The 111,008-nt window shown below is 70.7% G+C and carries 115 protein-coding genes, 1 pseudogene and 1 riboswitch (2 of these 117 running past the window's edge); of the genes and pseudogenes, 58 read left to right on the top strand and 58 right to left on the bottom strand.

All coding sequences use genetic code 11. The features are described 5' to 3' along the window. The 6 genes and pseudogenes from ACQPXG_RS03290 to ACQPXG_RS03265 form a co-directional block, all read left to right on the top strand. Positions 1-114: the final stretch of a YciI family protein gene (locus ACQPXG_RS03290; protein WP_433466112.1), read on the top strand. Its footprint begins 225 nt before the window's first position; 114 of the gene's 339 nt are visible here — the last part of the coding sequence; the start codon falls outside the window, past its left edge; its stop codon occupies positions 112-114. Between the two features lie 2 nt (positions 115-116). Continuing rightward, positions 117-1,292 (top strand): RNA polymerase sigma factor, encoded by a 1,176-nt coding sequence (locus ACQPXG_RS03285; RefSeq protein ID WP_433466111.1) that lies wholly within the window; start codon positions 117-119, stop codon positions 1,290-1,292. 42 nt (positions 1,293-1,334) lie between these two features. Beyond that, complete coding sequence (locus tag ACQPXG_RS03280; protein WP_433466110.1) at positions 1,335-1,916, top strand: YceI family protein; 582 nt, start codon at positions 1,335-1,337, stop codon at positions 1,914-1,916. Positions 1,917-1,945: 29 nt separating this feature from the next. After that, entirely contained in the window at positions 1,946-2,389 is a 444-nt protein-coding gene (locus ACQPXG_RS03275) for an ester cyclase (RefSeq protein ID WP_433466109.1), read from the top strand. Between the two features lie 253 nt (positions 2,390-2,642). Beyond that, positions 2,643-2,831 (top strand): annotated as a pseudogene (locus ACQPXG_RS03270) (helix-turn-helix domain-containing protein); the annotation flags it as partial. 70 nt (positions 2,832-2,901) lie between these two features. Continuing rightward, the gene (locus ACQPXG_RS03265) at positions 2,902-4,152 is read left to right on the top strand and encodes a hypothetical protein (RefSeq protein WP_433466108.1); all 1,251 of its coding nucleotides are present in this window, start codon (positions 2,902-2,904) and stop codon (positions 4,150-4,152) included. Between the two features lie 25 nt (positions 4,153-4,177). Here the strand turns inward: ACQPXG_RS03265 and ACQPXG_RS03260 are convergent, their stop codons facing one another. The 7 genes from ACQPXG_RS03260 to ACQPXG_RS03230 form a co-directional block, all read right to left on the bottom strand. Further along, positions 4,178-4,948: a hypothetical protein gene (locus ACQPXG_RS03260; protein WP_433466107.1), complete on the bottom strand. Its 771-nt coding sequence runs from the start codon at positions 4,946-4,948 to the stop codon at positions 4,178-4,180. Next, on the bottom strand, positions 4,945-5,286 hold the full coding sequence (locus tag ACQPXG_RS03255; protein ID WP_433466106.1) for a PadR family transcriptional regulator: 342 nt from the start codon (positions 5,284-5,286) through the stop codon (positions 4,945-4,947). The genes ACQPXG_RS03260 and ACQPXG_RS03255 overlap by 4 nt, the downstream gene beginning before the upstream one ends. A gap of 71 nt (positions 5,287-5,357) precedes the next feature. Next, positions 5,358-6,416 carry a hypothetical protein gene (locus ACQPXG_RS03250; RefSeq protein ID WP_433466105.1) on the bottom strand — a complete coding sequence of 353 codons (1,059 nt, stop codon included), beginning with the start codon at positions 6,414-6,416 and terminating at the stop codon, positions 5,358-5,360. After that, positions 6,413-6,790, bottom strand: a complete 378-nt coding sequence (locus ACQPXG_RS03245; RefSeq protein ID WP_433466104.1) for a PadR family transcriptional regulator — start codon at positions 6,788-6,790, stop codon at positions 6,413-6,415. The genes ACQPXG_RS03250 and ACQPXG_RS03245 overlap by 4 nt, the downstream gene beginning before the upstream one ends. Before the next feature lie 26 nt (positions 6,791-6,816). Then, positions 6,817-8,523 carry an FAD-dependent oxidoreductase gene (locus ACQPXG_RS03240; protein ID WP_433466103.1) on the bottom strand — a complete coding sequence of 569 codons (1,707 nt, stop codon included), beginning with the start codon at positions 8,521-8,523 and terminating at the stop codon, positions 6,817-6,819. Positions 8,524-8,663: 140 nt separating this feature from the next. Beyond that, the gene (locus ACQPXG_RS03235) at positions 8,664-10,058 is read right to left on the bottom strand and encodes a lysyl oxidase family protein (RefSeq protein WP_433466102.1); all 1,395 of its coding nucleotides are present in this window, start codon (positions 10,056-10,058) and stop codon (positions 8,664-8,666) included. A gap of 326 nt (positions 10,059-10,384) precedes the next feature. Further along, positions 10,385-10,999: a TetR/AcrR family transcriptional regulator gene (locus tag ACQPXG_RS03230; protein WP_433469888.1), complete on the bottom strand. Its 615-nt coding sequence runs from the start codon at positions 10,997-10,999 to the stop codon at positions 10,385-10,387. Positions 11,000-11,011: 12 nt separating this feature from the next. Between ACQPXG_RS03230 and ACQPXG_RS03225 the strand changes: the two genes are divergently transcribed. The 3 genes from ACQPXG_RS03225 (at position 11,012) to ACQPXG_RS03215 (ending at position 12,545) form a co-directional block, all read left to right on the top strand. Beyond that, positions 11,012-11,785, top strand: coding sequence for a hypothetical protein (locus tag ACQPXG_RS03225; RefSeq protein WP_433466101.1), 774 nt, complete (start codon positions 11,012-11,014; stop codon positions 11,783-11,785). Between the two features lie 159 nt (positions 11,786-11,944). Further along, positions 11,945-12,178: a hypothetical protein gene (locus ACQPXG_RS03220; RefSeq protein ID WP_433466100.1), complete on the top strand. Its 234-nt coding sequence runs from the start codon at positions 11,945-11,947 to the stop codon at positions 12,176-12,178. An 85-nt stretch (positions 12,179-12,263) separates the two neighbouring features. Then, complete coding sequence (locus tag ACQPXG_RS03215; protein WP_433466099.1) at positions 12,264-12,545, top strand: hypothetical protein; 282 nt, start codon at positions 12,264-12,266, stop codon at positions 12,543-12,545. Between the two features lie 252 nt (positions 12,546-12,797). Here the strand turns inward: ACQPXG_RS03215 and ACQPXG_RS03210 are convergent, their stop codons facing one another. Next, positions 12,798-13,469, bottom strand: a complete 672-nt coding sequence (locus tag ACQPXG_RS03210; RefSeq protein ID WP_433466098.1) for a hypothetical protein — start codon at positions 13,467-13,469, stop codon at positions 12,798-12,800. Positions 13,470-13,828: 359 nt separating this feature from the next. Further along, a complete protein-coding gene (locus ACQPXG_RS03205; protein ID WP_433466097.1) occupies positions 13,829-14,863 on the bottom strand; it encodes an EamA family transporter in 1,035 nt (344 codons plus the stop codon). 590 nt (positions 14,864-15,453) lie between these two features. Here ACQPXG_RS03205 and ACQPXG_RS03200 point away from each other — a divergent pair. Then, entirely contained in the window at positions 15,454-16,017 is a 564-nt protein-coding gene (locus ACQPXG_RS03200) for a hypothetical protein (RefSeq protein WP_433466096.1), read from the top strand. 20 nt (positions 16,018-16,037) lie between these two features. Here ACQPXG_RS03200 and ACQPXG_RS03195 read toward each other — a convergent pair whose 3' ends face one another. Further along, complete coding sequence (locus ACQPXG_RS03195) at positions 16,038-16,448, bottom strand: ATP-binding protein (RefSeq protein WP_433466095.1); 411 nt, start codon at positions 16,446-16,448, stop codon at positions 16,038-16,040. Between the two features lie 115 nt (positions 16,449-16,563). On the opposite strand from ACQPXG_RS03195, the gene ACQPXG_RS03190 reads away from it, so the two are divergent. Beyond that, positions 16,564-17,376: a helix-turn-helix domain-containing protein gene (locus ACQPXG_RS03190; RefSeq protein WP_433466094.1), complete on the top strand. Its 813-nt coding sequence runs from the start codon at positions 16,564-16,566 to the stop codon at positions 17,374-17,376. Beyond that, a complete protein-coding gene (locus tag ACQPXG_RS03185) occupies positions 17,373-17,573 on the top strand; it encodes a DUF397 domain-containing protein (RefSeq protein ID WP_433466093.1) in 201 nt (66 codons plus the stop codon). Before ACQPXG_RS03190 ends, ACQPXG_RS03185 begins: the two co-directional genes overlap by 4 nt. Positions 17,574-18,027: 454 nt before the next feature. Here the strand turns inward: ACQPXG_RS03185 and ACQPXG_RS03180 are convergent, their stop codons facing one another. Both ACQPXG_RS03180 and ACQPXG_RS03175 read right to left on the bottom strand, forming a co-directional pair. After that, entirely contained in the window at positions 18,028-18,396 is a 369-nt protein-coding gene (locus ACQPXG_RS03180) for a DoxX family protein (protein ID WP_433466092.1), read from the bottom strand. A 71-nt stretch (positions 18,397-18,467) separates the two neighbouring features. Further along, positions 18,468-18,914 carry a nuclear transport factor 2 family protein gene (locus ACQPXG_RS03175; RefSeq protein ID WP_433466091.1) on the bottom strand — a complete coding sequence of 149 codons (447 nt, stop codon included), beginning with the start codon at positions 18,912-18,914 and terminating at the stop codon, positions 18,468-18,470. Between the two features lie 127 nt (positions 18,915-19,041). Here ACQPXG_RS03175 and ACQPXG_RS03170 point away from each other — a divergent pair, with 127 nt between their 5' ends. From ACQPXG_RS03170 to ACQPXG_RS03155, 4 genes are all read left to right on the top strand, one after another. Beyond that, on the top strand, positions 19,042-19,932 hold the full coding sequence (locus tag ACQPXG_RS03170) for a LysR family transcriptional regulator (RefSeq protein WP_433466090.1): 891 nt from the start codon (positions 19,042-19,044) through the stop codon (positions 19,930-19,932). Between the two features lie 235 nt (positions 19,933-20,167). After that, positions 20,168-20,758 carry a hypothetical protein gene (locus ACQPXG_RS03165; RefSeq protein ID WP_433466089.1) on the top strand — a complete coding sequence of 197 codons (591 nt, stop codon included), beginning with the start codon at positions 20,168-20,170 and terminating at the stop codon, positions 20,756-20,758. Positions 20,759-20,796: 38 nt separating this feature from the next. Next, positions 20,797-21,219 carry an SRPBCC family protein gene (locus ACQPXG_RS03160; protein ID WP_433466088.1) on the top strand — a complete coding sequence of 141 codons (423 nt, stop codon included), beginning with the start codon at positions 20,797-20,799 and terminating at the stop codon, positions 21,217-21,219. Then, positions 21,212-21,643, top strand: coding sequence for a MarR family winged helix-turn-helix transcriptional regulator (locus ACQPXG_RS03155; protein ID WP_433466087.1), 432 nt, complete (start codon positions 21,212-21,214; stop codon positions 21,641-21,643). Before ACQPXG_RS03160 ends, ACQPXG_RS03155 begins: the two co-directional genes overlap by 8 nt. Before the next feature lie 98 nt (positions 21,644-21,741). Here the strand turns inward: ACQPXG_RS03155 and ACQPXG_RS03150 are convergent, their stop codons facing one another. Beyond that, positions 21,742-21,933: a hypothetical protein gene (locus ACQPXG_RS03150; protein ID WP_433466086.1), complete on the bottom strand. Its 192-nt coding sequence runs from the start codon at positions 21,931-21,933 to the stop codon at positions 21,742-21,744. A gap of 230 nt (positions 21,934-22,163) precedes the next feature. Here ACQPXG_RS03150 and ACQPXG_RS03145 point away from each other — a divergent pair, with 230 nt between their 5' ends. Both ACQPXG_RS03145 and ACQPXG_RS03140 read left to right on the top strand, forming a co-directional pair. After that, on the top strand, positions 22,164-23,279 hold the full coding sequence (locus ACQPXG_RS03145; protein WP_433466085.1) for a serine hydrolase domain-containing protein: 1,116 nt from the start codon (positions 22,164-22,166) through the stop codon (positions 23,277-23,279). A gap of 98 nt (positions 23,280-23,377) precedes the next feature. Then, the gene (locus ACQPXG_RS03140) at positions 23,378-23,971 is read left to right on the top strand and encodes a DUF4232 domain-containing protein (RefSeq protein WP_433466084.1); all 594 of its coding nucleotides are present in this window, start codon (positions 23,378-23,380) and stop codon (positions 23,969-23,971) included. A gap of 1 nt (position 23,972) precedes the next feature. Here ACQPXG_RS03140 and ACQPXG_RS03135 read toward each other — a convergent pair whose 3' ends face one another. Beyond that, positions 23,973-24,854, bottom strand: coding sequence for an SCO6745 family protein (locus ACQPXG_RS03135; protein WP_433466083.1), 882 nt, complete (start codon positions 24,852-24,854; stop codon positions 23,973-23,975). A 29-nt stretch (positions 24,855-24,883) separates the two neighbouring features. Then, the gene (locus ACQPXG_RS03130; RefSeq protein WP_433466082.1) at positions 24,884-25,792 is read right to left on the bottom strand and encodes a hypothetical protein; all 909 of its coding nucleotides are present in this window, start codon (positions 25,790-25,792) and stop codon (positions 24,884-24,886) included. Between the two features lie 218 nt (positions 25,793-26,010). Between ACQPXG_RS03130 and ACQPXG_RS03125 the strand changes: the two genes are divergently transcribed. Then, complete coding sequence (locus tag ACQPXG_RS03125) at positions 26,011-26,418, top strand: ATP-binding protein (RefSeq protein WP_433466081.1); 408 nt, start codon at positions 26,011-26,013, stop codon at positions 26,416-26,418. 19 nt (positions 26,419-26,437) lie between these two features. Here the strand turns inward: ACQPXG_RS03125 and ACQPXG_RS03120 are convergent, their stop codons facing one another. Next, positions 26,438-28,051 (bottom strand): AMP-binding protein, encoded by a 1,614-nt coding sequence (locus ACQPXG_RS03120; protein ID WP_433466080.1) that lies wholly within the window; start codon positions 28,049-28,051, stop codon positions 26,438-26,440. 138 nt (positions 28,052-28,189) lie between these two features. Here ACQPXG_RS03120 and ACQPXG_RS03115 point away from each other — a divergent pair, with 138 nt between their 5' ends. Continuing rightward, a complete protein-coding gene (locus ACQPXG_RS03115) occupies positions 28,190-28,816 on the top strand; it encodes a TetR/AcrR family transcriptional regulator (protein ID WP_433466079.1) in 627 nt (208 codons plus the stop codon). Between the two features lie 113 nt (positions 28,817-28,929). After that, positions 28,930-30,021, top strand: coding sequence for a biotin synthase BioB (gene bioB, locus ACQPXG_RS03110; RefSeq protein WP_433466078.1), 1,092 nt, complete (start codon positions 28,930-28,932; stop codon positions 30,019-30,021). A 21-nt stretch (positions 30,022-30,042) separates the two neighbouring features. On the opposite strand, the gene ACQPXG_RS03105 is transcribed toward bioB, so the two are convergent. After that, on the bottom strand, positions 30,043-31,776 hold the full coding sequence (locus ACQPXG_RS03105) for a pyruvate dehydrogenase (RefSeq protein WP_433466077.1): 1,734 nt from the start codon (positions 31,774-31,776) through the stop codon (positions 30,043-30,045). Between the two features lie 115 nt (positions 31,777-31,891). On the opposite strand from ACQPXG_RS03105, the gene ACQPXG_RS03100 reads away from it, so the two are divergent. From ACQPXG_RS03100 to fahA, 4 genes are all read left to right on the top strand, one after another. After that, positions 31,892-32,425 carry a MarR family winged helix-turn-helix transcriptional regulator gene (locus ACQPXG_RS03100; protein ID WP_433466076.1) on the top strand — a complete coding sequence of 178 codons (534 nt, stop codon included), beginning with the start codon at positions 31,892-31,894 and terminating at the stop codon, positions 32,423-32,425. A gap of 113 nt (positions 32,426-32,538) precedes the next feature. After that, positions 32,539-33,729 (top strand): homogentisate 1,2-dioxygenase, encoded by a 1,191-nt coding sequence (locus tag ACQPXG_RS03095; protein WP_433466075.1) that lies wholly within the window; start codon positions 32,539-32,541, stop codon positions 33,727-33,729. Then, the gene (locus ACQPXG_RS03090) at positions 33,705-34,562 is read left to right on the top strand and encodes a hypothetical protein (protein WP_433466074.1); all 858 of its coding nucleotides are present in this window, start codon (positions 33,705-33,707) and stop codon (positions 34,560-34,562) included. The genes ACQPXG_RS03095 and ACQPXG_RS03090 overlap by 25 nt, the downstream gene beginning before the upstream one ends. Continuing rightward, positions 34,553-35,740: a fumarylacetoacetase gene (fahA, locus tag ACQPXG_RS03085; protein WP_433469887.1), complete on the top strand. Its 1,188-nt coding sequence runs from the start codon at positions 34,553-34,555 to the stop codon at positions 35,738-35,740. Before ACQPXG_RS03090 ends, fahA begins: the two co-directional genes overlap by 10 nt. On the opposite strand, the gene ACQPXG_RS03080 is transcribed toward fahA, so the two are convergent. From ACQPXG_RS03080 to ACQPXG_RS03065, 4 genes are all read right to left on the bottom strand, one after another. Further along, positions 35,730-36,665: an NAD-dependent epimerase/dehydratase family protein gene (locus ACQPXG_RS03080; protein WP_433466073.1), complete on the bottom strand. Its 936-nt coding sequence runs from the start codon at positions 36,663-36,665 to the stop codon at positions 35,730-35,732. The genes fahA and ACQPXG_RS03080 overlap by 11 nt on opposite strands. Before the next feature lie 89 nt (positions 36,666-36,754). Then, positions 36,755-37,732 (bottom strand): alpha/beta fold hydrolase, encoded by a 978-nt coding sequence (locus ACQPXG_RS03075; RefSeq protein WP_433466072.1) that lies wholly within the window; start codon positions 37,730-37,732, stop codon positions 36,755-36,757. Positions 37,733-37,860: 128 nt separating this feature from the next. Then, on the bottom strand, positions 37,861-38,307 hold the full coding sequence (locus ACQPXG_RS03070) for a carboxymuconolactone decarboxylase family protein (RefSeq protein ID WP_433466071.1): 447 nt from the start codon (positions 38,305-38,307) through the stop codon (positions 37,861-37,863). Positions 38,308-38,387: 80 nt separating this feature from the next. After that, positions 38,388-38,867 carry an RrF2 family transcriptional regulator gene (locus ACQPXG_RS03065; RefSeq protein WP_433466070.1) on the bottom strand — a complete coding sequence of 160 codons (480 nt, stop codon included), beginning with the start codon at positions 38,865-38,867 and terminating at the stop codon, positions 38,388-38,390. A gap of 93 nt (positions 38,868-38,960) precedes the next feature. Between ACQPXG_RS03065 and ACQPXG_RS03060 the strand changes: the two genes are divergently transcribed. Next, positions 38,961-39,494: a GNAT family N-acetyltransferase gene (locus ACQPXG_RS03060; protein ID WP_433466069.1), complete on the top strand. Its 534-nt coding sequence runs from the start codon at positions 38,961-38,963 to the stop codon at positions 39,492-39,494. Between the two features lie 68 nt (positions 39,495-39,562). After that, the gene (locus ACQPXG_RS03055) at positions 39,563-40,177 is read left to right on the top strand and encodes a dihydrofolate reductase family protein (protein WP_433466068.1); all 615 of its coding nucleotides are present in this window, start codon (positions 39,563-39,565) and stop codon (positions 40,175-40,177) included. Positions 40,178-40,180: 3 nt separating this feature from the next. On the opposite strand, the gene ACQPXG_RS03050 is transcribed toward ACQPXG_RS03055, so the two are convergent. Together ACQPXG_RS03050 and ACQPXG_RS03045 are read right to left on the bottom strand one after the other, a co-directional pair. Beyond that, the gene (locus ACQPXG_RS03050) at positions 40,181-41,371 is read right to left on the bottom strand and encodes a glycosyltransferase (RefSeq protein ID WP_433466067.1); all 1,191 of its coding nucleotides are present in this window, start codon (positions 41,369-41,371) and stop codon (positions 40,181-40,183) included. A gap of 2 nt (positions 41,372-41,373) precedes the next feature. Further along, the gene (locus ACQPXG_RS03045; RefSeq protein ID WP_433466066.1) at positions 41,374-41,931 is read right to left on the bottom strand and encodes a TetR/AcrR family transcriptional regulator; all 558 of its coding nucleotides are present in this window, start codon (positions 41,929-41,931) and stop codon (positions 41,374-41,376) included. Positions 41,932-42,145: 214 nt separating this feature from the next. On the opposite strand from ACQPXG_RS03045, the gene ACQPXG_RS03040 reads away from it, so the two are divergent. Then, on the top strand, positions 42,146-42,382 hold the full coding sequence (locus ACQPXG_RS03040) for a hypothetical protein (protein ID WP_433466065.1): 237 nt from the start codon (positions 42,146-42,148) through the stop codon (positions 42,380-42,382). A 254-nt stretch (positions 42,383-42,636) separates the two neighbouring features. Beyond that, positions 42,637-42,831 (top strand): hypothetical protein, encoded by a 195-nt coding sequence (locus ACQPXG_RS03035; RefSeq protein WP_433466064.1) that lies wholly within the window; start codon positions 42,637-42,639, stop codon positions 42,829-42,831. Positions 42,832-42,838: 7 nt separating this feature from the next. Here the strand turns inward: ACQPXG_RS03035 and ACQPXG_RS03030 are convergent, their stop codons facing one another. The 7 genes from ACQPXG_RS03030 to ACQPXG_RS03000 all read right to left on the bottom strand — a co-directional run bounded on the left by ACQPXG_RS03030 (position 42,839) and on the right by ACQPXG_RS03000 (position 50,422). Further along, positions 42,839-43,525, bottom strand: a complete 687-nt coding sequence (locus ACQPXG_RS03030; RefSeq protein ID WP_433466063.1) for a class I SAM-dependent methyltransferase — start codon at positions 43,523-43,525, stop codon at positions 42,839-42,841. 22 nt (positions 43,526-43,547) lie between these two features. Beyond that, complete coding sequence (locus ACQPXG_RS03025) at positions 43,548-44,780, bottom strand: DUF4032 domain-containing protein (RefSeq protein ID WP_433466062.1); 1,233 nt, start codon at positions 44,778-44,780, stop codon at positions 43,548-43,550. A gap of 4 nt (positions 44,781-44,784) precedes the next feature. Next, complete coding sequence (gene ugpC / locus ACQPXG_RS03020) at positions 44,785-46,062, bottom strand: sn-glycerol-3-phosphate ABC transporter ATP-binding protein UgpC (protein WP_433466061.1); 1,278 nt, start codon at positions 46,060-46,062, stop codon at positions 44,785-44,787. A gap of 10 nt (positions 46,063-46,072) precedes the next feature. Next, positions 46,073-46,903, bottom strand: coding sequence for a carbohydrate ABC transporter permease (locus ACQPXG_RS03015; protein ID WP_433466060.1), 831 nt, complete (start codon positions 46,901-46,903; stop codon positions 46,073-46,075). Next, a complete protein-coding gene (locus ACQPXG_RS03010; protein ID WP_433466059.1) occupies positions 46,903-47,841 on the bottom strand; it encodes a carbohydrate ABC transporter permease in 939 nt (312 codons plus the stop codon). The genes ACQPXG_RS03015 and ACQPXG_RS03010 overlap by 1 nt, the downstream gene beginning before the upstream one ends. Positions 47,842-47,852: 11 nt before the next feature. Further along, complete coding sequence (locus tag ACQPXG_RS03005; RefSeq protein ID WP_433466058.1) at positions 47,853-49,220, bottom strand: extracellular solute-binding protein; 1,368 nt, start codon at positions 49,218-49,220, stop codon at positions 47,853-47,855. Positions 49,221-49,453: 233 nt separating this feature from the next. Continuing rightward, the gene (locus ACQPXG_RS03000; RefSeq protein ID WP_433466057.1) at positions 49,454-50,422 is read right to left on the bottom strand and encodes a hypothetical protein; all 969 of its coding nucleotides are present in this window, start codon (positions 50,420-50,422) and stop codon (positions 49,454-49,456) included. Between the two features lie 193 nt (positions 50,423-50,615). On the opposite strand from ACQPXG_RS03000, the gene ACQPXG_RS02995 reads away from it, so the two are divergent. The 3 genes from ACQPXG_RS02995 (at position 50,616) to ACQPXG_RS02985 (ending at position 54,086) form a co-directional block, all read left to right on the top strand. Next, complete coding sequence (locus ACQPXG_RS02995) at positions 50,616-51,671, top strand: hypothetical protein (RefSeq protein ID WP_433466056.1); 1,056 nt, start codon at positions 50,616-50,618, stop codon at positions 51,669-51,671. 39 nt (positions 51,672-51,710) lie between these two features. After that, the gene (locus ACQPXG_RS02990; RefSeq protein WP_433466055.1) at positions 51,711-52,781 is read left to right on the top strand and encodes a quinone-dependent dihydroorotate dehydrogenase; all 1,071 of its coding nucleotides are present in this window, start codon (positions 51,711-51,713) and stop codon (positions 52,779-52,781) included. A 66-nt stretch (positions 52,782-52,847) separates the two neighbouring features. Beyond that, the gene (locus ACQPXG_RS02985) at positions 52,848-54,086 is read left to right on the top strand and encodes a sodium:proton exchanger (protein WP_433466054.1); all 1,239 of its coding nucleotides are present in this window, start codon (positions 52,848-52,850) and stop codon (positions 54,084-54,086) included. Here ACQPXG_RS02985 and ACQPXG_RS02980 read toward each other — a convergent pair. From ACQPXG_RS02980 to ACQPXG_RS02965, 4 genes are all read right to left on the bottom strand, one after another. Further along, positions 54,079-55,518, bottom strand: a complete 1,440-nt coding sequence (locus ACQPXG_RS02980; protein WP_433466053.1) for a DUF7059 domain-containing protein — start codon at positions 55,516-55,518, stop codon at positions 54,079-54,081. The two genes, ACQPXG_RS02985 and ACQPXG_RS02980, sit on opposite strands and share 8 nt — an antisense overlap. A gap of 51 nt (positions 55,519-55,569) precedes the next feature. Beyond that, on the bottom strand, positions 55,570-56,412 hold the full coding sequence (locus ACQPXG_RS02975) for an N-acetylmuramoyl-L-alanine amidase (RefSeq protein ID WP_433466052.1): 843 nt from the start codon (positions 56,410-56,412) through the stop codon (positions 55,570-55,572). Between the two features lie 83 nt (positions 56,413-56,495). Then, a complete protein-coding gene (locus ACQPXG_RS02970) occupies positions 56,496-56,732 on the bottom strand; it encodes a hypothetical protein (protein ID WP_024934223.1) in 237 nt (78 codons plus the stop codon). Between the two features lie 327 nt (positions 56,733-57,059). Further along, complete coding sequence (locus ACQPXG_RS02965; protein ID WP_433466051.1) at positions 57,060-58,061, bottom strand: LacI family DNA-binding transcriptional regulator; 1,002 nt, start codon at positions 58,059-58,061, stop codon at positions 57,060-57,062. A gap of 381 nt (positions 58,062-58,442) precedes the next feature. Between ACQPXG_RS02965 and ACQPXG_RS02960 the strand changes: the two genes are divergently transcribed. Further along, positions 58,443-59,132, top strand: coding sequence for a TetR/AcrR family transcriptional regulator (locus ACQPXG_RS02960; protein WP_433466050.1), 690 nt, complete (start codon positions 58,443-58,445; stop codon positions 59,130-59,132). Positions 59,133-59,346: 214 nt separating this feature from the next. On the opposite strand, the gene bldC is transcribed toward ACQPXG_RS02960, so the two are convergent. Together bldC and ACQPXG_RS02950 are read right to left on the bottom strand one after the other, a co-directional pair. After that, positions 59,347-59,550 (bottom strand): developmental transcriptional regulator BldC, encoded by a 204-nt coding sequence (gene bldC / locus ACQPXG_RS02955; RefSeq protein ID WP_012850682.1) that lies wholly within the window; start codon positions 59,548-59,550, stop codon positions 59,347-59,349. A gap of 273 nt (positions 59,551-59,823) precedes the next feature. Further along, entirely contained in the window at positions 59,824-60,702 is an 879-nt protein-coding gene (locus ACQPXG_RS02950; RefSeq protein WP_433466049.1) for a hypothetical protein, read from the bottom strand. Positions 60,703-60,827: 125 nt separating this feature from the next. Here ACQPXG_RS02950 and ACQPXG_RS02945 point away from each other — a divergent pair, with 125 nt between their 5' ends. Both ACQPXG_RS02945 and ACQPXG_RS02940 read left to right on the top strand, forming a co-directional pair. After that, positions 60,828-61,910, top strand: a complete 1,083-nt coding sequence (locus ACQPXG_RS02945) for a Leu/Phe/Val dehydrogenase (protein ID WP_433466048.1) — start codon at positions 60,828-60,830, stop codon at positions 61,908-61,910. A 309-nt stretch (positions 61,911-62,219) separates the two neighbouring features. Then, the gene (locus tag ACQPXG_RS02940) at positions 62,220-62,426 is read left to right on the top strand and encodes a DUF3073 domain-containing protein (protein WP_433466047.1); all 207 of its coding nucleotides are present in this window, start codon (positions 62,220-62,222) and stop codon (positions 62,424-62,426) included. 175 nt (positions 62,427-62,601) lie between these two features. Here ACQPXG_RS02940 and purM read toward each other — a convergent pair whose 3' ends face one another. Both purM and purF read right to left on the bottom strand, forming a co-directional pair. Beyond that, complete coding sequence (gene purM, locus ACQPXG_RS02935; protein ID WP_433466046.1) at positions 62,602-63,642, bottom strand: phosphoribosylformylglycinamidine cyclo-ligase; 1,041 nt, start codon at positions 63,640-63,642, stop codon at positions 62,602-62,604. Then, the gene (gene purF, locus ACQPXG_RS02930; protein WP_433466045.1) at positions 63,639-65,093 is read right to left on the bottom strand and encodes an amidophosphoribosyltransferase; all 1,455 of its coding nucleotides are present in this window, start codon (positions 65,091-65,093) and stop codon (positions 63,639-63,641) included. Before purF ends, purM begins: the two co-directional genes overlap by 4 nt. A 129-nt stretch (positions 65,094-65,222) precedes the next feature. Between purF and ACQPXG_RS02925 the strand changes: the two genes are divergently transcribed. Then, positions 65,223-65,588, top strand: coding sequence for a hypothetical protein (locus ACQPXG_RS02925; protein WP_433466044.1), 366 nt, complete (start codon positions 65,223-65,225; stop codon positions 65,586-65,588). A 10-nt stretch (positions 65,589-65,598) separates the two neighbouring features. Here the strand turns inward: ACQPXG_RS02925 and ACQPXG_RS02920 are convergent, their stop codons facing one another. Both ACQPXG_RS02920 and ACQPXG_RS02915 read right to left on the bottom strand, forming a co-directional pair. Next, a complete protein-coding gene (locus ACQPXG_RS02920) occupies positions 65,599-66,225 on the bottom strand; it encodes a LamG domain-containing protein (RefSeq protein WP_433466043.1) in 627 nt (208 codons plus the stop codon). A 43-nt stretch (positions 66,226-66,268) separates the two neighbouring features. Then, entirely contained in the window at positions 66,269-66,712 is a 444-nt protein-coding gene (locus tag ACQPXG_RS02915) for a sterol carrier family protein (RefSeq protein ID WP_433466042.1), read from the bottom strand. Positions 66,713-66,839: 127 nt separating this feature from the next. Here ACQPXG_RS02915 and ACQPXG_RS02910 point away from each other — a divergent pair, with 127 nt between their 5' ends. The 3 genes from ACQPXG_RS02910 to ACQPXG_RS02900 all read left to right on the top strand — a co-directional run bounded on the left by ACQPXG_RS02910 (position 66,840) and on the right by ACQPXG_RS02900 (position 70,993). Further along, positions 66,840-68,558, top strand: a complete 1,719-nt coding sequence (locus ACQPXG_RS02910) for a serine/threonine protein kinase (RefSeq protein WP_433466041.1) — start codon at positions 66,840-66,842, stop codon at positions 68,556-68,558. A 148-nt stretch (positions 68,559-68,706) separates the two neighbouring features. Beyond that, complete coding sequence (locus ACQPXG_RS02905) at positions 68,707-69,870, top strand: S8 family peptidase (RefSeq protein ID WP_433466040.1); 1,164 nt, start codon at positions 68,707-68,709, stop codon at positions 69,868-69,870. Between the two features lie 151 nt (positions 69,871-70,021). Continuing rightward, positions 70,022-70,993 (top strand): coiled-coil domain-containing protein, encoded by a 972-nt coding sequence (locus ACQPXG_RS02900; protein ID WP_433466039.1) that lies wholly within the window; start codon positions 70,022-70,024, stop codon positions 70,991-70,993. A gap of 29 nt (positions 70,994-71,022) precedes the next feature. On the opposite strand, the gene ACQPXG_RS02895 is transcribed toward ACQPXG_RS02900, so the two are convergent. From ACQPXG_RS02895 to purS, 8 genes are all read right to left on the bottom strand, one after another. Then, positions 71,023-72,306 carry a tyrosine-type recombinase/integrase gene (locus ACQPXG_RS02895; protein WP_433466038.1) on the bottom strand — a complete coding sequence of 428 codons (1,284 nt, stop codon included), beginning with the start codon at positions 72,304-72,306 and terminating at the stop codon, positions 71,023-71,025. After that, positions 72,306-72,521, bottom strand: a complete 216-nt coding sequence (locus ACQPXG_RS02890) for a helix-turn-helix transcriptional regulator (protein WP_433466037.1) — start codon at positions 72,519-72,521, stop codon at positions 72,306-72,308. The genes ACQPXG_RS02895 and ACQPXG_RS02890 overlap by 1 nt, the downstream gene beginning before the upstream one ends. Next, positions 72,518-74,230, bottom strand: coding sequence for a replication initiator (locus ACQPXG_RS02885; protein WP_433466036.1), 1,713 nt, complete (start codon positions 74,228-74,230; stop codon positions 72,518-72,520). The genes ACQPXG_RS02890 and ACQPXG_RS02885 overlap by 4 nt, the downstream gene beginning before the upstream one ends. Further along, complete coding sequence (locus ACQPXG_RS02880; protein ID WP_433470189.1) at positions 74,227-74,514, bottom strand: hypothetical protein; 288 nt, start codon at positions 74,512-74,514, stop codon at positions 74,227-74,229. Before ACQPXG_RS02880 ends, ACQPXG_RS02885 begins: the two co-directional genes overlap by 4 nt. Before the next feature lie 67 nt (positions 74,515-74,581). Next, positions 74,582-77,974, bottom strand: coding sequence for a phosphoribosylformylglycinamidine synthase subunit PurL (gene purL, locus ACQPXG_RS02875; RefSeq protein WP_433466035.1), 3,393 nt, complete (start codon positions 77,972-77,974; stop codon positions 74,582-74,584). Beyond that, on the bottom strand, positions 77,971-78,651 hold the full coding sequence (purQ, locus tag ACQPXG_RS02870; RefSeq protein ID WP_433466034.1) for a phosphoribosylformylglycinamidine synthase subunit PurQ: 681 nt from the start codon (positions 78,649-78,651) through the stop codon (positions 77,971-77,973). The genes purL and purQ overlap by 4 nt, the downstream gene beginning before the upstream one ends. 98 nt (positions 78,652-78,749) lie before the next feature. Beyond that, entirely contained in the window at positions 78,750-79,190 is a 441-nt protein-coding gene (locus ACQPXG_RS02865; protein WP_433466033.1) for an ATP-binding protein, read from the bottom strand. A 238-nt stretch (positions 79,191-79,428) separates the two neighbouring features. Beyond that, positions 79,429-79,671 (bottom strand): phosphoribosylformylglycinamidine synthase subunit PurS, encoded by a 243-nt coding sequence (purS, locus tag ACQPXG_RS02860; RefSeq protein ID WP_433466032.1) that lies wholly within the window; start codon positions 79,669-79,671, stop codon positions 79,429-79,431. 95 nt (positions 79,672-79,766) lie between these two features. Here purS and ACQPXG_RS02855 point away from each other — a divergent pair, with 95 nt between their 5' ends. From ACQPXG_RS02855 to ACQPXG_RS02840, 4 genes are all read left to right on the top strand, one after another. Further along, complete coding sequence (locus ACQPXG_RS02855) at positions 79,767-81,386, top strand: hypothetical protein (protein ID WP_433466031.1); 1,620 nt, start codon at positions 79,767-79,769, stop codon at positions 81,384-81,386. Between the two features lie 208 nt (positions 81,387-81,594). Beyond that, a complete protein-coding gene (pdhA, locus tag ACQPXG_RS02850; protein WP_433466030.1) occupies positions 81,595-82,725 on the top strand; it encodes a pyruvate dehydrogenase (acetyl-transferring) E1 component subunit alpha in 1,131 nt (376 codons plus the stop codon). Continuing rightward, the gene (locus tag ACQPXG_RS02845; protein ID WP_433466029.1) at positions 82,722-83,699 is read left to right on the top strand and encodes an alpha-ketoacid dehydrogenase subunit beta; all 978 of its coding nucleotides are present in this window, start codon (positions 82,722-82,724) and stop codon (positions 83,697-83,699) included. The genes pdhA and ACQPXG_RS02845 overlap by 4 nt, the downstream gene beginning before the upstream one ends. A 5-nt stretch (positions 83,700-83,704) precedes the next feature. Then, on the top strand, positions 83,705-85,144 hold the full coding sequence (locus tag ACQPXG_RS02840; RefSeq protein WP_433466028.1) for a dihydrolipoamide acetyltransferase family protein: 1,440 nt from the start codon (positions 83,705-83,707) through the stop codon (positions 85,142-85,144). 51 nt (positions 85,145-85,195) lie between these two features. Here ACQPXG_RS02840 and ACQPXG_RS02835 read toward each other — a convergent pair whose 3' ends face one another. Both ACQPXG_RS02835 and ACQPXG_RS02830 read right to left on the bottom strand, forming a co-directional pair. Further along, positions 85,196-85,438 (bottom strand): DUF6458 family protein, encoded by a 243-nt coding sequence (locus tag ACQPXG_RS02835; RefSeq protein ID WP_433466027.1) that lies wholly within the window; start codon positions 85,436-85,438, stop codon positions 85,196-85,198. Positions 85,439-85,518: 80 nt separating this feature from the next. Further along, the gene (locus ACQPXG_RS02830) at positions 85,519-86,952 is read right to left on the bottom strand and encodes a hypothetical protein (protein WP_433466026.1); all 1,434 of its coding nucleotides are present in this window, start codon (positions 86,950-86,952) and stop codon (positions 85,519-85,521) included. 595 nt (positions 86,953-87,547) lie between these two features. Here ACQPXG_RS02830 and ACQPXG_RS02825 point away from each other — a divergent pair. Continuing rightward, positions 87,548-88,366 carry a phosphatase PAP2 family protein gene (locus tag ACQPXG_RS02825; protein WP_433466025.1) on the top strand — a complete coding sequence of 273 codons (819 nt, stop codon included), beginning with the start codon at positions 87,548-87,550 and terminating at the stop codon, positions 88,364-88,366. A gap of 134 nt (positions 88,367-88,500) precedes the next feature. On the opposite strand, the gene ACQPXG_RS02820 is transcribed toward ACQPXG_RS02825, so the two are convergent. Further along, positions 88,501-89,712 carry an MFS transporter gene (locus tag ACQPXG_RS02820; protein WP_433466024.1) on the bottom strand — a complete coding sequence of 404 codons (1,212 nt, stop codon included), beginning with the start codon at positions 89,710-89,712 and terminating at the stop codon, positions 88,501-88,503. Positions 89,713-89,793: 81 nt separating this feature from the next. Between ACQPXG_RS02820 and ACQPXG_RS02815 the strand changes: the two genes are divergently transcribed. Next, positions 89,794-90,348: a CGNR zinc finger domain-containing protein gene (locus ACQPXG_RS02815; RefSeq protein ID WP_433466023.1), complete on the top strand. Its 555-nt coding sequence runs from the start codon at positions 89,794-89,796 to the stop codon at positions 90,346-90,348. A gap of 32 nt (positions 90,349-90,380) precedes the next feature. On the opposite strand, the gene ACQPXG_RS02810 is transcribed toward ACQPXG_RS02815, so the two are convergent. Further along, positions 90,381-92,216, bottom strand: coding sequence for an acyl-CoA dehydrogenase (locus ACQPXG_RS02810; protein ID WP_433466022.1), 1,836 nt, complete (start codon positions 92,214-92,216; stop codon positions 90,381-90,383). 309 nt (positions 92,217-92,525) lie between these two features. On the opposite strand from ACQPXG_RS02810, the gene ACQPXG_RS02805 reads away from it, so the two are divergent. The 6 genes from ACQPXG_RS02805 to ACQPXG_RS02780 all read left to right on the top strand — a co-directional run bounded on the left by ACQPXG_RS02805 (position 92,526) and on the right by ACQPXG_RS02780 (position 98,256). Then, on the top strand, positions 92,526-93,863 hold the full coding sequence (locus ACQPXG_RS02805) for a UDP-glucose dehydrogenase family protein (RefSeq protein WP_433466021.1): 1,338 nt from the start codon (positions 92,526-92,528) through the stop codon (positions 93,861-93,863). A 36-nt stretch (positions 93,864-93,899) separates the two neighbouring features. Further along, a riboswitch (guanidine-III (ykkC-III) riboswitch) is annotated at positions 93,900-93,962 on the top strand. A 33-nt stretch (positions 93,963-93,995) separates the two neighbouring features. After that, positions 93,996-94,319 (top strand): DMT family transporter, encoded by a 324-nt coding sequence (locus ACQPXG_RS02800; RefSeq protein ID WP_433466020.1) that lies wholly within the window; start codon positions 93,996-93,998, stop codon positions 94,317-94,319. Positions 94,320-94,423: 104 nt separating this feature from the next. Further along, positions 94,424-95,209 (top strand): sporulation protein, encoded by a 786-nt coding sequence (locus tag ACQPXG_RS02795; RefSeq protein ID WP_433466019.1) that lies wholly within the window; start codon positions 94,424-94,426, stop codon positions 95,207-95,209. A gap of 67 nt (positions 95,210-95,276) precedes the next feature. Continuing rightward, entirely contained in the window at positions 95,277-96,734 is a 1,458-nt protein-coding gene (locus tag ACQPXG_RS02790; protein WP_433466018.1) for a hypothetical protein, read from the top strand. A 53-nt stretch (positions 96,735-96,787) separates the two neighbouring features. After that, positions 96,788-97,534 (top strand): SDR family oxidoreductase, encoded by a 747-nt coding sequence (locus tag ACQPXG_RS02785; protein ID WP_433466017.1) that lies wholly within the window; start codon positions 96,788-96,790, stop codon positions 97,532-97,534. Positions 97,535-97,710: 176 nt separating this feature from the next. Further along, the gene (locus ACQPXG_RS02780; RefSeq protein ID WP_433466016.1) at positions 97,711-98,256 is read left to right on the top strand and encodes a hypothetical protein; all 546 of its coding nucleotides are present in this window, start codon (positions 97,711-97,713) and stop codon (positions 98,254-98,256) included. 69 nt (positions 98,257-98,325) lie between these two features. Here ACQPXG_RS02780 and ACQPXG_RS02775 read toward each other — a convergent pair whose 3' ends face one another. Further along, positions 98,326-98,961 carry a rhomboid family intramembrane serine protease gene (locus ACQPXG_RS02775; RefSeq protein ID WP_433466015.1) on the bottom strand — a complete coding sequence of 212 codons (636 nt, stop codon included), beginning with the start codon at positions 98,959-98,961 and terminating at the stop codon, positions 98,326-98,328. A gap of 89 nt (positions 98,962-99,050) precedes the next feature. Between ACQPXG_RS02775 and ACQPXG_RS02770 the strand changes: the two genes are divergently transcribed. Then, positions 99,051-99,980 carry an NADPH:quinone oxidoreductase family protein gene (locus ACQPXG_RS02770; protein ID WP_433466014.1) on the top strand — a complete coding sequence of 310 codons (930 nt, stop codon included), beginning with the start codon at positions 99,051-99,053 and terminating at the stop codon, positions 99,978-99,980. Positions 99,981-99,993: 13 nt separating this feature from the next. Here the strand turns inward: ACQPXG_RS02770 and ACQPXG_RS02765 are convergent, their stop codons facing one another. Then, entirely contained in the window at positions 99,994-100,323 is a 330-nt protein-coding gene (locus tag ACQPXG_RS02765) for a WhiB family transcriptional regulator (protein ID WP_433466013.1), read from the bottom strand. Between the two features lie 145 nt (positions 100,324-100,468). Between ACQPXG_RS02765 and ACQPXG_RS02760 the strand changes: the two genes are divergently transcribed. Further along, on the top strand, positions 100,469-100,924 hold the full coding sequence (locus ACQPXG_RS02760) for an N-acetyltransferase family protein (protein WP_433469886.1): 456 nt from the start codon (positions 100,469-100,471) through the stop codon (positions 100,922-100,924). A gap of 155 nt (positions 100,925-101,079) precedes the next feature. Next, positions 101,080-102,570 carry a CHAD domain-containing protein gene (locus ACQPXG_RS02755; protein WP_433466012.1) on the top strand — a complete coding sequence of 497 codons (1,491 nt, stop codon included), beginning with the start codon at positions 101,080-101,082 and terminating at the stop codon, positions 102,568-102,570. On the opposite strand, the gene ACQPXG_RS02750 is transcribed toward ACQPXG_RS02755, so the two are convergent. Continuing rightward, positions 102,536-103,426: an NUDIX hydrolase gene (locus tag ACQPXG_RS02750; RefSeq protein ID WP_433466011.1), complete on the bottom strand. Its 891-nt coding sequence runs from the start codon at positions 103,424-103,426 to the stop codon at positions 102,536-102,538. The genes ACQPXG_RS02755 and ACQPXG_RS02750 overlap by 35 nt on opposite strands. Continuing rightward, on the bottom strand, positions 103,419-105,503 hold the full coding sequence (locus tag ACQPXG_RS02745; RefSeq protein ID WP_433466010.1) for an RNA degradosome polyphosphate kinase: 2,085 nt from the start codon (positions 105,501-105,503) through the stop codon (positions 103,419-103,421). Before ACQPXG_RS02745 ends, ACQPXG_RS02750 begins: the two co-directional genes overlap by 8 nt. A gap of 197 nt (positions 105,504-105,700) precedes the next feature. Between ACQPXG_RS02745 and ACQPXG_RS02740 the strand changes: the two genes are divergently transcribed. Further along, complete coding sequence (locus ACQPXG_RS02740) at positions 105,701-107,185, top strand: pentapeptide repeat-containing protein (protein WP_433466009.1); 1,485 nt, start codon at positions 105,701-105,703, stop codon at positions 107,183-107,185. Between the two features lie 161 nt (positions 107,186-107,346). Continuing rightward, a complete protein-coding gene (locus ACQPXG_RS02735) occupies positions 107,347-107,583 on the top strand; it encodes a hypothetical protein (protein ID WP_433466008.1) in 237 nt (78 codons plus the stop codon). Positions 107,584-107,652: 69 nt separating this feature from the next. Here ACQPXG_RS02735 and ACQPXG_RS02730 read toward each other — a convergent pair whose 3' ends face one another. Further along, positions 107,653-108,819, bottom strand: coding sequence for a CU044_5270 family protein (locus tag ACQPXG_RS02730; protein ID WP_433466007.1), 1,167 nt, complete (start codon positions 108,817-108,819; stop codon positions 107,653-107,655). Beyond that, on the bottom strand, positions 108,816-109,376 hold the full coding sequence (locus ACQPXG_RS02725; protein ID WP_433466006.1) for an RNA polymerase sigma factor: 561 nt from the start codon (positions 109,374-109,376) through the stop codon (positions 108,816-108,818). Before ACQPXG_RS02725 ends, ACQPXG_RS02730 begins: the two co-directional genes overlap by 4 nt. A 215-nt stretch (positions 109,377-109,591) precedes the next feature. On the opposite strand from ACQPXG_RS02725, the gene ACQPXG_RS02720 reads away from it, so the two are divergent. Together ACQPXG_RS02720 and ACQPXG_RS02715 are read left to right on the top strand one after the other, a co-directional pair. Further along, complete coding sequence (locus ACQPXG_RS02720; RefSeq protein WP_433466005.1) at positions 109,592-110,791, top strand: PP2C family protein-serine/threonine phosphatase; 1,200 nt, start codon at positions 109,592-109,594, stop codon at positions 110,789-110,791. Continuing rightward, positions 110,791-111,008, top strand: partial view of a sensor histidine kinase gene (locus ACQPXG_RS02715; protein WP_433466004.1) — the 5' end (the start) only. The gene runs 1,447 nt beyond the window's last position; only the first 218 of its 1,665 coding nucleotides appear in the window; it begins with the start codon at positions 110,791-110,793; its stop codon lies beyond the right edge, outside the window. Before ACQPXG_RS02720 ends, ACQPXG_RS02715 begins: the two co-directional genes overlap by 1 nt.

The raw sequence follows: 111,008 nt of genomic DNA, 5'->3' as shown, positions 1-111,008 counted from the left end.
GGTCTCTGCCTGATCGAGGCGGCCGATCTGGACGAGGCGCTGGAGGTGGCGGCGCGCCTCCCTGCCGCCCGGCTCGGCGGCGTCGTCGAGGTCCGTCCGGTCGTGCGGCACTGATCGTGCTGGAGCAGGTCTTCCGCGACGAGTGGGGCCGGGTGCTGGCCTCGCTGGTCGGGTTCCTCGGCGACTTCGACAAGGCCGAGGACGCCGCGCAGGAGGCGTTCGCGATCGCGGCGCGGCGCTGGCCCGAGTCGGGCGTCCCCGCCAACCCGGGCGCGTGGCTGGTGACGACGGCCCGCAACCGGGCGATCGACCGGATTCGCCGGGAGCGCACCCTGGCCGAGAAGATCCACCTGCTGCCGCCGCCCGAGCCGGTCGTGGACGAGGTCGACGACACCGTGATCAAGGACGAGCGGCTGGAGCTGATCTTCACCTGCTGCCACCCGGCGCTGCCGCTGGAGGGGCAGGTGGCGCTCACGCTGCGGGCTCTCGGCGGCCTGGAGACCGCCGAGATCGCGCGCGCCTTCCTGGTCTCCGAGGAGACGATGAAGCGGCGCCTCTCGCGCGCCAAGGCCAAGATCAAGGCGACCGGGATCCCGTTCGCGGTCCCCGGTCCGCGGCTGCTGCCCGACCGCCTCGGCGCGGTGCTCGCGGTGATCTACCTGATCTACAACGAGGGGTACAGCGGCCGGGTCGACCTCGGCGCCGAAGCCGTCCGGCTGGGGCGGGTGCTCGCCGCGCTCATGCCGGACGAGCCCGAGGCGCACGGGCTGCTGGCGCTGATGACGATCCACCACGCCCGGCGCCGGGCCCGGTTCTCCGGCGAGGACCTCGTGCTGCTCGACGACCAGGACCGGTCGCTGTGGGACGCGTCCCAGATCGCGGCGGGACGGGCGGCGCTCGACCGGGCGCTCGCGCTGGGCGGCCGCGGCCCCTATGTCGTCCAGGCCACGATCGCGTCGCTGCAGACGCGGGAGCGGATCGACTGGCCGCGGGTCGCCGAGATGTACCGGCGGCTGGCCGACCTCACCGGCTCCCCGGTGGTCGAGCTCAACCGCGCCGTGGCGGTCGCCCAGGCCGGCGACCCCGTCGAGGCCCTGCGCGCCGTCGAGGCCCTGCGCGCCGTCGACCGGCTCGACCTGGACGACTACCTCTATCTTCACTCGACCCGCGGCGAGCTGCTCCAGCGTCTCGGGCGTGACACCGAGGCGCGGGCGGCGTACCGCCGGGCGCTCGAACTGGCCACCTCGACGCCGGAGCGGCGGTTCCTGACCCGGCGCCTCGAACAAATCTGATCCGGCCCGTCCCCTCGGCGGGTCCCCGTTCGTCGCCTGAGTATGAGCGACATCGAAACCACGGACATCACACCTGCGGCCGACACGATCCCGGGCTACCTGACCGGCACCTGGAAGGCCGACCCGGCGCACTCCGAGATCGCCTTCTCCGTCCGGCAACTCATGATCACCAAGGTGCGCGGGCGGTTCACCGAGTACGACGTCACGCTCGTCACGGGCGAGGATCCGCTGCGCTCGTCCGTGACCGCGACGATCGACCTCGCGTCCATCGACACCGGCAACGGGCCGCGTGACGAGCACCTCCGCTCCGCCGAGTACCTGGACGTCGAGAAGTACCCGACGATGAGCTACCGCTCCACCGGCGTCCGCTGGACGGACGAAGGCTGGTCCGTCGACGGCGAGCTGACGCTGCACGGCGTCACCCGGCAGGTGCCGCTGGCCGTCGAGGTGAACGGCTTCAGCCCGGACCCGTTCGGCGGTCAGCGGGCCGGCTTCTCCGCGACCGCGCAGATCGACCGGCGCGACTTCGGCATCGACATCAAGGTCCCGATGGACGGCGGCGGCATCGTGGTCGGCGACAAGGTGTCGATCAGCCTCGAAATCCAGGCCGTCCTGCAGAAGTGACCACACCGACGACCCGAAGGAGAATCGACATGTCAGTAGATCAGGCGGCCGGCAACAAGGCGACCTTCCACCGCATGCACGACGCCATGAACAGCGGCGATGCGGAGCTTTTCGCGAGGGCGATCGACGAGTGCGTCGATCCGGACGTGGTGATCCGCACGCCGTTGCCGATCGACGCGACGGGGGCCGAGGCACTGAAGGAGGTGTTCAGGAGGCTCACCCGGGCCTTCCCCGACCTGAACGTCGCGGTCGAGGACGTGATCGCCGAGGGTGACAGGGTCGTGTCCAGGAACACGGTCACCGGGACCCACAAGGGCGAGTACATGGGCGTCCCGCCGACCGGCCGGTCCATCACCTACAACGAGATCTTCGTCTACCGCTTCGCGGACGGCCGGGTCGCCGAGACCTGGGGCGTCGTCGACGTCCTCGCGCAGCTGCGCCAGCTCGGCCTGTTCCCCGCCAACCCTTCATGACCGCAGGCGGCGCGGCCGGCGCCCCCATCCTCCGATCGGTGGATGGGGGCGTCGCCTTGTCAGACGGCGAGGGGCGGCCTGGCGGTGGATTCGGTGAAGGTGCCGGCGGCCGGATGCTCGACGTGTGAGGGACCGCGTCGAGAGGACAGAAATCGTGGTGCGTTCCGAGAGCACGTCCCCCGTCGAGGACGCGGGGACGGTTTTCCGGTGGGTCAAGGGGCTGGGCCTGGTCGGCGGACACGGCCGCAAGACGCTCAGCCCCCGCGAGATCGAGGTGCTGCGCCTGGTCGCGGACGGCGCCACCAACCAGGCCGCGGCCCGCCAGCTGCTGGTCAGCGAGACCACCGTCAAGACCCATCTGCTGCACATCTACCGGAAGCTCGGCGTCCGCGACCGTGCCTCCGCGGTGGCCGCCGCCTACGAACGCGGCCTCCTCGGCTAGCGGCGGATTAATGGTGGGTATTGGTCCGCGAGAGGGGGTGCAGATCGGGACATTTCACTAGGATGCTCGGGTGCGCGAAGATCAAGAAGTCCGGGCGGCCGACGACGGCGACAGCGTCCTGACCGCGCCGCTCCGGGTGGCGGACGCCGGCCCGGCCAAGGCGGACGAGCCGGCGGAGGAGCCCGTGGAGCGCAACACGATCACCGACACGGATCCGGCGCCGGTGCGGGCGTTCGGACGGGATGTGGAGCGGCTCGCCGAGCTGGTCGCGCAGCTGGTGAAGACCGCGGGCACGCTGGGCGACCGGCTGGACGGCGAGGTCCGGGACGCGCTCGGCAGCGCCGAGAAGGCCCTGGCCGAGGCGCGCGGCGCCCGGCAGGAGGCCGCGGACGCCGACGCCCGCGCCGCGCAGGCCGAAGCCCGCGCCGAGACGGCCCGCCAGGCGACCACCGAGGCGCAGGAGGAACTGCACAAGGGCCTGGCCGCCGCGAAGGCGAGCGTCACGGCGGCGCAGGAGAGCGAGGCCGCCGCGTGGAAGGAGGCCGGCGCCCACCAGCAGGCCCGCGCCACGTCCGCGAACGAGGCCGCGCACGCCGAAGGGCTCCGCAAGCGCGCCGAGGCGGCGTGGAGCACCGAGCACCAGGCCCGGACGGACGCCGAACGCGAGCGCGACGACCTGGCCACGCGGCTGTCCGCCGAGCAGACCGCGCTCGCCACCGCGCGGACCGACCTGGCGGACGCCCGCGCCGAGCTTGAGAACGTGCGCGCCAAGCTGGAGACCGCGACCGACGCGGAGCGGCAGCTGCGAGCCCAGCTGAGCGTCGTCCAAGGCAAGGTCGCAGGGCTGACGGGGGAACGCGACTCCGCCGCGGCACGCGCCGAGGCGCTGGCCGTGCGCGCCGACCGCGCCGAGCAGCTCGCCGACTCGGCCGCGGCCCGCATCGACACCGAACGGGCCCGCGCCGACCGCGCCGACCTGCGCGCGGACGACGCCGAGACGCGCATCAACCGGGACGCCGCGACCGTCCGCGCCCTGCAGGACACGCTGCGCGCCGCGCTGGACCTCCCGTCCATGGAGGATCTCGACGACGGCCGCGGGGTGCGGGTCGGCGAGGCCGGTGCGGTGACCGTCCAGCCCGGCGGCCTCATCGGCGTCGACCAGGTCCCGGAGATGATGGACGGGGAGCTGGCCGGCCGCTTCGCCCGCGCGATCCTGGCCGTCCGCGTCCACCAGGCCACCCGTCGTCTCGCCGATGAGGCGGCCGTCGAGGACCCGGCCCTCGAAGACCCGCTCGTCGAGGACACGGCCTCCGAGGAGTAGGACGCTCGCCGGTCGTGCGCCCCGGCTACCGGGAGCTCTTCTGGATCTTGCGATCGGACGGCCGTTTCCGGCGGGACAGCATCCATGCCGCTCCCCCCAGCAGGGCGAGCAGAAGCAATCCGAAGACCGCCCCCGCCCGTTCCGACGCGCTCATGCCGCGCACCGTCCATCCCAGCCAGACCAGTGCCCCCATCGCGACGGCCAGGATGACCGCGAGATAGGCGATGACCCACGTGCTGAAGTAGGCCCGCTTGCGAGGCGGGGCGGGCGGCTCGGCCAGTTGGGCCGCGGGCCCTGAGCTGGCCGCTTCCGGGCGCTTGAAGTAGGCGTACGGCCCCCATACGCCGCACGGCTCCCATCCGTCGGGCCCGAGCCGGTCGGTGAGCTCTTCGCGCTGACGCTTACTGACCGTCTCGCGGCGGTACCGCCAGCGCATCGGCCGGTGCGGATCGCGGCGGCAGACGAAGCCGCCGATCCGGTCGATCCCGTCGACCTCCCAGCCCTGTGCACCGAAGCGGTTCAGCAGTTCCCGCTCCTTGAGAGCGTCGACCCGCAAGACCCAGGTCTCGGCACCGCTCTCCGGCTCCTCCGCGACACCGGTCACGCCCGTACGATCCCGCTCGGTCAGCTGCGCCGCCATTTGCTCCACCGGGCCGAACTCATCCTCCGGCTCGCTGCCGGCGTCCTCGACATGCGCCTGCAACTCCCCCACCACCGCCTCGATGCGCTCCTGCGGCATGTCCTTCTCCCGCAACCGCGCGGTGAGCTTCTGGAAGTACGTGACAGAGTCCGTCATGCCTTGCTCTCCCTCGCGTCCAGCATCTCTTTCACCGTGTGGTGGAAGGCCAGCCACGCCCCGCCCTGCTCTGCGAGGTCGTGCCGCCCGTCGGCCGTCAGCCGGTAGTAGCGGCGTCCCGGGCCGCGTTCCGCGGCCCGGAACTCCGCCTCCACCAGGCCCGCCTCCTCCAGCCTGTTGAGCACCGGATACAGCGTTCCGCCCTTGATCCGGCCCAGGCCCGCGCCGTCGAGCCGCTTGGCGATCTCGTATCCGTAGCTCTCGCCATCAGTGAGGCAGGAGAGCACCAGCAGATCGAGCACTCCCTTGAGCCAGCTGGCTCGCCTGTCTGTAGCCATATCTAGATGACATCACACAGGCTAGATAGGAATGCAATCTATTCGGGTTCTGGATCTACCGCCGCGGCGGCTCAGGCCGGGGTCTGCTCGCGGGCCTGCCCCCGGCCTCCGGCGACGACCTCCACAAGGCGGACGCAGAGCATGACCAGGGCGAAGCCGATCAGGCTCTTCACCAGCAGGCCGGGGAGGCTCGGGAACTCGGCGGCAGACGCCCCGATGTGGAAGAGACCCACCCGGACGACGAGCGGCGCGCCCGCGGTCGCCAGCAGCGCACAGACCCGGCGACCCTGGCCGGACCGCGACAGCGTGGCCGTGATGAGGACGGCGGTGGCCAGCACGGCGGCGAGCTGCACGTATCCCCACCTCTGCGCGAAGTTGACCAACCCGTTGGGGTCGCGCAGGCTCACCAGGCCGAGGTCGCCCTGGTAGACGAAGCTGAACAGCGGCTGCGTCGTGAGGAGGATGAGCACGGCCGCCATCGCCGTGACCCCGGCGATGCGTGCACAGCCCAGGAGGCGGGCGCCGTGGCGGGGGCCGGGGGACGCCACCAGCGAAGCGGAGGCCAGCAGCGCGAGCGGCAGCGGGACGCCCGCGAGGGAGGCCGCCACAAAGGCGTAGGGATCTTCCTGGAAGGTCGTTCCCCAGACCACGAGGACGACCTGGAAGGCGGTCACCGCGCAGGCCGCCGTGGCGGCGGGGCGGCGGGCGCCGTTCCAGGCCAGGGCCGCGATTCCCGCCCAGGCGAGCCAGTACGGCGCGGTCCCGAAGTTGACGGCGAGCGTGCCCGGCAGGCCCGCGCCTTCGTCGAGCCGGTCGGCGACGTTCAACGACATCTGCGGGACGTTGACGGCGAAACGGACCCCGTCGGCGACCAGCATGAGCATCGCCAGGAACCCGGCCATGGCGAGCGCGCCGGGCCACGAAGATCCAGTGGCCCCGCCGGCGGCCCGGCGCAGCCGGATCCGGACGGCCCCGTACAGCAGGTCGGCGGCGTCGGCGAGGGACGGCCGGGTCTGCTCTGGACGGGCCGCGGACAGCAGGACGTGCAGCATCTCCGTCTCGTGCCCGGCACGATGGTCGGCCGGATACCAGGCGAGGAGCCGGCGGTAACGGGCTTCGAGCGCGCTCACCGGTACCCCCTCGGAGAGAGGCCGGCGAAGGCCGGGGTGGCCCCGCCGCCCAGGCGCGGGAAGGCGGCGAGCCTGCTGGAGGCGATCCTCGTCCGGCGGTGGAGCGCCTCGACCTCGGCGGCGAGGGCGGCGGCGCCGTCCTCGGTGAGCCGGTAGTAGCGGCGCAGCCGGCCGTCCACGACCTCCTCGCGGTCGGGGGCGATCAGCCCCTCGTCCTGGAGCCGGTCCAGCGCGGCGTACAGCGTGCCGGCGCGCAGCCGGGTCCGCCCGGCGGAGATCTGCTCGACGTCGGACATGATCCCGTACCCGTGCTGCGCGCCGTCGGCGAGCGCGGTCAGGATCAGGAACGTCGGTTCCTGCATCGATTTGGGCATACGATCTTTATATATCGATCATCTGACTATGGCAACCGAAGTGCGGCCGGGGCTCCTTCCGGGACGGCGGGCCTGCCCGGCATGACGCGGTCGACGCGCTGGTAGGGGCCGCCGGGTTCGGGGCGGGGGTCCTTCTCGCCGCGGTTCGGCCAGAACGCCATGGCGCGTTCGGCCTGGGCCGTGATGGTGAGGGACGGGTTGACGCCGAGGTTCGCGGTGACCGCCGAGCCGTCCACGATGTGCAGCCCCGGGTGGCCGTGGACGCGATGGTACGGGTCGACGACGCCGGTCTCCGGTGTTTCCCCGATGACGCAGCCGCCGATGAAGTGCGCGGTCGTCGGGATGTTGAAGAGGTCGAACCAGGTCCCGCCAGGGGTGGCGTCCAGTTCCTCGGCCAGCATCCGGACGGCGTCGTGGGCGACGGGAATCCAGGTGGGGTTGGGCTCCCCGTCGCCCTGGCGCGCGACGAGCCTGCGGCGGCCCAGCCTGCCGCGCTTCTCGCCGATGGTGACGGAGTTGTCGGCGGTCTGCATGACCAGGGCGATGACGGTCCGCTTCGCCCAGTCCTTGAGGGACAGACCGCGCAGGATGACGGTGGGGTGCCGGACGGACTGGCCGAGGAACTTCAGCCAGCGGGGCGCGCCGCCACCGTCGACCAGGAGTGTCCGGATGACGCCCATCGCGTTGTTGCCCGCGCCGTAGCGGGTCGGCTCGATGTGGGTCTTGTCGTCCGGGTGGAAGGACGAGGTGATGGCGAGCCCGGTGCTGTGGTCCACGTCCTTCTTGCGGTGCCAGACGGTCATGCGCTCGACGCCGAGGAGTGCTTCGGAGTTGGTGCGGGTGAGCTCGCCGAGCCGGGGCGACAGGTGCGGGAGGCGACCGGCCGCGCGCATCCGGTGGAGGAGGCGCTGTGTCCCGTAGGTCCCGGCGGCGAGGACGACGTGTTCGGCGGTCAGCGTCCTGCGACGTTTCCTCAGCAGGGCGGAGTGCGCGGTGGCGACGTCGTAGCCGCCGTCATCCCTGGGCGTCAGGCCGGTCACGGTCGTGTCGGGAATGACCTGAACGCCCGCCTTCTCGGCCAGGTACAGGTAGTTCTTGGTCAGCATGTTCTTCGCGCCGACCTTGCAGCCGATCATGCAGGAGCCGCAGCCGGTGCAGGTCGTCCGGCGGGGCCCGGCGCCGCCGAAGTACGGGTCGTCGGCGTCCTCCCCCGGCCGCTCGCCGAAGAACACGCCGACCGGCGTCGGGTGGTAGGTGTCGCCGACGCCCATCCTGTCGGCGACGCGCTTCATCGCCTCGTCGGCCGGGGTGACGAGGGGGTTCGTGGTGACGCCCAGCATGCGCCGGGCCTGGTCGTAGAACGGCTTCAGCTCGTCCTGCCAGTCGGTGATGTGGCCCCACTGGCGGTCCTTGAAGAACGGTTCGGGAGGGACGTACAGGGTGTTGGCGTAGACGAGCGAGCCGCCGCCCACCCCGGCCCCGGCGAGAACGAGGACGCCGGCCTTGCCGCCCACGAGATGGACTCGCTGGATCCCGCGCATCCCGAGCCGCGGCGCCCACACGTACCTGCGCAGCCGCCAGGACGTCTTGGGCAGCGTGTCCTCGTCGAAGCGGCGCCCGGCCTCGATCACGGCGACCCGGTAGCCCTTCTCGGCCAGCCGCAGGGCCGACACGCTGCCGCCGAACCCCGAGCCCACCACGATCACGTCGAAGTCGAAGCCGTCACCGGCCACCGCGCACACCACCTTCGAGAGAACGAAGGGGCCGAGTGTGCTCCCCCGCCACGTCGCGCACCATGCACACAACGCAACGATCCGACCCCGGCTTTGTCACCCGAGCGACAAAGCCGGGGATCAGGCGGCGTGGGGAATGGTCAGGGGGCGTTGACCAGCCCGACCGGCGGCACCTTGACGGTGCGCTTGCCGGGCTTTCCACCGAGGATCACCTTGCGCAGCGAAACGTTGTTGTTGAGGTTTCCCTCGAAGAGCCGGTGCGCCGGGTTGGCGATCACCTGGATGTAGTAGGTCCCGTTGGGGAGTTTCGTCACGTCGAACGACTGGCCCGGCAAGGACTGTTCGTAGGTGTCACCGGACCCGACTTCGAGGACCTCGCGCACCGAGAGCGACGACAGATCGCCGCAGGCGGTGTGGAGGTCGGTGTTGTCGGGCTTCCATTTGGCGTTCTTGACCAGCTGGTTGATCGCGTCGGTGTTGGCCAGGCAGAATGCCTCCTTCTGGCTGCGCACGACCTCCTTCTTGTCGGCCCGCAGAAGCCGGTAGCTCGCGAAGTCCTTGAAGTGCCAGTGCTCGTGGCCGTCCCGCGGATCCCATTCCATGCCGCCGGTCTTGACGTAGCCGACCTGCTTGCCGCTGCCGTCGAAGAAGTACTGGTAGGCGTCCATCAGGCCCTGCTTGACGCGGAATCCGTCCACGACGAGAGGGGAGGGGCCGGCATTCCAGACGTTGGCGCTGAAGGCGAGGTAGTCGCGCTTGGCGGGGGCGGCGGCTGCGTTCCCCTCCTCGCCGTGGTTCAGCTCGATCCCCCATGCGGGCAGGGAGCGCAGGTCGGGCTTGGGCCCGGCCGGGACGCCGCCCTTCCCGGCAGGCTTGGGACCGGGCTTGAGCCGGGACGGTGACGGGGTCCTGCGCGGGGCGGCCCTGTTCCCGCCGGCCTTCAGGGTCTTGACGGTCACCTTGATCTTCTTCGGCGCGGCCGAGATGCCGAAGAACTGCCGGTAGGGCTTCGTGACGCTGACGGTGGCGGTGTACTTGCCGTCGGCAAGCTTCACGGGGGCGCCGCCCTGCTCGGTGAGGTTGGTGGCCCAGCCCGCCTGGATTCCCCAGAAGGACCCGAGCGTCCACGGATTGTCGGAGCACCCGACGGGATAGGGAGACTTGTCGGGTGCGCCGGGCTTGACGCGGGAGGCCTCCTCGGCCGGGCAGGCGTCCTGGACGCGGTCCAGGACCTTCTTGCCCTTGGCGTCGGTCAGGGTGATTCGCAGGAACTTGGAGAACCCCGCGAAGCTCTTGACGAGCCCGGCCGGGAGGGGCTTGGACCGGTTCCCGATGATCCAGGAGGCGGTGACCGGGTTCCGGTAGGACGTGCGCTGGACGTGCATCTCGAAGGGGGAGCCGGTGGCCCCGAGATAGACCCCGAGGTCGAGAGTGGTCTCCGGCGCGTCCTTGTCCCTGGTGAGGGTCACATCGGACGAGGCGGCCAGAAGTTCGAGGCCGCCCTTGGGGGGAGCCGCGGCCTGTGCCGCGTGCACGCCCCCGACGGCGAGCGCGGAAACGCCCGCGAGGGCGATGGCGATGGAACGGCCCGTGCGAGAATCCCTGCTGATGACAATCCTCCATTGTCGGCGCCCGTGCGTCGCCGGGCGGACGGGTGGGTGCGGGGACCTAAGGATGACGCCGGAACGGCCACAACGGTTTTCCGCGAATTTGTACGGATTTCGTGACATAGCTCAGCGAAATCCCCCCTCCACTGACCGTGCCAGGAAAATTGCCAAGTTATCTCTGACCTAAGTCGGGGTTTTGGTGCGGAGCGAAAATCGCCTGGAGGATGACCGGCGGCGCGGCCTTCGCCCTCGCTTCAATCAGCCGAAGCGTCTTGGTCCCGCGGGTTGCTCGCGCCGGTGTCCGCGCCTGGGGCACCGATGGCCAGCATCCTTACCAGGTCATCGAGGAACGGTCCGGCCTGCGGGCCCTCATACCTCGCTTCAGGTACGAGGTCGGGCATGGTGTATCGGAGTTGCAGCCAGCCGAGGAAGGCGCTGTAGGAGTACAGCGCCCGTTGCCGAGCGGTCGCGGGGTCCAGCCCGAGGTCGGTGAACAACTCGGTCAGGAAGCGGAGCCGGGCCGCGGTCACCCGCCTCAGCACGGGCGCGATGATCGGGTGATCGGCGTCGGTGGCCAGCGCCGGCTCGACACGGTTCCCCGACTCGGGGGTGAAGTAGGCGATCCCAAGGATCGCGCGCAGCCTTTCCACCGGTGAGGGCACGTTCTCAAGCCGCTCGATGATCCCGGTGATGATCGACTGTTCCCACTCCTCCGGGGCGGCCGTCAGCAGCGCGTCGCGATCGGCGAAATGCCAGTAGAAGCTGCCCCGGGTGATGCCGAGCCGCTTCGTCAGCACGTCCACACGCACCGCCGCGACGCCGCCGGGCGCCCGCGCGTCGAGCGCCGCCTGGACCCAGTCCGCCTTGATGAAGCACGGGCGGTGAAGGACGCGGAACAGTCGCCGAAGAACGACCCGCCGAAGTCATTCTCTGGAAAAGTGCTGGAAACGGCTGCGGGCGTCTTCTTTCTCGTGGCGGTGCTCGCCGTGCTGACGGGAATCGGCGGCATGCTTCTCGCTTCGGCGCGGTACGTCTGGGTCGTGGTCTTCGCCGCGGGGGTCGCAGGCGCCCTTTTCGGCGGCATGCTCAGCCTGATCGAGGAATCGGCCGTGCCGACCGGCGCCTGGCAGGATGCTTCCAGGGCCGCGGGTCTGCTCGTGACCCGCGCATTCATGCTCGTCGCCGCGGTGGCGGTCGCGGCAGGCATGCCTTTCTTCATTCTGAAGATCGCCGGATACATCGGCGCCTATCACACCGAGTCCTTTGGGGCCCGGCCGGTCGCGGTGACCATCTCGGGCTCGTGCGATACGTCCAGAAGTGGGCCGCTCGCCGCCGGCGACGATCCGGTGACGTGCGACGACGTCACATGGACGGCCGACGGGCGGTCGGTCTCCGGAGAGCTGCGCGGGACGTTCAACGAACTCATCAGCGGCGTTGACAAGGACGGGCATCCCACGCAGGTCGATACGGCGCGCGCCTACGCCCGGGGCAACACCGCCTACACGCCCAAGAAGGCCCACCAGCGCAAACCGGGCTCGACCGCACGGCTGAAGCACCTGACCATGTGGGCATGGGCGGGGCTTCCTCTCACGGTCGCAGGAGCCATGGTGGGCGTCTCCCTGCGATGGTCGCCCGAGGCCCCGAAGGAGCCCTGACTCGGCCGGCGCAGGCGGGCCCACGGGGCCGGCGCAGATGCCTCGCCCTTTGATCTGCTTGGCTGCTACGCGGACTTGGACTATCTCCGGCGGGGCGTCGCCACCCGGGCGACCGTGGGGGGACAATGGTCCTCGTCCAGAAGACCTGAGGGGGTTGTGGTGGCGAGGCAGCGGCACACGATGGCGACGGTCCCGTGGACCCTGCTGGCGGCCGGCTCGCTCGCCCTGCTGCCGACGCTCGCGCTCGGGAGCATCACCGCTCGCTTCACGGTCGGGTTCGCCTACGGCGTCGGCCTTCTGGTCCTGCTCGCCGACGAGCGGATCATCGCCGGCACGCCCAATCGTCCCGAGGCCCGGCCGGTGAGCGCCCGCCAGGCCTCGACAGATCGCTGATCAGCCGCCCGGCCCGGGTTAGGCCGCAGGATCGGTGGACGCATGAGATGGTAGCCATGTCACAGACCGGGCGGGAGACGGACAAATGCTGGAGCGCGTGCAGATGGTCGCGGCGACGGTGATAGCGGCGCAGAAGGATCCGAACACAGAGCAACTTGCCAACTGGCTTCGCGACATCTTCGGACCGATCTTCCTCGTGGTGATCAGTATCGTCGGATTGTTCTTCCTGTTCACCCGGGAGATCACAAGGTTCATCCAGTTCCTTGTGCTGGCGATCGCCATCGCGGTCATCTTCTACTATCCGGGCATTATCACCGCGGTCGCCGGCGGAATCGTCCGGGCCCTGGGCGTCGAAGGCAGCCAGTAGCCGCCGGGGGACGCGCCGCTGGTCAGGCGATTGACGGGCCCGGCCCGCACCCCCGAGGTCCTGCCGTACCGGGGCGGCGCCCACGATCAGTGCGTGCCTGGTCGGGGCGTGGAGGCGACCGGGACGCCGTCCAGGATCGCGTCGGCGATCTCCCGCGTGGTCTGCCCCAGCACGATCGTGCCGGGCGGCTCCCCGGTCGCGTGCGGCCAGGCGGGGCGGCCGCGACGCCGGTCCGGGCGGCGTCGCCGACGGTCACTGCCCGGCCCCCGGCATGTCCCAGATCACCACGCGGGCACGGACAAGCGGGTCTGCACTCGTCATGTGCGCCTCCAGTATCGACAGCCGCGCCACCCGGCCCGCCGCGGTCAGCACGCACACCACATCCCCCTCATTCACTTCGACCTCGTCGGTCCCTTCCGTTGCCGCGGCGTCCCGGCACTGCACCGCCCCCGGCCGGCCCTTCACCCGCACCACCTGCGTATCGTTCTCCGCCTCCACCAACGGCTTCAGCCAGTCGCCGCGGATATCGGGCTCTTCGTCCCGGTCGGTGAGCCGTGGCGGCACCGTGTCCAGATCCCGCCGCGACCGCGGACCATCCAGGGTCAGCGCCCCCCGCCACCGCACCACCGGCCCCGCCGTGGCCGAGGGCGACCGGCTTGCCGAGCCCGATGCCGCCGGGGACGCCCCACCCGGCTTCGTCGGCGAGCCTGCCGCGGCCCCTCTGCCGGAACCGCCGTCGCCGCCGGACACCAGCATGATCGCAACGGCCACCAGCCCCACGAGGGCCACGACGCCGACCACCCCGGCGATCAACACGTACTCGCCCGGCACGCCGTCCTGCGGACCTCCGCCACCCCCGTGGTCACCCTGGTAGCCGTTCCCATGATCACCTCGATAATCGCCCTCGTGCCCCGGTTTCGCCATCCCGCCCCGCCTCCCTGATCAGCCGGTACCAGTCCACCTTGCTCGGTGCGGGAAACACTGTGAAGGGGCCTCGCAATTCGTCTCGGCGGGCTGCCGTTTTCCCGTCCGGACCGACATTGCAGGGCCCAAGATCGTCACCTGCGGGTCGCAAGGTAGGCTCAACGACTCTTATCTATCTTGATCGAACTTATATTGCATTTTCCGCCTTAGGTTGGGGTTATGGTGTGGGCGAAAATCGGGGGCAACGCAAGAGAGCGTGGGCGGCCCCAGGGCCGCCCACGCTCTGCCATTGCGTGGTGCTGTTTTCGGGCCGTCCCTCCCGAGGGGGACGGCTCGTTCTTCCCGACGGCGGTGAGCCGTCAGGCTAGGGCGTGCTTCCAGGCGCACCCGTCCTGCTTCCAGGTGCGTGGACCGCCGCTCCAGGCGCCCCGGACGGGGATCCAGGCGCTGTCGTTGTTCTCACCAGTGCCGGGATGGGTTTTCCAGGCACCGTCCGCCGGGTCGACGCGTCCGCCCTCTCGGGAGAGGAGCCGGATGGCGGCGATCGATGCCAATACCACCAGTCCGGCACCGACCCATCCGTAAAGCCCAGGCACCTGGCTGGCCACGATGAGCCCGACGAGGAGCGCGAACACCGGCTTGAGACTGGACGCCGTGCCGATCACCCCATCGGAGCGGGAGAGATCGAGGGCGTAGATGTGGAGCCAAGCGCCGACAATGATCAACGCCGTCGAGACCGCCACGGTCGACAGCGCCCGCCAGGTCATCCAGTGCTCGCCGGTCAGGACGAGGATCGGTGTCCCGACGAACAGGGCGGTGCTCCACCGCTGCAACACGACGGCCCGGGGGTAGCCTCCAAGGTCGGTCAGCTTCCCGGAGACGATCAGGGAAACGCCACCGATCACGGCGACCGCACCCGCCGCCGCCAGCCCCAAGACATCGGACCCACCGCTGAACGGCCTGGTCATGAACACGATGCCGCCCACCGCGATCAGCGGCCACACGACATGCCGCGGCCGGACCGGCCCGCCCTCGGGGAGGACCAGCCTCCACGCCGACACGCACAGCGGCCCCAGCGTCGTGATGGCCACCACCTTCCCGACGCCCACGCGCTCCAGAGCAGGCTGGTACAACTGGCCCTGGATGAGAGTGGGAAGCAGGCACAGCGCCAGCATCCAGTGCTTGCGACTCCACGGGGTCTTGGAAGCGCGCTTCTTTCGCGCCCTGTTCCACAAGGGAGTGGTGAGGCCGAAGAAGAGTGCCCCCAGGACCGAGTTGAGCGCTGACACGGTTGTGGTCGAGTATTCGGGATAGAGGCGTGTTGCGTAGGTGGTTCCGAATAACCCGACAATCAGGGAAGCCGCTTCTGCGAGCGCCCCCCAGATTTTTTTCATGATGGTTCTCCTTTGCTATCCGCCCTTCGGCCGGAACCCGGCCGCATCGACCAGGCGAGATAGACGGTACCGGAAACGACCCCGGGTGCAACGCAAAGGGGTGCAGATGGCCCCTCGGGGCACGGCCATTTCAAAGTCGATCCCGGTGTCGCTGTGTATGGGCGGATGCTCCCCCTGCCCAACCCGCGTGGTGGGCGCGGCCGTCGTCATCCACGGTGGGCCGTCGTCTTGATCGCCGGGCTCGGGCTGCACACCGCCAAGCGGCTGGACGGTGCGGCAGGTGATCGAGGCGGTGTGCCCGGACGGGCTCGCGGCCCTGACCGGTACGGACGGCGAGTCCGCGCGTGGCCCGCGCCACGACGCACTATGCGTTCACCGTCAAGCGCAACCAGCCGACCAGCCTGGGCGAAAATCGTGCGGCGCAGCCTCCGCCCTCGCTTCAATCCTGACGCGGCCGGCGCAGACGTGCGCCGAGGACTGACGATCACCAAGGGCCGCTGCCACGTAACGGACGGGACCGGCCACGTCGATGATCTGTTGACACTCGTTGAGCATCCCAACGCCTCACCTGCCGCCCCTTGGAGGGCCGTGTGCCATTCCGCGCCATATCGACGCAGTGCACTCTCCGGCTGAGGCACGAAACCGGGCGCACACCAGACCGCAAGAACAAGTCGCTGTTTCACATCACCCTTGTCGACAGCACCCGTGTGGTCCAGCGTCCGGAGCATGGCAAGGCCAAGGAAGCGGTGGTATGCGACCATTGCGGCCGGAGCGTCGACTTCACCGTTTTCAGCGTCAAGCGCACGCATCGAGTCCGCGTCTTGTGGTTCACGCTGCTGATGGCCTTGCTGACACTGCTCGTGGCGGCGGTCGTACTCTTGTTCAACACGTTCGCCAGTCCTGGCTGGGGCTACATCGATGCCCTGCCGACCTGGCTGGATGCCACGGTGACGACTGCTGGCCTGCTGTCCACGTGGGTCATCGGTTTCAGCTTCTTCTACTGGTCGGATGAGTTCGGCATCAGATCGCTCTACCGATGGCGATACACCGGCCAGGTGGCCACTCCCGACACGCACCGAGGAAACTTCATCGCGAAATGCATAGGCACGTGGGACCGACAAGGCCCGAACCCCACCCCGAGCCCACCCTCCTGAGCTGTCCCTCGCATGCCTAGTCAGAGGGTGAGCCTCGCCCACACGATCTTGCCGGGGGTTCCGTTCGTGTACCGGTAGCCGCAGCCGCCGGATGCGAGGAGCCGGACCATCATCAGGCCGCGTCCGCTCTCGGCGTCGGAGTTCTCGTCCACCACGACCGGCGGCGCGTGAGACGGGTCCCAGACGCGGAACTCGACGGCGCCGGCCAAGAGGGTGACCCATGCCTGGATCTCGTGGCCCTGGACGGCGTGCACCACAGCGTTCGTCGCCAGCTCGGACATGATCGTCCGCCCGACGTAGTCGTGCTGCATCAGGCCCCACGCCTCGCACGCCTCCGTGACGAGAGACCGGGTCAAATACACACTTTCGGGGTAAGCGCGCCATCGAAGCGCGAACTCGTTCCGCGCCTTTAGCGGCTGATTGTCTCGCATGTCCTGAATGCCATTCATCGGGGCCGCCTTTCGTGATTGAACTCTGCCCACACCCTGCCGCCACGAGTTAAGCTTGTCGCGTTTCGTTCAGTGATCCCCAGATTAAGGATCTTGAATGGCACGAGCCGACCACTTGGACCCGGACCACAACCTGTGGCACTGGCTGGCCGTTGACCTGCGAGTTTGGCGCGAAGAGCGCAATCTTTCACAGGCCGACCTCGCCCGCATATGCGGCGTGGATAATTCGACGGTTTCGAACTGGGAATCGGGCAGCGCCAAAATCCCGCAAAAGCGCACCGAAACCCTGGACCGGGTTTGGCGTACTCGCGGGCACTTCGCCCGACTTCACCGCCTTGCCGACAGCAGCCACGACCCGAACTGGTTCCAACAGTTCACCGCCTACGAGCGGCGCGCGGCGGTGGTCAGTCCCTACGCAGCGCTCCTGGTCCCTGCTCTCCTTCAGACACCGGAGTACGCACGCGCCCTGATCGTCAGCGGTCAGATGATCGACGATGTCGATGCCGCCGTTGAAGAGCGGATGGCGAGGCAAGAAATCCTTGAGCGGTCCGATCCGCCGAACCTCTGGGTGCTGATCAAAGAGTCGGTTCTCTGGGACTTCATCGGTTCACCAGAGATCATGCGCAAACAGCTCACGCACCTGCTCGACATGAGTCAACGCCGGGGCATCGTTATTCGCGTCATCCCCCGTAGCGTCGGGGCGCATCCTGGGGTTGACGGCTCGTTCACCATCCTCGATGTGAATGGTGCCGAGGTAGCTTGGTCGGAGGCGGTCGGTGGCGGTCGTCTGGTTATGGACTCCACGAACGTCCGCGAGTACCGGGTACGGTATGACCGAATTGGCGCTGACGCCCTGTCCCGAGACTCCACAAGGAGTCTCGTTGCCGAGGTCCTGGAGGCCATACCGTGAGCGAGCGCATTTGGCGTAAGTCCAGCCGGAGTGGAACCGGCGGTGCCGGCGGGCAAGATTGCGTGGAGGTTGCCGCTCTTGCTGAAGGGTGCGGCATCAGGGACAGCAAGGCTCCCGATGCCGGGCATCTCACCCTCTCCCCCGAGAGCTTCACCCGCCTCGTCGCCCGCGTGAAGCGCGGCGAGTTGAACCGTTAGTCCCTGCCCACGCGCACTCGGCCTCGCCTTTCGGCGAGGCCGTTCCCTTGAGGCCGGGTCACGGAGGGAAGGTCGCGATTCTCGCGGGGGGTGGCGGGCAGGAGGACCGCAGGACCATGGCTCGTCCGGTTCCCCGATGGGCCGATCGGGTCGCCCACGTCATACCGCTCACCGTCCTACCGTCCGGGCTGTGGCGGATCGCCCTGGGCTCGGCGTGCCCGTGGGTTTCGCAGAGGGGAGCGATCTCGCGGTCTTCCCGCATCCGATGGGGCCCGCTCAGCATCGGCGCGGCGAGGCGTCCGGCCCCATCTGGTGATCTTGCGCTCGTCCGGCGGCGGCGGCCGGTGGTGGGCTGCATCGCGAAATCGTCCCGTAAACCGTTCCGGACTCACCACAGATCACAAGTCCCACAACCCTCCGGAGCCCGCGGCTCCGGAGCCCGTTCGGTCCGTGCTCAGGCCATGAGGTGTCCTCCGGCGACGAAGGCGGCGAGCAGGAGGTAGACCGAGTTCACCATCACGAGCTTGAACTGGCCGAGGCGGCCATGGGTGATCACCGCGCCGATCATCAGCAGGATCCAGCAGAGGGCGGTGACCGACACCATGACCGGTGCGATGTCCAGCGCGGCGGGCAGGATCAGGCCCGCCGCGGCCAAGAGCTCGAGGGCCCCGAGGGTCTTGACGAACCCGACGGTGGCGTTTTGGGTCCACTCGCCGCCGTGCTGCGCCGCCAGCTTCTCTTTGGGGATGAACGTCTTGGTGATACCGCCGACCAGGGCGACAGCGGCCAGCAGTCCGGCTGTAATCCACAGTGCGAGGTTCATGAGCTGTGCTCCTGTTGACTAGCGAATCAGTGGAATAGAAGGCAAAAGGCGCTTCGACTCGCGGGTCTCGCCTATGCCGTAGCAGGGGCCGGTGATCCCGCGAGCGGGGTGGAGTCGCCGTACCTGACCTCGTAGACGCGCTCGGTGAACTTCCAGCCGTCGGGAGTGCGCTGGTAGCGGTCGTGGTAAAGGGCGTAGTTCAGGTGCGAACCTCCGTCGTGGAACCGCCCGAACTCCTGGATGTACGCGCGGCCGGTAGCGGTGTCGCCGTCCAGCCGGATGACGCCCGGGTGGACGTTCTGCACGAAGAACTCCCAGAGCCCTTGCCCCCACTCGATCCCGCGCCGGATCTCCGCACGGCCGACGAATTCCTTGCCGATATGCGGCCAGCGCATCGCGCCCTCCGGTGTGAACAGCGATGCGACGCGGTCGAAGTCGCGCATCATCACCGCGTCGGTGATCTCGCCGCGCAACGCCTCGATCTCGACACGGTCGGCGATGGCCCGCATGTCGCTCATCGGTTGCTCCTGCCTTATCGATCTGTAGGACCCGGCCTGTCAGCCGGTGACGTCTTCAGCATCGGGGCAGGTCAGAGGCGGGAACAATGTAGAATCTGCGCGGCGATCCATAACACAGGGGTTATTTGTGGAGCTACGCGACGTCGAGATCTTCCTGACTCTCTCCGAGGAACTGCACTTCGGCCGCACCGCCGAACGACTCCACGTGTCCCAGGCCCGCGTCAGCCAGGCCATCAGCAAACAGGAACGACGCCTCGGCGTGGCCCTGTTCGACCGGACCAGCCGCCGCGTGACCCTGACCCCGGTCGGCCGGCGCCTCCGCGAAGACCTGCAGCAAGCCCTCGACCTTCTCCACGAGGGACTCGCCCGCGCCGAAGCGGCCGGGCCGGGCGCGGGCCAGACTCTGCGCTTGGGCGTGTTCGGCCATGCCGGATACGAACTACGCCCCCTCACCGAGGCGTTCCGCGCCCGCTACCCAGGCAGCGACGTCCAACTCAACGAAATCAACGGCAGCGCCCCGTTCGCCGCCCTGCGCACGGGAGACAACGACGTGAACGTACTGTGGCTGCCCGTGGCCGAACCGGACCTCACCGTCGGCCCCACCGTGCTGACCGGAGGCCGCGTTCTGGCCGTGTCGGCAGACCACCCGCTCACCGAGCGCGGCACCGCAACGCTGGAGGACCTCGCCGACAACCACGTCGTCGACCTCGGCCCCGACGCCCCCGAGTACTGGGTCGCCTCCATGGTCCCGAGCCGCTCCCCGTCCGGCCGCCGTATCCCACGTGGACCCATCGCGCGGACCTTCCACGAGATCCTCTCCCTGGTCGCGTCCGGGCAGTGCGTCCACCCGCTGGGCGAAATCGCCGCCCGTTATAACAGCCCCCCGGGCATCGTCTTCCTGCCCATGCCAGACGCCCCCACCCTCCAGTGGGCACTGACCTGGCGCTCCACCGCCGACAGCCCCATCATCCGCGCACTGGCCCAGACCGCCGCCGACCTCGGCCCCATCTCGCTATGACCATGCTCGTCCCCGGTCAGCCGGAAGATGATCTCCACGAGCGTGGAGTCGTCGCCGGCCTCCTCCAGTCGGGCAGTCATCTGCCTCCACGCCGCGTCCCGCCCTCGCCTTTCGGCGAGGCCGTTCCCTTTCCAGGGCGGGTCACTCGCGGGAGGGAAGGTCGCGGTTCTCGTGGGGGAGGTGGCGGGCAGGAGGGCCTGGCGAGCATGTAGTCCTTCGCGTCGAGGAGGACCGCATGACCACCGCTCGTCCAGTTCCCCGGTGGGCCGACCGGGTCGCCCACGTCATCCCGCTGACCGTTGTGCCGTCCGGGCTGTGGCGGGTCGCCCTGGGGCTTGGCGTGCCCGTGGGTTTCGCTGAGGGAAGCGATCTCGCGGACTTCCCGCATCCGATCGGGACCCCGTACGTCTTCACGCTCAGCATCGTCACGGAATGCTTCGCCCTGCTCGCGCTCGGGCTGGTGCGACCGTGGGGTGAGGTGTTCCCGCGCTGGTTCCCGCTGGTCGGCGGGCGCCGCGTGCCGGTCTCGTTCGCCGTCGCCGCCGCGTCGATCGGTGCCGCGAGCGTCACGGTCATCGGGGCGGCCGGAGCCTTGGGCTGGTCGGACGCGATGGCCGAGGGGGAGAGCCCGGGCGGGGTCGCCGCGACCGTCATGACGCTCGCCTATGCGCCGTTCCTCGCCTGGGGCCCGCTGCTGGCGATCCTGACCGTCCACTACTACCGCCGCCGCATGATCAGGCGTTCCCACCCTGGCCGGTTCCGCGTAGGCCATGCCTCAGAACACGACCTCCACCGCCTCGGCGCCGAGCGAGGCCCAATTCGCTGATAATATGCGCGCATACTTTCTACGGCGGGAGGACTGGCATGTGGGTCAAGGAGTACGTAGGGCGAAGCACCGCCCGCACGGAGCAGGTGTTCAGCGTCCTTGCGGATGCAGAACGGTGGCCAGAGTGGAACGAGGGCGTCAGCAAGCTTGAGATGCACGGCCCGTTCGTCGCGGGAACGTCGGCGGTGATGGTGTTGCCTGACGGCACCGCCCTGCCGTTCAGCTTCACCTGGGTCGAGGAGAACGTGGGCTTCGAGGATCTCACCGAAGTTCCGGATGCGGGGGTCAGCGTTCGAGTCCGCCACGAACTGTCGCCGACTGAGAGCGGCACTCAGATCACCTACCGGTGTGAGGTGGACGGCCCTGACGATGTTGCCGCCGAGGTGGGAAGTGCAGTGAGCGCAGACTTCGCCGAGGTCATTTCCGCGCTTGCCGCGCGAGCGGAGCGGGCGGGTGGCTGAGGCGCTGCATCCCAGCGAGAGTCCTGGCCTGCTGCTCTGGCGGGCGACGCTGCGGTGGCAGCGCGCGGTCACAGCAGAGCTCAAGCCGCTCGGGCTCACGCACGTGCAGTTCGTTCTGCTCGCCAGCACTTGGTGGCTGACGACCGTGGCCGGCGAGACGCCCAGCCAGCGGCGCGTCGCGGAGCACGCCGCGACCGATCCGATGATGACGTCGCAGGTTCTGCGGACACTGGAGTCGAAGGGTCTGCTGGAGCGGAAGCAGAACCCGGGCGATTCCAGGGCCCGGCATGTCGGCGTGACCGAAGCAGGAGCCGACCTGGCAGCGCGGGCGATCCAAGTCGTCGAGGCAGCCGACGCGGCGTTCTTCGCGCCAGTGACGGACCAGGAGAAGATGCTGGCCGTTCTGAGGGCTCTCGCCGAATGAGAAGTGCCGGTCCTCACGCGGTGAACGCGCGAGGACCAGCGGATGTTGCGCCTTGCAGCGCTTACAGAGTCGAGAAGCCTAGGCTCCCCGGCGTCCTGCTAGGCCGGGGGGTCCGTCGGCTCCACGGGCGCGGGCCCGAACGACTTGTCGGGGTTCCACTCGGCGGCCTGGGATCCCGTGGGCGCCACGGGCGATCCCGGGGGGTCCGTCGCCTCAACGGGGTCGGGACGGAAGTCTCCCCTGTTCTCGTTGAACGGGCGAGGCTCGGGCGTGTCTGCGGTCCTGGCCATGTTACTGGCCTCCTTCGTTTTGGTTTTCGCCTGCTTGCAGTCATGCACTATAGAGCGCCGGGGGCTGACGCCGGACGCCTGGTCGGGCCGGTCACGAACCGTGCGGTCGCGGGAAGGCCGCTCGCCAGGTGTCGTCAGGTACACCCCCTGCCCGGGTTCTGGGCCCAGTGCCGCCGTCCTTCTCGGCCGGAAGTCTTGATCACGTCAGCGAGATCTCCGAGGAGGAACCCATGTTGCGCATCGTCTCCACCCTCATCGCCGGGACGGCACTGGCGACGGTCGCCGCGCCCGCCGCGAACGCCGCCACCACGTCCCACGGGGAACACGGGCTCGACCGCAAGGTGAAGGCGGCGGCGGACCGGCTCGTCGCCGACGGCGCGCCGGGCGTGATCGTGATGACCCGCCGCGGCGGCCATGTCTCGCACGTGACCGCCGGAGTGTCGGACCAGGCCACCGGCGCTCCGATGGACCACCGGCTGCTGGTCCGGGTCGGCAGCGTGACCAAGTCGTTCGCCGCAACGGTCGTCCTGCAACTGGCCGCCGAACACCGGCTCTCCCTGGACGACACCGTGGAGAAATGGCTGCCTGGCGTCGTGCGGGGCAACGGCAACGACGGTTCGAAGATCACCGTCCGGCAGTTGCTCGCGCAGACCAGCGGCCTGAACGAGTACGTCATGGACCCGCGCGTCCTGGGCGACCCCGACCGTGAGTGGACGCCGGCCGAACTGGTCGCCATCGCGATGGAGAAGCCGCCGGCGCACGCGCCCGGCGCGGACTGGAACTACGCGAACACCAACTACATCCTCGCCGGAATGATCATCGAGAAGGTGACCGGACGCCCGGTCGGCACCGAGCTGCGGCAGCGCCTCTTCACCCCGCTCCGGTTGCGGCACACGTCCTACCCGACGACGTCCAAGACGTTCCCCGGCCCGTACGTGCACGGCTACTACCCCGGTTATGGGGACGTCAGCACGCTGATCAGCCCGTCCAGCGCGCGCACGTCCGGCGGCATCGTCTCTACCGTCGACGACGTGGCGAAGTTCAACCGGGCGCTGTTCACGGGCCGGCTGCTGCCCGCGCGGATGATGCGGGAGATGAAGACCGTCCGGCCGGTGAACGACGACGGCGTCATCGAGGACTACGGGCTCGGCGTCGCCCGCATCAAGTTCTCCTGCGGATACGCCTGGGGCCACGACGGCGGCTTCCCCGGCTACCGCACCTGGTCCTACACGAGCACGGACGGCCGCAGGCAGGCGATGCTCACCTACAACACGTCCGCGGTCGAGCACGACGAGAAGTTCCGCGCCGACCTCGGCAAGGCCGCTGACACCGCGTTCTGCGCCTGATCCTCGGTAAGCGCCCTGCCCTCGCCGACGCCGCGTCGGCGGACGGCAGGGCGCCGAGGCATGGCGGCGGCCCGCGGTTCGTCGGTGATGATTGCCTTGTGACCTCTACTCTGCGGCCGCGAGTCCGCCTGCTCCTCGCGTTGGGCGTCGGCCTCGGGACGACCGGCCTGGCCGCCTGCTCCACCGAAGCGCGGCCGGCCGGCGCGGCGCCCACCGCTTCGCGGCCGGTCCCCTCGCCGTTGACGCTGCGCCCGTCGCCTCCACCGCCCACCTGCACGCCGGACGGTGTCAGCGTCTCGATGGACGAGCCCGACGCCGCGATGGGACTCCGCGCCGCGACGATCACGCTCCGCAACTGCGGCGGCCGCCCGTACCGGCTGAACGGCTACCCGTCCCTGCGCGTCCTGGACGAGAACCGGCAGCCGTTCAACGTGGACGTCGTGCGCGGGACGACGCAGATCAAGGACGGCGGGCCGAAGCCGCTGACGATCCGTCCCGGCGAGGCGGCGGTCTTCGGCATCGTCTGGCGGAACCTGGTCACCGAGGCGACCACGGAGGCGGTGACCGGGAGATACCTTGAGGTCCGGCCGGCGCCTGGACGGCCCGTCGTGGTCATCCCGTCCAACGGGCCGCTCGACCTCGGGAACACCGGCCGCCTGGAAGAGACCGCCTGGAGGCCGCCCCGCCGCTGAATCAGCGAGGCGGCGCCTGGACCTTGCCGATGCCGAGGGTGTTCTCCGCCGGCATCAGCCCTGTCTCCAGGACCTTGACCAGGATCGGCATCGTGAGCTGCGCGAGCCGGTCCGCCTTGTCGGCGCCGAGCGTCCGCCACGGCTCGTAGGCGAGGTCGTCGGTCGTTCGCTCGACGGCGTCCCGCAGCTCGCGGCCCTTCTCCGTCGCGGCGCCGCCCGCGTCGAGCAGGCCGCGGGACGCGAGCCGGTCGCGTGCGGCGGACCACTCCTCGTCCGTCCAGCCGCGGCTCGCGAACGTCTTCTCGGACGCGGCGCCGATCGCGGCGAACGACACGAGCGCCTCGGCCGGGTCGAGCCCGTGGGTGAGGAGCGCGGCCACGTGGCCGTCGCCGCGCTGCTCGCGCAGGATGCCGATGGCGTGCCACAGGACGAGGTGCGGCTCGTCCGGCCAGGGCAGGTCGGCGTTGGCGGCGGCGATCGGGCACCCGGCGGTGCTCGCGGCCTCGGCGGCGGCGCGGGCCAGCGCGGCGGCCTCGGCGAGGTCCGGGTCGGCGAGGCCGTCGCCGAGCAGCGTCCGGTACATGCCGTCGACGGCGCGGGTGCGCCCCTCCAGGACGCGCTCGGGCGGCGCGACCGTCCAGGCGGCGGGGATGTGCTCGGCCACCATGCGCGGGCTGAAGCTGTAGAAGGCGGCCGACACCCGCTCCTTGCCCGCGGCGCCGAGCGGCGCGGCCCGCCAGGCGAAGTAGCTCGGCCAGCGGGTGTCCACCGCGAAGCCGAGCCGGCCGGCCTCGGCGAACACCTCGGGCGAGTACCAGAACAGGGCGTGCAGGGGTTCGAGCTGGTGCCACATCTGCCGGGCCAGACCGGGGTTCTCCGTCATCACGGTTCCTCTCTCAGGATCACCCCACCCTATCTTGACACTGCCAAGATTGCACGGGGCCGGCGTTCGTGACGCGGGAAGGCCAGGAGCGCCAGGAGGGCCAGGGCGACGCCGGCGGCGCGGAGCGCGAACGGCCCCGTCTCGCGCGGCCACGGCTCCCCGTAGAGGAGCGTGGCCGAAAGGAGCAGATGCGTCTTCGCGGTGACCGTGACGACGGTGACGACGATCGTGAGGCGGCAGCGCTGCAGGCCGATCGACAGTAGCCCGACGCCGAGGATCCCGGCGAGGAGGAACAGGTACGGGTGCGGCGAGGACGGCAGGTCCGCCCAGTGGTCGGCGGCGAGCATCATCGCCATGCCCTGCCCGAAGACCTCGGTGGCGCCCAGCAGGACGCCCGCGCCGAGCCCGTAGGCGATGCCCGTCAGCGGCCTCGCGTGGCGGCCGCCGACGGCGCGGTCGCGCACGCAGAACATCCACAGCGGCAGGACCAGCGAGGGCACGAACACCAGGGCGACCCTCCACGGCGGCAGCGCGGCGGCGGCCCCGTCCAGGCGGTGCGGCGCGTCCGGGACCGGCAGCACCGAGAGCGCCGCGGTGACCATCGCGGCGACGGTGAGGCCGACGGCGAGCCATTCGCGCGAGGTGGGCCGCTCGCCGAACCCGCTCATCCCGATGGCCAGCAGCGGGACGAGGCCGAGCCCGTAGGCGGGCAGCGTCGCGGCGACGGGGAGGGTGACCAGTGCGGTGGCCGACAGCGCGAAGCCCGCCAGCAGCACCAGGAGCCCGGCGAGCCAGCGCGGGCTCCCGAGGAAACGTCCGGCGGCGTGCAGCGGATGCCGTCCCGAGACCGGGCTCATCCGCCCCGTGGCTGTTTTGAAGAGGACATAAGCGACGATGTAGACGGCCTGCGCAGCGCAGGCGAGGACGACCGCTTCCATGGCGCACCTCCTCGGGTGGGCATCAGCCTGACATGAGGAAGGTGTCCGGTGATTCTCGCCGGAAGACGGAGAAATTGCCGATTTTCTGCACCACGGTGAGCAGTGCCGCGGCGCGCGTGTCCCGGAAAGGCCAATATCAATGCGCCCGTTGCGTTGCCCGATCACTCACCGCAGGTGAATGATTGCGGTGCGCTTCCGAATCCGAGTGTGGTGATGCAGTGACCGTGGGGATGGAACGGCTCGGTGAACCGTTCGGCTTCACCGGCGAGGGCGACGGCGGACGGCGGGCCCGCCGCCTCGTCCGCGAGCGCGCCGCGAAGGTCGTCACGGACGAGACGCTCCTGGACGACGTCGAGCTGATGACGGCCGAGGCCGTCGCCAACGCCATCCTGCACGGCTCCGGGATCGTCAGCGTGACGGTCGCCACCGACGGCGGGCGGCTCCGCGTGGACGTCTGCGACGACGGGCCCGCCCAGGCCGATCCGCACGGCCGCCCCCGGCTCGACCACGGCCGCGGCCTCACCGTCGTCGACGCGCTCGCCGACGAGTGGGGGCTGGACCAGTCGCCCCAACGCACCCGCCTCTGGTTCGTCGTCGACGCGCGACGCCCGGCCGCCGACGCGTGACCGCCCGCAGTCTCCTCCGTCAGCCGGCGTCCGGACGGGGGTTCAGCGCGCTGCGCACGACCTTGCCGGTGGCGTTGCGGGGCAGGGCGTCGAGGAAGTGGACGTCGCGCGGGACGGCGAAGCGCGCCAGATGGTCGCGGACCTGGGCACGGACGGCGTCGGCGTCGAGCGTCCCGCCGTCGCGGACGACGACGAACGCGGCGGTCCGCTGCCCGAACTCGTCGTCCGGGACGCCGACCACCGCGACCTCCCGCACCTGCGGAAGCCGCTCCAGCACCTCCTCGACGGCGCTCGGGAAGACGTTCTCGCCCCCCGAGACGATCATGTCGTCGTCGCGGCCGTGCACGTACAGCCGGCCCTGCTCGTCGAGGTGGCCGACGTCGCCGAGGCTCATCAGGCCGCCCTGCATCTCCTTGGTGCCGCCCTCGGTGTAGCCGGTGAACAGCAGCTCGTTCGCGGAGAAGATCCGCCCGGGGGCGCCGGGCGGGAGGTGGACGCCGGCTTCGTCCAGGATCGCGACCTTCGTTCCGGGCGGCGGCGTGCCCGCGGTGTCCGGATGGGCGCGCAGGTCGGCGGGCGTCGCGATGGTGACCCATGACGCCTCCGTCGACCCGTACAGGTTGTAGAGGACGTCGCCGAACTCGTCCATGAACGCGGTGGCGAGCGTCGCGGGCAGCGCGGAGCCGCTGACGGCGGCGATCCGCATCGAGGACGTGTCGTACTCGCGCCGCGCGGCCTCCGGGACGTCCAGGACGCGCTGCAGCATGACAGGGACGGCGACCAGGGCGGTCGCTCCGGTGTCGTCGATCGTCCGGAGCGTCCGCTCCGGCTCGAAGCGGGCCCGCAGGACGATCGTGGCGCGCAGCGAGAACGCGATCTGGAGCATCGCGTAGCCCCAGGTGTGGAACAGCGGCGCCTCGATGAACATGCGTTCGTGCACCCGGCACGGGATGCGCGACAGGATCGACACGAGCGGCGACAGGCCGGGGCGCGGGTGCCGGACGGCGCCCTTGGGGCGACCGGTCGTGCCGGAGCTGAGGAAGATCGTCCCGCCCGCCCTCGCGGGCGGCTCGACCGGCGTGCCGGGCGCCGTGACGATGAGGTTCTCCAGCTCCGAGCCCGGCCCGCCGGCCGTGATGACGTGGACGGTCTCCGGAACCGCCGCGATGAACCCGGCGAACTCCGCGTCGGCGATCACGACCTCGACCCGCTGCCGCCGCAGGACGGCGACCAGTTGCTCGGTGCCCATCTCGGTGTTCAGCAGGACGACGTCGGAGCCGTGTTTGCTGCACGCGACGAGCGCCTCGACCATGCCGCGGTGGTTGCGGCAGAGGACGGCGACGCGGGGCGCGCCGTTGAACCGCCCGAGCGCGGCGGCGAGCCGGTCGGTGCGGGCGTCGACCTCGGCGTAGGTCAGCTCCCCGGCGTCGTCGGCGATCGCGACGACGTCCCGGTCGCGGGCCGCGGCGGAGGCGACCGTCCCGCCGAGCAGGGTGCCCCAGCGACGCAGGGCGTCCAGCTGGCGGGCGACCTTCAGCGGTGGTCCGGGGCGCCACAGCCCGCTCCGGGCGAACATGCCGCCCGCCCGCGCGACCGACGCCGTGCGGTGCCCGAACTCCGATCGTCCGCTCATCTGCCGCCTCCGGGGTACGGGGTTCCGGGTAACCGACCGTACGGACGGCGGGTTTCGTCCGCTTCTGATTCGACCCAGCTCTTCGCCCGGTCCGTTGTCAGGAACCTGACAACGAGCGCTGGGTAGGCTTGGCTGACCATGGAGATCACCGGTGGAGTGCGCGAGCGCGGCGGCGGCCTCGCCGCGCACAAGGGCGGGCTGCGCGAGCGCAAGAAGGAGGCGACGCGCCGCGCTCTGCACGAGGCCGCGATGCGCCTCTCCGTCGAGCACGGCCTGGGCGAGGTCACCGTCGAGGCGATCGCGGACGCCGCCGGCGTCTCCCGCCGCACCTTCTCCAACTACTTCGCCGGCAAGGAGGACGCGCTCCTCTACGGCGACGCGCAGCGTATGAGCTCCCTGCTGGAGATGTTCGAGGTCCGCCCGCCCGGCGAATCGTCCTGGACGGCGCTGCGCGCCTCGGTCGACGCCCTGTCCGCGGAGATCGGCGAGCTCGACCCGCGGTGGGCCGCGCAGGTGCGCCTCGCCCGCGAGCACCCGTCCGTCCTGGCCCGGCAGCTCACCCACTACGCCGAGTTCGAACGCGCCCTCGCCGAGCTGATCGCCGCCCGGGACGGCCTCCCGCACCTGCGCGCCCGCGTCATGGCCGGCGCCTTCATCACCGCGCTCCGCATCGCGTCCCTGACCTGGATCGAAGAGCGCCCGACCCGCCCTCTGGCCGAGGTCGCCGGGGAGACCCTCACCGAAATCGCCCGCGAGTACCGCTAGCGCCCGCAACCGGGTCCGGCACCTCGCGCTGTCGTGATCGACATATCTTGCCCGCCCGTCTTGTACGGTGCGAGCCTTGGCCGCCGTCCGCCGCGTCCGTGAGGATCGGCGGCATGGACCTCCTGGACACTCTGGTTGACAAAGGGCTGCGGCGCGAGCCGCCGACCCGCGCCGAGGCGCTCGCGGTGCTGGGGACCTCCGACGACGACCTGCTCGACGTGGTGGCCGCCGCCGGCAAGGTGCGCCGGCGCTGGTTCGGGAACCGGATCAAGCTGAACTACCTGGTCAATCTGAAGTCGGGGCTCTGCCCCGAGGACTGCTCGTACTGCTCGCAGCGGCTGGGGTCCAAGGCGGAGATCCTGACCTACACCTGGCTCAAGCCCGGCGAGGCGGCCGCGGCCGCCGCGGCGGGTGTGGCCGGCGGCGCCAAACGCGTGTGCCTGGTCGCCAGCGGGCGCGGCCCGACCGGCAGGGACGTGGAGCGGGTCGCCGACACCATCGCGGCGATCAAGGAGCACAACGCGGACGTGGAGATCTGCGCCTGTCTCGGACTGCTGTCCGACGGGCAGGCGGCGCGGCTTCGGGAGGCCGGAGCCTACGCCTACAGCCACAACCTCAACACCGCCGAGGCCGTGTACGCGGACATCTGCACCACGCACGAGTTCACCGACCGGGTCGACACCGTGCGGCAGACCAGGGCGGCGGGTCTGTCGGCCTGCTCCGGCCTGATCGCCGGCATGGGCGAGAGCGACGCGGACCTGGTGGACGTGGTGTTCGCGCTGCGTGAGCTGGACGTGGACTCGGTGCCGGTGAACTTCCTGATCCCCTTCGAAGGAACCCCGATGGCCGGGGAGTGGGCCCTGACTCCGCAGCGCTGCCTGCGGATCCTGGCGATGGTGCGATTCGTCTGCCCGGACGTGGAGGTCCGTCTCGCCGGCGGCCGGGAGATCCATCTGCGGACGCTGCAGCCGCTCGCGCTGCACGCGGTCAACTCGATCTTCCTCGGCGACTATCTGACCAGCGAAGGCCAGGCGGCCAAGGCCGACCTGGACATGATCGCGGACGCGGGCTTCGAGGTGGAGGCGGCGGGCACGGACACGCTGCCCGAACATCGAAGGGACGCGCACTCCCCCGGATCCGGCCCCGCCGACCTGGTGGCGGTGCGCCGCCGCGGCGCCGGCACCGGCCTGCCGCCGAACGCCTGACCGGCGGGAGGTCCTTCGCCGCTAGGGCCGGGGGATGTTGCGGAGGTTGCTGCGGGCGAGGTCGAGCATCTTGCCGACACCGCCGGTGAGGACGGTCTTGCCCGCGGCCAGCGCGAACCCCTTCACCTGCTGCGGGGTGATGTGCGGGGGGATGGACAGGGCGTTCGGGTCGGTGACGACGTCCAGGAGGTAGGGGCCGGGCGCGGCCAGTGCGCGTTCCATCACCGTCCGGACGTCCGACGGGCGCTCCACGCGGGCCGATTCGATTCCCACCGCGTGGGCGATCGCGGCGTAGTCGACGGCCTCGTGGTCGGTCTCGTAGGACGGGAGGCCGTCCACCAGCATCTCCAGCCGCACCATGCCGAGCGACGCGTTGTTGAACACGATGATCTTCACGGGGACGCGGTGCAGTTTCACCGTCAGCAGCTCGCCGAGCAACATGCCGAGACCGCCGTCGCCGGAGACGGAGACGACCTGCCGGCCGGGCGCCCCGAACTGGGCGCCGATGGCGTGCGGGAGCGCGTTGGCCATGGAGCCGTGGACGAACGAGCCCATCACCCGGCGCCGCCCGTTCGGGGTGATGTACCGGGCGACCCAGACGTTGCACATGCCGGTGTCCACGGTGAAGATCGCGTCGTCGGCGGCCAGGTCGTCCAGCACACTGGCGACGTACTCGGGATGGATCGGGATGTGCTTGTCGATGTCGCGCGTGTAGGCGGAGACCACGTTTTCGAGTGCGCGCGCGTGGCGGTGCAGCATTTCGTCCAGGTACGACTGGTCCCGCTTCTGCTCGACCTTGTCCATCACGAGCCGGAGCGTCTCCCCCACATCGCCGTGTACCGCGAGGTCGAGCGGCGTGCGACGGCCCAGCTTCGCCGGATCGTCGTCCACCTGCACAGTGTTCTTGCCGGGCAGGAACGGGTCGTACGGGAAGTCGGTGCCCAGCAGGAGGACGAGGTCCGCGTCCTGCATCGCCTCGTAGCAGGCGCCATAGCCGAGCAGGCCGCTCATGCCCACGTCGAAGGGGTTGTCGAACTGGATCCACTCTTTGCCGCGCAGCGCATGACCGACCGGAGACAGCAGCTTGTGCGCCATCTCCATCACCTCGGCGTGGGCGTCCTTCACGCCGGAGCCGCAGAAGAGCATCACCTTGCGCGCCTGGTTGAGCGCGTCGGCCAGCTGCGCGACCTGGTCGGACGGCGGCCGGACGATCCCCTTCCGGACGAGGAAGTCGTGCCGGCCGGCAGGCCCCGCAGCGTCCTTGCTGCCGGTGTCGCCCGGCAGCGTCAGCACCGCGACGCCGCCGAGCCCGACCGCGTGCTGGATCGCGGTCCGCAGGATGCGCGGCATCTGCGCCGGGGTGACGATCGACTCGCAGAAGTGGCTGCAGTCGGCGAAGACCCGCTCGGGATGCGTCTCCTGGAAGTACCCGCTGCCGATCTGCGTGCTCGGGATCTGCGACGCCAGCGCGAGCACGGGCGCCCCCGACCGGTGCGCGTCGTACAGGCCCTGGATCAGGTGCGTGTTGCCGGGACCGCAGCTGCCCGCGCACACGGCGAGCCGGCCCGTGGTCTGCGCCTCGGCCGCCGCCGCGAATGCGCCCGCCTCCTCGTTGCGGACGTGCACCCACTCGATGCCGCCCGTCCGGCGGACGGCGTCCACGACCGGGTTGAGGCTGTCGCCCACCACCCCGTAGACGCGCCGGACGCCGGCCTGCCGCAGCACCTCGATGAACTGGTCGGCGACGGTCCCCATCGTCCCTCCCGTGCACTCCGCTCCCCCGCATCCAGGGAATGCCCGATGATCTCCGGCTGACACTCGCGTCCTGCCGGGGTTAAATAGTCAATCCATGAATCGGATCGGAGGCGCGATGAGCACTGACGGTGGCGAGGAACTGGACTTCTGGTCGTTCGTTGACCTCGCCGGGCGGCGGCTGTCGGACGAGTTCGGGTTCCCGCACCGGCTCGCGACACGGCTGCTGCTGACCCTCAACCGGGCCTCGGCGATCGTCACCTACGACCTGGAGTCCACGGTGCACCGGCCGCGCGGGCACTCGTGGGCGGCGTTCCGGCTGCTGTTCGTCACCTGGCTCGCCGGGCCGCTGGAGCCGGGACGGGCCGCCACGCTCGCCGGGATGAGCCGCGCCGCGGTGTCCAACCTGACGAAGACGCTGGTCGCGGACGGGATGATGGACCGGGCGCCGGGCGAGCGGGACGGCCGCTCGGTGATCCTGTCGCTCACCGATCGGGGCCGGGACGCGATGCTGGAGATCTTCGCCGGGCAGCACGAGCGCGAGCGCCAGTGGGCCGGCGTGCTGACCGAGACCGAGCAGCGGATGCTGATCATGCTGCTGGACAAGCTCATCGCGGGGCGGAGCTCCTTCGACGTCCGCGAACGGAGCTGACCCCGCCCGCCTCCGCCCGCCCCGCGGCCGGGTTAGGCCCTTCCCTCGGTGGGAGAACCGTCGTAGTGTCGGCAGAAAGTAGTTAATGCATTAACCATCGGAGGCGATGGACCATGGCCCACTACCGCCGGGTCGGCCACGTGCCGCCGAAACGCCACACCCAGCACAGGGACGGCGAGGAGCGGCTCTACTTCGAGGAACTGATGGGCGAGGAGGGGTTCTCCTCCGACTCGTCGCTGCTGTACCACCGGGAGATCCCGTCCGCGATCGTCGACTCCCAGGCGTGGGACGTCCCGGACGTGGCGACGACCCCCAACCATCCGCTCAAACCGCGCCACCTCAAGCTGCACGAACTGTTCCCCAAGGAGACGTGGGCCGAGACCGACGTCGTCACCGGCCGCCGGTTGATCCTGGGCAACAACGACGTCCGGCTGTCGTACGTGGTGTCCGCCGCCGACTCGCCCCTCTACCGCAACGCGACCGGCGACGAGATCGTCTACATCGAGTCCGGCACCGCGACCGTCGAGACGGTCTTCGGGACGCTCTCCGCGAGGCAGGGCGACTACGTCATCATCCCCACGTCCACCACGCACCGGTGGCTGCCCACCGGCGACCAGCCGCTGCGCGCGTACGCGATCGAGGCGACCGGCCACATCGCGCCGCCCAAGCGCTACCTGTCGCGCTACGGCCAGTTCCTGGAGAACGCCCCGTACTGCGAGCGCGACCTGCACGGCCCGGACGAGCCCCTCGGCCTGGACGGCTCCGGCGTCGAGGTCCTGGTCAAGCACCGCGGATCGCGCGGCATCACCGGCACCCGCATGACGTACGCCCGGCACCCGTTCGACGTCGTCGGCTGGGACGGCTGCCTCTACCCCTTCACGTTCAGCGTCCACGACTTCGAGCCGATCACCGGCCGCGTGCACCAGCCGCCGCCCGTCCACCAGGTGTTCGAGGGCCACAACTTCGTCGTGTGCAACTTCGTGCCGCGGAAGGTCGACTACCACCCGCTGTCGATCCCGGTGCCCTACTACCACTCCAACGTCGACTCCGACGAGATCATGTTCTACTGCGGCGGCGACTACGAGGCCCGCAAGGGCTCCGGCATCGGCCCGGGCTCGGTCTCGGTGCATCCGGGCGGGCTGGCGCACGGTCCGCAGCCCGGCGCCTACGAGCGCAGCATCGGCGTCGAGTTCTTCGACGAGATGGCCGTCATGGTGGACACGTTCCACCCCCTCGAACTCGGTGAAAGCGGATCGGCCTGCGAGGACGAGGCGTACGCGTGGACCTGGGCGAGGCGGCGATGATCCCCGCGTTCGCGATCGGCCTGTGCGACGACGCGGCCGTGTTCCCGCCGGGCCTCACACCTCTGGCCGAGGCCGTCCCGGCCCACCGCGCCCACCGTTCCGCCCCGTACGCGCAGCTCGTCGGGCCGCTCGTCCTGCCGGCGACCGCGCTGGACGACCTGTACCCGCTGCTGGGAAGCGAGCCCCTCGACCTGTCGATCACGGCGCCGAGCGGGCCGTGCCAGGCGGCGAAGGCGATGGCCGCCGCCGCCGACCTGGTCCTCGACGTGCGGGGCCTGGAGGTCGCCGTCCCGCCCGGCATGGGTCCGGACGAGTTCTTCCGCGTGCTCGGCGGGGTCGATGTGCCCGTCTACGTCGAGATCCCGCGGGACGACCGCCGTCCCGCGTTCGTCGCGGCGGTCGCCGCCCGGGGCCACCGCGCGAAGTTCCGCACCGGCGGGGTGAAGGCGCACCTCTACCCGAGCCCGGACGAGCTGGCCGCCGCGATCAAGGCCGTGGTGGACGCCGGCGTCCCGTTCAAGGCGACGGCGGGGCTGCACCATCCGGTCCGCAATACCGACCGGGAGACGGGCTTCCACCAGCACGGCTTCCTGAACCTGCTGCTCGCGACCGACGCCGCGCTGGCGGGCCGGCCGGCCGGCGACCTGTCCGCCGTCCTCGCCGATCGCGATGCCGCGTCCGTCGCGTCCCGCGTCGCCGCGCTCGGCGAGCCGCGGACGACCGCCGTCCGCGCTCGTTTCCTGTCCTTCGGGACGTGCAGCATCACCGATCCCTTGACCGAACTCGCACACCTCGGCCTGCTCGCCTCCACACTCCAGGAGACCTGCCGTTGACCCGCATCGCGATCCCCGAAGACTCCCTCTTCGGGCCGGCCAACCTCCCCTATGGCGTCTTCTCGACCCCGGGCGCTGCGCCCCGGGTGGGGGTCCGCGTGGCCGATTCCGTCGTGGATCTGGCCGCCGGGCTCGGCGACGACGTCTTCGCCGCGCCGTCTTTGAATCCCTTCATGGCGCAGGGTCACGCGCGCTGGGTCGAGGTCCGCGAACGGGTCCTCGACCTGGTCTCGGGCGACGTTCCGGACGCGGCCGTCCATCCCGCCGACGCAGTCACGCTGCACATGCCGTTCGAGGTCGCCGACTACGTGGACTTCTACGCCTCCGAGCACCACGCGTCCAACCTCGGCCGCCTCTTCCGCCCGGACTCCGAGCCGCTGATGCCGAACTGGAAGCATCTGCCGGTCGGCTACCACGGCCGCGCGGGCACGGTCGTGCCGTCCGGAACGGGCATCGTCCGGCCGTCGGGGCAGCGCCGATCCGAGGACGGCCCCACGTTCGGCGAGAGCCGCCGCCTCGACATCGAGGCTGAGGTCGGTTTCGTCGTCGGCACCGGGTCGTCCCTTGGAACGCCTGTGAGTGCGGACGACTTCGGCGAGCGCGTCTTCGGCGTCGTCCTGGTCAACGACTGGTCTGCCCGCGACATCCAGGCTTGGGAGTACGTGCCGCTTGGCCCGTTCCTAGGGAAGAGTTTCGCGACGTCCATCTCTCTATGGGTCGTCCCGCTCCTCGCCTTGGAAGCGGCCCGCGTCGCCACACCGCCGCAAGACCCGGAGCCGCTCCCTTATCTCCACGAAAAGAACCCGTGGGGCCTGGACCTCGCCCTTGAGGTCACATGGAACGGACAGGTGGTCTCCCGCCCGCCCTATCGGGAGATGTACTGGTCACCGGCCCAGATGTTCGCGCACATGACGGTGAACGGCGCCTCGTCCCGCACCGGGGACCTGTTCGCGTCCGGGACGGTCTCGGGCCCGGCCAAGGACCAGCGCGGCGCCTTCATCGAGCTCACCTGGGGCGGCAGGGAGCCCGTGACGGTCAACGGCGAGCCGCGCACGTTCCTGGAGGACGGCGACGAGGTCTCCATCACCGCCACCGCCCCCGGCCCCGCGGGTACCCGCATCGGGTTCGGGGACGTCAGCGGGCGGGTCCTGCCCGCCCGTCCACCGGTCAGCCGCTGAGCGCCGCCCGGAAGCCCGTGCGCCAATCGGGGTGCACGGGCTCCCAGCCCAGGTCGCGTCTCGCCTTGGCGTTCGAGCCACCCCTCGCGCGCGTCATCATGTAGACGCCGGCGTCGCCGGCGAACAGCCGTCCCAACCACACCGGCACGTGCCGTGGCGGCTTCGCCCCGAGAACGCCCGCGACGAAGGGCAGCCATTCCCGGAACGGCGCGGGCTCGTCATCGACGATGTTGTAGACGCCGTGTCCGTTCTCAAGGACGGCCATCACCGCTCTCGCCGCGTCCTCCACATGCAGATAAGACGGAGCGCCGTCGCCGTCCCCCACGACGGGCATCTGCCGTTTGCGCACGGCCTCCAACTGGACACCGCCGACGTCCAGCGTGGTGCCGGGCCCGTAGAAGAAGCCGTACCGGAGGCACACGTTGTCCCGGGACGCGGCCGCGACCGACTCCTCCAGCCGCCGCATCGACGCGAACGTATCGGCCATCGCCTTCGGCGGATCCGGATCGAACCCTTCGTCCTCGCTTTTCCCATACGAACCGCCCGGCGGGTACGCGGACGCCGCGTAGCTCTGCGCGATGACCCGCGCCCCGCCGTTCCGTTCCACGGCCGCGAGCAGATTCGCCGTTCCTTCGGTGCGAAGCCGGTTGGTCTTCGCGAAGTACCGCTCGAACTTCCGCATATTCCCGCCGAACGAGGACAGCGCCGTCGCCTGGCAGACCACCACGTCCGGACGCGCGCTCGCCACCACGGCCTCCGTCGCGGCCGCGTCGAGCACGTCCAGCACCAGTGCCTCGCCCCCGGTGATCGCCGCCGCCCCGGCTTCGGACGTGGCCGTCCCCACGACCGTGTGCCCGTCCGCCAGGAGCAACGGCACCAGTTGCCGTCCGACGACACCCGTCGCCCCGACGACCAAGACCCGCATGCCCACTCACCTCCCGCGGTCACCTACCCACATGACGAGCGGCATCCGGAACATGTGACCGGCACGCTCAGGCTTGCATGCGGTGCGTCTCAGCGGATGCCGGCGAGGAAGGCGAGTACGGCGGCGTTGACCTCGCCGGGCGCCTCCATCTGGACGAAGTGCCCGGCCCCTTCGATGACGTGGACGCCGCGCAGCCCGGGGACGAGGGCGGCCATCGAGTCCACCGCACCGGCGCCCATGATCTCCCGGACGGGGTCGCGGTCGCCCACCACGAACAGTGTCGGTACGGTGACGGGCTCGTCCGGGCGGGCCTGCTTCTCCCGCCAGACATGGTCACCGGCGCGGTACCAGTTGAGGCCGCCGGTGAACCCGGTCCGCTCGAACTCGGCCACGTAACACGCGAGTTCGCCCTCCGTAAGCCACGGCCACGGCAGCGGCGGCGCCTCGGGGAGCACATCGAGATAGCCGTTGCCGTCGCTGGAATGCCGCCAGATATCGAGATACCGGTAGCCGCCGCTCAGCGCCCAGAAGACATTGGCCAGAAAGCGCCCCGGGTCTCCTGCGAGTTCTTCGTCGGCCGGGCCCTTCTGCTGGAAGTAGTGCGTGTGCAGGAAATGGCGCTCGGCGGCCAGCGCGTACAGCTCGCTCGGCGGACGCTTCGAGACGGGCACGCGCGGCACACTGAGCTGGATCAGCGCCTTGACGCGTCCCGGAGCCCACTGCGGCATGTCCCAGACCAGTGCGGCCCCGAAGTCGTGGCCGATGAACACGGCCTCGTCGATGCCCAGTACGTCCAGGACTCCGACCAGGTCTCCGGCCGTGTGGCGCCGGTCGTATTCCGCTGGGGAGCGAGGGCCGCCGCTGCGCCCGTATCCGCGCATGTCGAGGGCGATCGCCCGGCATCCCGCCGCGGCCAGAGCCGGGAGCTGGTGCCGCCAGCTGTACCAGAGGCCCGGAAAGCCGTGGCACATCACCACCGGGACGCCGGAGCCCTGCTCGGCCACGTGAAGGGTGACATCTCCGACGTCCAGCATTCGGTGCCGGACGCTTCCCTCTCCGAGGCCCATGGGGCGATCATCGGCGTCCGGCCACGGCGGGTGGCCCGGCCTCCCGTTCACCGGGACGGCCGCCCGCCCGATCGGCGGTCGGGCGGGTGCCGGGGGGCGGCGCCGGAGACGGACCGGGGCAGCGGCCGTCAGTTCGACGCGGGGTTGCGGAGCGTGACGTTGATCCGGTTCCACGCGTTGATCGCGGCGATCGTCATGACGAGGGCGGCGAGGGACTCCTCGTCGTAGTGGTCGGCGGCGTCGTTCCAGACATCGTCGGGGACCCCGTCCGGGTTGTCGCCGATCCGCGTGGCGGCCTCGGCCAGGGCCAGCGCCGCCCGCTCCTCGTCGGTGTAGAAGGGCGACTCGCGCCAGGCCGCCACCGACCAAAGGCGCTCGTCGGTCTCCCCGGCCTTCTTGGCGTCCCGAGCGTGCATGTTCACGCAGTACGCGCAGCCGTTGATCTGGCTGACGCGCAGCCTGATCAGATCCAGCAGGCGGTGCGGGACGCCGCTGGCGTTGATGTACGCCTCCAGCGCGAGCATGGCCTTGTAGCCGTCGGCGGCGGGCTTGAGAACGCTCATTCGTGCCTGCATGGATGCTTCCTCTCCTAACCTGGATATTTCTTATCCAGAATTAACCGATGGCCGGGCGCCCTTGCGGACGCGGCCGGGATTCAGGTCCGCAGGTTCGCGAACCAGGCGCGGGTCCTGCCGGGCGTGGCCGGGACGCGGCGCTCCACGATCATGCGCAGGTCGTCGAGGGTCTGCCCGGCCAGCTCCCGGCGCCAGGCCAGCTCCGCCCGCCGCATGGACTGGGAGACGACGCACAGCCTGCGGTAGTCGGCTCCCTCATGGTCGCCGGGTCCCTGCCGGAGGATCTCCTCGCAGCGGAACGCCTCCTCCGGTCCCTCGATCGCGATCACCATGTCCAGGAGGGTGATGTCCTCGGCGCGGCGGGCGAGCCGGAACCCGCCGCGCGGCCCGGGGGTGGACGCGAGGATCCCGGCCCGGGCCAGCGCCTGCAGCTGCTTGTTCAGGTAGGCCGCGGGCAGCTCGTAGAACGCCGCCATCCTGGCCGCCGTCACGGCCTCACCCGGCTCCAGCCAGGTCAGGTTGAGACAGCTGTGGATCGCCCATTCGACTCCCTCGCTCATCCGCACAAATCTGGATACTAGACATCCAGGATTACCCTCGCAACCACGGGGGCCGGAGCCGGACACCGCCTGCCCGGCGTTAGAGTCCCGCACGTGAGCACCGTGAATCCCGCTTTCCGCGTGGCGACGCCGGCCGACGTCCCCGCACTCGTCACCCTCGTCGAGTCGTCCTACCGCGGCGACTCCAGCCGCACCGGGTGGACCACCGAGGCCGACATTCTCGGCGGCCGGCGCACCGACCCCGACATGGTCGCCGCCGCGGTGGACGACCCGGCCGGGCTGATGCTGGTCGCCGAGACCGACGGCGCCCTGGCCGCCTGCTGCCAGCTGGAGAACCGCGGCGGGCACGCCTACTTCGGCATGTTCGCCGTGCGCCCCGGCGCCCAGGGCGGCGGGCTCGGCAAGAAGGTCCTCGCCGAGGCGGAACGGCTGGCGCGCGAGGAGTGGGGCGTGACCGAGATGCACATGACGGTGATCAGCGTCCGCGACGAGCTGATCGCCTGGTACGTCCGCCGCGGATACGTCCGGACGGGTGACACGAGCCCCTTCCCCTACGGCGACGAGCGCTTCGGCCTCCCCAAGCGCGACGACCTGGAGTTCGAACTCCTGGTGAAGAAGCTCGGCTGAGCGCCCGTCCGATGAGTTTCGCGGCGGTCGCCGGTCTGCCTGTGGGTACGACGGATTCAGGAGGACCCATGAAACTCACAGTGACGACATTCATCACCCTCGACGGCGTCGGGCAGGGGCCGGGCGGACCCGACGAGGACCGCAGCGGCGGGTTCGAGCACGGCGGCTGGTCGTTCCCGTTCGCCGACGAGGACTTCGGACGCGCCGTGTCCGGCTGGTTCGCCGAGGCGGACGCCTTCCTGCTCGGCCGCAGGACCTACGAGATCTTCGCCGGGTACTGGCCGAAGGTGACCGACGAGAACGACCCGGTCGCGTCGAAGCTGAACTCGCTGCCGAAGTACGTCGCGTCCCGCACGCTCGGCACGGCCGAATGGGCGGGCACCACGATCCTGGAAGGCGATGCCGCCGAGGCCGTCGCCAAGCTGAAGGCCGAGCCCGGGCGCGAGCTCCAGGTGCACGGCAGCCTCGACCTGGTCCAGACGCTGATCAAGGCCGGGCTCGTCGACGAGTTCCGCGTGCTGATCTTCCCCGTCGTCCTCGGCACCGGCAAGCGGCTGTTCGACGACATCGTCCCGACCGGGCTCCGGCTCACCGACTCCAAGGTCACGAGCACCGGCGTGACGATCCAGACCTACCAGCCCACCGGCCGCCCGGCCTACGGCTCGTACGCCCCACCCGAGTGACGTCTACGAATGTGACGCGTCACCGCCGCGGCCGGGCGCCCGGACCAAGCGCTCCAGTCGCCCGACCGCATATGCCGGGCCCGGCGCGGCGGTGACGCGTCCGGCCAATGCGGTGGCGGCCGCCCGGTAGGACGGATCCTCGATCACGGTGCGGACGGCCGCAGCGATGCCGACCGGGCCGGTCTCTCCGTCGAGCGCGACACCCGCCCCGAGCACCGCCGTGCGGTGGGCGAGCGCGGGCTGGTCGGCCCCCCGGGTTCGGCAGCGCGACGATCGGCAAGCCGTGGGCGAGCGCGCGGCGGCGACGGTGCCGTGGCCCGCGTGCGTCACGATCGCCGCCGCGTGCGGCAGCACCTCGGCGTGCGGCAGCCACGGCAGGACGACCGCGTCGGAAGGGACGCGCACCCCGGTGACATCCGCCATCCCGGAGGTGACCAGCACGCGGTGACGCCCGTCGTCGAGCGCGTCCAGGGTGCGCTGGATGCGCGAGGTCTGGTCCCACGCCGCCCCGGTGGAGAAACTGACGACCACGAGCGGCCGGGTGTCGTCCGGGGCCCACGGCGTCCGCCGCCCCGAAGGCGCCCGGCGGTCGAACAGCGGACCGACGTAGTCGAACGAAGCGGGCACTTGATCGCCGAGGGGGTCGAGTTCCCGGACACTGGTGCACAGGGCGGGGAACGGCGTCCAGGCGTCCCACAGCCGTTCGAGAGCGGGCCGCCCTGCCTCGGCGCGCACCGCGTTCACCGCCGGCAGCAGCATCTGGTCCATCGGCATGCCCGACGGGCACAGCGCTCCGGGCGCGCTGTGCACCAGCACCGCCGTCGGCACGGAGGACGCTTCCAGCCCGGCCAGCGCGCCGAACATCAGGCAGTCGGCGACCACGCCGTCATAGGCGCCGTCCGCCAGCAGCTCCGCGACGTCCGCCAGTTGCGCGGGGCAGACCCATACAGCACCGACCAGCGCGGGCAGCCAGCCTTCCGGCGGCGGCGCGGCGGGGTACCCGGCGTCGGCCCGGGGCAGCGACCGGAACTCGAACCCGGCCTTCTCGAACCCGGCCTTCTCGAACCGGCTCCGCTGCCCGGCATAGCCCGCGATCGTGACCGCGTGGCCCGCCTCCCCGAGCGCCTGCGCGAGGGCGGTCATCGGCACCTGGTTTCCAGCCCCGTCCCAGGTGAGAAGCAACCAGCCGGACATCCTCACACCCCTTCCAGCAGTGACTCGATCATCAGCGTCACCGTCGCCTCGGCGTCCGCCCGCGAACGACCCATGTCCCTGCGCAGCAGCTTCCAGGTGTAGACGTCGCAGACGCAGACCAGCGCGTCGGTGAGCGTGGCCCGGCGCTCATCCGGCACCGCGTCCGAACGCGGGCCGAGCTGGCGTTCCACGTGCCGCCGGTGCCGGGTCCTGCCCATCTCGACGATCGGCGCCACCGCCGGGTCGGACTCGTCCGCCAGGTTCCGCACCACCACGTCCCCGAACTTCTCGTAGTGGTCGAACCACGCCGAGACCGAACCCGCGACGTCCCCCGGCTCGGGCTCCTCCAGTTCGGCGCCCATGGCTTCGAGCACCTTCTCCAGCGCCAGCTCGATGAGCTGCGCGCGGCTCCCGTACGCGCGCAGCACCGTCGGCACGCTGACGCCCGCCTCGGCGGCCACGTCCTCCAGCCGGACGTCCGAACGCAGCCGCGAGCCGAGCAGCGAGACCGCGGCGTCCAGCACGCGCCGCCGCGTCTTCTCCGCCGCCCGAGCCCGCATCGTGTACGACCTTTCACGACAATCAACACTCATACGAAAACGGGTCGGTCACGCGGGACGAGCGGAGAATGCCCGACACGATGAGCTGCGATCTTGCAAGAAGATCACTTTTGGGGGTTGCCATGGCGGCCCGCGCCCGGAACGATCAACAGCGCGAGGTCCGATCCTCGTGAACGCCGAAAAAACAGGCACTCTCACCAAGGAGTGAGAACATATGAAGAATCCGTTCAGGCGGAGCGCCGACAGCGGCACTCCCACGCCGGCCCAGACCCAGACCCCCCGGCAGGAGGCGGGCCGCGAGCTCTACGCGGCCGCTACCTCTCAGGACGGCGCCAAGCTGTCCGACCGGCAGGTCGGCAAGATCTTGGAGCAGGGCGGGACCGAGGCTCTGAAGAAGGTCATCGACGACGCCGCGGCGAAGAAGGCGGCGGAGAAGAAGGACAACTCCTGAGCCTCCTAGGCCGCTAGGCGCCTGAGGCACAACAATCGCCGGCCCCCCATCCCTGTGGTGGGGGGCCGGTACTTGTTCGCGCCGAGACCGGTCGGCAAGGTCGAACGGTGGCCGGGCGCGTCCCGATCCCTGAGCCATCACACCCACCTGGCGCTGCAGCGCCGCGGTTGAGAGTTCTTCGGCGTTGCACGTCATCGACCAGGGCCATGCGTGATCCAGGCTTTAACAACCACTTCAATGAGACGATTTAAGGCATGAAGTTCGTTCTGGAAGTGGACATGGGTGAAGGCGCCGTGGCCGGGGACGCCGTGAGTGAGCTGGGGCGGATCCTGCGGTACTGGGGCGGGAACGTCCGGCACTACGAGTTGAAGCCGGGCGACGGCTCGGTCATCTACGACTCGGACTACGGCGAGGTCGGGCAGTGGCACATCGTCGCGGACGCCGGGTGAACATCGGTCAAGCGCGGGCCGGGACCAGGCGGAACGCCACGAAGGCGGGGAGCTCCTCCAGCTTCGCGTGGTCCTCGGGGTAGCGGTCGGCCATTTCGGAGACGGGGCGGGGTTCCAGCAATTCCTCGATGAGGAACCCCGCCTCCCGGAATTCCGCGCAGATCGACGTCAGGGGACGGCGCCACGCCCTGATCGGCCAGTCCCGATGAGGGCTCAACGACTCCTCCACGGGCTCTTCGGCGAAGTAGGACCCGCCCAGGCGCAGCCATCCCGTCATCGGATGCTCGGTGGACAGGACGACGGCTCCGCGAGGGGTCAGGATGCGGCGGAATTCCTTCAGCAGGGCCACCCGGTCGTCGATGTAATGAATGGCCAGGGCGAGGACGACCATGTCGACCGAGTCGTCCGCCAGCCACGTCAGCGGTCGCGACAGGTCATGGAGGCGCAGGTCGGCGCGGCCCTCGGTGCGTGCGCGGGCCATGTCGACGAAAGTGGGGCTCACATCGCAGCCGGCGACGCGGGCGCCGCGGTCCAGCAGTTCCCGGGCGTAGAGGCCGGGGCCGCAGGCGGCGTCGAAGACGTCGAGGCCGGCCACGTCGCCGGCGAGGCCGAGCACGGCGGGCCGGTCATAGAGGGCGTTGTAAGCGCTGTCTTCGGCATGGTTCGCATATTCATGGGCGAAACGCTCGTACATGTCCACGATGGTGCCAGAAAGATCAACTGGTCGTGTCAGGAGGACGGCCGGTCTGGGTCAGATCCTCGGGAACGTCCGGGAGAACGGACGCGAAGTAGTCGCGCGCCGCCGCCGACGTACCGACGTCACGGCCCGACTTCTCGGACAGGAACCAGCGGTGTTCGAGGACCTCGTGGAACAGTTCGACGTCGTCCAGGCGGTCGCGCAGGCCGGGCGGAACCGCGTTGATGACCGGCTCGTACACCTCGGCGAGCCATTTGTTCGACGCGACCACCTCTGGAACGGGCGCGCCCCGGACACGTTCCAGGTGGCCGCGGTATCCGGCGATGTCGTTGAGCAGGCGGCGCGCCTGGTTCTCCTGGGCGTCCAGCCCGGTACGGGCCATGAGGATGCGGCGGTGGTGGCCGGGCTCCGCCACGCGCGTGCGGACGCGCATGCGCGCCCCGGACGGCCCCGCGTCCACCAGCTCCACCTCGTCCACGTCGAAGCCGAGCGAGTTGATGCGGCGGAGCCGCTCGGCGATGCGGTAGCGCTGCTCGGTGGGGTGCAGGACCTCCTCGCGGGTCAGTTCGTCCCACAGCGCCCGGTACCGCCGGACGGTGTCGTCGGCCACCTCGATCGGGTCGGTCCCGGCCGGCAGACTGCCCGCGGCCGAAAGGTCGAAGAGCTCGCCGGCGATCCGCTCCCGGGCCAGGGACACGTCGTAGCCGCGCTGCCCCTCGGTGAGAGAAGGGTGCATTTCGGCGGTCTCCGCGTCCACCAGATAGGCGGCGAACGCCCCCGCGTCCATACGGAACAGGACGTTCGACAGCGAACAGTCACCCCACATGAAACCCGCGAGATGAAGCCGGACGAGCAGTTCCACGAGTGCGTCCAGCAACCGGTCCGTGGGGTGGCCGTAGCGGGCGTTGGCGAACAGCGAACGATAGGACGAGGAGTGGTCCAGGAAACGCGTGACGAGAATGGCGTCCAGGTCGGGACGGTCCACGACCACCCCGATGACCTCGACGGCAGGCAGGCCGAGGGAACGGAGCCTCCGCAGCAGCCGGTATTCGCGGCGCGCGAGCCGGGCGTCCAGCTCCTTCAACGCGTATACGGCGCCGCCTTCGGCCACGAATCTGACCGTGTGCCGGGACAGGCCGCGCTGCCGGATCTCCACGAGCCGCTCGTCGTCCCATTCTTCGAGCGGCCGGGTCCACGACAGGTCGAGCAGCCCGGCCGCCGACTCCCCCGGCGGGGTGAAGACGAAATGCATCGGCTCACGGTTCCGCCACGGACGCCCCGTCGGCGCCCTCGGCCGCCGGCTCGCGCTGCGCCTCCCGCTGGGCGGCGCGCGCCTCCTCGGCGATGGCGCTGAGCTTCTCGACGCGCTCCTCGTCGCGAGTGAGGTTCTCGCCGCTGGACGGGTCGAAGATGTGCACCCTCGTGGTGTCGATCCACAGCTCCGCCTCGCGTCCGGGCGAGATGAGGCTGGCCGCGTCCAGCGCCACGACGGCCTGCGTGCGCAGCTGGTCGCTGTCGAGCTCCCGCGAAAGGTCGCGCAACTGGGCGGTGAGGTCCTCCGGGGCCTCGTACGGGACGTAGGCGTACAGCTCGTTGCCCAGCCATTCGGTCACGTCCACCCGGGCCCGGACGATGCTGCCCCGCGCCTTCTTCTCCTCGCCGACCAGCGACGAGTCCTCGAAGTGCTCCGGACGGATCCCGACGAGCACGACGGAACGGTCACCGATGGCGGCGGCCTTCTTCTCGTCGCGCAACTCGAACCGCCCCAGGGGCGTGTCGAGGAACGAGCCCTCCACGGACGCGGGCAGGAAGTTCATCGACGGCGACCCGATGAACCCCGCCACGAACAGGTTGACGGGCTCCTCGTACAGCTCACGCGGGCTGCCGACCTGCTGCAGGACGCCCTTGCGCAGCACCGCGACCCGGTCGCCGAGCGTCATCGCCTCCGTCTGGTCGTGCGTGACGTACACGGTGGTGACGCCGAGACGCCGCTGCAGGCGCGAGATCTCCGTGCGCATCTGCCCGCGCAGCTTCGCGTCCAGGTTCGACAGCGGCTCGTCGAACAGGAAGGCGTCCGCCTGCCGGACGATCGCCCGCCCCATCGCGACCCGCTGCCGCTGGCCGCCGGACAGGTTCGCCGGCTTGCGCTCCAGGTGCTCGGTCAGCTCCAGCAGGTCGGCGGTCTCCTTGACGCGCCGCCGCACCTCGTCGTCCGACATCTTCGCCAGGCGGAGCGGGAACGCGATGTTCTCGAACACCGTGAGGTGCGGGTAGAGCGCGTAGTTCTGGAACACCATCGACAGGTTCCGCTGCCGCGGCGCCACCCGGTTGACGACCTTGTCGCCGATGAGCATCTCTCCGGCGGTGATGTCCTCCAGCCCGACGATCATCCGGAGCAGCGTCGACTTCCCGCAGCCGGACGGGCCGACGAGGATCATGAACTCGCCGTCCTTGACGTCCAGCGACACGTCGTTCACGGCCGGGAAACCGTCGCCGTACTGCTTGACGATGTTCTTCATGGTGATGGCGGCCATGGTCTACCCCTCAGCCTTTGACGGCGCCGGACGTGAGCCCGGCCACGATGCGGCGCTGGAACGCCAGGACGATGACGACGACGGGAATGGTCACCACGACCGCCGCCGCGGAGATGGCGGTGGTGGGCTGCTCGAACTGCGACGCGCCGGTGAAGAACGCCAGCGCGGCGGGTACGGGACGGGCGTTGTCGGAGGAGGTCAGCGAGATCCCGAACACGAAGTCGTTCCAGCAGAAGAAGAACGTCAGGATCGCCGCGGTGAAGACCCCGGGCGCCGCCAGCGGGACGATCACCTTCCGGAACGCCTGCCAGGTCGTCGCGCCGTCCACCTGCGCGGCCTGCTCCATCTCCCACGGGATCTCGCGGAAGAACGCCGACAGCGTCCAGATCGCGAGCGGCAGCGCGAACGAGATGTACGGGATGATCAGCCCGGGCCAGGTGTCGTACAGGCCGATGTCGCGCCACAGGTCGAACAGCGGGCCGACGAGCGACACGACCGGGAACATCGCGATGGCCAGCGCGAACGACAGGATCAGCCTCTTGCCGGGGAACTCCAGCCGGGCGATCGCGTACGCGACCAGCGTCGCGAACACCACCCCGATGAACGTCGCGATGATCGAGATGCCGATCGAGTTGATCAGCGCGGAGGTGAACAGGTCGGTCTTGAAGACCGTCTTGTAGTTCACCCACGTCCAGTCGGCGGGGAGGAAGCTCCTCTTGTTGCCGATCTCGCCGGGCTGCTTGAACGACAGCATCACGATCCACAGGATCGGGAAGACCGTCCAGACGAGGATGAGCAGGGACGCGACGGCCCACAGCCATTTCGAGCGGGTGCTCTCCATCACTTGTCACCTCTCACCTGGGACAGGTCCACCCGGAACCCCTTGATGAACACCACCGCGATCAGCAACACGGACAGGAACAGCAGCACCCCGACGGCGTCCCCGAGCCCGATCGCGGTCCGGGTGATCGTCTGCCGGTAGGTGAGGAACGACAGCGTCTCGGTCCTGTTCTGGCCGGCCGTCATGATGAACACGTTGTCGAAGATCCGCCAGGCGTCCAGCGTGCGGAACAGCACGGCGACGAGGATCGCGGCCTTCATGTTCGGGATCGTCACCCGGCGCAGCCGCTGCCACGCCGTCGCGCCGTCCACCGTCGCCGCCTCGCCGAGGTCGCGCGGCACCTGCGCCAGCCCGGCGAGCAGCAACAGCGACACGAACGGCGTCGTCTTCCAGATCTCCGACAGGATGATCACGAACAGCGACGACCAGCGGCCGGAGAACCAGGCGTAGTCGCCGAGCCCGAACCAGGAGTTGACGAACCCGGACTGCAGGTCGAACGCGTACTTCCAGGCGAACGCCGAGATGACGGTGACGATGCCGTAGGGCAGCAGGATCGCGGTGCGGACGGTCCGCCGCGCGAACAGCGCCCGGTGCATCACCATCGCCAGCGCGAACCCGATGACGAGTTCCACGGCGACCGTGACGAACGTGATGAAGAACGTGGTGAGGACGTTCTGCCAGAACAGCGGGTCGGACAGCGCCGTCCCGTAGTTGGCGAGCCCGACGAACTTGCGGTCCTCCGGCGCGGTGAGCCGGTACCGGAACAGCGACAGGTACAGCGCGTTGATCAGCGGGTACGCGGTCACCAGCAGCATGACGAGCACGGCAGGGGCGGACAGGATCAGCCCGAGGCGGCGTTCCGCGCGGCTCCGGTCGGAGATCTCCGCGCGCCCGGCCCGGTGCCGTCCGGTGGCCGGGGCGGTCTCCACAGCGGTCATCGTCCGTCCCTTCAGAGCAGCGCCTGGTCGTGCAGGACCTGGCGGATGAACGTCGCGGACCGGCCGGGCGTCGTGTTCGGGTTCACCGACGCGGGCGGGTGCCACCGGCTCTGCACGGCGCCCGACACGTCGGTGTAGTACGGCGTGATCGGACGGGGCGCGGCGGCGTTGATGGAGTCCCGGATCAGCCCGGCCATCGGGAACTCCTTCTTGATCTGCGGGTCGTCGTAGACGGACGCGCGGGCCGCCGGGTTACCCGAGTCGATCATGTACTGCTTCATGTGCTCGGTGGACGTGATGCACGTGACGGCGTCCACGGCGAGGGTGTTCTTGTACTTGCCGTACGCGCCTATGCCGAGCTCGATGCCGCCGAACGGGGGCTTGCTGTCCTGCCCGGGGCTCACCTTCGGGTACTTCGCCCAGCCGAGGTCGGCCGGGATGTTCTTCGGGATCACGCCCGATTCGGCGTCGCCGTTCTCGGCCCGCCAGATGTACCCCCAGTTGACCATGAAGCCGCCCCGGGAGCCGTTCAGCAGGAACCGGGCCCGCTCCTCGTCGTCGGTGGACATGCTCGGGCTCGCGGCCTTGGAGTGCGCGAGCTCGGAGATGATCGTCGCGGCCTGTTTCCCGGCGGGCGAGCCGATGTCGATGGTGGCGTCGTCGCCCCGCTGCGCGTTGCTGATGATCTGTCCGCCGGCGGACTCGACGAGGGCGTTGATCCACACCATGTAGCCCTCGTACTTGTTGGCCTGGACCCCGACGGTCGTCCCGGTCCGGACGGCCGCGTCGATCATCTTGTCCCAGGTGAAGTCAGGAGCACTGGGATCGACCCCGGCCTTCTGCGCGACCGACTTGCGGTACCAGAGCAGCTGCGTGTTCGCCCAGAAGGGCGCCGCGTAGAGCTTGCCCTCCCACGTCGAGTTCTCCACGGCGGCGGGGAACACGCCCTGGGTGAACTGGCCGGCCTGGTCCGCGGGGAAGGGCCGCAGGAACCCGGCGTTGGCGGCCTCGGCCACGAACACCGGGTCCAGGCTCATCAGGTCGATCCCGGAGTCCTTCGCCGCCAGCCGCCGGACGAGCTGCTCACGCTGCTGCGTGGCGTCCTGGGGCAGCACCGACGTAGTGATCTTGTACTTGCCGCCGGACGCCTTCGAGCACGCCGCGGCGAGCTTGGCCTGCCCGCCGTCGTCGGGGTTGATGTACCAGTTGAGGGTGGGGGTCCCGCCGCCGCCTCCGCAGGCCGTGAGCCCCCCGGCCAGCATCGTCAGCGCCACCGCGGCCCGCAACCGCCCCGGGGGGCCGTGCCGTCCGGTCGCCCGCCCCCGCGGCCGGGCGTGTCCCGGCTCGTTCGACTCCGCTCGTCCGACTCGCTCGACCATGGGGCCTCCCGAAGCCTCCCACCAGGCTGCGGGCACTTCGCCGGGCCGCACCCTCGGCGGAACGGATCTCCATTCGAACACCGAACCGGGTGACTGTCGAGATCCACAGAGTAATCGCCAGGGAAAGAACCTTGGTCCGGGAATGAAGAAGGCGCGGAGGGATCGCGGACCCCGACCGACCCGCGAGCCCTCCGCGCCTTCGCCTGTGGGGCGGGTGTGGCGCGGTGGACGGTCTAGTAACCGCCGCCCGACCCGTTCCCGCCGCCTCCGTCACCGGTGCCCGAGCCGGTGCCGGCGGCCTTCTCGCCGGTCGGGGTGGTCGCCCACCAGACCCCGCCGACGCCCTGGCCCTTCGTGTCGCCGGGCTGCTTGTCCTGCTCGTAGTAGTACATGGGCCAGCCGTTGATGGTGAGCTGGCATTTGCCGTCGTCCTTGCGCTCGATGAAGTCGACGACCTTCTTGTTGACGCCTTCGAGCTTGAGGTGCTTCCAGCCGTTGAAGACGGCCGGCGGCCACGCCTTCTTGCACGAGCCGAAGCAGTTGGTCGTCGGCGGCTTGTTGGTGTCCTTGTCGTAGCGGTAGAGGGTCATGCCCTTGCCGTCGGTCAGGATCAGGCCGAGCTTCGGGTCCTTCTTGGCCTTGACGACCGTCCAGCCCTTCCAGCGGTCGTTCGTCTGCGTGGCCGGGGCGGCCTTCTTGCCGGTCGGCGCGGCGGCGTACCAGGTGCCGCCGACGCCCTGCCCCTTCACGTCGCCGGGGCTCTGGTCCTTGGCGAACCGGTACAGCGGCCATCCGGCGAGGGTGACCTGCCAGTTGCCGTCCGGCCGCTTCACCTTGCCGACGAGTGACTGCTGGACGCCCTTGACCTCGGTCTCCCCCTGACCGGTCAGCACCGGCGGCCACGCCTTGGCGCACGCGTCCGCGCAGGTGGACGCGGGCGGGCGGGCGGTGTCGTTGTCGAAGCGGTAGAGCGTCTTGCCCGTGCCGTCGGTGATGACCTTGCCGAGCTTGGTGACGCTGGCGACCTCCAGGGTGGTCGGCTCGGGGGCCGGCGACGCCGGCGCGGACGGCTGCGCCTGTGCCTGGGAGCCTGCGGCGTTCTGCTGCTTCCCTCCGGCCTTCTCCTGCCCGCACGCGGTCAGCACCAGTCCCGACGCCGTGAGGGCGGCCGCAGCGGGGATCGCCCAACGTGGGAATTTCATGTGGTTGTCCTCCATGTCGTCCTGGACCCGGCTCCGGACCAGGTCCCGCACGTCGATCGAGAAGGAGCTGCCGCACCGCTCTTCCGGATCGACGAGCAGTACGGTGAACCCCGCGGACCGGGTTCAACCCCCGGGAACCGGACGCCCACGGACGGAGTCGGATCACCGGGACGAACGACTAAGGAAGGCAACGGTGACCACCGGAAACGACGCGGGCGGACCCGTCGACCTGACCAAGCGGCGGCCCACGCCGCATCATGGCCCCACGCCGCGCCCCGGCCCCGCGTGGATCGTCGTCCCCGCTCGGGTGATCGCGCTGATCGTCGTCGTGCCGCTGCGGCTCCTGCACGACCTGCTGGTGCTCGTCGGCCGTGGGATCCGGGCCGTCTGGAACGGTCTGACGCGGGTCCTGGCGGCCGTCGGGCGCGCGCTCGGCGCGCTGCTCGATCTCCTCGTCGTCCGGCCGCTGCGATGGCTCGCCGTCGTGGTGATCCTCGGCTTCCTGCGCTGGTTCGGGCGCGGCACGGGACGGCTGGCCCGCTGGTTCCACCGCGTGCTGATCGTCCCGCTGGGACGCCTGCTCGCCCTGATCGGACGCGGTATCGGGCGCGTCCTCGACTTCCTGCTGCTGCGGCCGCTCCGGATTCTCGGACTCGGGCTGGCATGGGTCCTCCGCCTCCTCGGCCGCGGGTTCGCGCTGCTCTTCCAAGGGATCGGGCTGATCCTCGGCGTGCTCGTGGTCATGCCCGCCGTCCTGCTGTGGCGGTACGTCCTGCGCCCGCCGCTGCTCGGCCTGGTCTGGCTGGCGCGCGGCATCTGGAGCGGCCTCACCTGGCTCGGACGCGGCGGCCTGCTCGTCCTCGCGTCCCTGTGGGCCGCGCTGGTGGCGGCCGCGGTCCTGACCGGGCGGTGCCTGGCCTGGCTGGGGCGCGTGCTGATCGTCGCCCCCGCCCGCGCCGTGTGGCGGTACCTGTTGGCGCCGATCGTCGCGGCTCTCGTGGGGACGTGGCGGCTGGCCGGCCGCATCCTGCGCTGGCTCTGGCGGACGCTCGTCGTCATCCCGGTGCGGATCCTGGTCGTCGTGCCCGCCCGCTGGCTGCGGACGAACGTCCTGCGCCCGGTGGGGCACGGCATCCGCGGAGCGTGGCGGGTCACGGTGCGCGACCCGGTCCGCGCCGCCCGCCGGACGATGCGGGAGGCGGCCCGCGACGTCCGCCTCCAGCTCCGCCGCACGTTCCGCGGCTACTGAGTGCGACGCCGCGGAGGCCGGCTGAGATACTGACGGACGATGTATCGACTTCTGTTCGCACGTGTCATCAGCCGTGTTCCGGCGGAGAGCGTCCACCACGCGACCCTTCGCGCGCTGCGCGCGATCCAGGCGACGCCCGGGGCCGCCCCGCTGCTGCGGCGGCTGCTCGCGCCGCGCGACCCGGCGCTGGCCGTGCGCGCGCTCGGGCTGGAGTTCCCGGGGCCACTGGGGCTCGCCGCCGGGTTCGACAAGGACGCCGTCGCCTACGAGGCGCTCGGCGCGTTCGGGTTCGGCCATGTCGAGATCGGCACGGTCACCGGACGTCCGCAGCCCGGCAATCCGAGCCCGCGGCTGTTCCGGCTCGTCTCCGACCGGGCGGTCGTCAACCGGATGGGCTTCAACAACGAGGGCTCCGAGGCCGCCGCGCGACGCCTGCGCGGCCGGGCGACGGGAACGATCGTGGGCGTCAACATCGGCAAGACGAAGGTCGTGCCCGAGGCCTCGGCGGCGGCGGACTATGTGGCGAGCACCGAGCGGCTGGCCCCGCACGCCGACTATCTCGTCGTCAACGTCAGCTCCCCCAACACGCCCGGCCTGCGGAACCTGCAGGCCGTCGAGCATCTGCGCCCGCTGCTGACGGCGGTGCGCGAGGCCGCCGACCGGTCGTCGCGGCGCCGCGTCCCGCTGCTGGTCAAGATCGCGCCCGACCTCGCGGACGACGACATCGACGCGGTCGCCGACCTCGCCCTCGAACTCGGCCTCGACGGGATCATCGCGACCAACACCACCATCGGCCGGGACGCCCTGCTCAGCCCGCCCGCGCTGGTCAAGGAGACCGGCGGGCTGTCCGGGGCCCCGCTGAAGGAGCGCTCGCTGGACGTCCTGCGCCGGCTGCGGGCCCGCACCGGCGGGCGCCTCACGCTGGTCTCGGTCGGCGGTGTCGAGACGGCCGACGACGTGTGGGAACGGATCCGCGCGGGCGCGACCCTCGTCCAGGGCTACACCGGCATGATCTACGGCGGCCCCCTCTGGGCGCACCGCGTCAACCGCGCACTGTCCCGCCGCCTCCGCGCCAGCGCTTTCGGCACCCTGGACGAAGCCCGCCGCTGACCCCTGCCGCGCGCGGCTTTGCGCGCCGCTTGCCTTGAGGGCGGGCATGGGGGGCAGGGTCCCGGTATGGCCGGCGAGCTGATCCCGCGCGAGACGCTGCTCGTCCGGGTGACGCTGACGCTGGTGATCGCGCTTCCCGCGGTCGCGACGCGGGTGGCCGGGCTGGATCCGCCCGCGGTCGCCGCCATGGTGATCTTCGGAGCCGGGGTCCTGGCCGCGGCGATCCTGCTGATGTGGGCGGCGGAGACCGCGCGGGCCGACATGTCGGGCGCGCTCGCGCTCGCGGTCCTCGCCCTCATCGCGGTGCTGCCCGAGTACGCGGTCGACGTCTACTACGCCTACGCCGCCGGGACCAAACCGGCGTACACCGCCTACGCGGCCGCCAACATGACGGGCGCGAACCGGCTGCTCGTCGGTGTGGGGTGGGCTCTGGTGGTGCTGGCGTTCGCCCTGGGCGTCCGGCGGCTCTCCCGGCGCGGCGGGAGGCATGCGACGCGCGGCCCCGGCCGGCGGGACGTCCGGCTGGCCTCGCTGCACCGGACCGAGCTGGGGTTCCTCGCGCTCGCCGCGGTGCTCGGCTTCATCCCCGCGCTGACCGGCGAGATCGGCTGGTACATGTCGATCTCGCTCATCGTCGTGTACCTCCTGTACCTCACGCAGATCGCGCGGCGCCGGGAGGAGGACGTCGAGGAACTCGCCGGCGTCCCCGCCTGGCTCGTCACCCTGCCGAAGCGGGAACGGCGGACCGCGACCTGGGGCGGGTTCGCGCTCGGCGCGATCATCGTGTTCGTGTCGGCGGGGCCGTTCGCGAACGGGCTGGTGGACGCGGGCGCGTCGCTCGGCATCGACGAGTTCCTGCTGGTGCAGTGGCTGGCGCCGGTGGCCTCGGAGGCGCCCGAGCTGCTCGTCGCGGTCATGTTCGCGTGGCGGCTGCGGGACGCCGACGCGATCGGGACGCTGCTGTCCAGCAAGGTCAACCAATGGACACTGCTGATCGGCACCCTCCCGCTCGCCTACCGGGCCGGCGGGGGCGCCTGGTCGCTGCCACTGGACTCCCGGCAGATCGAGGAGGTGCTGCTCACCGCCGCGCAGACCGTCCTCGGGCTGAGCCTGCTCATCGACCTCGTGTTCAGGCGGTGGGAGGCGGCGGTGCTGTTCCTGCTCTTCGCGGTGCAGTTCGTCCTGCCGGGTGAGGACGTCAGGCTGTACCTGTCCGGCGTCTACCTGGCGATCGGCTTCTCCGTGCTGATCGCGCGGCATCGCGACCTCGGGCGGGCGATGGAGACGGTCATGCGGCCTAGATGAAGAAGCCGTCTGCGATCAGCTCGGGGAGGACGGCGTCGGCGTGCGCGCGGACCTGGTCCGGGTCCATGCCGGTGAGCTCGGCGATGGCGTCGAGCAGCGGGGCGAGGGGCAGGGTGCCGTCGCACACCCCGGCGAGGGCGGCCTCGACCGTCCCGACTCCGGCGGCGCGGCGAAGGCGGCCGGGCTGCCGCAGGACGATCCGCTCCGGGTCCTCGGCGCCGGGCGGGCCGATCTGTTCCTGGACGAGACCGGGCGCCGCCCCGAGCGTTCGTCCACAGCCTGTGGAAAACTCGTCCGCCTTGGCGAGGCCGTCGAGCACGCCCCGGACATAGGCCCCGACGGGCTGCTCGACGGCGTGCCGCAGCTCCTCGATCCGGACGGCCGGCCGCTCGCTGCGCCGCAACGTGATCCACCCGAACCCGATTCCGGTGACGTTCCGCCGCTCGAAATGATCGAGCCACTCCGCGTACCGGGCCCGGTATTCGGGCGTGCCCGCCTCACAGGAATCCCGCAGCCACAACTCGGCGTACTCGGCCGGATCCTGCACGTCACGCTGCACGATCCAGGCGTCGCAGCCGTCCACCCAGCCGCCGACCCGCTCCTCCCATGGGACCCCGTCGACATGCAGCCAGTTGGCCAGGAGCTGGCAGTATCCCCCCTCGTTCAGGTAACGCGCGGCGTTCTCGACGAGGCGCCGGCAGAAGTCGTCGCCCGGCATCCCCGACTCCCGGTACACGAACCGCCGGCCACCGGACGGCGCGACGACGAACGGCGGATTGGACACGATCAGGTCGAACCGGCGCCCCTGGACGGGCTCGAGCAGTGACCCCTGGAGTAGTTCCGCGCCGTCCACTCCGGAGAGCGCGAAGCTCATCGCGGCAAGTTCCAGTGCCCGCGGATTGACGTCCGTCGCGGTGATGCGCGCGGCGGGCGACCGCCCCGCGAGATGCACGGCCTGGACACCGCAGCCGGTGCCCAGATCGAGCACGTTGTCCACAGCCCTGTGGACAACCAGCCGGGCCAGATTCCCGGACGCGCCGCCCGCGCCCACCACATGATCGTCCGCCGGGACGACGCCCGACCCTGGGCGCACCTTTGGGTCGGACACGACATATCCGGCATGCCCTTCCCCGTCCACGGCCTCCAGCGGCTCGACGCGCAGCAGCGCCCGCAGTTCCCCGCCGGACATCTCGGCGAGCCCGGCCGCGACCAGATCGTCCGCCGCGATCGCGCGCGCGTCTACCGGCACCTGCAGCCAGAACAGCCGGATCAGGACCTCGACCGGCGACCCGCCCCGCGTCGCCCGCAGCGCCGGCATGATCTCGTCGCGTGCCAGTGCCGCACCCGCGACGGCCCCGAGCGCCTCCCGTACGCCGGCGACGGTGTAACCGGCCCCGAGCAGCGTTTCCCGCACACGACGAAGATCAGGCATCCGCCCATCCTGCCCGCTCCGCGCCCCGGCCGGCGCCGGGCACCACCGGGGTCAGCCGAGGTAGGTCTGGAAGCCTTCGGCGAGGGACTCGGCGATGCGCTGCCGGAAGGACGCGCTGGCCAGCTTCGCCGCGTCGCCCTTGTTCTGCATGTTGCCGCACTCGATGAAGACCTTCGGGACCGTCGACATGTTCAGGCCGCCGAGGTCGTCACGCCGGTCGATGGCGTTCTTGCCGAGGTAGTTGGAGTACGGGATGCCGGTGCCCTCGTGGTAGGCGTCCCGCAGCGCGGAGCCCAGCTTGGCGGAGCCGGACACCATGCCGGAGTTCCGGCCGATGGAGAGCGGCTCGATGATGTGGAAGCCATGCCCGGACGGGGACGCGCCGTCGGCGTGGATCGACAGCGCGGCATCGGCCTTGAGCCGGTTGCCGAGCCCGGCGCGCTCGGTGACGCACGGGCCGACGCTCTTGTCGTCCTTGCGGGTCAGCGCGACCTTGGCGCCCCGGGACCGCAGGATCTCGGCGAGCCGGTTCGAGACGTCCCAGGTGAACGCGTGCTCGCCGTAGCCGGCCTTGGTCTCCGTGCCGGTCGTGTCGCAGGCCTTGCTGCCGTTGCCGATCTTGACCTGCTTGTTGATCTCGGACGGGTGGTCGGCGTTCCCGCCGTTGTGCCCGGGATCGATGACGATCACCTTGCCGTCCAGCGACGCCTTGCCGGTGGCGGACGCGGGCGACTGACGGCCCTCCAGCGACCCCGGGGACGACGCTCCGGCGGTCGGCGGGGCCGCGGCCCCGCCTCCGCCGCCGGACGTCCCGGAGGAACCGTTGCACGCGGTGAGCGCGCCCAGGCACAGCGCGATACCGGCGACCGCGGGGCCGCCTCGATGGATTCGCACAGGCCGATTCCTCCGTGATGACTTCGTTACCGACCCTGACAGTCTGCACACCGGCTGAGGTTCGTCAAACGAAGTCCGGGAAATCAGCGCAGGGGGTCCTCCTTGCCCAGCAGCGCGGCGAGGGCGCGGGCCTCGTCCGCGTCCAGGCCGAGGACCACGCGGGGGCGGCCCCACGGGTGGTCGATCGAGTGGGCCACATAGCTGGCGACGGACTCCGACACCTGCTCGGCCAGGCCGCGGGCGTGCCGCCACTCCGACCACGCGCGTTCCAATTCGCTCGCCGCGCGTTGCGCGCACGACACCAGTTCCGGATCACGCACGAGCTGAACCCCCCTGGGTAACACGACCCTTTGTCAGCCCGTCCGGCGGGTCCCCGGCCCGGACGGCCTCCCCCGAGGCCGCCCGGGTCTGCCCGTCGGACGGTGAGACACATTAACCACCTGGCCGTGGGCCGCGGGTCGGCGAATGCGGCAGGTTTGGCCGGCCCCTTACCCGGCGTGCACCCGTTCGAGGAATGATCGACCGTCCGCGTACCCCCGCCATAACCGGCCACGGACGCGGCGTCACGGATCAGGGGTGCGGCGGCATCTGCGGGAGCGAGACGAAGGGGGAGGTTCTGTGGCCCGAACAGGCGCGCGCCCGTGAGGTCACAGGGCGGGAGCCGGCCCCGTCGTCGAGCGGACCACCAGGTGCGGGACGACCAGGTTCTGCCGCGCGACGCGGGACGGGTCGCCGATGCGCGCGGTGAGCAGTTCCGCGGCCACCCGGCCCATGTCGCGGCGCGGCTGGTCCACGCTGGTCAGCGAGATGTGCCGGATCGCCGCGAGGTGGGTGTTGTCGTACCCGACGATCGACAGGTCGGCCGGCACCCGCATGCCGAGCTCGTCGGCGGCCGACAGCGCGCCGGTCGCGACCAGGTCGTTCGGCGCGAAGATCGCGGTAGGCCGGCCGTCGCGGCGCAGCAGCGAACGCGCGGCCCGGTGGCCGCCGTCCTCGGTGAAGTCGCCGGGCTCGACGATGATCTCGGCGGTCAGCCCGTGCCGGCGCATCGCCTTCTCGTAGCCGGCGCGGCGGTAGCGCGCGGTCGTGGAGCGCGCCCCCTCGATGTGCGCGATCCGGCGGTGGCCGAGCTCGACGAGATGGTCGACGGCCAGGCTCGCGCCGAGCTCGTCGTCGTCCACGACGATGTCGACGCCGACGACGTCGCGTTCACCGACGACCACCACGGGGACGCTGGCCGCGGCCTCCTTGAGCGACTCGGGGACGACGCTGAGCAGCACCAGCCCGTCCACGCGCATCTCCAGGAACGCCTCGACCGCCTCCGCCTCGAACAGGGGGTCCCAGCGGCCGCTGCCGACCAGCATCCGCAGGCCCGCTCCGTGCAGGCTCTCCTGCAGCCCGTCGAGGAACTCGGCGAAGAACGGGTTGTGCAGGTCGGCGACGATGGCGCCGATCAGCCGGGTGCGTCCCTCGACCAGGCTCCGCGCCACGGCGTTCGGCCGGTAGCCGAGTTCCCGGGCGGCCTGCAGGACGGCCTGCCGTCGCCGTTCGCTCACGTGCGGTGACCCCCGCATCACCAGTGACACGAGCGATTTGGACACTCCGGCGCGTTCGGCGACGTTGCGGATCGTCGGTTTCGGCGCGGGCACCGCCCTCCCCTCGCCGCCCGGGGCCGGAGAGGGCTCGCTGCGCGGCCGGGGCACCGCACCCTCTCCCAGCCTGTCGTGCGGGGGATTTGCTTCATCAGCTGACATGGCGCTCCGTCCAGGGGGACCTGCAGGACCTGCCGCGAAGGCGCGCCGATCGGGGGATCCGGCGCGCCGCCTCCGCTCGGGAGGAGATGCCATGATGCCGCGCCTTCCCCCCAAACCGCCGCAACAGTGAGTAACGGGCATCCGACAATGGTGGTTCGGGTCTGTGGTGTTCCGGATCACAGCCGCGCCGGGGGGAGGATCACGACCCGGTGAAGAGCCCGCTCCGGCCCCGCTCCACGGGGCCTGCCGCGGCCCCGGCTCGGATACGCTGCCCAGGTGGGAGATCGTGCGGTGGCCGGTGACAAGGCGCGAAGCCGGCCGAGCGGCGGACGGGGCCGTCGCCGGCTCAGCGTGGACGAACGTCGGGACGAACTGATCGAGGCGGCGCTGCAGCTGTTCAGCACGCGCTCGCCCGAGGACATCTCGATCGACGACGTCGCGGCCAAGGCGGGCGCCTCACGCGCGCTGGTCTACCACTACTTCGGCGGCAAGTACGAGCTGTACATCGCGGCCCTCGGCAGCGCCGCGAAGAAGCTGTCGGTGCTGCTGGAACCGCCCACCGAGGGCAAGCCGCTGGACCGGCTGCGCATCTCGCTGAAGCGGTACTTCGACTTCGTGGAGAGCCACGCGGCCGGTTACACGGCGCTGCTGCGCGGCGGGCCGGCGGACCGGTCCGGCGAGGCCGGCGAGATCGTCGACGGCATCCGGCAGCTGCTGCTGGACCGGATCCTGCACTCGCTGGACGTCGACGTTCCGCCGCCCATCCTGCGCATCACGCTGCGCTGCTGGATGGCGACGGTGGAGACCGCCTGCCTCGACTGGCTGGAGAACCGCGACGTGCCCCGCCCCGACCTGGAGCGGCTGCTGGTCGACCAGCTCGTGGTCATCATGCAGGTCGCGGGCCGCCATGACCCCGGCACGGGCGCGCTGTTCGACCGCTTGGCCCAGGAGGAGATGAGCTCCTAGGACACCGGTGGGACCCCGTGACACTTCTGGGGCCGGTGTCCGCTTGTGGTCACACTAGCCACAGATGTCCCAAATACCGTCAAGGCCAACGCAACGCTCGGCCGACGATCGCGGCGACGGCAACCGTCCACCGCGCCGAGCGATCGCCGCGTTGTTCTGGGTGTCGGGCGCCCCCCGGCGCCTGGCACCCAGAACAACGCAATGAATACTTCTGCTACTCCGAGCGCTGCTGCGGGATTCCCGCGAGCAGCGCCCGCACCTCCGCCTCGCGGTAGCGACGGTGCCCCCCGAGCGTACGGATGGACGTGAGCTTCCCCGCCTTCGCCCAGCGCGTGACGGTCTTGGGGTCGACGCGGAACATCGTCGCCACCTCCGCCGGCGTCAGCAGGGGCTCGGCCTCTGGCGTACGTGCTGACATGTTTGCGGCCTCTCCTCCGTGGACCGATGACAGCGATCCTGCGATTGATCCTCGCGTGGTCACTGATGTCCCCTATGGCCCGAAAGAGCCACTATGACATCACAACGTGTAACCTTGCCACCACTCAGCGCAACAAGCAAGTTCCTGGCGGTAGTTGCGTGCAAACATCCCCGCGGGTGCGGGGAGCGGTGCGTGTCCGGTGGCCGCTGGGTCACGCTGCGTGATTCTAGCGACACGTATAGTCGTATCGCGCGCGGATTCGGGAAATTTGTTTTAGTTCGCCGACTCAAGTGCCCGGATGGGCCGCCAGCGGGCGAGGAGCCGCTTGTACATCGCGACGGTCAGCTCGGCCTCTCCGCGCTCCATCCCGGTGATGGCCACGGTCATCTCGGCGACGGACTCGTCCGTCCGGAGGGACTCGTCGTCCAGCAGGTGGACGAGGCCGCCGTAGTCGAGCTCCACGAGCCCGCGCGGGTGGAACTCGCCGAGCCACCGGCCGAGCGTCTCCAGCCGGCCGGCCGACAGGAGGTAGACCTCCCCCGTCCCGTCGCCGAGGTTCTCCCGCACCACCGGGAGGGCGGCCGCCACCCGGCGGCGCGCCTCGCCCATGGAGGTGACGTAGCTGAGGGTACGCGTGGGCGCGGCCGTCGCCGGGCCATGACCCGCGTGTTCCTCGGACGCGTCGTCCGTCCGGCCGTAGCCGGTGCCCGGCGTGCCCAGCGTCAGGCACCGCTCGCCGCGCGCGAACGGCACGAACCAGTCCAGCGGGACGTGCCAGGTGCTCGTCAGGATGTGCGGGCGCAGGGTGCGGCCGGACCGCTTCCACTGCTCGAAGTCGCCCATCACCCGCTCCGACAGCGGCGGCGGGACGAACGCCGCCGCGACCCCGGCCGCGTGCTCGTTCCGGAACCGCTCGAAGGCCAGCCATGACCGCAGCCGGGTCTCCCAGGGGCAGACGTAGATCATGTCCTCCAGGCGCCTTATGTAGGCGTCCCTGCTCTCCCGTTCGGGAACGATCTCGGGCGGCGAGCCCGTCAGCCTGAGCGCGGCCTCCCGGTGCTCCACCCCGAGCGCGTGGGTCCGCCTGGGACGCCGCCTGGAGTCGGCATAGACCGTCCACAGGGTCCGCGCGGGCTCCGGGAAGGCGGTCACCGGTTCATAAACCCGTAGGTACGCGGCGTACGGAAGCACGACCGCATCGTTACACGAGATTCGGTCGGGCGTGGCGCCATCACGCGTCCTAGGCTGATCTTAGAGACAGAGAGGAGGGCACTACCGTGCCTAATGTCTTCGGGGCGCCCCACAAGGGCACTGAACCCCGACACGAGCAGGTCGTCTTCTGCCAGGACGAGGCCAGCGGTCTGCGCGCCATCATCGCCATCTACTCCACCGCGCTGGGCCCGTCCCTGGGGGGTACGCGCTTCTACCCGTACGCCACCGAGGAGGACGCGCTCGCCGACGTACTGAACCTGTCCCGGGGCATGGCGTACAAGAACGCCCTGGCCGGGCTTGACCTCGGCGGTGGCAAGGCCGTCATCATCGGCGACCCCGCGGTGGACAAGTCCGAGGCGATGCTGAGGGCCTACGGACGGTTCGTCCAGTCGCTGAACGGCCGGTACTACACGGCGTGCGACGTCGGCACCTTCAGCGAGGACATGGACATCGTGGCGCGCGAGTGCCGCTTCGTCACCGGACGGACGGTCGCGCACGGCGGTGCCGGCGACTCGTCCATCCTCACCGCCTTCGGCGTCTTCCAGGGCATGCGGGCGGCCGCGGAGACCGTGTGGGGCACACCGACGCTACGCGGCAAGCGGGTGGGTGTGGAGGGCGTCGGGAAGGTCGGTCACCGGCTGGTGGAGCACCTTCGCGAGGACGGCGCCGACGTCGTCGTGTGCGACGTGAACGAGGCCGCCGTGGACCGCGTCCGGTCGCTGCATCCGGAAGTCGAGGTCGTCGCGGATGCCGACGCGATGGTCCGCACGGAGCTCGACGTCTACGCGCCGTGCGCGCTCGGCGGATCCCTCAACGACGACACGGTGCCGGTGCTGAGCGCCAAGGTGGTCTGCGGGGCCGCGAACAACCAGCTCGCCCACACCGGGGTGGAGAAGCGCCTAGCCGATCGTGACGTTCTGTACGCACCCGACTACGTGGTGAACTCCGGTGGTGTGATCCAGGTCGCGGACGAGATCGAGGGATTCAACTTCGAGCGTGCCAAGGCCCGCGCCGCCGGGATCTACGACACCACCCGGAAGATCTTCGCGCTGGCCGCCGACGAGGGCGTCCCGCCCGCGGTGGCCGCCGACCGGCTCGCGGAACGCCGGATGTCCGAGATCGGCAGGCTCCGGGGCATCCTCCTCTGAGTCACGGGCCCCAGGTCTGAAGGGTGAGCGGCCTAGGCCGCTTTAGACCGTTGCAAAACCGTTGTGAGGGCCACCGTGGGACGCGTACGACCGTCCCACGGTGGCCTTGGCACGTACTCGTGACCACCGGATACACTGCTGTTATCAGCAACAGGGGCGCCGCCACGTACCGTCGATGTACCGAGCCAGGCGCAAAACGGGTACGGTTGTACCCGTGACTGACGCATGGCTCATCAGGCACCGGTTCGTGTGGTACACGCGCGCGTTGATGGGCCCACGAAAGCCCTGACCATCGAGGGGGTCGAGCCAATGGGTCGCGGCCGAGCCAAGGCCAAGCAGGTGAAGGTTGCCCGGCAGCTCAAGTACAACTCCGGCAACACAGACCTCGACCGCCTGAAGGACGAACTGGGAGTCAGCGACTCCGACGATGACTCGTATGACGAGCTCGCCGAGAAGTACGCGGACTACGCCGATGAGTACGGCACGGAGACCCGCAAGGACGGCACCTCCGGTTGACCGGCAGACAGTACGCCACCGCCCGCATCGCCGGGCGGTGGCGTTTGTCATGATCTTGCTGAGCGAGCCCCTGGGGCGCGTTCGGCGTCCGGCGGTTCAGCTGTGACGTGAGTGGCCTGTGAGGCGCTCAGCGAGCCCCTCAGGCCCGTCGGCGGGCCGAATGGCCGGCCGACGGTCAGAGCAGGGTCGCCGTGCCGGTGCCTTCGGTGATCTCGCCGAGCCGCCAGGACGGCACGCCCCGCGACGCCAGCAGGCGGAGCGCCGCGTCGGCGCTGTCCGGCCCGACGATCGCGGCCATGCCGACGCCCAGGTTGAAGGTCTTGTCCATCTCGGCCTGCGGCACGTCCCCCTGGGCTTGCAGGACGCGGAACACGGGCGGGACCTCCCAGGAGGAGCGGTCCAGCACCGCGTCCACGGTCGGCGGCAGAGAGCGCGCCAGATTCGCCGCGAGGCCGCCGCCCGTGATGTGCGCGAACGCCCGTACTCCGCCCGCCTGGGTCAGAGCCAGGCAGTCCTTGGCGTAGATGCGCGTCGGGGTGAGAAGTTCCTCACCGAGCGGACGGGTCAGGTCGGCCGACCGGGTCTCCAGGGTGAGGTCCGTCGTCGCCAGGATGTGGCGAACGAGCGAGTACCCGTTCGAGTGGATGCCGGACGACGCCATGGCGAGCACGACGTCGCCCACCCGGACACGCTCCGGACCGAGGATCTCGTCGGCCTCGACCACGCCGGTCCCGGCGCCGGCGAGGTCGAACTCGTCCGCCTGCAGCAACCCGGGATGCTCGGCGGTCTCGCCGCCCACCAGGGCGCATCCGGCCAGGGCGCAGGCGTCCGCGATGCCGCCGACGATGTCGGCGATCCGTTCCGGGACGACCTTGCCGCAGGCGATGTAGTCGGTCATGAACAGCGGTTCCGCACCGCACACGGCGAGGTCGTCGACGACCATGCCGACGAGGTCGTGCCCGATCGTGTCGTAGACGCCGAGACGCCGCGCCAAGTCGACCTTGGTGCCGACACCGTCCGTGGACGTCGCGAGCAGGGGCCGCTTGTAACGCAGGAACGCCGACGCGTCGAACAGGCCCGCGAACCCGCTGACGTCGTCGACGACCTCCGGACGCCGCGACCGCGCCACCCGGGACTTCATCAACTCGACGGCGCGTTCGCCGGCCTCGATGTCGACGCCGGCGGCCTCGTAGGAGGTCGCCGGACGGTCCGTCATCGGCCGACCTCCAGCAGGTGCTTGCCGCGGGCGCCCTGCTCCACCGGGATGGGGTAGACGCCGTCGAAGCACGCCCGGCACAGGTTGTCCTTGGCGATCTGCGTGGCGGAGATCAGCTCGTCCAGGGAGATGTAGCCGAGCGAGTCGGCCCCGATGGAGTCGCGGATCTCCTCGACCGACAGGTTCCCGGCGATCAGCTCGGCCCGGGTCGCGAAGTCGATGCCGTAGAAGCACGGCCAGGAGACGGGCGGGCTGGAGATGCGGACGTGCACCTCGGCGGCACCCGCGTCCCGCAGCATCGACACGATCGCGCGCTGGGTGTTGCCGCGCACGATCGAGTCGTCCACCACGACCAGCCGCTTGCCCTCGATCGTCTCGCGCAGCGGGTTCAGCTTGAGCCGGATGCCGAGCTGCCGGATCGTCTGGGACGGCTGGATGAACGTCCGCCCGACGTAGGAGTTCTTCACGAGGCCCTGGCCATAGGGGATGCCGGACGCCTCGGCGTAGCCGATCGCGGCCGGGGTGCCCGACTCGGGCGTCGGGATGACCATGTCGGCCTCGACGGGATGCTCGCGGGCCAGCCGCCGCCCGACCTCCACGCGGGTGGCCTGGACGCTGCGCCCGGCGATCGTCGTGTCGGGCCGCGCCAGGTAGACGTACTCGAACAGGCAGCCCTTGGGGCGCGCCTCGGCGAACCGCTCGGACCGCACGCCGTCGCCGTCGATCGCGACCAGCTCGCCCGGCTCGATCTCCCGGACGAAGCGGGCGCCGACGATGTCGAGACCCGCCGTCTCGGACGCCACCACCCAGCCGCGGTCCTCCAGGGCACCGAGGACGAGCGGCCTGATGCCCTCGGGGTCGCGGGCGGCGTAGAGCGTCCCCTCGTCCATGAAGACCAGGGAGTACGCGCCGCGCGTCGCGGGAAGGACCTCCCGCGCCGCCGCCATCGGGCCGCCTTCCCCGTGGGTCGCCAGCAAGGCCGTCAGGACCTCGGTGTCGCTCGTCGCGGTCAGCACGCCGGGCTCCAGCCGGGCGGCCAGTTCCGGGGTGTTGATCAGGTTGCCGTTGTGCACGAGCGCCAGGCCGCCGTCGTCCGTGGACCGGAACGTGGGCTGGGCGTTCTCCCACGTGGGCGACCCGGTCGTGGAGTAGCGGCAGTGGCCGACGGCGATGTGGCCGCGCAGGGTGTTCAGCACCGACTCGTCGAAGACCTGGGCGACGAGGCCCATGTCCTTGAAGACGACGATCCGGGAGCCGTCGCTCACGGCGATCCCCGCCGACTCCTGACCGCGGTGCTGGAGCGCGTACAGGCCGTAGTAGGTGAGCTTGCTCACTTCGGCTCGGGCCGCCTGCTCGGCCGGCACCCAGACGCCGAAGACGCCGCAGGCGTCCTGCGGAGCACGGTCGGAGGGGTCGATGTCGTGGCTCAGTCGTCCGTCACGGAGAGGCACGCTTGCCAGTCTAGATGCCCGGCTCACCTGCTCCGATCGGTGGGATCTCCTTAACGGACCTTTACTCGCCGGAACCACGGGCATCACTTGGTGACGGGAACTCTGGGGACGACCACATGGAGGAGACCCATGACGCTGCCCGGGTACCGGACTTACCCGCCCCCTGCCCCGCCCAGGCGGAGCACTCTGGCCCGGACCTCGCAGTTGCTCGGAATCATCGGTCTGGTCGGGCTCGCGGCGTGCTTCGCCGGGGTGATCCCGGCGCTCGTCGGCCTCGTCCTGGGAGCGGTCTCGCTCGCGCGGCGTGACCCCGACCGGCGCCCGGCCCTCGTGGGTGTCGCCTGCTCGGCCGTCGCCGTCGTCATAGGCGCCGGGACACTCTTCTGGCTGCTGGGCAAGGCGGCCCAATGCGGGGACGAGGCGCGGTACCCGGACGATCTGTCCCGGCGAGGCTGCGTCGAACGCGAGTTCCCCTTCGCCGAGGCGAACACCTGACCCGCCCGCTCTACTCCGCCAGTGCGCGGACGGCTTCCTCGCCGAGCGGGGAGGCGTACACGCGGAGATCGGCGATGAGCCCGCCGAATCCGGGCTTGGTGGGTTCACGGCCCAGGTAGATGGGGCCGGCCGGTGTGACGACGGCGTGTTCCAGGGACACACCTGTGTCCTGCTCGCCGTTGACGTAGAGGAACATCCCCTGGGCGTCCACGACGAATGCGACATGCGCCCATTCGCCGACGGTCAGCCTGGTGCGGCTGTCGACGTAGTCGGGGCCTTTGACGGTGAAGAGCTGGACGCGCAACCTCATCGCGTCCGGGTACAGCCACAGCCCGAGGCCCCGTGCGTCGTTCTCGGCGACGGGCTTGTAGACGAGGCTGCGCCACTCCCCGGTCGGTTCCTCGGTGACCTGGACGAAGAAGGCGACGCTGAACCCGAAGATCTGGCTGAGGACGAGTTGCGGCGCGGCGGGGACCACGGCACGGCCGCGCCCGACGAGCGACAGCGCCCGCCCGTTCCGTGCGGGGACGATCCCGGCGGTGTCTCCCAGCTCGACGGCGGGTGAGGCCCCGGCCGTGTCCGAGACCCGGCGGCCGTCCACGGTGTCGGCGTCGAACGTCCAATGCGCGATCAGCACGGGATCACCTCCGGTAAGGCGGAGGCTAGGCGCACCGTGCCGCTCAGTCGAGGGGAATGGGGAGATACGCCGACAGGTCCGCGCGCGCGCCACTCGCACGGACTCGTCCATCCGCTGTCGCATCTGCCCAGGCCAACCGGCCGGTGGCCAGAGCGATCCACGTGGCGGCGTCCATCTCCACCACATTCGGGGGCGTACCCCGGGTATGGTGCGGGCCGTCGATGCACTGAACGGCGGCGTGGGGAGGGACGCGAACCTCCACGGAACGGCCTGGTGCCAGCTCGGCGAGCCGGTCGAGCAGGAACCGAACCGCTCCCTTGACGACCGGCCGGGACGGTTCGGCGCCTCCCGTCCCCATACCGGCGAGGACCGTGTCCAGAGCCGCGCGACGCAGCTCGGCGGGCTCGTCCGTGCCGGTGTACGGCGGCAGGCCGAGCGCGGCGCGCTGCTCGTTCAGGGCGGCGGGTGAAAGCGGTGTACGCGGCATCGCGGACGACGCTACCGGGTCCGCCGCGGTGCCGAGCAGGCGGTAGAAAGGACGCCGTTGCCAGGCTGGGTGGAAGGGAACGGGGAGGCCGGGGACGCCGTCCCCGGAGGACACGGAGGTTCGTCAGATGCCCGAGGCGCTGCCCCTGCAGCCGGGTGACCCGCGAAGACTCGGCTCGTTCGAGATCACGGGACGGCTCGGCGTCGGCGAGCAGGGCGCCGTCTTCCTCGGCAGGGACACGGCCGGCGGCCCCGTCGCCGTGAAGGTCCTGCATGTGCGGCTGAGCGGCGAGCCCGTCTCGCGGTCGCGGTTCACCGGCGCGTTCTCCTCCGCCCGGAAGGTCTCGGGTTTCTGCACGGCCGCGATCCTGCACGCCGACGTCGAGGGTGACCGTCCCTACGTGGTGAGCGAGTGGGTGGACGGGCCGTCCCTCCAGCAGATCGTGGACGAGGAGGGCCTGCGCGGCGGCACCGTCGTCGAGCGCGTGGCCGCCGGGATGGCGGTCGCCTTGGCGGCGATCCACCGGGCCGGAGCGCTGCACCACAATCTGAAGCCCGGGAACGTTCTCCTCGGCCGGAACGGGCCGAGGATGAGCGACTTCGGCATCGCCCGCGCCTTGGAGGCCGTCAACGTCGGCTTCGGCGGGCACATGACCGAGGACCCCGCCTACAAGTCCCCCGAGCAGTTGAGCGGACTGGGCATCGGCCCGGCCGCGGACGTGTTCGCCTGGGCGTCGACCCTTCTCTTCGCCGCCACGGGGAAGCCGCCGTTCGGGGAGGGGTCGCCGTCCGAGGTGATGCAGCGGATCGTCTACGACGAGGCCGACCTGTCGGACGTCCCCGATTCCCTGCGCGACATCATGGCGAGCGCCCTGGCCAAGTCTCCGGCGGAGCGTCCCACGGCCAGGGAGGTCCTCGAACGGTTTCTGAGCGAGGACGACGCGCTCGCCGGACGCCTGCCCTCCTCGATGGTGGAGGAGGGTCGCGCGCTGGCCGCGGGCACCGTCCCCGAGCGCCACGTGCCGCCACCGTCACCACCGCCGGCGGCGCCACCGCCGCCTCCCAGGGTCGACCCGCCGCGTCCGCCGGCGGACGATCTCGACCCGGCGGCCTTCGAGACGACCGCGGCCTTCGACGCGGTCGGCTCGCACCGGCCGGAACCGCGCGGCCACGCGGGCGGCCGCGACCATGAAGAGCAGACGGCGAGGTTCGACGCCGTCCGTCCCGAGCGGACGGCCACCTTCGACGCGGTCGACCTGGAGCACCAGGCGAATCCCGGCGAGCCCATGCCGCACTTCGTCCCCGGGCTCCGGCACGGGCGCGACAGCGGCGGGCACCGCGCCTCGCCGCTGGCCTCCCTCGCGAAGATGCGGCGCCCCGGCAACCACGTGCTCGGCGTGGCGCTCTCCATGTTCATCGGCGTCAGCGTCGGCATCGCCATCATCGCGCTGGTGCTGTGGCCCCAGCTCAAGGCGGACGACGACGGGCCCCCGTCCGACAGCACCAACTCCTCCAACAACCGCCCGGTGACGACGATCCCGGCCTCGTTCGCCGGGACGTGGAAGGGGACGGTGGTCAACACCGGCCGCAACGCCTCCTTCCCCGTGGAGATCACGTTCGAGGCGGGCGGCACGACCGGACAGGCCCTGTACCCGAGGGAGAACTGCACCGGCAGCCTGACGCTCACCAGGGGCACCGAGAGCGCGCTGAAGATGAACCTCGACATCGGTAAGCCGTGCACGTCCGGGACCGTCCAGGTTTCCCGGCAGCCGGACGGGACGCTCCAGTACACGTGGACCAAGGCGGGGACGAGCCTCGGCTACGGGGGCAGGCTCACCCGGAGCTGACCCCGAAGTGAAGTTTCGGAGCCACATTCCGTAATTAGTCCAGTTTGTCGCCTCATAACTGGAAAGTTCCGCTAAGGTTTTCCCTCGATCGAGACCATCGATCATGTGACAGGGTCCGCCGCGCGGTCCCCCGGCAGAAGGAGAAGCCTTGCGGGCTGTCCACCGAAGGCTGCTGCTCGTCGGCACGGTCGCGACCTGCCTCGGCGCCGCGGCGGCGTTCCCGGTGCTCGCCGACGATTCCGCCTCCCTCGTCAAGGTGACGGCGGCCGAGGGCACCCCGGTGCCTGGCAGCTACATCGTCACGCTCAAGTCCGGAGCGTCCCCCGATGCCGCCGCGAAGAACGTCAAGGCCACCGGCGTCAAGCGCTTCGACGGCGTCCTGAACGGCTTCGCCGCACGGCTGAACACCGACCAGCTCGGCAAGCTGCGCCGCGACCACCGCGTCGCCGCGATCGAGCAGGACCAGGTCGTCACGGCCGACACGACCCAGCGCGCACCGCTGCCCTGGGGCCTCGACCGCATCGACCAGCGGTCCGCGAAGCTCTCCAAGAGCTACTACTACAAATCCTCCGGTCTGGGCGTCAACGCCTACGTCATCGACACCGGCCTGGACGTCAGGCACACGGAGTTCGGCGGCCGCGCCTCGATCGCCTGGACGGCGTCCAGGTTCAACGGCGACGGACGTGACTGCGCCGGACACGGCACCCACGTCGCGGGCATCATCGGCTCCAAGACCTACGGCGCCGCCAAGTCCGTCCGGCTGCGGGCCCTGCGCGTCCTCGACTGCAAGGGCGAGGGCTCGATGTCCGACGTCGTCGCCGCCGTCAACTGGGTGCGCACCCACGCCGCCAAGCCGGCCGTGGCGAACCTGTCACTCGGCGGACCGAAGTCCACGGCGCTGAACACGGCCGTCACGAACCTGTCCAAGTCCGGTGTCTTCACCTCCGTGGCCGCCGGCAACGAGAACGCCGACGCGTGCAAGACCTCGCCGGCCGGCGCGGGCTGGGTGATGGCGGTCGGCGCGACCACCAAGTACGACAACCGCGCCTCGTTCTCCAACTGGGGCAAGTGCGTCGACATCAACGCGCCCGGCTACGGCATCTACTCCACCTGGCCCGGCGGCGGCCACAAGTCGCTGAGCGGCACGTCGATGGCCACCCCGTACGTCAGCGGCGTCGCCGCCCTCTACCTGTCCACCCACAGGACGGCCACCTTCCCGACGGTTCAGAAGTGGCTGAACGACAACTCCACGCACAGCCTCAAGAATCTGCGCTCGCAGGCCAACCGGCTTCTCTACAAGGGCAAGTTGTGAGTCCTGTCACGTAGGATGGCCCGGCTCCCAGCAAGGGAGCCGGGCATCTCGCGCTTCGCCCCGTCTCACCCACCTCAGGGGTTTACTCTTGGCGGGGCATAGACGGTTCTTTAACGTTCATTGACCTTCGGCCGTGACGAGAGGAGAACACGTGGAGACCCCCGCCTCCACCCGCCGGCCCGCTCGGCGCCGGGGCGGCCGACGCGCCGCCGCGGCTCTCGTGGCCCTCGCCGCCGTGCTGCCGCTGATCGGCACCGCGACGCCGTCCGCCGTCGCCGCGCCGCCCGCGTCCCTTCCCCTGGACCCGGGAGACAGCGGCAAGTTCGCGAAGCTGAACCGTCAGATCGAGCAGCTCGACAAGGAGTTCGGCGGCGACCTCGCCAAGCTGAAGGACGCCAAGTTCGCCGCCGAGAAGGCGCTGAACAAGTCCAACGACCTGCAGCGCGACCTTCAGGAGGCGCGCAGCCTCGTCGCCCAGCTCGCCGCGAACCAGTACATGATGAACGGTGAGGATCCCACCGTCACCTTCCTGTCCGACGCGGATCCTTCGGAGCTGCTCAGCAACGCCACCCTGGTCAACCATCTCGCGCAGAACAAGGCCGCGAAGGTCGCGCAGATCCAGAAGCTCGTCCAGGACCAGCTGCAGGCCCGCAAGCAGGCCCAGCAGAAGATGGCGGAGCTGAACAAGGAGATCAAGGATCTGAAACGCCGGAAGGCGCAGATCCAGACTCTGGTCAAGAAGTACAAGCCGGAGTCACCGAGCGTCGGCATGGGCGGCGTGACACCCCGCATGCTCAAGGTCAAGAACACCATCGACCTGGAGATGGGCCCGTTCCCCACGATCGGCTGCGTCCGGCAGACCGGCGACCCCCAGGACCACGGCACCGGCCACGCCTGCGACTTCATGGTGACGACCGGCGGCGTCATGGCCAGCGGCAGCGCCCAGGCCCTCGGCGACCGCACCGCCGCATACGCCATCGCCCACGCGAGCGCGCTGGGCATCAAGTACATCATCTGGCGCCAGCGCATCTACGACCTGCGCAGCCCCGGCTGGCGCGCCATGGAGAACCGCGGCGGCGTAACCGCCAACCACTACGACCACGTACACATCTCGGTCTTCTAGACGTATCCCGCTCTGACCAGGGCCGCAGCTCACGAGATCTCCCGAGAGGGCACATCCAGGGCACTCGCGCCCGGAATCGTTCCCCACGTGTCATCGATCGCCTTGCGCATCCGATCCCGGCTGGACGGCATGAGATGGGTGTAGGTCCGGAGCGTAAACCCGGGGTCAGCGTGGCCAAGGAACTCGGCGAGCGCCCGGATGTCAACGCCGCGCTCCAGCAGGACGCTTGCGAAGTGGTGCCGCAGCGCGTGGAACCCGTTGTCCCGAGTTGCCGGAACTTCGGCGCGCACGAGGGCCGGTTTCCAGGCAAAGCGGTTCCACTCGTTTCGATGGATCGGTGTCCCCTGCCGGGTCGTGAAGATCAGGCGAGCCGTGACCGGGTCACCGTCCGGTGTCTTCCATGGCAGGGTCACCGGCACGGGCGGGTAGTTGTCCGACTGCATGTGTTCGGCCAGGAGCAGCCGCAGCGACTCAGGTAGCGGGATGTCGCGTTCCTTGCCGCCCTTGGGCAGAGCGAACACCTTGCGCCTGCCCTTGAAGATCTTGACCTGCCGCCGGAGGTGCACGACGCCGCGAAGGAAGTCGACATCTTCCTCGGCTAGGCCGAACGCCTCACCTTGCCGAATTCCGAGGCGAGCCCCAACAGCCACCATCACCGCGTATCGCTCGGTGATCGCCTGCTCGACCGCCGCCACTCGTTCGACGGGCCACGGTTCGAACTTCCGCCCGTCCCGCTTGGGAGCACGCACCGACGAGGCCCGGCAGGGGTTCTTGATGATCACGCCGTCGTCAATGGCCGCGTTGAACACCGTGGAGACGTGCGCGAGGATCACGCGGACGTAGTTCGGCGCGATCACCTGTTGCCGGCCCCGCAGCCACGCTTGCATCAGGGACGGCCGCTTGGACAGCACGCCGAGCTGCTTGTCTCCGAGATCGGGATAGACGTGCAGGCGCAGCCGCTGCTCGATGGCGTCACGAGTGCCCTCGTCAAAGGTCTGGGCCGCAAGCCACTGCTCGGCGTACTCCCGGAAGGTGACCTTCCCGGCGTTCGGGTCGACGTACATTCCCGAATCGAGGTCCGCCTTGACCTTGGCGTCGAACGCGTCAGCGCACGTGTTCGGGTCCTTGCCCGCCTTCTTCGCGAAGTTGCGCTTGCACTGCTTGCCGTTCTCGTCACGCCACCGGACCTGCCACCGGTCCCCCTTGCCGTGATCTGCGCTGGGGAACTGCTTGTGCTCGCGACATGGGGACATCGGTCGGCCCTGCTCGTCCTGGCGAGGCTTGGCCGTGTGCCATCGGTCGTAAACGGCCATTACGCAGCCTCCTGCTGTTGCCGAAACCAGTCGAGGACATCGGCGGGCAGGTAGCGGAGATGCCGGCCGACCTTGGCCGCTTTGGGGCCGGTCCCGAGGTAACGCCACTGATGGAGGGTGGCCACCGGCACCCCCAGGAAGCGAGACACCTCCTGTGGAGTCCACGTCCGATCGACCGGAAGGCTCAACACCTCGGCGTCTGACTCCGTGCTCACGCTGCCTCCGCAGTTGCCGAAAGTTCGGGAGTGGGGTTCTGGGTTGCTTGGTCGAGTTGCGCGTGGCGGGTGACGCGTTCGTTGATCATGTGCATGAGCCGCGCTTCGACCGGCTTGACGTCCGGGTCTCCGGGACCGGCGCGTTCCCAGACGTGGACCGCTTTGGGATCGGTCGGGTTGAGCGCGGGGATTCCTGCTTCGGCGAGGCGTGCGAGGACCCAGGCCTTGCGGTCGGCTTTGTGGTCGGCGAGGGTCTTGCCGGACCATTTGCGGGAGACCAGGACGCGGCGGCCGCCGTAGCCGAGGTGTTCGTGTCGGTGTGCCTTGCCTTTGCAGTAGCCGGGGGTGAGGCCCTTGCGGGGGTTCTTGGGCTGGACGCCGTACCGCAGCCAGTTCGCACACGTCGGCGAGCACGGCTCGTAGCGGAGCGTTTCGGCCATCCGGTCGGCATGTTCACGCTGGGCGCCGGTCTTCGCTTCGTGGCATTCGGCGACGCCCTTGACCAGGTACTTGGTCAGGTAGCCGATGAGCTTGCGGGATTTCGGGGAGTCGGGCATCACGCCCTGGGCGTCGACCTGTCGCCCGAAGCGGACCACGTGGAGCGGTTCGGCATCCTCGTCCAGGCCCACGGCGTCTAGCGCCTCATCCCAGGTGGGGAGCACCTCGCCGGTTGTGGGGTCGAGGTAGCCGCCGTTGTCGCCCGCCGCGTCGTCCCAGACCGGAAGGTGTTCGCCGTCGAAGACGACGCGGTCTGTCGAGGGCCACCACACCTGGTGATAGGTGGCCGCCGCCACTTGCCGGAGTTCGGCGCGGGAGATGGTTCCGCGGATGGCCATGTGCAGGTGGGGGGCGAGACGGCGTTGCGGTTCGACGGTGGCGAAGTACTGCACGTCGTATCCGACGAACCGGCGCAGGTTCTGCACGAACCGGTCCACCAGCTTGGAGAAGTGCAGGGCATCACGAGCCGCCCGCGTGTAGTCGTACCTCGTCGGGTCTACAGGGGTTCCGTCCGAGCGCACCCGCCCGTAGGAGTCCAGGGTGAGCGTCAGGAAGATCGACGGCCGAAACGTCCTGCCGTCCTTCCCGCGGAACACCTTGCCGACCGTGCGGGAGTCGACGGGACGCCGGGGAAGGTCCGGTGCGTCCTGCCGCCGCCGCGTGGATCGGGCGCGCCGGCCCCTGGTGTCCTTACCGGTCTTGAGGGCACCGCGCACCCCGGTGCGTTCGAGTTCAATATCGAGGTCACGGACAACCGCGTCCCAGAACTCCGGCCCTTCCCCGTCCGCCGACCCCTCCTCAGCCGCACGGTCACGGCCCGCCTGGGCTTGTGCCCGAAGCTCCATCCACGCGTGCTGCTCGGCGTCGGGATCGGCCCGTGTGATGACCGGTTCGGAGGTGAGGTGCCAGCCCTGGGAGCACTGCACGGCCCGGAGCTTGCGCTTGCGTTCGGCGCACGAAGGGCACACCGAGGCCATCGTGTGATTGCACGGGACGTACACCACCTCAGCCGCGCCCGTGTGCAGGTCAACCCGCCGCATCGGCACGGGCCGGATACAGACGCCGTGTTCGACGGCGACCGCTTCCAGGACCCCGCGCGCCAGCGGAGCCAGCCTCTTGACCACCGGCTCAGGCCCGGGTCCGGATGGGGAGGTGTCGACGTCGGGAGCGTCGAGGGTGGGTTGCGTGACGACGGGAGCCGATTTCGTCACGCAGCCCCCTCGATATCGAGGTCGGGAAGGCCGAGCGCGACCATGGCCCGGATGTCGTCATCGGAGACGTACGCCGCCCGCACCCGCACCGGATCCGGTGAGGTCTCCAGCCGGACGAATCCCACGCCCGCACCGATCTCGGGGATGGAGGAGATCTCGTCTGCCGCGGCGATGAGGGTCGCCACGATGAGGAAGCGTCCGATGGGGTTTCGCCAGTTGAAGACGTAGTGGTTCGTGCCCCATCGGGAGCGGACGAAGATCGGCTCGTCTGGGTCTCCACGCATCCAGAGAGCATAGGCACGGAAACGGCGCCCTTCGAGGGGCGCCGTTTCCGCGTGCTGCGTGATGGTGTCAGTCGGCGTAGCTGGGGAGCATGCGCTCGTGGGCCTCGCGGAGCTCGGAGAGGCCGATGCTGAACAGCTCCTGCTGGTCGCCTTCGGGGCCGCGTCCCGTCACCTGCAGCGAGTCGCCGCCCGCCACGCCGATCTGCGTGACCGGGACGCCCGCCGACTCGCACAGAGCCGCCAGGCGCGCCTCGGCGCCCGGACGGACCGCCACCATGGAGCGGGCCACCGACTCGCTGAACAGCGCCACGAACGGGTCGCCGTGCAGGGTGATGCGGGCGCCGAGACCGCCGCGCAGGCACGACTCCACCAGCGTCTGCGACAGGCCTCCGTCCGACAGGTCGTGGACGGCGGTGACGAGACCGTCCCGGACGGCGGCGACCATCACCGACGCCAGCGCCGCCTCGGCCTTCAGGTTCACCAGCGGTGGGAGGCCGCCCAGGTGGCCATAGACGACGTGCGCCCATTCCGAGCCGCCGAACTCCTCGCGGGTCTCGCCGAGCAGGGCCAGCGTGGCGCCGTCCGAGGTCAGCGACATGTTCACGCGGCGGCGCACATCGTCGTGGACGCCGAGGACGCCGATGACCGGGGTCGGGTTGATCGGCGTCGTGCCCGTCTGGTTGTAGAAGCTGACGTTGCCGCCGGTGACCGGGATGCCGAGGTACTGGCAGCCGTCCGCCAGGCCCTCGACCGCGCGCGCGAACTGCCACATGACGCCCGGGTCCTCCGGGGAGCCGAAGTTGAGGCAGTTGGTGACGGCCAGGGGCCGCGCACCCGTCGAGGCGACGTTGCGGTACGCCTCGGACAGCGCGAGCTGCGCGCCCGAGTACGGGTCGAGGCGGGCGTAGCGGCCGTTCCCGTCGAGGGAGAGTGCGATGCCCAGCCCGGACTCGTCGTCGATCCGCACCACGCCGGCGTTCTCGGGCATGGCCATGACGGTGTTGCCGAGGACGTACCGGTCGTACTGCGACGTCACCCACGTCTTGCCGGCGAGGTTCGGCGACCCGGCCAGCCACAGGACGGTCCGGCGCAGCTCGTCGCCGTTGGACGGGCGGGTGAGCCGTCCGGGCGTGTCGGACTGCAGCGCGCCGAGGTCCTGCGGCGGCTCCAGCGGACGGTTGTAGATCGGGCCCTCGTCGGCGGCCGTGACCGGCGGGATGTCGACGATGGTCTCGCCGCGCCACGTCATGACCAGCCGGCGCGTTTCGGTGACCGTCCCGATCACGGTGGCCGGGATCTCCCAGCGCGCGCAGATCTCCATGAAGCGGTCCACCTTGGCGGGCTCCACCACCGCCATCATCCGCTCCTGCGACTCGCTCATGAGGATCTCCTCAGGGCGGAGCGTCTGGTCGCGGAGCGGGACGAGGTCGAGGTCGACGTGCATGCCGCCGGTGCCGGCCGCGGCCAGCTCCGTCGTCGCGCAGGACACGCCGGCCGCGCCGAGGTCCTGGATGCCGACGACGAGGTCCTCGCCGAACAGCTCCAGGCAGCACTCGATGAGCAGCTTCTCCATGAACGGGTCGCCCACCTGGACGGACGGCCGCTTCTGGTGCGACTCCTCGTCGAACGTCGCCGACGCCAGGACGGACGCGCCGCCGATGCCGTCCGGCCCGGTGAGGGCGCCGAACAGGATCACCTTGTTGCCGGGGCCGGGGGCCACGGCGCGCTTGATGTCCTCGTGCTTCATCACGCCCACGCACAGCGCGTTGACGAGCGGGTTCTGCTCGTAGCAGGCGTCGAAGACCGTCTCGCCGCCGATGTTGGGCAGGCCGAGGGAGTTGCCGTAGCCGCCTACGCCCGCCACGACGCCGGGCAGGACACGCTGGGTGTCGGGGGCGTCCGCCGGGCCGAACCGGAGCGAGTCCATGACGGCGATGGGACGTGCGCCCATCGACATGATGTCGCGGACGATCCCGCCTACGCCGGTGGCGGCTCCCTGGTACGGCTCAACGTAGGACGGGTGGTTGTGCGACTCGACCTTGAAGGTGACCGCCCAGCCCTGGCCGATGTCCACGACACCGGCGTTCTCTCCCATGCCCACCAGGAGCTTGTCCGTCTTCGGGGCCTTGTCGCCGAACTGGCGGAGGTGGACCTTGGAGCTCTTGTAGGAGCAGTGCTCGCTCCACATGACCGAGTAGATGGCGAGCTCGGCCGACGTGGGGCGGCGTCCCAGGATGCTGCGGACGCGCTGGTACTCCTCGTCGTTCATCCCCAGCTCGACGTACGGCTGTGAACGCTCCGGGGACGCGGCGGCGATGGCGACCGTGTCCGTGCCGTGGTCGACCGGCGCGGACGCCCCGATCGCCGGCTGCGGGCCGGTGCCGGCGCCGACCGCGGGCAGGGGGCCGGTCCCCCGGCCTACCGCGGGCAGCGGACCCGTACCCGTCCCTACGGCGGGCTGCGAGCCCGTGCCGGGGCCGACCGGAGGCTGCGGGCCGGTCCCGGGGCCCTCGGCGCGGACGGGCGCCAGCGAAGCGGCGTTCAGCTCGATGAGGGGCTGCGGGCCGGTCCCCGGACCGCCGAGCCCCAGCGCGGGCTGTGGCCCCGTCCCAGAGCCGATCACCGGCTGCGGGCTGGTCCCCGGCCCGACCGCGGGCAGCGGACCCGTGTCGGGCCGTACAGCGGGCTGCGGGCCGGTACCGGTGCCGACCGCGGGCAGCGGACCCGTGTCGGGCCGCACGGCGGGCTGCGGGCCGGTACCGGTGCCGACCGCGGGCAGCGGACCCGTGTCGGGCCGCACGGCGGGCTGCGGGCCGGTACCGGTGCCGACCGCGGGCAGCGGACCCGTGTCGGGCCGCACGGCGGGCTGCGGGCCGGTACCGGTGCCGACCGCGGGCAGTGGCCCTGTGTCGGGCCGCACGGCGGGCTGCGGGCCGGTCCCCGGGCCGACCGCGGGCAGCGGGCCCGTACCCGTCCCGAAAGCGGGCTGCGGGCTGGTGCCGGGGCCGACCGGAGGCTGCGGGCCCGTGCCGGTCCCCACGGCGGGCTCGGACGACGCAGGCGGGGCGATGTACTCGCTCAGGTCGGGCATCGTCAGCGAGGGATCCACCACGGTGGACGTGGGATCGCTCGACGAGCGCTCCTCTTCCAGAGCCCGGGCGAACTCCTGCTCGGGGCCCTCCAGAGGCTTTCCGAGGACGGGCTGCTCGTCGTTCAGCACCGGGATGGGCCCGGTGAAGGGCCCCGGAGCCGGCTCGGCCACGGGCTCCTGCGCGACCGGCGGGGGCGTGGCCAGATCCTCGTCGACGATGGCCTTGAAACCCTGCGTCACCGCGGGGTTGACGGGCTGGAGCTCGGGATCGTCGGCATCGGACTTGAGCTCGCCGAGCCACTCCATCGAGGGCTCGTCCGAAGAGTCGCGGGTGGCTCGCCCGGAGGCGTGGGGCCGTTGCTCGCTCATGCGTTGACCAGTCTCTTGACGATCGAGGTGAAGAAGCCCAGGCCGTCGGTGGACGGTCCGGTCAGTGACTCCACGGCGTGCTCGGGGTGGGGCATGAGCCCGACCACGTTGCCGGCCTCGTTGCAGATCCCGGCGATGTCGTCCAGGGAGCCGTTCGGGTTCAGGTCGAGGTACCGGGCGACTATCCGGCCGCTGTCGGCCAGTTCGATCAGGGTCTCCCGGTCGGCGGTGTAGCGGCCGTCCCGGTTCTTGACCGGGATCACCAGCTCCTGGCCCTCGCTGTACTCGCTGGTCCAGGCGGTGCTCGCGTTCTCGACCCGGAGCCGCTGGTCGCGGCACACGAAGTGCAGGCCGGCGTTCGGGAGCAGCGCGCCCGGTAGCAGGTGCGACTCGCACAGCACCTGGAAGCCGTTGCAGATGCCGAGCACGGGCAGGCCGTCCCCCGCGGCGGCCACCAGTTCCTTCATCAGCGGCGCGAACCGGGCGATCGCCCCGGCCCGCAGATAGTCCCCGTAGGAGAACCCCCCGGGCAGGACGACCGCGTCGACCCCTTGCAGGTCGTGGTCGCCGTGCCAGAGTGCCACCGGCTCAGCGCCGGCCAGCCGGACTCCGCGTGCGGCGTCCTTGTCGTCCAGAGAACCTGGGAAGGTGATGATCCCAACCCGGGCAGCGTCCATCTCTTCTGTTCCTCCGAAATGAGGTGCTCCGGGACGGTCGGGATCTCCTCCGCCGATCACCCCGCTGCGCGCCGCAATCCCCCCGCGCGCGTACCAATCTACCCGGCGTTGTGCATGAGGCTGCGGTCGAGTCGCCGTACCAGTGCCCCGTCGCTCCAGGTCAGGCGCTTCCGCAGGTGAACGACCGTGCCCCTGTCGGGCGAGGAGTCGATGTCCAGATCGTCCACCAGCGCACGCATGATCCTAAGCCCGCGTCCGGATTCACTCAAAACCCCCCGGTCCTCGGGGGCCGGCCGGGGCCCGCCGCCCCAGTCCATGATCTTGAGCATGCACGCGCCGTCGTCCACATGTCCCGTCACCTCGTACTCCCCGGTCGCGCGGGCGTGCTGGACGACGTTCGTGCACGCCTCGGAGATGGCGACGAGGAGGTCGTCGACGCAGTCCTCGGAAACGCCCAGCCCCCGCAGCGCGTCCCCTGTCACCCGCCGGACCACCGGGATGCTCAGCGCGTCGCGCGGCAGCGCGAGCGAGAACCTCATATCCACCCGGACACCTCGTGTCATGCCCCGGGCGTCCCGACCGTTTCCCCCGGTCCCGGAGCGTGCTCGACGACTCGACGCAGCTAACACTTCCCCGGCGGAAACTTCCGTAATCGCCATACTCGCGGGCGCGCGATTTGGAACGCACCAAGCATCGCCGGGATACCGAACGGCATTCCACGCCATTTCCGGCAAGGCCGACCGGCGCCTCCCGGCGCCGCCTCGACATCGGCCGGAGCTAGAGAACGCGGACCTCGTAGTTCTCGATGACCGGGTTCGCCAGCAGCGTCTCGGCGATCTTGCCGACCTGCTCCAGGGCCGCTTCGTCGGCGTCCCCCTCCAGCTCCACCTCGAACCGCTTGCCCTGCCGGACGGCGACGACCCCGTCGAACCCCATCTGCGGCAGTTTGCGGGCGATCGCCTGCCCCTGCGGGTCGAGAATCTCCGGCTTGAGCATGACGTCCACGACGACACGCGCCACGGTCGCCCCCTCACTGATCAGCGCTTTTGCTTACGATCCTGAAGCGTACGGCACCATTGCCCATCACGAGCCATCAGCACCCCCGGAGCCATCCGATGAACATCGAGGACCTGAGCCCTTCGGAGCGCCGCCTGTGGGAGGCGTTCCCCAAGGGCGAATCCGTCGACCTGACCTCCGGCGACCCCGCGTTCGACGACATCGGGCAGTCGGACCGCTGGGGGCACGACCGGGTGGTGAGAGCGGAGGTCCTCGTGGCGCTGCTCGTCGGCGCCGTGGAACCCGAACCCGGGCAGGTCGCCGCCGTCCGGCTCGGCGGCGCCCGCATCATCGGCTCGCTGAACCTCGGGCACGCGGAGGTGAGCGTCCCGCTGGCGCTCACCGGCTGCGCGTTCGACGAGGCGCCGCACCTGTACTGGGCGAGCATGAACAGCGTTCACCTGATGCGCTGCCGCCTGCCCGGCCTGATCGCCTCCGGGACCCGGGTGGACGGGCACCTCTGGCTGGAAGGCAGCCGCATCAACGGGGGCCTGTGGCTGGACGGCGCGAACATCACCGGCATCCTCAACATGTCGGGCGTCCAGCTCACCAACCCGGGCGGGGACGCGCTGCTCGCCGACCGCCTCACCGTCGAGGCGAACGTCTACTGCGACCAGGGCTTCGCGGCGAGCGGCGAGGTCCGGCTGCCCGGCGCCCGCGTCGGCGGCCAGCTGATCTTCCGCGGCGCGCGGCTGCACAACCCGTCCGGCGCCGCCCTGTACGCCAGCCGGCTGGACGTGGCCGCGAACGTGTTCTGCGACGGCGGGTTCTCGGCCGAGGGCGAGGTGCGGCTCCGCGGCGCCCGCGTCGGCGGCTACCTGTCGTTCGTCGGCGCCCGCCTGTCCGCCCCGCAGCGGACCGCGCTCAACGCCGACGACCTGGCCGTCGAGACCGACGTCTACTGCTCGGACGGCTTCACCGTCCTCGGCGCCGTCAGCTTCTCCGGGGCCCGCGTCACCGGCCAGCTCAGCCTGCGCGACGCCCGGGTCCGGCACGACCAGGGGACCGCGCTCAGCCTGCAGCGCGTCCAGGCCGAGGAGCTCCTCCTGCGCACCGCCGAGCCGATCAAGGGGACCGCGGACCTCTCCTACGCGCGCATCAACCTGCTCCGCGACGACGCCGCGTCCTGGCCGGAGCGGCTCCAGCTCGACGGCCTGCAGTACGAGACCCTCGAACCGCCCCTCACCGCCCGCGAACGTCTCGCCTGGCTGCGCCGCGACACCGACGGCTACGCCCCGCAGCCCTACGAGCGGCTCGCGCAGACCTACCGTTCCCTCGGGCTGGACGCCGACGGGCGCTCCGTCCTGCTCGCGAAGGCCCGGGACCGGCGCAGGACCCAGGGGGTCCCCCGCAAGATCGTCGGCTATCTGCAGGACGTCCTGATCGGCTACGGCTACCGCCCGTTCCGCGCGGCGAGCTGGCTGATCGGCCTCCTCGCGTTCGGGACGATCGTCTTCTCCCTCCACAAGCCGGACGTCCTGGACACCGGCCACAAGCCGCACTTCAACGCGTTCTTCTACACGCTCGACCTCATCCTGCCGATCGGCAACCTCGGCCAGGAGATGGAGTTCGCCCCCACGGGCGTCTACCAGTGGATCGCCAACCTCATCGTCGCCGCCGGCCTGGTCCTCGGCCTGACCGTCGCCGCCGGCGCCACCCGGGCCCTCTCCCGCGAATGACCCCGGTGGACCCGGGTGGCATGCGTCACGTTTGAGTCAGGGCGCGGGGGCGCGGGTAGGGACGTCGATGGCGGGACTTGCATCGCAGGGTGTGATGTCTGCCACGATGGCATTGCGGCTTTTGTCCCTTACCGGGGGCTGTAGGCCGTTGACATCGGCCGGCAGCGCGGCGATCCCGTGTTCCGGCCCCGAACGAGGAGTGTCATCGATGACGATCGACTCCGTGCGTGGCGCGCCAGACACCCCCGGGCTCGGCGAGCCCGAGCTCATCCAGCTGCTCACCCCCGAGGGCGAGCGCGTGGAGCATCCCGACTACCCCCTGGACCTCGGCGCCGAGGAAGTACGCGACCTTTACCGCGACCTGGTGATCGTGCGGCGGATCGACCTGGAGTCCGTGGCCCTCACCCGGCAGGGCGAGCTCGGCATCTGGGCGTCGCTGCTGGGCCAGGAGGCCGCGCAGATCGGGTCGGGCCGGGCGCTTTCCGAGCACGACATGGTGTTCCCGACGTACCGGGAGCATGGTGTCGCCTGGTGCCGGAACGTGGAGCCGCTGAAGCTCCTGGGGCTGTTCCGGGGCGTCAACCATGGCGGGTGGGACCCGGCGGAACACGGCTTCCACCTGTACACCATCGTGATCGGCAGCCAGACGCTGCACGCGACGGGGTATGCGATGGGCATCCAGCGGGACGGTGTGCTGGGCACGCCGTCGGCGGGCGCGACGATCGCCTACTTCGGGGACGGGGCGACCTCGCAGGGGGACGTGAACGAGTCGTTCGTGTTCGCGTCGGTGTTCAACGCGCCGATCGTGTTCTTCTGCCAGAACAACCAGTGGGCGATCTCCGAGCCGCTGGAGCGGCAGTCGAGGATCCCGCTGTTCAAGCGGGCGCAGGGGTACGGGTTCCCGGGTCTGCGGGTGGACGGGAACGACGTCTTCGCGTGCCTGGCGGTGACCCGGAAGGCGCTGGAGAACGCCAGGACGGGTCAGGGCCCGACGCTGATCGAGGCGTTCACGTACCGGATGGGCGCCCACACCACGACCGACGACCCCACGCGGTATCGGCTGAAGGCCGAGGAAGAGGCGTGGAAGCTCAAGGACCCGATCGAGCGCGTCAAGGCCTATCTGGTCCGCAACGAGCTGGCCGACGCGGGGTTCCTGACGAAGGTCGAGGACGAGGCCAAGCAGATGGCCAAGGAGCTACGGGAGGCGTGCCTGGCGCTGCCGGACCCTGAGCCGCTGTCGATGTTCGAGCACGTGTACGCGGGCGAGCACCCGCTGATGACCGAAGAGCAGGAGCGCTTCGCCGCCTACCTGGACTCGTTCGAGGGGGAGGCGAAATGAGCACCCTGACGCTCGGCAAGGCCATGAACGAGGGCCTGCGCAAGGCCATGGAGGCCGACCCGAAGGTCCTGGTCATGGGGGAGGACGTCGGGAAGCTCGGCGGCGTGTTCCGGATCACCGACGGGCTGCAGAAGGACTTCGGCGAGGAGCGGGTCATCGACACCCCGCTGGCGGAGTCGGGCATCGTCGGGACGGCGATCGGGCTGGCGCTGCGCGGCTACCGGCCGGTGGTGGAGATCCAGTTCGACGGGTTCGTGTTCCCGGCCGCCGACCAGATCATCACGCAGCTGGCGAAGATGCGGATGCGCTCGCTGGGTGCGGTGTCGCTGCCGGTCGTGGTGCGGATCCCGTGCGGCGGCGGCATCGGCGCGGTGGAGCACCACTCCGAATCGCCGGAGGCGTACTTCACCCACACCGCCGGGCTGCGGGTGGTGGCGTGCTCCAACCCGGTGGACGCCTACGCGATGATCCAGCAGTCGATCGCCTCCCCCGACCCGGTGATCTTCTTCGAGCCCAAGCGCCGCTACTGGGAGAAGGCCGAGGTCGACGTCGACTCCACGGACTGGGCGCCGCTGCACCAGGCCAAGGTCGTGCGGCCGGGCGAGCACGTGACGGTGCTGGCCTACGGGCCCTCGGTGAAGACCTGCCTGGAGGCCGCGGGCGCCGCGGCCGAGGAGGGACGCTCGCTGGAGGTCATCGACCTGCGGTCGCTGAACCCCCTCGACATCGCCACCGTGACCGAGTCGGTGAACCGGACGGGACGCTGCGTGGTGGTGCACGAGGCGCCGGTGTTCGGCGGCTACGGCGCCGAGCTGGCCGCGCGGATCACCGAGCGGTGCTTCTACCGGCTGGAGGCGCCGGTGCTGCGGGTCGGGGGGTTCTCCACCCCGTATCCGCCGTCCCGGATCGAGGACCATTACCTGCCCGACCTGGACCGCATCCTGGACGCGGTCGACCGGACCTTCGCGTGGTGAGCCCGGTGAGCGAGCCGAAACTGTTCAAGCTGCCGGACGTGGGCGAGGGCCTGACCGAGGCCGAGATCGTGAAGTGGCACGTCCAGCCCGGCGACACCGTCGAGGTGAACCAGACGATCGTCGAGATCGAGACGGCCAAGGCGATCGTGGAGCTGCCCTGCCCGTTCGAGGGTGTGGTGTCCGAGTTGCTCGTCACCGAAGGCCAGACCGTGGACGTCGGCGTGCCCATCATCTCGGTGGACACGTCGGTGGACACGGGAGGCCAGGGCGGCGTGGCGACACCGGTGTCCGAGCCCCCGGCGCAGGCCGCCGCGATGCGCGAGGAGGGCGTGCCCACCCTCAGCGAGCCGGGCATGGTGTCGCCCGAGCAGCCGACCCGGCAGCCGGCCGAGCAGCCGCCCAAGCGCCAGCCCGTCCTGGTCGGCTACGGGGTCAAGGAGGGGACGACCAAGCGCCGCCCCCGCAAGACCCCCAACGGCACCGCCACGGGCGGCACGGCCACCAACGGCACGGCGCCTCCGGCACCGCCCCGGACGCAGCTCCCGGCCCCTCGTCCACAGCCTGTGGAAAACGGGCTGCCGCTGGCCAAGCCACCCGTCCGCAAGATGGCCAGGGACCTTGGGGTGGACCTGACGTCCATCACGGGGTCGGGTCCGCAAGGCTCGATCACCCGCGACGACGTCCTCGCCGCGCAGGCCGGACCGGCGGCACCCGCCGTACCGGTCCAGGCGGGCCCGCGTGAGGAGCGGATGCCGGTCAAGGGGGTCCGCAAGGCGACCGCCGCGGCGATGTCCGGTTCGGCGTTCACCGCGCCGCACGTCACCGAGTTCCTCCAGATCGACGTGACGCGGACGATGGAGACCGCCAAGCGGCTCCGCGACCTGCCCGAATTCGCCGACGTGAAGGTGTCGCCGCTGCTGCTGGTGGCGCGCGCGGTGCTCACCGCCGTGGCGCGCAACCCGATGGTGAACTCCACCTGGGTGGACGGCCCGGACGGCGCGGAGATCGTCGTCAAGCGCTACGTGAACCTGGGGATCGCGGCGGCCACCGACCGCGGACTGCTCGTTCCCAAGGTCAAGGACGCCCACGACCTCGACCTGCCCGGCCTGGCACGCGCGTTGAACGAGCTGACCGAGAAGGCACGCGCGGGCAAGGCGTCCCCGGCCGATCTGTCCGGCGGGACGATCACGATCACGAACGTGGGCGTGTTCGGCGTGGACACCGGGACCCCGATCCTCACCCCGGGTGAGGCCGCGATCCTGGCGTTCGGGCAGGTCCGGGACATGCCCTGGGTGCACGAGGGTGAGCTGGCGATCCGGAAGGTCACCACGCTGTCCCTGTCGTTCGACCACCGCATCGTGGACGGCGAGCTGGGCTCGCGGTTCCTCCGCGACGTCGGCGACATGCTCGAAGACCCCATCCGCATGCTCGCCTGGAGCCGATAGCCGACGACCGTTCCGAGGGGCCGGTGGCGACACCGGCCCCTCGGCGCGTTCTCAGGGGCGGGGCGGATTGTCCCCGTCGTACATGCGCTCGTCGCGCCGGCTCTGGAAGCGCGGGCCGCGCTGCTGCATGCGCGACATCATCAGCAGCTGGAGCGCGAAGCTCACCCCGCCCACGATGATCAGGATGACGCCGATGATGTGGATGTCCACCGGGTCGGTCATCGCGTCCGGCTTGATCGCGAACTTGAGGATCAGCCCGAGCGTGATCGTGAAAACACTGACGCCGACACCCATGCGCTGACCTCCGCCGGACGATCCGATGCCGTGTTCTTTAACTATCCGTTCGGATCGCCCGTCACACGTCGGGGCCCGGCCTAGGAGACAGGAACCTTCTCGGCCTTGCCGAAGGGACCGGCGTTGAAGGTGACGGACGTGACGCCGCCGGGTGGTGCGGGCAGGTAGACGAAGCCCCGTACGGGCTGGCCGACGGCGGTGCGGAAGACGGCCCGTCCAGGATCGAGGTAGTTGCTGGGGCTGCCCGGCGTCGCAGGGCCGACGCGGACGGCGCGGTAGACGTCCTTCTTGTCCGGCACCTGGATGGAGAACGAGCCGAACACGCCTCCCGGGTAGCCGGTGTCCGGGTAGGACGCGTCCGGTGGCGTGGTTCCGGGCCCTTCGTTCACGATGTCGAACACGGCGACGACGTAGGCGCCGTCCCGGTAGAAGGGCTTGACCTCCAGGCGCCGCTTGTCCTTGCCGAAGGTCGCGGTGCGGGTCGCCACCGTCTTCCCGTCCTGCGCGCGGAAGGCGGCCGGCGAGGTGGCACCCTGCTCGGCGCTCTTGAGCCGGTAGGTGAGGTCGACGCCGTTGCCGCCCTGCTTGCCGGTCGCCGAATAGGTGAAGGCATCGCCGAGCCGCGACTTCATCTCCTTCTGGACGGCCTCGGCGCGCTCACCGGACAGCTTCTGGTCACCGGCGTGCCCGTCGATCGTCAGCGTGCCCGTGGCGGTCGTCTTGATCCGCTGAGCCGCGCCGTCCAGGACGGCCTTCGCCCCGCTCGACAGCTTCGCCGTATTGGTCCCGAACAACGCGTCACCGCCCAGCGCGACCGTAGTGCCCGCATTGCTGGACTCGACCTTCCCGATCTCCGCCTCGACGATGCCGTACAGGTCCACGGGATTCCCGCCCGGCGTCGTGGACGGCGTCGTGGACGGCGAGGTCGGCGCGAGCGGCCTGGCGGCCATGAACGGCTCCGCCCCGAACCCGGGCTCGGCCCCGACCGAGGGGGACGAGGTCGGCGTGGTGGCGGACGTGGCAGAGGGTGTGCCGGACCCGGTGGTCACGGGAATGCCGGTGAATTCACCGGCCGTGCCCGGGGTGATCGCGGTGACCTTCTGGACGTCCGAGGGGATCGGCGGGTACTCGGCGGCCATCTCCCGCGTCGCGCCGGGCGTGAAGCCCGCGCCGCTCGTCGTCCCGGTCGGCCTGTAGAGCCGACGTCCCACCGGATCGACCAGCGCGATCTCGAACGGGACCGACTTCACCGACGAGTCCATGGACGTCACGCTGTAGCGCAGCACCGACTTGGAGCCCTGCCGCTCGACGCCCCTGATGTCCACGCGCGCGTGCAGGCCGTCCGCGCTCCCGAACCAGCCCTCCTTCGAGAACGCGCTCCGAACCTGGTCGGCGGGACCGGAACCGCCCGGCTTGACCGTTGGCGGGGCGACGCTCTCCGCCTTGTCGGCGTCGGCGCAACCGGCGGCCAGCAGCGCCCCGGCAAGGGCGACGGCGAGGGGCAGAACGCGCATCGGCCATCCGGTCGAAGGGAAACGGGCGAGGGACGCCGCTGATGGTAGTCAAAACGCCACTCCCCCCGCCATAACCCGCACCCATGCATGTCCTCGGGCCACCCGACGCGCGATGCGGCCGCTCGACGGCGCCCGAACGGCGCCGACGCCGAACACCAGACTCCGGAAGGGATGCGTGGTTCGGAACGGGCATCCCAGTTCACATGATCAGAAAGTGCAGTTCTCTCGCAGTCACGCTCATATTGACCAGCGATGTGACCGGGCGTCGAATCGCACGTCACCGGGAACATCAATGCAGAGCACAAGAAGAACGCAATGGCCGCGGTGCGGCCGTCTTACGGCCCGATCAGGTCCGGCATTCTCTGGGGGCGTGGATGTGCGGCCGTGCCGCACGGGAGGCGGTGATCAGCCGCCGGTGCACGCCGCCGGGCGGACGGCGTACACGGTCGGCCGTTGAGCGGCGCACAGGTATCGCCGGGCCGTTCGGAGTAAGAGAGAAGGCTGAACCGTTCGCGCCCGAACCAAGCACCCCGAGAGGCGACGCACCGGTCGTGACACCGGCGTCCGTCGACTGCGCCGCAAGCGGCCATGGTTGATGGGCGAGTTGGCGATCGTCTTCGTGCTACTCGAGGTCTACGGCTATGTCCGAAAGCTGGCCGACACCCGGTACGGGGCGGCGCTCGCCCATGGCCGGGACGTCCTGGGCGTGGAAGACCGCCTCGGCCTGGACGTGGAACTTGGCGTTAACCGATGGCTGACCAGGCATCATGATCTGTCGCAGGCGTCCGTGTGGATCTACCAGCACATGCACACCAAGCTCACCATGGGCTTCTTGCTGCTCTGCTACCTCACCGGCCCGGACGTTTACAGGCCCGCACGCAACGCCCTCGTCCTGACGAACCTGGTCGGGCTGGTGGTGTTCTTCGCCTTGCCGGTGATGCCGCCGCGCCTGCTCCCGGGTGAGGGGTTCGTCGACTCCGTGGCCGGTGCCGGGTTCGGTACCACCCACAGCCCCCCGCTGCCCGCCAATCAGTATGCGGCCATGCCGTCACTGCACGTGGCATGGGCCGTGTGGGTGGCGCTGGTCATCATGGCGCTGCTGGGGCGCTACCGCGTGCGATGGGTCGCCGTACTGCATCCGGTCACCACCGCTGTCGCCGTGGTCGTGACCGCCAACCACTACGTCCTGGACGTAGTGGCCGGGGTTGTGGTGGCCATGGCGGCACTGTTGGCGACCGGCCTGGTCTGGGCCGGCAGCGGGACGCCGTACGCCGGTGGCCAGTTGATCAGCCGCAAGGGGCCCGATCCGGTGTCGGACGCCGACGCCGTGGGGGCGGGGGATCCGTACGCACCGGACGGCAACGACCCCGGCAAGCCCGGACCGGCGGGAAGCCGCCGAGAAAGTCCCTTCTAGGCGGCTCGCGAGCCGCGCTGTTCTGCCTCACCCCGCATCCCCACGCCGAGCCCGAGCCGCATGTGCGCCACGCTCGGCCGTCCGCCAACCCGGGAAATGTGTCGATCGCCCTGTCCATCGTCCGGGCGGCGGGCTCAGCGTGCGCGTGACCTTCTCAGGTCCGTGGCGGACCAGCCGAGGAGCGCGAGCAGCGGAAGCGCGCCGCCGACGACGCTGACCGCGCCCCAGCCGCCGGAGTGGTAGGCGAACGCGCCGAGCTGCGAGCCGATCGCGCCGCCCAGGAAGATCGTGGCGAGGTAGGCGCTGTTGATGCGGGCCCGCGCCTCCGGGTCGAGCGCGTAGACGGTGTGCTGGCCGAGGATGAACGAGCCCTGCACCGCCATGTCGACGAGCACGGCCGCGACGGCGAGGAGCAGGACGTGGTCGCGGCCGAGCCCGCCCACGACGAATGCCAGCACGCCGGCGCCGTAGGCGACCGCCGTCATCGGCAGCGTGAGGCCGCGGTCGGCCCAGCGCCCGGCGGCCGGGGCGATCGCCGCGCCGCCCGCGCCGACCAGCGCGAAGACGCCGACACCCAGCTCCGAGTAGTGGAACGGCGTGCCGGTCAGCACGTATGACACGGTGGTCCAGTACGCGGAGAACGCGCCGAACATCGCGGCCTGGAACAGTGCGCGGCGCCGTAGCGGCGCGTGGACCCGGAGGAGCCGGCCCGTGGAACGCAGCAGCCGCCCGTACGGCTCGTTCGTCGTCGGAGCGCGCGACGGAAGCGCCGACCGCAGCGTCACCGCGAGAACGGCCATGAACACGGCGGACGCGAGATAGACGACGCGCCATCCGGCCACCTCGGCGATCAGGCTGCCCACGGTGCGCGACAGCAGGATCCCGGCGAGCAGCCCGCTCATCACCTGGCCGACGACGCGGCCGCGTCGGTGGTCGGGCGCAAGGTTGGCGGCGAAGGGCACCAGGATCTGCGCCACCACCGACATCGCGCCGATGACCAGCGCGGCGGCGAGCAGCACCCAAAAGTACGCCGCCGTCCCGGCCACGACCAGCGCGGCCGTCACCACGCCCAGCATCACCGAGACCAGGCGGCGGGTCTCGAACCGGTCGCCGAGCGGGACCAGCAGCACCATTCCGGCCGCGTAGCCGATCTGGGTGGCGGTGACCAGGCTCCCCGCGGCGACGTCGCCGACGTGGAACGCGTCGCGTAGGGCGGCCAGCAAGGGCTGGGCGTAGTAGAGGTTCGCCACGGTCAGCCCGCAGGCGACCGCCAGGAGCAGAACGATCCGGCCGGGCGGCGCCTGCCGGGCCTCGGTCGTCGTCTCGGATTGCGCGTCGACGGCCACGAAGACCTCTCAGAATAGGAACCGGTTTAACTGGTGCTCGGACGGTACCAGTTAAACCGGTTCCTTGGTTAGGCTGGGGGCATGGCCACACGCTTCCGCCAGGGAGCCGGGCGCCTCAGCCTGGACTTCGTCAGGACGTTCCGCTTCCGTGGCACGGATCACCCCATCGAGGAGCTGCCCGATCTGGCGGCGGTGACCGTCTGGATCGACCAGTGCGTCCCGCACGCGGAAGGCCCCACGGGCGCGACCGGCGCCGCCGAGGCCCGCGCCGTGCGCGAGGCGATCCACGAGCTGATCACCGCGGCGTGGCGCGGCGAGCGGATCTCCGCCGCGGCCCGGGACCTCGTCAACGGCGCCGCCGCCAGGCCCGTGCCCGTACCGCGGATGGACGCCGGGGGCGGCGTGCGGTGGCACGCCGACGACCTCGTCTCGGCCGCCCTCGCGCTCTTGGCCCGCGACGCGCTGGAACTGGTCGCCTCGCCGCACCTCGCGCGCCTCCGCAAATGCGCCGGAACCGGCTGCTCGGCCCTGTTCCTCGACCTGTCCCGGCCGGGCAAGCGGCGCTGGTGCTCCATGGACCACTGCGGCAACCGCGCCAAGAAGGAGACCCTGCGCCGACATGCCGGCCGGTCCTGAGCCACGCCGTCGGCGTGGCCCGGACCGGGAGCTTAGAAGGCCTCTTCGGGGAGCTCCATGACGTCCAGGTTGGTGGACTCGGTGATGGCGCGGTCGGAGGCTAGGCGCGGCAGGACGGTCTGGCAGAAGAACTGCGCGGCCGCGACCTTGCCGGTGTAGAACGCTTTGTCGGAGTCGGACACGTCACCGCCGCCGAGCGCGTTCAGGGCGACCTCGGCCTGGCGGCACAGGAGCCAGGCGACGATGAGGTCGCCGAGGCCCAGCAGCAGGCGGGACGAGTTGAGCCCGATCTTGTAGAGCTCCTTCGGGTTCTCCATCGAGCCGAGCGCCCACCCGATCATCGGGTCGAGGATGCCCTGCACGTCGTCGAGGGCCCGGCCGAGCAGCGCCCGCTCGTTCTTCAGCCGGCCGTTGCCGGCCTCGGACTCGGCGAACGCCCTGATCTCCCCGGCCAGCACCTTCAGCGCCTCGCCGTTGTCCCGCAGGATCTTGCGGAAGAACAGGTCCTGGCCCTGGATCGCGGTGGTGCCCTCGTACAGGGTGTCGATCTTGGAGTCGCGGATGTACTGCTCGATCGGGTAGTCCTGCAGGAACCCGGACCCGCCGAGGGTCTGCAGCGACTCCGCGCCGAGCAGCGCGTACGCCCGCTCGGAGCCGAAGCCCTTCACGATCGGCAGCAGCAGGTCGTTGACCTTCTCGGCCTGCTCGTCCTTGCGGCCCTCGTGCTCGGCGATCTGTACGGCGTCCTGGTAGGACGCGGTGAGCAGGACGAGCGCGCGCATGCCCTCGGCGTACGCCTTCTGCGTCATGAGGCTGCGCCGGACGTCCGGGTGGTGGGTGATCGTGACGCGCGGAGCGGACTTGTCCGTCATCTGAGTCATGTCGGCACCCTGCACGCGCTCCTTCGCGTACTCCAGCGCGTTCAGGTAGCCCGTGGACAGGGTGGCGATGGCCTTGGTGCCCACCATCATCCGGGCGTACTCGATGACGAGGAACATCTGCCGGATGCCCTGGTGCACGTCGCCGACCAGGTAGCCGACGGCCGGCTGCTTCTCGCCGAAGGTCAGCTCGCAGGTCGTGGAGACCTTGAGGCCCATCTTCTTCTCGACGTTGGTCACGTAGGCGCCGTTGCGCTCGCCCAGCTCGCCGGTCTCCAGGTCCACCAGGTACTTGGGGACGAGGAACATCGACAGGCCCTTGGTGCCGGGGCCTGCGCCCTCGGGGCGGGCCAGCACCAGGTGGAAGATGTTCTCGGCCATGTCGTGCTCGGCCGAGGTGATGAAGCGCTTGACGCCCTCGATGTGCCAGGTGCCGTCCGGCTGCTGGACGGCCTTGGCGCGTCCGGCGCCGACGTCGGAGCCCGCGTCCGGCTCGGTCAGCACCATCGTGGCGCCCCACTGCCGCTCAAGGGCCAGCTCGGCGAACCTCTTCTGTTCCGGCGTGCCGATGTGCCACAGGATCTGGGCGAAGCCGGGACCGGAGGCGAACATGTAGACGGCCGGGTTGGCCCCGAGTACCTGCTCGGCGACGGCCCAGGTGAGGGAGCGGGGGGCGCCGCTGCCGCCGAACTCGGGGGCGAGGTCGAGGCGGTACCATTCGGCGTCCATCCACGCCTTGAACGACTTCTTGAAGCTCTCCGGCATCTCGACCGTTCCGGCGGCCGGATCGAACGCCGGCGGGTGCCGGTCGGCGTCCTCGAAGGAGTCGGCGAGCGGGCCCTCGGCCAGCCGGTTCACCTCGTCGAGGACGCTGCGCACGGTGTCCTCGTCCAGCTCGGCGTACGGGCCGCTGCCGAGGAGGTCCTGGCGCCTGAACACCTCGAAGAGGTTGAACTCCAGGTCCCGGAGGTTGCTCTTGTAGTGCCCCATTCGAGACTCCGTCTGATCCGGCGGCGCCGGCGGCCCCGCTTAATACTGGTCGGTAACTCACCATCATGCTACCCGCTGGTAACTCGTGACAACCACCCGAATCAGCCGGATCCAGGCGATGCAGGCCACATCGACACCACGCCCGCGCGTCCCGGGTGAGCCAGGTCACCGACCACGAACGGGCGCAGCCGGGGCCGCACGCCCCCGACCGGCGCCTTTGTCCCACGTGACACACCCGCCTACACGCACCACACACGTGGTGGCAAGATCGAGCAGGCGCGAAAACACCGGTGTACGAAGGAGGTGCGCATGAAGCAGGTGGACGCGGAGGCCCCGAGGCTCACCGTCATCGGGACCGGCTATCTCGGCGCCACGCACGCGATCTGCATGGCCGTGCTCGGTTACGAGGTCGTCGGCGTGGACGTCGACCGGCGCAAGATCGACCGGCTGGCGTCCGGCGAGGTCCCGATCTTCGAGCCCGGGCTGCCGGAGCTGCTCACGAAGGCGCTCGACTCCGGCCGGCTCCGGTTCACCACCTCGTTCGCGGAGGCCGGCGAGTTCGGCGACGTCCATTTCCTGTGCGTGGGGACGCCCCAGCAGGCCGGGTCGGACGCCGCCGACCTCAGCTACGTCGACGCCGCCGTCCGCTCCCTCGCGCCGCATCTGCGCCGCCGCGCCCTCGTCGTCGGCAAGTCGACGGTCCCGGTCGGGACGGCCGCGCGGCTCACCGGCCTCGTCCAGGAACTGGCGCCCGCGGGAACCGACGTCGAGCTGGCGTGGAACCCCGAGTTCCTCCGCGAGGGCTTCGCCGTGGACGACACGATGCGACCCGACCGGCTGGTGTTCGGCGTCGCGTCCGACTGGGCGGACGAGCGGCTCCGCGCGGCGTTCAAGCCCGTCCTCGACCTCGGCACCCCGGTGGTCCGGACGGATCTCGCCACCGCCGAGCTCGTCAAGGTCGCCGCCAACTCGTTCCTCGCCACCAAGATCTCCTACATCAACGCGATGGCCGAGGTCTGCGAGGCGGTCGGCGCCGACGTCAAGGACCTCGCCGACTCCCTGGCGCTGGACGACCGGATCGGCGGCAAGTTCCTGCGCCCCGGCCTCGGCTTCGGCGGCGGCTGCCTGCCCAAGGACATCCGGGCGTTCGCGCACCGCGCCGAGGAGATCGGCGTCGGCCAGGCCGTGTCGTTCCTGCGCCAGGTGGACGACATCAACCGGCGCCGCCGCGCCCGCACCGTCGACCTCGTCCGCGAACTGCTCGGCGGCGACCTGGCCGGGAAGCGCATCGCCGCGTGGGGCGCGGCGTTCAAGCCCAACTCCGACGACATCCGGGACGCGCCCGCGCTGGACGTCGCGCGCACCATGCACGGCCTGGGCGCGGACGTCCGCGTCTACGACCCGGCCGCGCTGGACAACGCCCGCCGGGCGTTCCCCGAGCTGCGCTACGGCGACAGCGCGTTCGACGTGGCGAGGGACGCCGACGTCGTCGTCCTGCTGACCGAGTGGTCCGACTTCCGCGAGGTCGACCCGGAGGCGCTGGCCCGGGTCGTCGGACACAAACGCGTCGTGGACGGACGCCACGCCCTCGACGCCGCGCAATGGCGCCGAGCGGGCTGGGAGTACCGCGCCCTCGGCCGCTCCTGACGGGGGAACATCCCGCGGCGCGGGGCCGTTGGGGCGGGTGAGGGCCACTGGTCCTCCCGGACGAGGTGCGTCGTACCCGGCAGGCGAAGACGGCGCGTGACAGTCGTCGTCTCGTGTACCGGGAGCGGAACCATGGCCTGGATCCTCGTCATCGTCGCCGGCCTCTTCGAGGTCGCCATGGCCTTGTGCCTCAAGGGCAGCAAGGGTTTCACCGAGCCGCTGCCGTCGGTGGGCTTTCTCGTCTTCGCCGTGACCGGTTTCGGCCTGCTCAGCCTCGCGCTCAAGAACCTCGACGTCGGCACCGCCTACGCCGTCTGGGTCGGCATCGGGGCGGTGGGAACCGCCGCGCTCGGCATGCTCGTCATGGGCGACCAGGTCTCCGCCCTCAAGATCACCGCCCTGGCGTTCATCGTCGCGGGCGTCGTCGGCCTGAACCTGGCCGGGGGCGGCCACTGACGGCGGCGTTCGCAGGTCACCGCGGCCTCGCGGAACGTAGTGTCCCGTGACAGCGTCTATGGGAGAGAGCGCGGGGAGTCGCTCGGAACACGGGAGGACGGACCTTGGTCTTCAAGAAGCTGCGTCAGGCGATGGGCATCGGCGGGCCCTCGATCGAGACGATCCTGCACGACCCGAACACCACGCCGGGCGGCGTCGTCACCGGCGAGATCACCATCATCGGCGGCCAGTTCAACTCCGACATCAAGTCGGTGAACCTCGCTCTGCGCACCAGGGTCGAGGTCGAGTCGGGCGACAACGAGTACAACTCCAACCTGGAGTACGCCAAGATGCCCGTCGCCGGCGGGTTCAGCCTCCAGGAGGGCGCGCGGCACAGCGTCCCGTTCCAGCTGCCGATCCCGTGGGAGGCGCCGCTCACCCACATGTACGGGCGCCCGCTGCACGGCACGACGGTCGGGGTCGCGACGGAACTGGAGGTCGCGGGCGCGCTCGACCCGGGCGACCTCGACCCGATCGCCGTCCACCCGCTGCCCGCGCAGGAGCGCATCCTCGCGGCGTTCTCCAACCTCGGCTTCCAGTTCCGCAACGCCGACTGCGAGAAGGGCCGGATCTGGGGCGTCCACCAGGAGCTGCCCTTCTACCAGGAGATCGAGTTCTACCCTCCCGGGCAGTACGCGCGCGGCATCAAGCAGCTTGAGGTGACGTTCGTGTCCTATCCGCAGTCGATGGAGGTCGTGCTCGAGCTCGACAAGCGCGGCGGGGTCTTCACCGAGGGGCACGACGCGTTCAGCCGCTTCACCGTCGACTACGCGAGCGTCGAGCACACCGACTGGGAACGGCAGCTCGACGGCTTCCTGCAGGATGCCGGCCGCCGCCGGGGCTTCTTCTAGGTCCCGTGCCCGGAATCCCCTCCGCGATGTTGATCGCGGAGGGGATTTCCGCGTAGAAAGAGGTTCCGTGCCCCAGCCCCCCGGCCTGAACGACGCGGAACGGCGCCTCTGGAACGCGTTTCCCACCGGCGCGACCGTCGTCCTCGGCGAGGACCGTCCCGCCGGCCCGCTCCCCGAACGCATCGTCCGCGCCGAGATCATCACGCGGCTGCTGCTCGGGGCGGGCGAGTCCCGTACCGGCGCGGTCGCGGCCGTCCGGCTCCGCGGCGCCTACGTCACGGGAAAACTGGACGTCTCGGGGGGCGTGGTCGAGCACGAACTGCTCCTATCCGACTGCCGGCTCGTGAACGAACCCGACTTCTCCAACGCCGAGACACGGCAGCTGCGGCTCGCCGCGTGCCGGATGCCCGGCTTCGACGGCGGCGGGCTGCGCACCGACGGCTACCTCAGCCTGTCGGACTCGGAGATCGAGGGCGAGATCCGGCTGCCGAGGGCACAGCTCAGCGGCGGCCTGCGGATGAACCGGACGCGCGTCACCGCGTCCGCGCCGGACAAGTGGGCGGTGTTCGGCGGCGGCCTCGTCGTGGACGTCGGCGCGTTCATCCGGGACGCGGAGATCACCGGCGGGGTGCGGTTCGTCGGGGCCCGCATGAACGGCGGGCTGTTCATGGAGCGCACCACACTGTCCAATCCGGGCCGCATCGCGCTGGACGCCCAGAACATGATCGTCGAGGACGCCGCCGAGTTCAGCAACGGCTTCAAGGCGTTCGGCACCGTCCGGCTGCGCAGTGCCCGCTTCCACGGCATCCTGTCGTTCTCACGGGGGTATCTCGACGCCACCGACCCGGCGCGGATGGCGCTGCACGCCAGCCACATCCAGGCGGACGAACTGCTCCTGTGGCCGGTGGAGAAGATCCGGGGCCGGGTGAATCTGCAGTACTCCCGGATCGACATGATCATGGACGATCCGTCCATCTGGCCGGACGAGCTGTACCTGAACGGCACGACCTACCAGACGCTGCGCGGCGGCGAGTTCAAGGACCGGCTCAGCTGGGTGGCGCGCGACAAGGAGTTCCATCTCCAGCCGTACGAGCAGCTCGCGGCCTGGTATCACAGCATCGGCCACGACGACCTGGCCCGGAAGGTGCAGCTGGCCAAGCTGCGCGCGCGCCGCCGCCGGCTGAACCCGGTCGGGCGGGCGTGGAACCACCTGCTCGACTGGACGGTCGGGTTCGGTTACCGCCCCTGGCTGGCGTTCGCGTGGTTCGCCGCCCTGCTGGCCGTCGGGACGACGGTGTTCTCGATCGAGCAGCCCCGCCCGGTCAAGCCCGGCAACGAACTGCCCTCGTTCCACGCGCTGATCTACACGCTCGACCTGCTGATCCCGCTCGACACGTTCGGGCAGCAGCTCTCGTACGACGCGGTGAACTGGTCGCGCTGGGTGGCGTACGGGCTCGTCACGACGGGCTGGGTGCTGGCCACCGCACTGATCGCGGGCGTCACGCGCGTCCTGCGTCCGAACTAAGGCACCGCCCCGGGCGTCCATCCGGGGTAGGGGATCGAGGAGAATGGGGCCTCATGGGCACGTATCTGATCACGGGGGCGACGGGCGGCATCGGCACGGCGGTGGCCGAGCTGCTGCGCGAGCGGGGCCATGGCCTCATCCTCACCGGCCGCTCCCCCGAACGCCTCGACAAGCTCGCCGCGACGCTGCGCGGCGGCGCGAACGCCGCCACCCAGGTCATCAACCCGGGCGCGGTCGCCTCGCCGCCGCGGGCGGCGTCCATCTCCACGATCCCGCTGGATCTGACCACGCCGCGCCGCATCGAGGCGGCCCTCGCGATGGCCGGGATCCCCGCGCGGCTGGACGGCCTCGTCCACGCGGCGGGCATGGTCCATCTGGGGCCGGTCGCCGGCACGGAGGCCGACGAGTGGATGGAGCACCTGTCGGTCAACCTGGTGTCGGCGGCGGAGATGACCCGGCTGCTGCTGCCCGCGCTGCGCGCCGCCGAAGGCCACGTCGTCTTCGTCAACTCCACCGCCGGCCTGCGCGCCAACCCCGAATGGTCGGCGTACGCGGCGAGCAAGTTCGGCCTGCGCGCCCTTGCCGACTCGCTGCGCGCGGAGGAGCCGGCCCTGCGCGTCACGACCGTCTACCCGGGACGGACGGCCACGGAGATGCAGCGCAGTGTCCGCGCCCAGGAAGGCCACCCCTACGCCGAGGACGACTTCGCCGCCCCCGGAACGGTCGCGCGTGTCCTGGTCGCCGCGCTGGAGACGCCTAGGGACGCCGTGATCTCAGACGTCACCGTCCGCCCGAACTGACGGGCGTCTCCCGCTCCCCCTCCCCACAGGCCCTTTGGCCCGCACTCTTGCCCCCAATGTGCGTAATCGGCTGAACGCTGGACGGTCCCCTTCGAGGTCCGTGTCCCAGAACGGCCATACGTACAAACCATCGGCGTCCGCGCTCACCGCGGGCGTCCACACAAATTGGGGGCAAGATGAACATGCGTGGATTCCTGACCGCCGACGCCGCATCGTGGCGCCGTCGCGGCCGTGAAATCGGAGCCGTCGTGGTCGGGCTCGTCACCACCGGCCTCGGATTGTGGCGCCGTTACCGGCGTGACATCGGGGCCGTCGTAGCCGGGCTCACCTGCGGTGCCCTGATCGGGGGGTGCTTCGCAGTCATGCCGGCCATCGCCTACGTCACCCGCCTCGGGTTCCGCTACGGCACGGAGGGGATGTGGTTGGCCATCGGGGACATCGACTTCGATGTCCTCGGCGTCTACGCGGTCCGCTACGTCATCCTCGGCGCCATCGTCGGCGTCCTCAGCGCCGTCGGCGTGAGGGTGGCGACCCGCCTCGCCGGCGAGGCCAGCAAGACGATCGTCCGGCTCGTCGCCGGAACGGGAGTCTGCGGCGCTGTGGTCGTCGTCGTGGCTGCCTTCGACTTCGTCCGAATCGATCACCAGATCACCACCAGCGCCATCGGCCTCGCCTGCAGCTTCGGCGGCTTCCTCGCCGCCGTGCGCGCCGGCCGCCGGTGACGTCCACCACCCCGCAAGGGTCCGCCGTCGGCCGACGGCGGACCCTTGTACTGGTTCAGGTGTATTGGTTCAGACCCCGGGCTGCGACGCGCGGGGCGTGCGCCGTTCGGGTGAGGCGGTGTCGCGGCGTAGGAACCAGGAGGCGAGGAGGCCGCCGAGCAGTCCGAACAGGTGGCCCTGCCAGGAGATCCGGGGGTCGCTCGGGATGACGCCGAGCAGCATCGTCCCGTAGACGGCGACGACGGCGACCGCGATCGCGATGTCGACCAGCCGACGCTCGAAGACGCCGCGTCCCACCAGATAGCCGAAGAACCCGAAGATCAGGATGCTGGAGCCGAGGGTGTTGGCGGAGCTGAGGAACCACACCCCGAGGCCGCCGACCACGATGATGACCAGGCTGGCGGCCAGGAACTTCGCGATCCCCCGCGCCGCCGCCACGAACCCGAGGACGAGGAACGGGATCGTGTTGGCCATCAGGTGCCCGAAGCCGGCGTGCAGGAACGGCGCCGTGAAGATGTCCGGAAGATCGCTCACGTCCCTGGGCTGGATCCCGAACCGGTCGAGCCACCCGTCGGTCGTGTAGTCGAACGCCTCCAGCACCCACATGACGGCGGTCACGGAGAGGATCAGCACGGCCGACGACAGCGCGCGGGCGCCGTGCTTGGCGAGTCCTTCGGAACGCTGCCGGTCGGGGGTATAGCTCATGTCAGCCACCGTATGTCTGGACGTCCCTGCGTGGTCAACGAGTGGGACGACCGGAAGGTGCCACGGGGCCTTTCCGGCATAGTGGGCGGATGCGCGCTGCGATCTGCGAAGAGCTCGGTTCGGTCGTCGTCAGAGAGACCGAGCCTCCCGTCCCCGGGCCTGGCCAGGTCCTCGTCACCGTGCGGGCGGCGGGGGTCAATTTCGTGGACGCCCTGTTCGTCCAGGGGCGGTATCAGATCAAGCCGCCGCTTCCGTTCGTTCCGGGGAGCGAGGTCGCAGGGACGCTGCCGGCCGGCGAACGCGTCCTTGTGATGTGCGGGCTGGGCGGCTTCGCCTCCCAGGTGGCGGTGCCCGCGGCGTCGGCCGTCCCGATCCCGGACGAGCTGGACTTCCCGCGGGCCGCGACCTTCACGCAGAGCTACAGCACGGCCCTGTTCGCCCTGCGCGACCGCGCGGGGGTCCGGCCGGGCGAGACGGTGCTCGTGCTCGGCGCCGGCGGCGGCGTGGGCCTGGCGGCGATCCAGGTGGCGAGGACTCTGGGCGCCCGGGTCCTGGCGGTGGCGTCGACCGACGCCAAGCAGGAGGCCGCTCAGGCGGCGGGCGCCGAAGCGACGTTGAACAGCGCCGAAGACGTCAAAACTGCCGCCCGCGCGTGGTCGGACGGCGGGGTGGACGTGGTCTACGACCCGGTCGGAGGCGCCCTCGCCGGCCCCGCCCTGCGCGCGCTGCGCGAACGGGGCCGCTACGTCGTGATCGGTTTCGCGTCGGGGGACATCCCGTCCCTCCCGCTCAACCAGGTGCTGCTGCGCAACCGGACGATCGTGGGCGTCGACTGGGGAGCCTGGTCGATGACGAACCCACGGGACCAGCGCGTCCTCCTGGACGAGCTTCTTGGCATGGTCGCCAAGGGAGACCTGGCTCCGGTGGCGCCCCGGACGGAACCTCTCTCATCCGCGGCCCGGGTCATGGACGACCTGCTGAGCCGCCGGGTGGTGGGCAAGGTGGCCCTGGTCCCCTAAGCCGACGCGTCCCTTAGGCGGCCGACGCGTGCTCCGACTCGGAGGCGTCGCCGCGCACCACGATGACGGGCAGCGGCCGGCGTGCGGGGGCGTCGGCGGTCCGGCGAAGGTAGCGGCGCTCCTCCGGGGTCGTCCCACCCCAGATGCCCTCGGGCTCACCGACCCTGAGCGCCCACGCGAGGCAGTCGGCCTTCACCGGGCAGTTGGAGCAGATCTCCTTGGCCGCGTCCTGCTGCGCCCGGAGCACGGGCGCGGAGTAGCCGATCGGGAAGAACAGGTCGGGATCGGCACCGCGGCAGATGGCGTGGTCGGTCCAGTGTTCCTCGTTCTCGTTGTTGTGCATTGGTTCTCCCTGCGCGGCGACGAGACCACCGTGCGGTGGGGGTGGTCTCCACTCAGCGTAGTACTACAACCCGTAGTACTACAAGGCATACGAATTTCGCAAGGTAGCGCCCCGATAACCTGGGAGTGTGCAGAGTGATCAAGAAGTGACCTTCCGCGAGGCGACGGTGGATGATCTGCCCCAGATCGTCCGACTTCTCGCCGACGATCCCCTGGGAGCGACCCGCGAAACACCCGCCGGGGACGAGATCCCGGAGGCCTACTTCACCGCTTTCGCCGCGATCGCCAAGGACCCCAACAACACCCTGGTCGTCGCGGAGGTCGCCGGCCGGGTCGCCGGCACCCTCCAGCTGACCTTCATCCCCGGTCTCACCTACACCGGCGGCGAGCGGGCCCAGATCGAGGGGGTCCGCATCGCCGCCGAGCAGCGCGGCGCGGGCCTCGGCCAGCAGATGATCACCTGGGCCATCGAGCGGGCCCGCGAGCGGGGCTGCCGCGTCGTCCAGCTCACCACCGACCGCCAGCGCCCGGACGCGATCCGCTTCTACCAGAAGATCGGCTTCCGCCCGTCCCACATGGGCATGAAGTACCACCTCACCTGAGCGCCCTCCCCTGCGGGCCGTGCCGTGCGGGCACCGGTGTCCGCGACGTGTGCATGGTAAGCGTCACGAAGGTTTCTGTTGCCGTTCATCTTGGCGTGAAATGCTTGTCACCTGGGTGTGCGTGCCGTTTGCCGACCGTCACTGGGGAGTGAAGCGTGGCCGAAAGGCATCTTGAGATCGAGCAGAAGTACGACGCCGCGGCCGACTTCGTCCTGCCGGAGCTCGACGGGCTGCCGGGCGTGGCGTCGGCCGGGGAGCCCGAGGTCCACGAGCTGCACGCCACCTACTTCGACACCGCCGACCTGCGGCTGGCCGCCAACAAGATCACGTTGCGCCGCCGCCGGGGCGGCGCGGACGCGGGCTGGCACCTGAAGATGCCGGCCGGCGCGGACCGCAAGCAGGAGCTGCGGGCGCCGCTCGGGCGGCCGCTGATCGTCCCGGCGAAGCTCGCGGGGCTGGTCGCGGCGTACACGCGGGGGGCGGAGCTGCGGCCCGTCGCGACGCTGGAGACGCGGCGGACCGTCGTGCGGCTGCTCGGGGCGGACGGCGGCGAGCTGGCGGAGGTGGCCGACGACCTGGTGACGGGCCGCGGGCCGGACGCTGAGCCCGCGCGGTGGCGGGAGATCGAGGTCGAGCTGGGCAGCGGGACTCCGGAGCTGCTGAAGTCGGCCGGCAAGCGGCTGCGGAAGGGCGGCGCGAAGAGGGCCAAGTCGTCGTCCAAGCTGGGACGGCTGCTCGGAGGCGCGGTGCCGGCGCCCGAGGCGGCGGCGGCGCGGGCCGCGGCCAGGTCGCGGATCACCGCCGCCACCTGCAACGGGAAGGCGCCGGCGATCACGACGGGCGAGGTCGTGCTGGCCTACCTCGCCGAGCAGGTGGAGGCGATCATCCGGTTCGACCCCATGGCGCGGCTGGGCGAGGAGGACGCCGTCCACCGGATGCGGGTGGCAGTGCGCAGGACCAGGAGCGCCCTGCGCAGCTACCGGCCCGTGCTCGACGCGGAACGGATCGCCCCGCTCGGCCCTGAACTGCGGTGGCTGGCGCAGGCGCTGGGCGAAGTGCGCGACCTCGAGGTGCTGCGCATGCGGTTCCAGGGCGCGCCGGCCTTCCTGCTGAGCGACCTGGAAAAGCGGGAGCGGGCCGCATACCGGCGCCTCAACGCGAGCCTCAAGGAACAGAGGTACTTCACGCTGCTCGACGGCCTCGACAGGCTCGTCGCCGATGCGCCGCTCGCGGCCGGGGCGGAGAGGAAGGCCCGCAAGGAACTGCCCGGCCTCGTCACGCGGGCCTGGGACCGGATGGCGAAGGACTACGCGTCCATCAAGACGTCCGGCGATCCCGATCTCGCGCGCCACGACACCCGGAAGGCGGCCAAGCGCGCCCGGTACGCGGCCGAGCTCGCGGTCCCGGTGCTGGGCGTGGCGGCGAAACGGGTGGTCAAGGACACCAAACGCATCCAGGAGGTACTCGGCGCCTACCAGGACGGCGTGATCGCCATGGAGCACCTCGACGCGGCCGCGAAGCGCGCGCGGACGACCGAGGAGGCGTTCACGCTCGGCGTCCTCTACGGGAAGGAGCGGTGCGAAGCCGAGGACGCGAGGGACCGCCTGGCGATCACCTGGTCGCAGACGCTCGGGCCGTCGTTCTAGGGCTGTGGCGTTCCAGGGCGGCCATCGAGCCGTCGGTCAGGTGCGCCGTCCAGAACTCGCCCTTGCGCAGGCTCGGATCGTCGGGCACTTTCTCGCCCAGTTCCCTGCACAGACCGGTGATGAGTTCGGAAACGACCTCGCCGTGCGTGCACACGACGGTCGGCACGCCGACCATCGAGAGCAGCTTTTCCAGGGCCGGCTCCGGGTCGGTGTCGCCGACCGTGAACAGCGCCTCCGTCCGCGCGGAGGCGCGCACCAGCCGCGCGTAGGGCAGGACGGTCTCCAGGCAGCGCGCCGTCGCCGAGCTCACCACCCGCATGGGCCCGTAGGAGTGCAGGAGCACCGCCAGGTCGGCCGCCTCGGCACGGCCCGGGTCGTCCAGGGGCCGCAGTTCGTCGGCGTCCCGCCATGTCTGCTTCTCCCCCGCGGTCGCGTGCCGCAGGATCACCAGCGGCGACGTGGCGGCGGGCCCGCCGAGGAACTCATGGAGCAGCTCGATGTCGTGCCCGTAGCTGAGCCGGGCCTCGGCCTCCTCGGCCGGCAGCCAGACCAGCTCGTCCACCTCGTCGTTGGGCCTGAACGCGCTCTCGGCGGCGGGCCGGGCGGCCCAGTAGTCGACGTGCTTCGTCCCCTCCCTGACCGGGTACGTGCTGGCGGGCAGCCGGCGTCCGAGCCGCGGGACGATCCCCGTCTCCTCCTCGATCTCCCGGACGGCGGCCCGCAGCACATGCTCGCCCCGGTCGATCTTTCCCTTCGGGAACGACCAGTCGTCGTAGCGGGGGCGGTGGATCAGTGCGAACTCGGGGCCGTCCCGCCACAGCAGCGCGCCGGCGGCCCGGATGGTGGGCTCAGCCATCGACCGTCCTCCACCGGCGGCTCTTGACCAGGTGGGTCTGGATGTCCTGCAGGATCTCGCCGGGACGCGGGGTGCTCCGCGTCCAGGTGCCGTCGTCGGCGAGCGTCCACGCGTGGGTGCCGTCGTCCATGGCCCGGTCGAGCAGGGCGAGCAGGTCGTCGCGCTGGGGCCGGTCGGTGACGGTGACGAGCGCCTCGACGCGCCGGTCCAGGTTGCGGTGCATCAGGTCGGCGCTGCCGATCCACACCTCGGGCTCGCCGCCGTTCTCGAACGCGAACACCCGGGAGTGCTCCAGGAAGCGGCCGAGGACGCTCCGCACCCGGACCATGTCCGACAGGCCGGGCACGCCGGGACGCAGCGCGCAGATGCCGCGGACCCAGACGTCCACCTGCACCCCCGCCTTCGACGCCCGGTACAGCGCGTCGATGATCACCTCGTCCACCAGGGAGTTGCACTTGATCCGGACGCGGGCGGAGTGCCCGGCCCGCCGGTTGTCGATCTCGTGCTCGATCCGCTGGACGAGCCCTGACCGCAGGTTGTTCGGCGCCACGAGCAGCCGGTGGTAGGAGCTCTGCCGCGAGTAGCCGGTGAGGTGGTTGAACAGGGCGCTGACGTCCTCGCCGACCTCGGGGTCGGCGGTGAGCAGCCCGAAGTCCTCGTAGAGGCGGGCGGTCTTCGGGTGGTAGTTGCCGGTGCCGATATGGCAGTAGCGGCGCAGCTGGCCGTCGGAGTCCTGCCGGACGATCAGCGCGAGCTTGCAGTGCGTCTTCAGCCCGACGAACCCGTAGACGACGTGGCAGCCGGCCGTCTCCAGCTTGCGCGCCCACGCGATGTTGGCGCGCTCGTCGAACCGGGCCTTCAGCTCGACGACGACCACGACCTGCTTGCCCGCCTCGGCCGCGCTCATCAGCGCGTCCACGATCGGGGAGTCGCCGCTCGTCCGGTACAGCGTCTGCTTGATCGCGAGGACGCGCGGGTCGGTCGCGGCGTCCTCGATCAGCCGCTGGACGGTCGTGGTGAACGAGTCGTACGGGTGGTGGACGAGGACGTCCCGCTCACGGATCGCGCTGAAGATGCTCGCGTCCTCGGGCAGCGCCTCCTTCGACGGGACGAAAGGGGGGTACTTCAGTTCCGGCCGGTCGAGGTCGGCGATGGCCGCGAGCCCGCCGAGGTCGAGCGGCCCGACCACGCGGTAGATCTGGCCCTCGTCCACCGCCAGCTCGGAGGTGAGCAGCTCCAGCACGCCGTCGGAGATCGACTCCTCGACCTCCAGCCGGACGACCGGGCCGAACCGGCGGCGCAGCAGCTCGCGCTCCAGTGCCTGAAGCAGACCCTCGCTGATGTCGTCGTCGATCTCCAGGTCCTGGTTGCGGGTGACCCGGAACGCGTGGTGCTCGACGACCTCCATCCCGACGAACAGCTGCCCGAGGTGCGCGGCGATGACGTCCTCCAGCGGCGTGAACCGGTCGGGGGACGCCTCGATGAAGCGCGGCAGCAGCGGCGGCACCTTGACCCGGGCGAACATCGTCGCGTCGGTCTCCGGGTCGCGGACGATCACCGCGAGGTTGAGCGACAGGCCGGAGATGTAGGGGAACGGGTGCGCGGAGTCGACGACGAGCGGGGTGAGCACCGGGTAGATCCGGTCGCGGAACAGCCGCCGCAGCCGCTCCTGCTCGGTCTCGGCCAGCTCGTCCCAGCGCAGGATGTCGATGCCCTCGTCGCCGAGCGCGGGCCTGATCTCGTGCCGGAAGCAGGACGCGTGCCTCAGCATCAGCTCGTGCGCGACCTCGCCGGTGCGTTCCAGCACCTCGCGGGGCTGCCGGCCGCTGGCGGACTGGACGGCGAGGCCGGTCGCCATCCGGCGGGCGAGGCCGGCGACACGGACCATGAAGAACTCGTCCAGGTTGCTGGAGAAGATCGACAGGAAGCGGACGCGTTCGAGCAGCGGCAGGTCCGGATCCTCGGCCAGCTCCAGGACGCGCTGGTTGAATCTCAGCCAGCTCTCCTCCCGGTCGAGGAAGCGGTCGTCGGGCAGCGCTTCGGACGCCTGGGGGAGTTGTCCTGGGTTGACGGTCATGCCGTAATTGTCCCTGACGAACGTGAACAAATGTAGAACTCGTGTGTCGTATCGAAGTGTCCAACACTTCGATCATGCCCGCGGTTCCCGCAGATCACTCCGGCGCGGCCGGCCGAGCCGAGCCTGACCCGCGGGTTGTAACGACCTGACTACCGGACACCTTCACGGCGGGGCCCCGCGTGGGTAGAACGAAGACCGTGACCCATCACGAACCCCCCCATCGCCCGGCCGCGCCGCCCACGGTGTTCTGGCCACGCTGCACGGCCGTCCACGGCTGCACCGGACGCGCCGCAGGAGAACTGGGGAGCTGCGCCGCCCATCTGCGTCCCCGCGAGTTCGAACGGTTCGTGGCCGCGCTGCGCCCCGGGGCCGACGTCGACCTGCGCGGCGTCACCGTCCCGGCGTGGCTGCTCGACGCCGTGCTCGACGCCGTCACCGGTCCCGACGGCCGCCCGCACCTCGGCCGGACCCGCTTCGACGGGGCGGTCCTGCCGTCGGACGCGGCCCTGCGCGGCTTCTGCGTCGAGGGGGACAGTTCCTTCGACGGCGCCTGCTTCCTCGGCGGCGTCTCGTTCTACGACGCGCGGTTCTTCGGCAACGTCTCGTTCCGTGGCGCACGGTTCGGACGCAACGTCTCCTTCCACGAGGCCCGCTTCCACCGGCACGTGTCGTTCGAGGAGGCCGTCTTCACCGGCGACGCCGTGTTCGGCGGGACGAGATGGCACGCCGACGCCTCGTTCCGGAACTCCGTGTTCATGGGCGCGGCCTGCTTCGACCGCGCCCGGTTCGGCCGGGACGCGGCGATGCAGGCCGCGTGCTTCGGCGGACCCGTGTCGTTCAAGCGCGTCCGGGTCACCCGGCACGCCCGGTTCGAGCGGACCCGGTTCCGGCACGGCGTGTGGCTCGGCCCGCTGGTGGCGGGCGGCCGGATCGGGCTGACGGACGCGACCGTGCACGGCGGCCTGCGGGTGCACGCGGCGGCGCCGCTGGTCACGGCCCGCGGGGCGACCGTCCACGGGGAGGCCGACTTCCGGCTGCGGCACGCCGAGCTCGACCTGGAGGACGCGCTGTTCGAGGGCCCGGCCGCCGTCCGGTCGCTGGCCCACCCGATCCAGGGGCTCGCCGAGCCGGCGTGGGCGGGCCCGCCGGCCGTCCGGCTCACCTCGCTGCGCAGGGCGGACGCGACCGGGCTCCTCCTCACCGACGTCGACCTGAGCGGCTGCGGGTTCCTCGGCCTGCGGCGGCCGGACGCGCTGCGGATCACGGGCGACTGCACGTTCGCGACCGTCACCGACCGGCGCCGGCTGCGGCCGGGGCACCGGGGCGGCCGGGCGGTGCTCGCCGAGGACCTCTCGCGCGGCGGCGACGCGCCCTACGACGACCGCCTGCGGGTCCTGTACCTGGCACTGGCCCGCGCGACAGCCGACGCGGACCGCGGCCGCGTGGCCAGGGACTTCCGCTACAGCGCGCTGGAGATGCGGCGGCACGGCGAACGCGACCCCTGGCGGCGCGCGGGCCTGCACCTCCTCTGGATCACCTGCGGGTACGGGCTGCGCGCCGGACGCGCCGTCGCCTGGCTCGCCGTCATCGTCGCGCTGGTGTGCTACGGCGCGTCATTCCTCCAGCACGGCGACCAGGCCGACAGCGTCCACACCGCGCACTTGGGAGGCCGGAACACATAACCGTTCGGCGGGCGCCCAAAAGCGCCGGGGTTGTTTTGTCAGACCCTTGCGTAATGATTCTTGTTATGAGCAGAGACACCCATCCGGGGGTGCAGTGCCCGCACTGCCAATCGCATCTCGCGCTCGTCCCCGTGACTGGAAACCCCGTGACTGGAAACCCCGTGTCCGGAAACTCCGCCGCCGCACCCGTCCCCGTCCTGCCGATCGTGCTGAAGGAGGAATGGCAGCCTCCGCCCGTCGCCGAGGTCCTCGCCGTTTACGCCGGGCGCGCCAAGGACACCGTGACCGCTACGCGCGGCGCCGCCAAGGTACGGGAAAGCCTGAACCGTGCCAGGGCCGCCTCCGCGCAACGCAAGGCCGCACAGAAAACCGCGCGCCGAACACCCAAAAGCGCCTGATCACATCTCGGCCACTAACGCCGGGAAGGGACGGCACCGCCCTGTGGCACCGTCCCTTCGGCAATGGGGTCAGCGCGGCTTCGAATCCGTCCATTCGGTGCTGACCGTGACGGTGGAGCCCATCGTCCGCCCGGCGGGGATCGTCGTCCCGGCCGCCGGCGCCACCATCACGTTCACGCTGGCCAGCGCGGTACCGGACGACATATCGATGATCATTTCGTTCCGGATGACACCGGTCGGCGTCTTCTCCTCCAGCCCGATCGCGTTCCCGGTCCGCCCCTCGGGATCGGTGACCTTCCCGAGCGACTTCACCGCCGGCAGCCCGGCCAGCATCCGGAACCCGGCCGCCCGCACCGCGGGCTTCACCGGCATGTCCATCACCAGGCCGCGCGCCACGGTGTAGAGCCAGTCGTCCGCCGCCATCGGCCGGTTCGACTCGGTGTCGTGACCCTTGTACCAGCGCATCAGCTCCGCCTTGAGCCGCTTCGGGTCGGACGGCAGCGAGCGCAGATCCTTCATCGTCACGTTCCGCCCGAGCCAGAACACCTTGTCCCCGTCGACCAGCGGCGAGCCGTTGAAGTAGCGGCGACCGGGCGCGGTCGTCGCCGTGAACGGCTTGAGGCGGCCCTTGGCGCCCGGCGCGACAGGCACTTTGATCTTGAACGTGGTGGGCGCTCCCGCACGCCTCCACGCCTCCTCGTCCGCCTTCGTCGCGGGCCGCGCCCCGAGGTCCTGCTGGCCGCCCCATTGCTTGCCGCCCGGCCTGCTCGGCGTCCAGCTCTCCGACCTGCTCCGCACCGTGATGTCGTAGCGGTCGCCGCCCGTCCCCACCGTGTACGTGCCGGACGAGATCGTCACCTGGTGCCAGTACGCCCGCATGGTCTCACTCTGCCCGTCCGCCTTCTCCGCGGCCGCGAGCAGGACGGTCCTGGCGTCGAGCGTCACGGTGGGTGCGCCGCTCCGGCCGGGCCCGGTCCCGTCCCCGCCGGTGGCGCCGCCGCCGGTCGTGATGACGGCGGCCGCGGCGACCGCGCCGGCCGTGACCGCCCCGGCCAGCCCGAGACCCCACACCGGCCGCATCCGCCGCCGCGCCGGCACCGCGGCCGAGAGCGGCGCCGAGGGCGCGGCCGCCATGGCCCGCGCCAGCTCCGCCCGCCGGACTCCCTCGTCGACGGGCGCATCCGGGTCCAGCTCGGCGGGTCGCGCCTCCCGCAGGGTCCGCAACACGTCGCTCATGACATCTCCTCACTGATGATCCCCACCTGCGGACGCGCCGCCTGCCCCGCCCCGCCGCCCGCCGGCTCCGCTTCGGCGGCGCGGAGGAGGCGGCGGCGGGCGCGATGGAGGCGGACGCGCAGAGCGGCGGGCGAGCAGCCGACGACCTTGGCGGCCTGGCGCGGCGTCAGCCCCTGCCAGGCGATGAGGATGAGGATCTCCCGATCCCCCTCGGGCAACGCCGCCATCGCGCGCACGACCGCGAGCCGCTCCGCCACGTCGTCGGCGATGTCGCCCGCCGGTCGCGGCGCCCACCGCCTGAGCTCGGCCGCGAACGACTCGCGCCGCACCTCTGCGCGGTGGCCGTCGCGCAGGACGTTCCGCGCGACGCCGAGCAGCCATGGCAGCGCCGGGTCGGGGACGTCGGCGAGCCGCCGCCACGCCACGGCGAAGGTCTCGCTCACCACCTCGTCCGCGATCTGCCCTCCGGCGCGGGCGGCGGCGTAGGCCCACACGCGCTGGCGGCATTCGTCGTAGATCGCGGTGAAGCGCTGTTCATCGGGGGCTTCGTCTGCCACCGCGGGCTCCTCCGTCCGTCCAGGTGTTCCTGTCACGAGGTAGTGGTCCGGGAGGCGACATCGTTACGCACGCGATACGCGTAGGTTGAGTGGCCGAAGACTCCGTTGCGGGTGTTCGCCGTGCAGTCCGGCGAGCGGGTGCCCTTAACATTTGCTGGACGACAAGGGACTCCCCGGCGTCATCCCCGGTTGCGCCCGACCGAAGGAGCTGAGACATGGCCGCGATGAACAGTCGCGGTGCGGAGCGGCTCCTCGGCGTCGCCGGTTCCCCGCACCTCCTTCTCGTCGAGGACGATCCGGGCGACGCGTTCCTGTTCGAGGAGCTGCTGGCCGAGGCCCAGCCCGGCGTCCGGATCACCGTGGCGACCACGCTGGCCGAGGCCGTCGCCGCGCTACGGCCCGACATCCAGTGCGTCATCGTCGACCTCTCCCTTCCGGACGCCCGGGGCCTGGACGCCCTCCACGAGGTGCGGGCGCACGCGCCCGCCACCGCCGTCCTCGTGCTGACCGGCCTCGCCGACGCGCACGTCGGCGTGGCGGCTGTCGCCGCCGGCGCCCAGGACTACCTCGTCAAGCAGGACGTGGACAGCGCGCTGCTCACCCGGGCGATCAGCTACGCGATCGAGCGCAAGCGCGCCGACGAGTCCGAGCGGCAGCTCGTCGAGGCCCGGGCGCTGAGCCGGGAGAACGCCCGGCTGGAACGCGGCCTGCTGCCCGTCCCGATCCTGCACGACCTGTCGCTGCGGCACCATGCCCGCTACCGGCCGGGACGCGACCGGGCCCTGCTCGGCGGCGACTTCCACGACACGGTGGAGACCGCCGACGGCGCCGTCCACGTCGTGATCGGCGACGTCAGCGGGCACGGCGCGGACGAGGCGTCGCTCGGGGTCCGGCTCCGCATGGCGTGGCGCACGCTCGTCCTCGCCGGGCACACCGGCCCGCGGCTCCTGGACACGCTCGACGCCGTCCTGGAGCACGAGCGGTGGGGCGAGGAGATCTTCACGACCGTCTGCATGCTGACGATCGCGCCCGACCGGCGCACCGCCCGGCTGCACCGGGCCGGGCACCCGCGGCCGCTGTTCTTCGGACCCGCCGGCGTCGAGGCGATCCCGGACGAGCCGCACGGCCCGGCCCTCGGGCTGATCCCCGGCGCCGGCTGGCCCGCAGTCGACCTGGAGCTCGGCGACTCGTGGGGACTGCTGCTGTACACCGACGGGCTGATCGAGGGCTACGCCGGCGACGACGGCGAGCACCTCGACCTGTCCGGCCTGATGCGGCTGGCCGAGACCGCGCATGGGACCGGGCAGCGCGGGGACGTGCTCGTCGACGGGCTCATCGCGGAGGCGGAACGGCTGAACGGGGACGTGCTGTCCGATGATCTGGCCGTGCTGCTGCTGAGCCGCGGAGACGGCTGATGACCCCGCGATCGGGGGACACCGAACTCGCGCGCGAACGCGGCATCACCGGGCCGGGCGTCGTGCTGCCCGAGACGGAGATCCCCGAGGGCCGCGGGATGGGCCGGGTCCGGCTCGTCCAGATCTACCGGATCGGCTCGCTCGTCCTCGGCGCGCTGCTGCTGGCGGCGTTCGTCCAGGCCGGATTCGCGCTGTACGGGAGCGGCCAGGCCCGCGA

Origin of the sequence: Spirillospora sp. CA-128828 (assembly GCF_050945415.1) — a bacterium.
GTDB lineage: Bacteria > Actinomycetota > Actinomycetes > Streptosporangiales > Streptosporangiaceae > Spirillospora.
The sequence above is the reverse complement of the archived record's forward strand: the minus strand, read 5'-3'. Positions and strand labels throughout refer to the sequence as shown.

Bases quoted from the DNA above. Each gene is read 5' to 3' on its own strand.
- ACQPXG_RS02835 (WP_433466027.1), bottom strand. From the start codon at position 85,438: ATGGGTGTCGGCGTCAGTGTTTTCACGATCACGCTCGGGCTGATCCTC.
- ACQPXG_RS03135 (WP_433466083.1), bottom strand. From the start codon at position 24,854: ATGACGGAGAACCCCGGTCTGGCCCGGCAGATGTGGCACCAGCTCGAA.
- ACQPXG_RS03195 (WP_433466095.1), bottom strand. From the start codon at position 16,448: ATGCGAGACAATCAGCCGCTAAAGGCGCGGAACGAGTTCGCGCTTCGA.
- ACQPXG_RS02980 (WP_433466053.1), bottom strand. From the start codon at position 55,518: ATGCCTGATCTTCGTCGTGTGCGGGAAACGCTGCTCGGGGCCGGTTAC.
- ACQPXG_RS02730 (WP_433466007.1), bottom strand. From the start codon at position 108,819: ATGAGCGACGTGTTGCGGACCCTGCGGGAGGCGCGACCCGCCGAGCTG.
- ACQPXG_RS02865 (WP_433466033.1), bottom strand. From the start codon at position 79,190: ATGAGGTTCTCGCTCGCGCTGCCGCGCGACGCGCTGAGCATCCCGGTG.
- ACQPXG_RS03145 (WP_433466085.1), top strand. From the start codon at position 22,164: ATGTTGCGCATCGTCTCCACCCTCATCGCCGGGACGGCACTGGCGACG.
- ACQPXG_RS03130 (WP_433466082.1), bottom strand. From the start codon at position 25,792: ATGGAAGCGGTCGTCCTCGCCTGCGCTGCGCAGGCCGTCTACATCGTC.
- purM (WP_433466046.1), bottom strand. From the start codon at position 63,642: ATGACGGACCGTCCGGCGACCTCCTACGAGGCCGCCGGCGTCGACATC.
- ACQPXG_RS02895 (WP_433466038.1), bottom strand. From the start codon at position 72,306: ATGGCCGTTTACGACCGATGGCACACGGCCAAGCCTCGCCAGGACGAG.
- ACQPXG_RS02800 (WP_433466020.1), top strand. From the start codon at position 93,996: ATGGCCTGGATCCTCGTCATCGTCGCCGGCCTCTTCGAGGTCGCCATG.
- ACQPXG_RS03190 (WP_433466094.1), top strand. From the start codon at position 16,564: ATGGCACGAGCCGACCACTTGGACCCGGACCACAACCTGTGGCACTGG.
- ACQPXG_RS02815 (WP_433466023.1), top strand. From the start codon at position 89,794: ATGGCCACACGCTTCCGCCAGGGAGCCGGGCGCCTCAGCCTGGACTTC.
- purL (WP_433466035.1), bottom strand. From the start codon at position 77,974: ATGAGCGAGCAACGGCCCCACGCCTCCGGGCGAGCCACCCGCGACTCT.
- ACQPXG_RS03115 (WP_433466079.1), top strand. From the start codon at position 28,190: ATGGAGATCACCGGTGGAGTGCGCGAGCGCGGCGGCGGCCTCGCCGCG.
- ACQPXG_RS03255 (WP_433466106.1), bottom strand. From the start codon at position 5,286: ATGGCTACAGACAGGCGAGCCAGCTGGCTCAAGGGAGTGCTCGATCTG.
- ACQPXG_RS03165 (WP_433466089.1), top strand. From the start codon at position 20,168: ATGACCACCGCTCGTCCAGTTCCCCGGTGGGCCGACCGGGTCGCCCAC.
- ACQPXG_RS03050 (WP_433466067.1), bottom strand. From the start codon at position 41,371: ATGTCCGGCTGGTTGCTTCTCACCTGGGACGGGGCTGGAAACCAGGTG.
- ACQPXG_RS03205 (WP_433466097.1), bottom strand. From the start codon at position 14,863: ATGAAAAAAATCTGGGGGGCGCTCGCAGAAGCGGCTTCCCTGATTGTC.
- ACQPXG_RS03210 (WP_433466098.1), bottom strand. From the start codon at position 13,469: ATGGCGAAACCGGGGCACGAGGGCGATTATCGAGGTGATCATGGGAAC.
- ACQPXG_RS03070 (WP_433466071.1), bottom strand. From the start codon at position 38,307: ATGCAGGCACGAATGAGCGTTCTCAAGCCCGCCGCCGACGGCTACAAG.
- ACQPXG_RS02855 (WP_433466031.1), top strand. From the start codon at position 79,767: ATGAACATCGAGGACCTGAGCCCTTCGGAGCGCCGCCTGTGGGAGGCG.
- ACQPXG_RS02765 (WP_433466013.1), bottom strand. From the start codon at position 100,323: ATGCACAACAACGAGAACGAGGAACACTGGACCGACCACGCCATCTGC.
- ACQPXG_RS03005 (WP_433466058.1), bottom strand. From the start codon at position 49,220: ATGGTCGAGCGAGTCGGACGAGCGGAGTCGAACGAGCCGGGACACGCC.
- ACQPXG_RS03215 (WP_433466099.1), top strand. From the start codon at position 12,264: ATGCTGGAGCGCGTGCAGATGGTCGCGGCGACGGTGATAGCGGCGCAG.
- ACQPXG_RS03245 (WP_433466104.1), bottom strand. From the start codon at position 6,790: ATGCCCAAATCGATGCAGGAACCGACGTTCCTGATCCTGACCGCGCTC.
- ACQPXG_RS02780 (WP_433466016.1), top strand. From the start codon at position 97,711: ATGAACATGCGTGGATTCCTGACCGCCGACGCCGCATCGTGGCGCCGT.
- ACQPXG_RS02770 (WP_433466014.1), top strand. From the start codon at position 99,051: ATGCGCGCTGCGATCTGCGAAGAGCTCGGTTCGGTCGTCGTCAGAGAG.
- ugpC (WP_433466061.1), bottom strand. From the start codon at position 46,062: ATGGCCGCCATCACCATGAAGAACATCGTCAAGCAGTACGGCGACGGT.
- ACQPXG_RS03025 (WP_433466062.1), bottom strand. From the start codon at position 44,780: ATGCATTTCGTCTTCACCCCGCCGGGGGAGTCGGCGGCCGGGCTGCTC.
- ACQPXG_RS03260 (WP_433466107.1), bottom strand. From the start codon at position 4,948: ATGACGGACTCTGTCACGTACTTCCAGAAGCTCACCGCGCGGTTGCGG.
- ACQPXG_RS02805 (WP_433466021.1), top strand. From the start codon at position 92,526: ATGAAGCAGGTGGACGCGGAGGCCCCGAGGCTCACCGTCATCGGGACC.
- ACQPXG_RS03100 (WP_433466076.1), top strand. From the start codon at position 31,892: ATGAGCACTGACGGTGGCGAGGAACTGGACTTCTGGTCGTTCGTTGAC.
- ACQPXG_RS02915 (WP_433466042.1), bottom strand. From the start codon at position 66,712: ATGCCGCGTACACCGCTTTCACCCGCCGCCCTGAACGAGCAGCGCGCC.
- ACQPXG_RS02925 (WP_433466044.1), top strand. From the start codon at position 65,223: ATGACGCTGCCCGGGTACCGGACTTACCCGCCCCCTGCCCCGCCCAGG.
- ACQPXG_RS03075 (WP_433466072.1), bottom strand. From the start codon at position 37,732: ATGGGCCTCGGAGAGGGAAGCGTCCGGCACCGAATGCTGGACGTCGGA.
- ACQPXG_RS03080 (WP_433466073.1), bottom strand. From the start codon at position 36,665: ATGCGGGTCTTGGTCGTCGGGGCGACGGGTGTCGTCGGACGGCAACTG.
- ACQPXG_RS02985 (WP_433466054.1), top strand. From the start codon at position 52,848: ATGGCCGGCGAGCTGATCCCGCGCGAGACGCTGCTCGTCCGGGTGACG.
- ACQPXG_RS02810 (WP_433466022.1), bottom strand. From the start codon at position 92,216: ATGGGGCACTACAAGAGCAACCTCCGGGACCTGGAGTTCAACCTCTTC.
- ACQPXG_RS02910 (WP_433466041.1), top strand. From the start codon at position 66,840: ATGCCCGAGGCGCTGCCCCTGCAGCCGGGTGACCCGCGAAGACTCGGC.
- ACQPXG_RS03160 (WP_433466088.1), top strand. From the start codon at position 20,797: ATGTGGGTCAAGGAGTACGTAGGGCGAAGCACCGCCCGCACGGAGCAG.
- ACQPXG_RS03180 (WP_433466092.1), bottom strand. From the start codon at position 18,396: ATGAACCTCGCACTGTGGATTACAGCCGGACTGCTGGCCGCTGTCGCC.
- ACQPXG_RS02830 (WP_433466026.1), bottom strand. From the start codon at position 86,952: ATGCGCGTTCTGCCCCTCGCCGTCGCCCTTGCCGGGGCGCTGCTGGCC.
- ACQPXG_RS03095 (WP_433466075.1), top strand. From the start codon at position 32,539: ATGGCCCACTACCGCCGGGTCGGCCACGTGCCGCCGAAACGCCACACC.
- ACQPXG_RS03175 (WP_433466091.1), bottom strand. From the start codon at position 18,914: ATGAGCGACATGCGGGCCATCGCCGACCGTGTCGAGATCGAGGCGTTG.
- ACQPXG_RS02990 (WP_433466055.1), top strand. From the start codon at position 51,711: ATGTATCGACTTCTGTTCGCACGTGTCATCAGCCGTGTTCCGGCGGAG.
- ACQPXG_RS02845 (WP_433466029.1), top strand. From the start codon at position 82,722: ATGAGCACCCTGACGCTCGGCAAGGCCATGAACGAGGGCCTGCGCAAG.
- ACQPXG_RS02880 (WP_433470189.1), bottom strand. From the start codon at position 74,514: ATGCGTGGAGACCCAGACGAGCCGATCTTCGTCCGCTCCCGATGGGGC.
- ACQPXG_RS02940 (WP_433466047.1), top strand. From the start codon at position 62,220: ATGGGTCGCGGCCGAGCCAAGGCCAAGCAGGTGAAGGTTGCCCGGCAG.
- purQ (WP_433466034.1), bottom strand. From the start codon at position 78,651: ATGGACGCTGCCCGGGTTGGGATCATCACCTTCCCAGGTTCTCTGGAC.
- ACQPXG_RS02785 (WP_433466017.1), top strand. From the start codon at position 96,788: ATGGGCACGTATCTGATCACGGGGGCGACGGGCGGCATCGGCACGGCG.
- ACQPXG_RS03120 (WP_433466080.1), bottom strand. From the start codon at position 28,051: ATGAGCGGACGATCGGAGTTCGGGCACCGCACGGCGTCGGTCGCGCGG.
- ACQPXG_RS03010 (WP_433466059.1), bottom strand. From the start codon at position 47,841: ATGACCGCTGTGGAGACCGCCCCGGCCACCGGACGGCACCGGGCCGGG.
- ACQPXG_RS02720 (WP_433466005.1), top strand. From the start codon at position 109,592: ATGGCCGCGATGAACAGTCGCGGTGCGGAGCGGCTCCTCGGCGTCGCC.
- pdhA (WP_433466030.1), top strand. From the start codon at position 81,595: ATGACGATCGACTCCGTGCGTGGCGCGCCAGACACCCCCGGGCTCGGC.
- ACQPXG_RS03030 (WP_433466063.1), bottom strand. From the start codon at position 43,525: ATGTACGAGCGTTTCGCCCATGAATATGCGAACCATGCCGAAGACAGC.
- ACQPXG_RS03065 (WP_433466070.1), bottom strand. From the start codon at position 38,867: ATGAGCGAGGGAGTCGAATGGGCGATCCACAGCTGTCTCAACCTGACC.
- ACQPXG_RS03015 (WP_433466060.1), bottom strand. From the start codon at position 46,903: ATGGAGAGCACCCGCTCGAAATGGCTGTGGGCCGTCGCGTCCCTGCTC.
- ACQPXG_RS02825 (WP_433466025.1), top strand. From the start codon at position 87,548: ATGGGCGAGTTGGCGATCGTCTTCGTGCTACTCGAGGTCTACGGCTAT.
- ACQPXG_RS03280 (WP_433466110.1), top strand. From the start codon at position 1,335: ATGAGCGACATCGAAACCACGGACATCACACCTGCGGCCGACACGATC.
- ACQPXG_RS03000 (WP_433466057.1), bottom strand. From the start codon at position 50,422: ATGAAATTCCCACGTTGGGCGATCCCCGCTGCGGCCGCCCTCACGGCG.
- ACQPXG_RS03275 (WP_433466109.1), top strand. From the start codon at position 1,946: ATGTCAGTAGATCAGGCGGCCGGCAACAAGGCGACCTTCCACCGCATG.
- bldC (WP_012850682.1), bottom strand. From the start codon at position 59,550: ATGTCAGCACGTACGCCAGAGGCCGAGCCCCTGCTGACGCCGGCGGAG.
- bioB (WP_433466078.1), top strand. From the start codon at position 28,930: ATGGACCTCCTGGACACTCTGGTTGACAAAGGGCTGCGGCGCGAGCCG.
- ACQPXG_RS03105 (WP_433466077.1), bottom strand. From the start codon at position 31,776: ATGGGGACCGTCGCCGACCAGTTCATCGAGGTGCTGCGGCAGGCCGGC.
- ACQPXG_RS03045 (WP_433466066.1), bottom strand. From the start codon at position 41,931: ATGCGGGCTCGGGCGGCGGAGAAGACGCGGCGGCGCGTGCTGGACGCC.
- ACQPXG_RS03055 (WP_433466068.1), top strand. From the start codon at position 39,563: ATGAAACTCACAGTGACGACATTCATCACCCTCGACGGCGTCGGGCAG.
- ACQPXG_RS02745 (WP_433466010.1), bottom strand. From the start codon at position 105,503: ATGACCGTCAACCCAGGACAACTCCCCCAGGCGTCCGAAGCGCTGCCC.
- ACQPXG_RS03150 (WP_433466086.1), bottom strand. From the start codon at position 21,933: ATGGCCAGGACCGCAGACACGCCCGAGCCTCGCCCGTTCAACGAGAAC.
- ACQPXG_RS03040 (WP_433466065.1), top strand. From the start codon at position 42,146: ATGAAGAATCCGTTCAGGCGGAGCGCCGACAGCGGCACTCCCACGCCG.
- ACQPXG_RS03035 (WP_433466064.1), top strand. From the start codon at position 42,637: ATGAAGTTCGTTCTGGAAGTGGACATGGGTGAAGGCGCCGTGGCCGGG.
- ACQPXG_RS02775 (WP_433466015.1), bottom strand. From the start codon at position 98,961: ATGAGCTATACCCCCGACCGGCAGCGTTCCGAAGGACTCGCCAAGCAC.
- ACQPXG_RS02750 (WP_433466011.1), bottom strand. From the start codon at position 103,426: ATGGCTGAGCCCACCATCCGGGCCGCCGGCGCGCTGCTGTGGCGGGAC.